103 protein-coding genes and 3 pseudogenes are annotated in these 112,966 nt (G+C 71.9%); 46 read left to right on the forward strand and 60 right to left on the reverse strand.

The genetic code is table 11. From position 1 onward, the window contains the following. Nucleotides 1–402 precede the first annotated feature (402 nt). Nucleotides 403–1,395 (forward strand): LAETG motif-containing sortase-dependent surface protein, encoded by a 993-nt coding sequence (locus tag AB0P17_RS09455; RefSeq protein WP_365809151.1) that lies wholly within the window; start codon nt 403–405, stop codon nt 1,393–1,395. A 220-nt stretch (nt 1,396–1,615) separates the two neighbouring features. Here AB0P17_RS09455 and hypB read toward each other — a convergent pair whose 3' ends face one another. Then, a complete protein-coding gene (hypB, locus tag AB0P17_RS09460; RefSeq protein ID WP_365809153.1) occupies nt 1,616–2,380 on the reverse strand; it encodes a hydrogenase nickel incorporation protein HypB in 765 nt (254 codons plus the stop codon). A gap of 4 nt (nt 2,381–2,384) precedes the next feature. Further along, a complete protein-coding gene (locus tag AB0P17_RS09465) occupies nt 2,385–2,714 on the reverse strand; it encodes a hydrogenase maturation nickel metallochaperone HypA (RefSeq protein WP_365809155.1) in 330 nt (109 codons plus the stop codon). A gap of 184 nt (nt 2,715–2,898) precedes the next feature. On the opposite strand from AB0P17_RS09465, the gene AB0P17_RS09470 reads away from it, so the two are divergent. From AB0P17_RS09470 to AB0P17_RS09525, 12 genes are all read left to right on the forward strand, one after another. Further along, a complete protein-coding gene (locus AB0P17_RS09470; protein ID WP_365809157.1) occupies nt 2,899–3,954 on the forward strand; it encodes a hydrogenase expression protein HypE in 1,056 nt (351 codons plus the stop codon). Between the two features lie 29 nt (nt 3,955–3,983). Then, nucleotides 3,984–5,756 carry a nickel-dependent hydrogenase large subunit gene (locus AB0P17_RS09475; RefSeq protein WP_365809159.1) on the forward strand — a complete coding sequence of 591 codons (1,773 nt, stop codon included), beginning with the start codon at nt 3,984–3,986 and terminating at the stop codon, nt 5,754–5,756. Between the two features lies 1 nt (nt 5,757). Continuing rightward, entirely contained in the window at nt 5,758–6,786 is a 1,029-nt protein-coding gene (locus AB0P17_RS09480; RefSeq protein ID WP_365809161.1) for a NifU family protein, read from the forward strand. Continuing rightward, the gene (locus AB0P17_RS09485; protein WP_365809163.1) at nt 6,783–7,529 is read left to right on the forward strand and encodes a DUF5947 family protein; all 747 of its coding nucleotides are present in this window, start codon (nt 6,783–6,785) and stop codon (nt 7,527–7,529) included. The genes AB0P17_RS09480 and AB0P17_RS09485 overlap by 4 nt, the downstream gene beginning before the upstream one ends. Further along, nucleotides 7,526–8,254 (forward strand): DUF6084 family protein, encoded by a 729-nt coding sequence (locus AB0P17_RS09490; RefSeq protein WP_365809165.1) that lies wholly within the window; start codon nt 7,526–7,528, stop codon nt 8,252–8,254. The genes AB0P17_RS09485 and AB0P17_RS09490 overlap by 4 nt, the downstream gene beginning before the upstream one ends. Continuing rightward, a complete protein-coding gene (locus AB0P17_RS09495) occupies nt 8,251–9,684 on the forward strand; it encodes a hypothetical protein (protein ID WP_365809167.1) in 1,434 nt (477 codons plus the stop codon). Before AB0P17_RS09490 ends, AB0P17_RS09495 begins: the two co-directional genes overlap by 4 nt. 97 nt (nt 9,685–9,781) lie before the next feature. Continuing rightward, nucleotides 9,782–10,345, forward strand: coding sequence for a hydrogenase maturation protease (locus tag AB0P17_RS09500; protein ID WP_365809169.1), 564 nt, complete (start codon nt 9,782–9,784; stop codon nt 10,343–10,345). A gap of 2 nt (nt 10,346–10,347) precedes the next feature. Further along, the gene (hypF, locus tag AB0P17_RS09505; RefSeq protein WP_365809171.1) at nt 10,348–12,939 is read left to right on the forward strand and encodes a carbamoyltransferase HypF; all 2,592 of its coding nucleotides are present in this window, start codon (nt 10,348–10,350) and stop codon (nt 12,937–12,939) included. 48 nt (nt 12,940–12,987) lie between these two features. Further along, on the forward strand, nt 12,988–13,284 hold the full coding sequence (locus AB0P17_RS09510) for a HypC/HybG/HupF family hydrogenase formation chaperone (RefSeq protein WP_365809173.1): 297 nt from the start codon (nt 12,988–12,990) through the stop codon (nt 13,282–13,284). After that, nucleotides 13,281–14,384, forward strand: a complete 1,104-nt coding sequence (gene hypD / locus AB0P17_RS09515; protein WP_365809175.1) for a hydrogenase formation protein HypD — start codon at nt 13,281–13,283, stop codon at nt 14,382–14,384. The genes AB0P17_RS09510 and hypD overlap by 4 nt, the downstream gene beginning before the upstream one ends. A gap of 104 nt (nt 14,385–14,488) precedes the next feature. Further along, nucleotides 14,489–15,481, forward strand: a complete 993-nt coding sequence (gene hypE, locus AB0P17_RS09520) for a hydrogenase expression/formation protein HypE (RefSeq protein WP_365809431.1) — start codon at nt 14,489–14,491, stop codon at nt 15,479–15,481. Next, a complete protein-coding gene (locus AB0P17_RS09525) occupies nt 15,482–16,201 on the forward strand; it encodes a DUF6390 family protein (protein WP_365809177.1) in 720 nt (239 codons plus the stop codon). A 33-nt stretch (nt 16,202–16,234) separates the two neighbouring features. Here AB0P17_RS09525 and AB0P17_RS09530 read toward each other — a convergent pair whose 3' ends face one another. After that, nucleotides 16,235–17,185, reverse strand: coding sequence for a hypothetical protein (locus tag AB0P17_RS09530; RefSeq protein WP_365809178.1), 951 nt, complete (start codon nt 17,183–17,185; stop codon nt 16,235–16,237). Between the two features lie 279 nt (nt 17,186–17,464). On the opposite strand from AB0P17_RS09530, the gene AB0P17_RS09535 reads away from it, so the two are divergent. Both AB0P17_RS09535 and AB0P17_RS09540 read left to right on the forward strand, forming a co-directional pair. Further along, nucleotides 17,465–19,036 (forward strand): SDR family oxidoreductase, encoded by a 1,572-nt coding sequence (locus AB0P17_RS09535; protein WP_365809180.1) that lies wholly within the window; start codon nt 17,465–17,467, stop codon nt 19,034–19,036. 122 nt (nt 19,037–19,158) lie between these two features. Beyond that, nucleotides 19,159–20,544 (forward strand): deoxyribodipyrimidine photo-lyase, encoded by a 1,386-nt coding sequence (locus AB0P17_RS09540; protein WP_365809433.1) that lies wholly within the window; start codon nt 19,159–19,161, stop codon nt 20,542–20,544. A 41-nt stretch (nt 20,545–20,585) separates the two neighbouring features. Here the strand turns inward: AB0P17_RS09540 and AB0P17_RS09545 are convergent, their stop codons facing one another. From AB0P17_RS09545 to AB0P17_RS09555, 3 genes are all read right to left on the reverse strand, one after another. After that, on the reverse strand, nt 20,586–20,915 hold the full coding sequence (locus tag AB0P17_RS09545) for an AzlD domain-containing protein (protein WP_365809182.1): 330 nt from the start codon (nt 20,913–20,915) through the stop codon (nt 20,586–20,588). Beyond that, nucleotides 20,908–21,540, reverse strand: coding sequence for an AzlC family ABC transporter permease (locus AB0P17_RS09550; RefSeq protein WP_365809435.1), 633 nt, complete (start codon nt 21,538–21,540; stop codon nt 20,908–20,910). Before AB0P17_RS09550 ends, AB0P17_RS09545 begins: the two co-directional genes overlap by 8 nt. A gap of 303 nt (nt 21,541–21,843) precedes the next feature. After that, the gene (locus tag AB0P17_RS09555; RefSeq protein ID WP_365809184.1) at nt 21,844–22,488 is read right to left on the reverse strand and encodes a TetR/AcrR family transcriptional regulator; all 645 of its coding nucleotides are present in this window, start codon (nt 22,486–22,488) and stop codon (nt 21,844–21,846) included. Between the two features lie 159 nt (nt 22,489–22,647). Between AB0P17_RS09555 and AB0P17_RS09560 the strand changes: the two genes are divergently transcribed. Further along, entirely contained in the window at nt 22,648–23,406 is a 759-nt protein-coding gene (locus tag AB0P17_RS09560; protein ID WP_365809186.1) for an SDR family NAD(P)-dependent oxidoreductase, read from the forward strand. A gap of 72 nt (nt 23,407–23,478) precedes the next feature. Here AB0P17_RS09560 and AB0P17_RS09565 read toward each other — a convergent pair whose 3' ends face one another. From AB0P17_RS09565 to AB0P17_RS09610, 10 genes are all read right to left on the reverse strand, one after another. After that, on the reverse strand, nt 23,479–24,519 hold the full coding sequence (locus tag AB0P17_RS09565; protein WP_365809188.1) for an MBL fold metallo-hydrolase: 1,041 nt from the start codon (nt 24,517–24,519) through the stop codon (nt 23,479–23,481). 8 nt (nt 24,520–24,527) lie between these two features. Then, nucleotides 24,528–26,066 carry a class I adenylate-forming enzyme family protein gene (locus tag AB0P17_RS09570; RefSeq protein ID WP_365809190.1) on the reverse strand — a complete coding sequence of 513 codons (1,539 nt, stop codon included), beginning with the start codon at nt 26,064–26,066 and terminating at the stop codon, nt 24,528–24,530. Between the two features lie 111 nt (nt 26,067–26,177). Continuing rightward, nucleotides 26,178–26,498: an EthD family reductase gene (locus AB0P17_RS09575; RefSeq protein ID WP_365809192.1), complete on the reverse strand. Its 321-nt coding sequence runs from the start codon at nt 26,496–26,498 to the stop codon at nt 26,178–26,180. A gap of 57 nt (nt 26,499–26,555) precedes the next feature. Continuing rightward, nucleotides 26,556–26,981, reverse strand: coding sequence for a hypothetical protein (locus tag AB0P17_RS09580; protein WP_365809193.1), 426 nt, complete (start codon nt 26,979–26,981; stop codon nt 26,556–26,558). Continuing rightward, nucleotides 26,978–28,312: an FAD-binding protein gene (locus tag AB0P17_RS09585; protein WP_365809195.1), complete on the reverse strand. Its 1,335-nt coding sequence runs from the start codon at nt 28,310–28,312 to the stop codon at nt 26,978–26,980. Before AB0P17_RS09585 ends, AB0P17_RS09580 begins: the two co-directional genes overlap by 4 nt. Nucleotides 28,313–28,315: 3 nt before the next feature. Then, nucleotides 28,316–28,675, reverse strand: a complete 360-nt coding sequence (locus AB0P17_RS09590) for a nuclear transport factor 2 family protein (protein WP_365809197.1) — start codon at nt 28,673–28,675, stop codon at nt 28,316–28,318. 467 nt (nt 28,676–29,142) lie between these two features. Next, complete coding sequence (locus AB0P17_RS09595; RefSeq protein ID WP_365809198.1) at nt 29,143–29,862, reverse strand: alpha/beta hydrolase; 720 nt, start codon at nt 29,860–29,862, stop codon at nt 29,143–29,145. Between the two features lie 21 nt (nt 29,863–29,883). Further along, a complete protein-coding gene (locus AB0P17_RS09600) occupies nt 29,884–30,855 on the reverse strand; it encodes an alpha/beta hydrolase (RefSeq protein ID WP_365809200.1) in 972 nt (323 codons plus the stop codon). Between the two features lie 334 nt (nt 30,856–31,189). Then, nucleotides 31,190–31,804, reverse strand: coding sequence for an FMN reductase (locus AB0P17_RS09605; RefSeq protein WP_365809201.1), 615 nt, complete (start codon nt 31,802–31,804; stop codon nt 31,190–31,192). Next, the gene (locus AB0P17_RS09610; protein ID WP_365809203.1) at nt 31,801–32,895 is read right to left on the reverse strand and encodes an LLM class flavin-dependent oxidoreductase; all 1,095 of its coding nucleotides are present in this window, start codon (nt 32,893–32,895) and stop codon (nt 31,801–31,803) included. Before AB0P17_RS09610 ends, AB0P17_RS09605 begins: the two co-directional genes overlap by 4 nt. 241 nt (nt 32,896–33,136) lie before the next feature. Here AB0P17_RS09610 and AB0P17_RS09615 point away from each other — a divergent pair, with 241 nt between their 5' ends. From AB0P17_RS09615 to AB0P17_RS09645, 7 genes are all read left to right on the forward strand, one after another. Further along, entirely contained in the window at nt 33,137–33,988 is an 852-nt protein-coding gene (locus AB0P17_RS09615) for an NmrA/HSCARG family protein (protein WP_365809205.1), read from the forward strand. A gap of 371 nt (nt 33,989–34,359) precedes the next feature. Then, nucleotides 34,360–35,445: a helix-turn-helix domain-containing protein gene (locus AB0P17_RS09620; protein WP_365809206.1), complete on the forward strand. Its 1,086-nt coding sequence runs from the start codon at nt 34,360–34,362 to the stop codon at nt 35,443–35,445. A 178-nt stretch (nt 35,446–35,623) separates the two neighbouring features. Next, nucleotides 35,624–38,371, forward strand: coding sequence for an AAA family ATPase (locus tag AB0P17_RS09625; protein ID WP_365809207.1), 2,748 nt, complete (start codon nt 35,624–35,626; stop codon nt 38,369–38,371). Nucleotides 38,372–38,396: 25 nt separating this feature from the next. Beyond that, the gene (locus AB0P17_RS09630) at nt 38,397–39,212 is read left to right on the forward strand and encodes an alpha/beta hydrolase (protein WP_365809209.1); all 816 of its coding nucleotides are present in this window, start codon (nt 38,397–38,399) and stop codon (nt 39,210–39,212) included. A 480-nt stretch (nt 39,213–39,692) separates the two neighbouring features. After that, entirely contained in the window at nt 39,693–40,943 is a 1,251-nt protein-coding gene (locus AB0P17_RS09635; RefSeq protein WP_365809211.1) for an ABC transporter substrate-binding protein, read from the forward strand. 41 nt (nt 40,944–40,984) lie between these two features. After that, nucleotides 40,985–41,878 (forward strand): sugar ABC transporter permease, encoded by an 894-nt coding sequence (locus AB0P17_RS09640; protein ID WP_365809213.1) that lies wholly within the window; start codon nt 40,985–40,987, stop codon nt 41,876–41,878. 8 nt (nt 41,879–41,886) lie between these two features. Then, the gene (locus tag AB0P17_RS09645; RefSeq protein ID WP_365809215.1) at nt 41,887–42,702 is read left to right on the forward strand and encodes a carbohydrate ABC transporter permease; all 816 of its coding nucleotides are present in this window, start codon (nt 41,887–41,889) and stop codon (nt 42,700–42,702) included. Between the two features lie 45 nt (nt 42,703–42,747). Here the strand turns inward: AB0P17_RS09645 and AB0P17_RS09650 are convergent, their stop codons facing one another. The 12 genes from AB0P17_RS09650 to AB0P17_RS09705 all read right to left on the reverse strand — a co-directional run bounded on the left by AB0P17_RS09650 (nt 42,748) and on the right by AB0P17_RS09705 (nt 54,143). Next, nucleotides 42,748–43,359: a TetR/AcrR family transcriptional regulator gene (locus tag AB0P17_RS09650; RefSeq protein ID WP_365809217.1), complete on the reverse strand. Its 612-nt coding sequence runs from the start codon at nt 43,357–43,359 to the stop codon at nt 42,748–42,750. A gap of 90 nt (nt 43,360–43,449) precedes the next feature. Next, entirely contained in the window at nt 43,450–44,598 is a 1,149-nt protein-coding gene (locus AB0P17_RS09655) for an acetyl-CoA C-acetyltransferase (RefSeq protein ID WP_365809218.1), read from the reverse strand. A 74-nt stretch (nt 44,599–44,672) separates the two neighbouring features. Beyond that, nucleotides 44,673–45,467 carry an enoyl-CoA hydratase-related protein gene (locus AB0P17_RS09660; RefSeq protein WP_365809220.1) on the reverse strand — a complete coding sequence of 265 codons (795 nt, stop codon included), beginning with the start codon at nt 45,465–45,467 and terminating at the stop codon, nt 44,673–44,675. Further along, nucleotides 45,464–46,243: an SDR family oxidoreductase gene (locus AB0P17_RS09665; RefSeq protein WP_365809221.1), complete on the reverse strand. Its 780-nt coding sequence runs from the start codon at nt 46,241–46,243 to the stop codon at nt 45,464–45,466. The genes AB0P17_RS09660 and AB0P17_RS09665 overlap by 4 nt, the downstream gene beginning before the upstream one ends. Continuing rightward, complete coding sequence (locus AB0P17_RS09670; protein ID WP_365809222.1) at nt 46,240–47,016, reverse strand: SDR family oxidoreductase; 777 nt, start codon at nt 47,014–47,016, stop codon at nt 46,240–46,242. The genes AB0P17_RS09665 and AB0P17_RS09670 overlap by 4 nt, the downstream gene beginning before the upstream one ends. Beyond that, on the reverse strand, nt 47,013–48,242 hold the full coding sequence (locus AB0P17_RS09675; protein ID WP_365809224.1) for an acyl-CoA dehydrogenase family protein: 1,230 nt from the start codon (nt 48,240–48,242) through the stop codon (nt 47,013–47,015). Before AB0P17_RS09675 ends, AB0P17_RS09670 begins: the two co-directional genes overlap by 4 nt. Before the next feature lie 75 nt (nt 48,243–48,317). Next, nucleotides 48,318–49,292: a phosphotransferase family protein gene (locus tag AB0P17_RS09680; protein ID WP_365809225.1), complete on the reverse strand. Its 975-nt coding sequence runs from the start codon at nt 49,290–49,292 to the stop codon at nt 48,318–48,320. Then, complete coding sequence (locus AB0P17_RS09685) at nt 49,289–50,491, reverse strand: acyl-CoA dehydrogenase family protein (protein WP_365809226.1); 1,203 nt, start codon at nt 50,489–50,491, stop codon at nt 49,289–49,291. The genes AB0P17_RS09680 and AB0P17_RS09685 overlap by 4 nt, the downstream gene beginning before the upstream one ends. Nucleotides 50,492–50,512: 21 nt before the next feature. Beyond that, nucleotides 50,513–51,658, reverse strand: coding sequence for a thiolase family protein (locus AB0P17_RS09690; RefSeq protein WP_365809227.1), 1,146 nt, complete (start codon nt 51,656–51,658; stop codon nt 50,513–50,515). Then, nucleotides 51,655–52,035 carry an OB-fold domain-containing protein gene (locus tag AB0P17_RS09695; RefSeq protein ID WP_365809229.1) on the reverse strand — a complete coding sequence of 127 codons (381 nt, stop codon included), beginning with the start codon at nt 52,033–52,035 and terminating at the stop codon, nt 51,655–51,657. The genes AB0P17_RS09690 and AB0P17_RS09695 overlap by 4 nt, the downstream gene beginning before the upstream one ends. A gap of 5 nt (nt 52,036–52,040) precedes the next feature. Further along, nucleotides 52,041–52,829 (reverse strand): enoyl-CoA hydratase/isomerase family protein, encoded by a 789-nt coding sequence (locus AB0P17_RS09700; protein ID WP_365809231.1) that lies wholly within the window; start codon nt 52,827–52,829, stop codon nt 52,041–52,043. Between the two features lie 177 nt (nt 52,830–53,006). Beyond that, the gene (locus tag AB0P17_RS09705) at nt 53,007–54,143 is read right to left on the reverse strand and encodes an acyl-CoA dehydrogenase family protein (protein ID WP_365809232.1); all 1,137 of its coding nucleotides are present in this window, start codon (nt 54,141–54,143) and stop codon (nt 53,007–53,009) included. 151 nt (nt 54,144–54,294) lie between these two features. Between AB0P17_RS09705 and AB0P17_RS09710 the strand changes: the two genes are divergently transcribed. Next, nucleotides 54,295–55,365 carry an NAD(P)-dependent alcohol dehydrogenase gene (locus tag AB0P17_RS09710; RefSeq protein WP_365809234.1) on the forward strand — a complete coding sequence of 357 codons (1,071 nt, stop codon included), beginning with the start codon at nt 54,295–54,297 and terminating at the stop codon, nt 55,363–55,365. Nucleotides 55,366–55,434: 69 nt separating this feature from the next. Here AB0P17_RS09710 and AB0P17_RS09715 read toward each other — a convergent pair whose 3' ends face one another. After that, nucleotides 55,435–55,965, reverse strand: coding sequence for a potassium channel family protein (locus AB0P17_RS09715; RefSeq protein ID WP_365809236.1), 531 nt, complete (start codon nt 55,963–55,965; stop codon nt 55,435–55,437). Nucleotides 55,966–56,143: 178 nt separating this feature from the next. Continuing rightward, nucleotides 56,144–56,701, reverse strand: coding sequence for a TetR family transcriptional regulator (locus AB0P17_RS09720; RefSeq protein WP_365809238.1), 558 nt, complete (start codon nt 56,699–56,701; stop codon nt 56,144–56,146). 179 nt (nt 56,702–56,880) lie between these two features. Here AB0P17_RS09720 and AB0P17_RS09725 point away from each other — a divergent pair, with 179 nt between their 5' ends. The 3 genes from AB0P17_RS09725 to AB0P17_RS09735 all read left to right on the forward strand — a co-directional run bounded on the left by AB0P17_RS09725 (nt 56,881) and on the right by AB0P17_RS09735 (nt 61,052). After that, nucleotides 56,881–57,645 (forward strand): dienelactone hydrolase family protein, encoded by a 765-nt coding sequence (locus AB0P17_RS09725; RefSeq protein ID WP_365809240.1) that lies wholly within the window; start codon nt 56,881–56,883, stop codon nt 57,643–57,645. 129 nt (nt 57,646–57,774) lie between these two features. Next, a complete protein-coding gene (locus AB0P17_RS09730; RefSeq protein ID WP_365809242.1) occupies nt 57,775–58,872 on the forward strand; it encodes a glutamate--cysteine ligase in 1,098 nt (365 codons plus the stop codon). Nucleotides 58,873–59,072: 200 nt separating this feature from the next. Next, nucleotides 59,073–61,052, forward strand: coding sequence for an alpha-glucuronidase (locus tag AB0P17_RS09735; RefSeq protein ID WP_365809437.1), 1,980 nt, complete (start codon nt 59,073–59,075; stop codon nt 61,050–61,052). A 44-nt stretch (nt 61,053–61,096) separates the two neighbouring features. On the opposite strand, the gene AB0P17_RS09740 is transcribed toward AB0P17_RS09735, so the two are convergent. The 5 genes from AB0P17_RS09740 to AB0P17_RS09760 all read right to left on the reverse strand — a co-directional run bounded on the left by AB0P17_RS09740 (nt 61,097) and on the right by AB0P17_RS09760 (nt 67,656). Then, nucleotides 61,097–63,148, reverse strand: a complete 2,052-nt coding sequence (locus AB0P17_RS09740) for a beta-galactosidase (RefSeq protein ID WP_365809243.1) — start codon at nt 63,146–63,148, stop codon at nt 61,097–61,099. Continuing rightward, on the reverse strand, nt 63,145–63,837 hold the full coding sequence (locus AB0P17_RS09745) for a hypothetical protein (protein WP_365809245.1): 693 nt from the start codon (nt 63,835–63,837) through the stop codon (nt 63,145–63,147). Before AB0P17_RS09745 ends, AB0P17_RS09740 begins: the two co-directional genes overlap by 4 nt. 146 nt (nt 63,838–63,983) lie before the next feature. After that, nucleotides 63,984–65,633, reverse strand: coding sequence for an extracellular solute-binding protein (locus AB0P17_RS09750; RefSeq protein ID WP_365809246.1), 1,650 nt, complete (start codon nt 65,631–65,633; stop codon nt 63,984–63,986). Nucleotides 65,634–65,716: 83 nt separating this feature from the next. Next, entirely contained in the window at nt 65,717–66,589 is an 873-nt protein-coding gene (locus AB0P17_RS09755; protein ID WP_365809439.1) for a carbohydrate ABC transporter permease, read from the reverse strand. Nucleotides 66,590–66,636: 47 nt separating this feature from the next. Beyond that, nucleotides 66,637–67,656, reverse strand: a complete 1,020-nt coding sequence (locus AB0P17_RS09760) for an ABC transporter permease subunit (RefSeq protein WP_365809247.1) — start codon at nt 67,654–67,656, stop codon at nt 66,637–66,639. Nucleotides 67,657–67,872: 216 nt separating this feature from the next. Here AB0P17_RS09760 and AB0P17_RS09765 point away from each other — a divergent pair, with 216 nt between their 5' ends. Next, nucleotides 67,873–68,886, forward strand: a complete 1,014-nt coding sequence (locus AB0P17_RS09765; protein WP_365809441.1) for an acetylxylan esterase — start codon at nt 67,873–67,875, stop codon at nt 68,884–68,886. Nucleotides 68,887–68,933: 47 nt separating this feature from the next. Here the strand turns inward: AB0P17_RS09765 and AB0P17_RS09770 are convergent, their stop codons facing one another. After that, nucleotides 68,934–71,291, reverse strand: coding sequence for a glycoside hydrolase family 3 N-terminal domain-containing protein (locus AB0P17_RS09770; RefSeq protein WP_365809248.1), 2,358 nt, complete (start codon nt 71,289–71,291; stop codon nt 68,934–68,936). A gap of 251 nt (nt 71,292–71,542) precedes the next feature. Here AB0P17_RS09770 and AB0P17_RS09775 point away from each other — a divergent pair, with 251 nt between their 5' ends. The 3 genes from AB0P17_RS09775 (at nt 71,543) to AB0P17_RS09785 (ending at nt 74,987) form a co-directional block, all read left to right on the forward strand. Then, the gene (locus AB0P17_RS09775; RefSeq protein WP_365809250.1) at nt 71,543–72,580 is read left to right on the forward strand and encodes a LacI family DNA-binding transcriptional regulator; all 1,038 of its coding nucleotides are present in this window, start codon (nt 71,543–71,545) and stop codon (nt 72,578–72,580) included. A gap of 19 nt (nt 72,581–72,599) precedes the next feature. Next, nucleotides 72,600–73,625, forward strand: coding sequence for a LacI family DNA-binding transcriptional regulator (locus AB0P17_RS09780; protein WP_365809251.1), 1,026 nt, complete (start codon nt 72,600–72,602; stop codon nt 73,623–73,625). Between the two features lie 294 nt (nt 73,626–73,919). Beyond that, a complete protein-coding gene (locus AB0P17_RS09785) occupies nt 73,920–74,987 on the forward strand; it encodes an AI-2E family transporter (RefSeq protein WP_365809253.1) in 1,068 nt (355 codons plus the stop codon). A gap of 35 nt (nt 74,988–75,022) precedes the next feature. On the opposite strand, the gene AB0P17_RS09790 is transcribed toward AB0P17_RS09785, so the two are convergent. After that, a complete protein-coding gene (locus AB0P17_RS09790; RefSeq protein ID WP_365809255.1) occupies nt 75,023–75,178 on the reverse strand; it encodes a DUF6131 family protein in 156 nt (51 codons plus the stop codon). Then, nucleotides 75,175–75,999 (reverse strand): TioE family transcriptional regulator, encoded by an 825-nt coding sequence (locus AB0P17_RS09795; RefSeq protein WP_365809257.1) that lies wholly within the window; start codon nt 75,997–75,999, stop codon nt 75,175–75,177. The genes AB0P17_RS09790 and AB0P17_RS09795 overlap by 4 nt, the downstream gene beginning before the upstream one ends. Nucleotides 76,000–76,168: 169 nt before the next feature. Here AB0P17_RS09795 and AB0P17_RS09800 point away from each other — a divergent pair, with 169 nt between their 5' ends. Further along, nucleotides 76,169–77,323 (forward strand): erythromycin esterase family protein, encoded by a 1,155-nt coding sequence (locus AB0P17_RS09800; protein WP_365809443.1) that lies wholly within the window; start codon nt 76,169–76,171, stop codon nt 77,321–77,323. Nucleotides 77,324–77,451: 128 nt separating this feature from the next. Here the strand turns inward: AB0P17_RS09800 and AB0P17_RS09805 are convergent, their stop codons facing one another. The 3 genes from AB0P17_RS09805 to AB0P17_RS09815 are packed head-to-tail and all read right to left on the reverse strand — an operon-like array spanning nt 77,452 to nt 80,052. Further along, nucleotides 77,452–78,207 (reverse strand): FAD:protein FMN transferase, encoded by a 756-nt coding sequence (locus AB0P17_RS09805; protein WP_365809259.1) that lies wholly within the window; start codon nt 78,205–78,207, stop codon nt 77,452–77,454. Further along, nucleotides 78,200–78,655, reverse strand: a complete 456-nt coding sequence (locus tag AB0P17_RS09810; RefSeq protein ID WP_365809260.1) for an FMN-binding protein — start codon at nt 78,653–78,655, stop codon at nt 78,200–78,202. Before AB0P17_RS09810 ends, AB0P17_RS09805 begins: the two co-directional genes overlap by 8 nt. Before the next feature lie 11 nt (nt 78,656–78,666). After that, complete coding sequence (locus AB0P17_RS09815; RefSeq protein WP_365809262.1) at nt 78,667–80,052, reverse strand: ferredoxin reductase family protein; 1,386 nt, start codon at nt 80,050–80,052, stop codon at nt 78,667–78,669. Nucleotides 80,053–80,212: 160 nt separating this feature from the next. Between AB0P17_RS09815 and AB0P17_RS09820 the strand changes: the two genes are divergently transcribed. The 3 genes from AB0P17_RS09820 (at nt 80,213) to AB0P17_RS09830 (ending at nt 83,291) form a co-directional block, all read left to right on the forward strand. Next, on the forward strand, nt 80,213–80,971 hold the full coding sequence (locus AB0P17_RS09820) for a response regulator transcription factor (protein ID WP_365809264.1): 759 nt from the start codon (nt 80,213–80,215) through the stop codon (nt 80,969–80,971). Continuing rightward, nucleotides 80,971–82,464 (forward strand): HAMP domain-containing sensor histidine kinase, encoded by a 1,494-nt coding sequence (locus tag AB0P17_RS09825; RefSeq protein ID WP_365809265.1) that lies wholly within the window; start codon nt 80,971–80,973, stop codon nt 82,462–82,464. The genes AB0P17_RS09820 and AB0P17_RS09825 overlap by 1 nt, the downstream gene beginning before the upstream one ends. 167 nt (nt 82,465–82,631) lie before the next feature. Continuing rightward, nucleotides 82,632–83,291, forward strand: coding sequence for an NAD(P)H-dependent oxidoreductase (locus AB0P17_RS09830; protein ID WP_365809266.1), 660 nt, complete (start codon nt 82,632–82,634; stop codon nt 83,289–83,291). A 4-nt stretch (nt 83,292–83,295) separates the two neighbouring features. Here AB0P17_RS09830 and AB0P17_RS09835 read toward each other — a convergent pair whose 3' ends face one another. Both AB0P17_RS09835 and AB0P17_RS09840 read right to left on the reverse strand, forming a co-directional pair. Beyond that, on the reverse strand, nt 83,296–84,099 hold the full coding sequence (locus AB0P17_RS09835; RefSeq protein ID WP_365809267.1) for a methyltransferase domain-containing protein: 804 nt from the start codon (nt 84,097–84,099) through the stop codon (nt 83,296–83,298). A 34-nt stretch (nt 84,100–84,133) separates the two neighbouring features. After that, nucleotides 84,134–84,715, reverse strand: a complete 582-nt coding sequence (locus AB0P17_RS09840; RefSeq protein ID WP_365809444.1) for a TetR family transcriptional regulator — start codon at nt 84,713–84,715, stop codon at nt 84,134–84,136. 108 nt (nt 84,716–84,823) lie between these two features. On the opposite strand from AB0P17_RS09840, the gene AB0P17_RS09845 reads away from it, so the two are divergent. Continuing rightward, a complete protein-coding gene (locus AB0P17_RS09845) occupies nt 84,824–86,017 on the forward strand; it encodes an MFS transporter (protein ID WP_365809268.1) in 1,194 nt (397 codons plus the stop codon). 27 nt (nt 86,018–86,044) lie between these two features. Here AB0P17_RS09845 and AB0P17_RS09850 read toward each other — a convergent pair. After that, nucleotides 86,045–86,164 (reverse strand): annotated as a pseudogene (locus AB0P17_RS09850) (AsnC family protein); the annotation flags it as partial. Between the two features lie 71 nt (nt 86,165–86,235). Here AB0P17_RS09850 and AB0P17_RS09855 point away from each other — a divergent pair. After that, nucleotides 86,236–86,406, forward strand: a complete 171-nt coding sequence (locus tag AB0P17_RS09855; protein WP_365809270.1) for a hypothetical protein — start codon at nt 86,236–86,238, stop codon at nt 86,404–86,406. A gap of 273 nt (nt 86,407–86,679) precedes the next feature. On the opposite strand, the gene AB0P17_RS09860 is transcribed toward AB0P17_RS09855, so the two are convergent. Continuing rightward, nucleotides 86,680–87,402, reverse strand: coding sequence for a hypothetical protein (locus AB0P17_RS09860; RefSeq protein ID WP_365809272.1), 723 nt, complete (start codon nt 87,400–87,402; stop codon nt 86,680–86,682). 136 nt (nt 87,403–87,538) lie between these two features. After that, nucleotides 87,539–88,588: a sulfotransferase gene (locus AB0P17_RS09865; RefSeq protein WP_365809274.1), complete on the reverse strand. Its 1,050-nt coding sequence runs from the start codon at nt 88,586–88,588 to the stop codon at nt 87,539–87,541. A gap of 290 nt (nt 88,589–88,878) precedes the next feature. Between AB0P17_RS09865 and AB0P17_RS09870 the strand changes: the two genes are divergently transcribed. Continuing rightward, complete coding sequence (locus AB0P17_RS09870; RefSeq protein ID WP_365809275.1) at nt 88,879–89,688, forward strand: SDR family NAD(P)-dependent oxidoreductase; 810 nt, start codon at nt 88,879–88,881, stop codon at nt 89,686–89,688. Nucleotides 89,689–89,741: 53 nt separating this feature from the next. Here AB0P17_RS09870 and AB0P17_RS09875 read toward each other — a convergent pair whose 3' ends face one another. Further along, nucleotides 89,742–90,305, reverse strand: a complete 564-nt coding sequence (locus AB0P17_RS09875) for a rhodanese-like domain-containing protein (RefSeq protein ID WP_365809277.1) — start codon at nt 90,303–90,305, stop codon at nt 89,742–89,744. Between the two features lie 78 nt (nt 90,306–90,383). Between AB0P17_RS09875 and AB0P17_RS09880 the strand changes: the two genes are divergently transcribed. Then, the gene (locus AB0P17_RS09880) at nt 90,384–90,665 is read left to right on the forward strand and encodes a metal-sensitive transcriptional regulator (protein WP_098750301.1); all 282 of its coding nucleotides are present in this window, start codon (nt 90,384–90,386) and stop codon (nt 90,663–90,665) included. Between the two features lie 29 nt (nt 90,666–90,694). Here the strand turns inward: AB0P17_RS09880 and AB0P17_RS09885 are convergent, their stop codons facing one another. The 4 genes and pseudogenes from AB0P17_RS09885 to AB0P17_RS09900 all read right to left on the reverse strand — a co-directional run bounded on the left by AB0P17_RS09885 (nt 90,695) and on the right by AB0P17_RS09900 (nt 94,260). Continuing rightward, nucleotides 90,695–91,447: a sulfite exporter TauE/SafE family protein gene (locus tag AB0P17_RS09885; RefSeq protein WP_365809279.1), complete on the reverse strand. Its 753-nt coding sequence runs from the start codon at nt 91,445–91,447 to the stop codon at nt 90,695–90,697. Beyond that, nucleotides 91,444–91,611, reverse strand: coding sequence for a hypothetical protein (locus AB0P17_RS09890; protein ID WP_365809280.1), 168 nt, complete (start codon nt 91,609–91,611; stop codon nt 91,444–91,446). Before AB0P17_RS09890 ends, AB0P17_RS09885 begins: the two co-directional genes overlap by 4 nt. A 40-nt stretch (nt 91,612–91,651) precedes the next feature. Continuing rightward, a pseudogene (locus AB0P17_RS09895) lies at nt 91,652–93,028 on the reverse strand (MBL fold metallo-hydrolase). A gap of 68 nt (nt 93,029–93,096) precedes the next feature. After that, nucleotides 93,097–94,260 carry a serine hydrolase domain-containing protein gene (locus AB0P17_RS09900; RefSeq protein ID WP_365809281.1) on the reverse strand — a complete coding sequence of 388 codons (1,164 nt, stop codon included), beginning with the start codon at nt 94,258–94,260 and terminating at the stop codon, nt 93,097–93,099. A gap of 220 nt (nt 94,261–94,480) precedes the next feature. On the opposite strand from AB0P17_RS09900, the gene AB0P17_RS09905 reads away from it, so the two are divergent. The 3 genes from AB0P17_RS09905 (at nt 94,481) to AB0P17_RS09915 (ending at nt 96,561) form a co-directional block, all read left to right on the forward strand. After that, the gene (locus AB0P17_RS09905; RefSeq protein WP_365809283.1) at nt 94,481–95,257 is read left to right on the forward strand and encodes a MerR family transcriptional regulator; all 777 of its coding nucleotides are present in this window, start codon (nt 94,481–94,483) and stop codon (nt 95,255–95,257) included. A gap of 240 nt (nt 95,258–95,497) precedes the next feature. After that, on the forward strand, nt 95,498–96,130 hold the full coding sequence (locus tag AB0P17_RS09910; protein WP_365809284.1) for a hypothetical protein: 633 nt from the start codon (nt 95,498–95,500) through the stop codon (nt 96,128–96,130). Then, on the forward strand, nt 96,127–96,561 hold the full coding sequence (locus AB0P17_RS09915; protein WP_365809286.1) for a J domain-containing protein: 435 nt from the start codon (nt 96,127–96,129) through the stop codon (nt 96,559–96,561). Before AB0P17_RS09910 ends, AB0P17_RS09915 begins: the two co-directional genes overlap by 4 nt. 14 nt (nt 96,562–96,575) lie before the next feature. On the opposite strand, the gene AB0P17_RS09920 is transcribed toward AB0P17_RS09915, so the two are convergent. The 3 genes from AB0P17_RS09920 to AB0P17_RS09930 are packed head-to-tail and all read right to left on the reverse strand — an operon-like array spanning nt 96,576 to nt 99,573. Further along, complete coding sequence (locus AB0P17_RS09920; protein WP_365809288.1) at nt 96,576–98,630, reverse strand: M48 family metalloprotease; 2,055 nt, start codon at nt 98,628–98,630, stop codon at nt 96,576–96,578. Then, nucleotides 98,627–99,343, reverse strand: a complete 717-nt coding sequence (locus AB0P17_RS09925) for a sigma-70 family RNA polymerase sigma factor (RefSeq protein ID WP_365809290.1) — start codon at nt 99,341–99,343, stop codon at nt 98,627–98,629. The genes AB0P17_RS09920 and AB0P17_RS09925 overlap by 4 nt, the downstream gene beginning before the upstream one ends. Beyond that, complete coding sequence (locus AB0P17_RS09930) at nt 99,340–99,573, reverse strand: hypothetical protein (protein ID WP_365809292.1); 234 nt, start codon at nt 99,571–99,573, stop codon at nt 99,340–99,342. The genes AB0P17_RS09925 and AB0P17_RS09930 overlap by 4 nt, the downstream gene beginning before the upstream one ends. 245 nt (nt 99,574–99,818) lie before the next feature. On the opposite strand from AB0P17_RS09930, the gene AB0P17_RS09935 reads away from it, so the two are divergent. Beyond that, a complete protein-coding gene (locus AB0P17_RS09935) occupies nt 99,819–100,205 on the forward strand; it encodes a MerR family transcriptional regulator (protein ID WP_365809446.1) in 387 nt (128 codons plus the stop codon). Between the two features lie 27 nt (nt 100,206–100,232). Here AB0P17_RS09935 and AB0P17_RS09940 read toward each other — a convergent pair whose 3' ends face one another. Both AB0P17_RS09940 and AB0P17_RS09945 read right to left on the reverse strand, forming a co-directional pair. Continuing rightward, nucleotides 100,233–101,159, reverse strand: coding sequence for an NADP-dependent oxidoreductase (locus AB0P17_RS09940; protein ID WP_365809294.1), 927 nt, complete (start codon nt 101,157–101,159; stop codon nt 100,233–100,235). A 202-nt stretch (nt 101,160–101,361) separates the two neighbouring features. After that, nucleotides 101,362–101,742, reverse strand: coding sequence for a Dabb family protein (locus AB0P17_RS09945; RefSeq protein WP_365809296.1), 381 nt, complete (start codon nt 101,740–101,742; stop codon nt 101,362–101,364). Nucleotides 101,743–102,080: 338 nt separating this feature from the next. On the opposite strand from AB0P17_RS09945, the gene AB0P17_RS09950 reads away from it, so the two are divergent. Beyond that, a complete protein-coding gene (locus AB0P17_RS09950; RefSeq protein WP_365809298.1) occupies nt 102,081–104,780 on the forward strand; it encodes a LuxR family transcriptional regulator in 2,700 nt (899 codons plus the stop codon). Nucleotides 104,781–104,949: 169 nt separating this feature from the next. Here AB0P17_RS09950 and AB0P17_RS09955 read toward each other — a convergent pair whose 3' ends face one another. Continuing rightward, nucleotides 104,950–107,190, reverse strand: a complete 2,241-nt coding sequence (locus AB0P17_RS09955) for an MMPL family transporter (protein ID WP_365809300.1) — start codon at nt 107,188–107,190, stop codon at nt 104,950–104,952. 348 nt (nt 107,191–107,538) lie between these two features. On the opposite strand from AB0P17_RS09955, the gene AB0P17_RS09960 reads away from it, so the two are divergent. Then, nucleotides 107,539–108,006 (forward strand): nuclear transport factor 2 family protein, encoded by a 468-nt coding sequence (locus tag AB0P17_RS09960; RefSeq protein ID WP_365809302.1) that lies wholly within the window; start codon nt 107,539–107,541, stop codon nt 108,004–108,006. A 166-nt stretch (nt 108,007–108,172) separates the two neighbouring features. Beyond that, on the forward strand, nt 108,173–111,295 hold the full coding sequence (locus AB0P17_RS09965; RefSeq protein ID WP_365809304.1) for a discoidin domain-containing protein: 3,123 nt from the start codon (nt 108,173–108,175) through the stop codon (nt 111,293–111,295). A gap of 22 nt (nt 111,296–111,317) precedes the next feature. Here the strand turns inward: AB0P17_RS09965 and AB0P17_RS09970 are convergent, their stop codons facing one another. The 3 genes and pseudogenes from AB0P17_RS09970 to AB0P17_RS09980 all read right to left on the reverse strand — a co-directional run bounded on the left by AB0P17_RS09970 (nt 111,318) and on the right by AB0P17_RS09980 (nt 112,938). Then, nucleotides 111,318–111,848: a hypothetical protein gene (locus AB0P17_RS09970; RefSeq protein ID WP_365809448.1), complete on the reverse strand. Its 531-nt coding sequence runs from the start codon at nt 111,846–111,848 to the stop codon at nt 111,318–111,320. Nucleotides 111,849–111,866: 18 nt separating this feature from the next. Then, nucleotides 111,867–112,121 (reverse strand): annotated as a pseudogene (locus AB0P17_RS09975) (hypothetical protein); the annotation flags it as partial. Next, complete coding sequence (locus AB0P17_RS09980) at nt 112,021–112,938, reverse strand: DUF1593 domain-containing protein (RefSeq protein ID WP_365809306.1); 918 nt, start codon at nt 112,936–112,938, stop codon at nt 112,021–112,023. The pseudogene AB0P17_RS09975 and the gene AB0P17_RS09980, both read right to left, overlap by 101 nt. Nucleotides 112,939–112,966 lie beyond the last annotated feature (28 nt).

Genomic DNA, 112,966 nt, shown 5'->3' on the forward strand with positions numbered 1-112,966 from the left:
CGGCCCGAATCGCACTCGGCACATGGTCCTAGGACGCCACGAGGGCGGGCCGGCACCGAAGGTATTTCGAGGCCGGAAAGACACAGGAAGCCGTGCGGGCCGGAAAGCGCGGAACGGTGGGTTCCGGCAGGGAGGGTGCGACGCGGTGTGCCACCCTGCGGCACGTCCGGCAGCGGCCCTGACGGAAGGCCTTATTCCGGCCGTTGCCGCAGGTTGACACGGAAGTGGCCGCCCCAGCAGCATGCGTGATGCCACCGAGGCCCCGCTGCCCGGTGTGCGACCACCTACTTCAGTCCGGCCCCCCGCTTCGGCCTGCCCGCTCCGGCACACGGCAGGTCACCTCGTGTTGTGCGCGACGCGGGGTACGGGACCGGATCCGCGGGCAACAAGATGGAGAAACGCATGGCCAAAACGAGACGTGTCACCGCGCTGCGCCTGCTCGGAATCGGCGCCGCCGCCCTGGCGTTCACCACCGCCGCGGCAAGCTCCGCGTGGGCGACCGACTGCCCCGGCGGCAAGGGCTGGGACAAGGGCAACCACGGGGGCTACAAGCCCGGCACGGGCGCGGGCACGCCGGTCACCACCGCCGACAAGTGTGAGTTCTCCCTGGACGGCCGGGGCTGGTTCTCCCAGATCAAGGTCGACGACATCAGCCTCAAGCCGGCCGACGACGGCAAGGTCCACGTCAAGGTCCGCACCGCCTCCGACGCCTCGAACTGCACGGTCTCACTCGCCTCGTACCGTACCCACGGCCCCACCTGGGAGACCTCGGGTGAGCAGGTCTTCCACGACTTCGACACCGTCGACATCAAGCAGGGCGGCCAGGACACACTGGACGTGGCCTTCCCCGACGTCGGCTGCTACGCACAGGTCGACCTCTACCGCGGCAAGGTCAAGTACGACGGCCTCAAGGACGCGAACGACGGTTTCGAGCACGGCGACCTGCCGGTCGGTCCGAGCCGCGCGGTCATCAAGGACAAGCTGATCGCGGCCTGGAACGGCGGCACGAAGAACTGCACCGCGCAGGAGATCCCGCCGGCTCCGGAGGAGCCGACGGACGAGTCCACGCCGGAGAAGCCGCCGGCCGAGGCGACGCCTCCCGCGGACACGCCCTCCGAGCCCGGGACACCGGGCACGGACACCCCGACCCCGTCGGCGAGCGAGCCCGCCACCCCCGCGTCGGACAGCCCCACGCCGAGCGCCTCCGAGCCGGCGTCGGACACCGCCACCCCGCCGAACACGCCGAGCGCGGCGTCCACCGGTGGCGGCGGCGACCTGGCGGAGACCGGTGGCGGCAATGTCGTCCCGCTCGCCGCGGGCGCGGCCGTGCTGCTGGCCGCGGGTGGCGCGGTCGTGATCGTGACCCGTCGCCGTAAGGCCGTCGCGGGCAACTGACCCACCACGGCAGCCGGTCCGCAGGCACCTCCGCCCTGTCCCGCCCCTGTTTCCCGGGGCGGGACAGGGCGGAGTCATGTGTGCCTCCGCCCGGAGGGCGTCGGCGCCGAGAGCGTCCGCTACGACCAGGACCTGTTCCACGACGCGTACGCCGAACTCGCCGACTTCGCCGACAGCGTCCGTACCGGGCGGGCCCCTTCGGTCACCGGCGAGGCTGTGATCAGGGCCGCGCCACCCAGTCGTACCAATCGGCCATGCCTTCGCCGGTGGTCGCCGAGACGGTGAGCACCCGCAGCTCCGGATTGACCGAACGGGCGTACTTCTCGCACTGCTCGACGTCGAAGTCGACGTACGGCAGCAGGTCGATCTTGTTGATGATCACGAGGTCCGCCGCGGCGAACATGTACGGGTACTTGAGGGGCTTGTCCGTTCCCTCGGTGACCGAGATGATCACGGCCCGGCTCCGTTCGCCGAGGTCGAAGAGGGCGGGGCAGACCAGGTTGCCGACGTTCTCCACCAGGACCAGCGAGCCCGCCCCGGGCTCCAGGGTGGCCAGCGCGCCCCGCACCATCCCGGCGTCGAGGTGGCAGCCGGCACCGGTGTTGATCTGGACGACCGTGCCGCCCGCCCGCCGGATCCGCTCGGCGTCGAGCGCGGTCTCCTGGTCCCCCTCGACGACCGCGACCGGCCGGCGTCCGGCGAAGTTCCTGACGGTGCGTTCGAGGAGGGTGGTCTTGCCGGCCCCGGGCGAGCTCATCATGTTCACCGCGACGATGCCCCGCTCGGCGAGCCAGGCGCGGTTGTGTGCGGCCAGGCCGTCGTTCTTGACGAGGACCTTCTGTTCGAGGGTGATGGTCTCACCGGCCGCGCCGGCCCCGCCCGGGTGAACCCGGTCATGGCCGTGCGGGTGTGCGTGCGGTACGGAGATCCTCGTCCCGCCGCCGCCCGCACCGCTTCCGCCGACGCAACCGCACGTACCGCACATAGGGTCAGCCCACTCTCATCGAGACGATCTGCAGCTCCCGCCCCGAGGTGATGTCCACGTCGGCGCTGCCGCACGGACAAAGCAATACAAGATCGGTCAGTGTGAAGTCCTGCTCACACGCCCGGCAGTGCGCCGTTCCGGGGGGCTGGTCGATCTCCAGGAGCGCGCCCTCCGCGACCGTGCCCGCGGTGGTCAGATCGAAGCAGAACCGCATCGCGTCGGGCACCACGGCGGTCAGCGCTCCCACCCGGATCCGTACGGTGTGTACGGGCCTGCCCGCGGCGCGCTCGCACACGGCGTCCACCACGCTCTGAGTGATTGACAATTCATGCATCAGTGGCCAGCTTTCCGTACTCCCCCCGTACTCACCCATTCGCCCCGGCCGAACCGCGATGAAAGACCGGCCGCCCGAAATAATCTCGTGTTGACAGAACGAGCGGGCGGATTCTAGATGGTAGCAAGGTGAGTGTCGCCACCTCACCGGTATAGGGCGGTCCCATCCCGGAAGGCGGCGTGCTATGCCGACAGAAGCAGCGGTAAAAGCGGAGAACACCCTCATCCACGTGCTGTGGATCAACGCGGGGCTGAGTTGTGACGGGGATTCCGTCGCGCTCACCGCGGCCACCCAGCCCAGCATCGAGGAAATCGCCCTCGGCGCACTGCCCGGTCTGCCGCAGATCTCCGTGCACTGGCCGCTCATCGATTTCGAGTGCGGCCCCACCGGGGGCGCCGACGATTTCCTGGAGTGGTTCTTCAAGGCGGACCGGGGCGAACTGGAGCCCTTCGTCCTGGTGGTCGAGGGGTCCATCCCCAACGAGAGGCTGAAGGAGGAGGGGTACTGGGCGGCCTTCGGCAACGACCCGGCGACCGGGCAGCCGATGACGACCAGTGAATGGCTCGACCGGCTCGCCCCCAAGGCCACGGCGGTCGTCGCGGTCGGCACGTGCGCCACGTACGGCGGCATCCACGCCATGGCGGGCAACCCGACCGGCGCCATGGGCGTGCCGGACTATCTGGGCTGGGAGTGGAAGTCGAAGGCGGGCATCCCGATCGTGTGCGTCCCCGGTTGCCCCATTCAGCCGGACAACCTCTCGGAGACGCTCACCTATCTGCTCTACATGGCCACCGACCAGGCCCCGATGATCCCCCTCGACGAATCGCTCCGTCCGACCTGGCTGTTCGGCCGGACGGTGCACGAGGGGTGCGACCGCGCCGGCTACTACGAGCAGAACGAGTTCGCGACGGAGTACGGACAGCCCGAGTGCATCGTCAAACTGGGCTGCTGGGGTCCGGCCGTGAAGTGCAATGTGCCCAAGCGCGGCTGGATGAACGGAATCGGCGGCTGCCCCAATGTCGGCGGGATCTGCATCGGCTGCACCATGCCGGGATTCCCCGACAAATTCATGCCGTTCATGGACGAGCCGCCGGGCGCGAAGCTCTCCAGGAATTCCGTGGGGCTCTACGGCTCGACGATGCGGCGGCTCCGGCAGATCACCACGCACACCCTCGACCACGAACCCAAGTGGCGTAAACGCGGGCAGCAGCTCACCACCGGCGCCACCCGCACCTGGTAACGCACCGAAACGGAAAAAGAGGCGGCCTCATGACGACGACGAGTCAGGGTAAAGGCGATCTGGTGGAGATGGCGTGGGATCCCATCACCCGTATCGTCGGAAGTCTGGGCATCTACACGAAGATCGACTTCAAGCAGAGGACCGTCGCCGAGTGCCACAGCACCAGCTCGATCTTCCGCGGCTACTCGGTCTTCATGAAGGGCAAGGACCCGCGCGACGCCCACTTCATCACCAGCCGGATCTGCGGAATCTGCGGCGACAACCACGCCACCTGTTCCTGTTACGCGCAGAACATGGCGTACGGCGTGAAGCCGCCGCACCTCGGTGAGTGGATCGTGAATCTCGGCGAGGCCGCCGAGTACATGTTCGACCACAACATCTTCCAGGAGAACCTGGTAGGGGTCGACTACTGCGAGAAGATGGTCTCCGAGACCAATCCCGGTGTGCTCGAACAGGCCCATCGCACCCCGGCGCCGCACGCCGACGCCCACGGGTACCGGACCATCGGCGACATCATGCGCGCGCTGAACCCCTTCTCCGGCGAGTTCTACCGGGAGGCCCTCCAGGTCAGCCGGATGACCCGGGAGATGTTCTGCCTGATGGAAGGGCGCCACGTACACCCCTCCACGCTCTACCCGGGCGGCGTGGGCACGGTGGCGACCATTCAGCTCATGACGGACTACATCACCCGTCTCCAGCGCTACGTCGAGTTCATGAAGAAGGTCGTCCCCCTCCACGACGACCTCTTCGACTTCTTCTACGAGGCGCTGCCCGGCTACGAGCAGGTCGGCAACCGCCGCATCCTGCTGGGCTGCTGGGGCTCCTTCCAGGACCCGGAGCACTGCAACTTCGCGTACCGGGACATGACCGAGTGGGGCCGCAAGATGTACGTGACCCCCGGCATCGTGGTGGACGGCAAGTTGGTCACCACCGACCTGGTGGAGATCAACCTGGGCATCCGCATCCTGCTCGGCTCGTCGTACTACAACGACTGGGAGGAGCAGGAGATGTTCGTGACCCACGACCCGCTCGGCAACCCGGTCGACCGACGGCACCCGTGGAACCAGCACACCAACCCGCAGCCGCAGAAGCGCGACCTGGGCGACAAGTACAGCTGGGTCATGTCGCCGCGCTGGTTCGACGGCACGGAGTACCTGGCGCTCGACACCGGCGGCGGTCCGCTCGCCCGGCTGTGGACCACCGCACTGGCGGGACTGGTCGACATCGGGTATATCAAGGCCACCGGCAGCAGCGTGCGGATCAGCCTCCCGAAGACCGCCACCAAGGGCCCGGTCGAGTTCGAGTGGCACGTGCCGCGCTGGAGCAACACCATCGAGCGCAACCGGGCCCGCACCTACTTCCAGGCGTACGCCGCGGCCTGCGCGCTGCACTTCGCGGAGAAGGCGCTCGTGGAGATCCGGGCCGGCCGCACCAAGACGTGGGAGAAGTTCGAGGTGCCGGAGGAGGGCATCGGCTGCGGCTTCACCGAGGCGGTGCGCGGGGTGCTCTCGCACCACATGGTGATCCGGGACGGCAAGATCGCCAACTACCACCCGTACCCGCCCACCCCGTGGAACGCGAGCCCCCGTGACTCCTACGGGACACCGGGTCCCTACGAGGACGCGGTGCAGGGCCAGCCGATCTTCGAGGAGAACGACCGGGAGAACTTCAAGGGCATCGACATCATGCGGACCGTGCGCAGCTTCGACCCCTGTCTGCCGTGCGGCGTCCACATGTACCTCGGTGGCGGCAAGAAACTGGAACTGCTCCACTCGCCCACCCAGTCCGCGGGCAGTGAGTGACATGACGGAGCGGCAGACACACGTTCCCCCGGCGTCCGAGGAGTGGCGGACGACCGGGGAACGCATCGAGGCACTGATCACGGCCGGCGCGGCGGGCGGCCCGGCGGCGCGCGAGCGCGGCGAGGAACTGGTCCGGCTGGTCACCGACTTCTACGGGGCCGGTCTGGAGCGGCTGCTCGACCTCGTCCACGAGCACGGCGCTCTGGACGACACGGTCCTGGCCGCCCTCGCCGGGGACGACCTGGTGGCGAGCGTGCTGCTGGTGCACGGACTGCACCCGTACAGCGTGTCGGCCCGGGTCGAGAACGCGCTGGAGAGCGTACGGCCGTACCTCGGCTCGCACGGCGGTGACGTGGAGCTGCTCGGTGTCACGGAGGACGGGACCGTACGGCTGCGGCTGCTGGGCAGTTGCGACGGGTGCCCGTCCTCCTCCGCCACGCTGGCGCTCGCCGTGCGGGGCGCGGTGGAGGCGGCGGCCCCGGAGGTCGGCGCGATCGAGGTGGAGGAGTCGGCCGGGACGGCGGAGGCACCGGGCCCGCTGGTGCCGGTGGACTCGCTGTTCGCACGGGTCCGCGAAGCCGGTACGGACGACGTGGACGATACGGAGGACAGGGCCGACGCGGACGACGCGGCCGGTACGGACGCCGGTGACGGTGCCGGCGGCGCGGGGGCGAGCTGGCAGCAGGTGCCGGAGCTGGGCGCCCTGGAGTCCGGCGGTGTCGAGCGCCTGAACACCGGCGGGTTCCCCGTGGTCGCCTGCCGGATCGGCCCCGACCTGTTCGCCTTCCGGGACCGGTGCGCCCGGTGCGAGCGCCCGATGAAGGGCGCGACGCTGGCCCGGCGGCTGGGCGGCGGCGCGGACGACGGGGTGCTGCGCTGCTCCGCCTGCCGCGCGCACTACGACGTACGCCGCGCGGGCGCCTGTCTCGACCCGGACGCGGACGGCGCGCATCTGGCCCCCCTGCCCGTGCTGGCGGACGGGACCTCGGTCCTGGTCGCCGTGCCTGCCGCGCCCGCGGTGGCGCCGTGAGCGCGCCCGCCGGGCCCGCCCGGTCCCCGGTCGCCGCACTGCTGCGGGTCACCCGCAACCGTCCGGAGCCGGTGACCGGCGAGCGCTGCGACATGTGCGCCGCCCCGGCCGCCACCGAGCACCAGCATGTGGTGAACCTGGAGAGCCGGCGCCTGATGTGCTGCTGCCGGGCCTGCTACCTGCTCTTCACCGACGACGGGGCGCAGCTGCGCTACCGCGCGGTGCCCGACCGGTATCTCCGCTTCGACCGGCTCCCGCTCGACGGGCGGGCCTGGGACGCGCTGGGGATCCCGGTGGGTCTCGCCTTCCTCTTCCGCAACTCCGCGCAGGACCGCACCGTCGCGTTCTACCCCGGCCCGGCCGGGGCGACCGAGTCCGAACTGCCGCTCGACGCCTGGGCCGGCCTCGTGGCGGCCGCCCCCGAACTGGCGGTCGTACGCCCCGATGTCGAGGCGCTGCTCGTACGCCGTACGGAGGCACCCGGGCGCGGCGGCGAGAAGGGGGACGGGGACGGGCCGGGGGCCTCGTGCCACGTGGTGCCGATCGACGCCTGCTACGAACTGGTCGGCCGGCTGCGCACCCTGTGGCGCGGCTTCGACGGCGGCCAGGAGGCACATGCCGCGATGGACGCGTTCTTCGAGCGGGTCAGGGCGCGCAGCAGACCCGCGCGCGCGGAGCCGGCCACGGAGCGGACCGCGGTGGCGGCGACGGCGGGGACGGCGGCCGGGGAGGGATCCTCGTGAGCCTGCCGACCGCGCCCGGCCTGGAGTTCTCCGTACGGGACATCGTCGCGGAGCCGTTCAGCGCGGCACCGCAGCTCACCGCGCGGCTGCGGATCGAGGACGGCTCGGGCGAGCCGGTCCACGCGATCGTGCTGCGCTGCCAGGTCCGGATCGAACCGCAGCGCCGCCCCTACGACCAGGCCGAACAGGACGGGCTGCGGGGCCTGTTCGGGGAGCGGGAGCGGTGGTCCGACACCCTGCGGCCGTTCCTGTGGATGCAGTGCGACACGACGGTGCAGGGGTTCACCGGCTCCACCGAGGTCGACCTCGCGCTGCCGTGCACCTACGACTTCGACGTGGTCGGCTCGCGCTATCTGCACGCGCTCGGGGAGGACGGGACGGTGCCGGTCAGCCTGCTGTTCTCGGGCACCGTCTTCGCCCGGGGCGCGGGCCGGACGGGGCTCGGGGTGCGGCAGGTGCCCTGGGACCGCGAGGCACGGTACGAGCTGCCGGTCGCCGTGTGGCGGCGGCTGATCGCGTGTCACTTCCCCCACTCGGGGTGGATCAGGCTGGACCACGACGTGCTCGCCGCCTTCGCGGAGTTCCGTGAGCGGCGCGGGCTGATCAGTTGGGACGAGACGGTGCGTACGGTACTGGCGATCGCGGGAACGGGGGCTGGGGCTGGGGCGGACAGGGAACGGCACGCCGGTGCCGCCGTCGGCGCACTCGACGAGGTGGTCCGGTGACCAGGGCGGCCCCGGCGGACCTCGACCCCGTGCGCGCGGTCGCCGACGCGGTGCTCTACGAGGGCTACTTGCTCTACCCGTACCGCGCCAGCGCCCACAAGAACCGGTCGCGCTGGCAGTTCGGGGTCCTGGGGCCGCCCGCCGCGACCGCCGCGAGCTTCGCCGAGGAGCCGAGCATGGCGATGCAGTGCCTGCTCTCGGTGGAACCCGGCGCGCCGGCCCCCGCCGAGGTGACGGTCCGGCTGCGCTTCCTCCAGCACCAGGTGCGTGAGGTGCGGCGGCGGACCGGGGACGGCGGCGAACGCGCCGTCCCGGAACTCGTCGTCGACGGGGTGGCGGTGCTGAGCTGGGACGAGGCGGTCGAGCGGGAGGTCGACCTCGGGCCGGTCCCGTTGACCGGGCCGACCGACCAGCTCTGCGCGGTCGCCGGGGGCGAGGAGACCGAGCCGCTGACGGACGCGACCGGGGTGCCGGTGGGCAGCATCGGCCGCCGCCGCGAGCCGCTGGTGGCCCGGGTCCGTACCCACGCGGAGCGGGACGGCGGATACGTGCGGCTGACGGTCTCCGTGGCGAACGAGCACGCCGGGACCGTCGCGGACAAGGACGCCGCCGTCCGGGTCTCGCTGATCGGCACGCATCTGCTCCTGCGGGCCCGCGGCGCCCGCTTCGTCTCGCTGCGCGAGCCCCCGGACGGGGCGGCGCCCGCGGCGGCCCGCTGCGTGCAGCACCGGTGCTGGCCCGTGCTGGCCGGGGCGGAGGGCACCACGGACACGGTGCTCGGCGCGCCGATCATTCTCTACGACTACCCGGAGATCGCCGAGCAGAGCGCGGGCGCCCTGTTCGACTCGACCGAGATCGACGAGATCCTGACGCTCCGCGTGATGACGATGACGGACCGGGAGAAGGCGGAGGCGCGGGCCACCGATCCGCGCGCCCGGGAGATCATCGACCGCTGTGACGCGATGACGCCCGGCGACCTCCAGCGGCTGCACGGCCTGCTGCGCACCGGCGACGCGCGGAACGCCGCCCCCGCCTCCTTCGACACCGGCGGCGCCCCCTGGTGGGATCCGGCCGCGGACGCCGCCGTGTCGCCGGGGTCGGACGGCGTCGTGATCGACGGGGTCCGGGTGGCCAAGGGGAGCCTCGTACGGGTGTGTCCGGCGCGCCGCGCCGACGCGCAGGACCTGTTCTTCGACGGTCAGGTGGCACGGGTGACGGCCGTGCTCTCGGACGTGGACGGCGGGGTGCATGTCGCCCTCGTCCTCGTCGACGACCCGGCGGCCGACCTGCACGACTGGTACGGCCGCTACTTCTACTTCGCCCCCGACGAGCTGGAACCGCTGACCGCCGGCGATTCCGGCCTGCCCGCCCCCGATCCGCCACCGGCGGAATTCCGGAAGGAGAACCCCTCATGCGCTTCCTCGGACTGATGACCGCGGGTGCTGCCGCCGCCATGGCGGCGGTCGCCGTCGCCGTCGGCGTTCGCTCGCTCCCCGACCTCCGCAGGTACCTCCGAATGCGCTCCATGTGAGCCCGGGAGACGGGTCGCAGGAGTGCCGGGTACTCGTCGCGGGTGTCGGCAATCTCTTCCTCGGTGACGACGGTTTCGGCCCCGAGGTCGTACGGCGGCTGACCGTCGGCCCCGGGGAGCCGCTCCCCGGCGGCGTCCGCGTCGTCGACTACGGGATCCGGGGCATGCACCTCGCGTACGACCTGCTGGCCGGGTACGACGCGCTGGTGCTGGTGGACGCCTGTCCGGGGGACGGGCCCCCGGGGGAGCTGACCGTGCTGGAGGTCGGCCCGGGTGACCTCGGTTCGGGTGAATTCGACGCACACGGCATGAATCCGGTCGCGGTGCTGGCGAATCTGGATCAACTGGGCGGTACGCTCCCGCTGACTCACGTCGTGGGCTGCACCCCCGCCGGAGTCGACGAGGGCATCGGTCTCAGCGAGCCGGTCGCCGCGGCCGTCCCCCGGGCGGTCGCGGCGGTGCGGTCACTGGTCCGCCGGCTGACGGCGGCACCACCCGCGCCGTCGCCGGAGCCCTGCCCCGCTCTCCCGTCCGTGCCCGAACGGCCCCGGAGGTCCTGATCATGTGTCTCGGCATTCCCGGCCGCGTCGTGGAGAGCGTCGAGGGCTACGCGGGCCAGCTCGCCCTGGTCGATGTGGAGGGCGCCCGGCGCCGCGTCAACATCGGCATGCTCGACACGCCCCCGTCCACCGGGGACTGGGTCCTGCTGCACATGGGGTTCGCCCTGGAGATCATCGACGAGGCGAAGGCGGCGCACGCGCTGTCGGGGCTGGAGCTGATGGGCGCCGGCCCTCGTGAGCGGCGGGATCCGGAGCCCCGGCAGCCCCGGGTCCGCAGCCGGTTCGAGGTGCGCGGGGTCGTCCAGGGCGTGGGCTTCCGCCCCTTCGTGTACGTCACCGCCGCGGAGCTGTCCCTCGTCGGCTCGGTGTCCAACACCGGCACCGGGGTGGTCGCCGAGGTGGAGGGGGACCCGGGGTCGGTGGCGGAGTTCGGCCGCCGGCTCCGGGACCGGCCGCCCCCGCTCGCGGTCGTGGAGTCGGTGACGGAGACGGACCTGCCGCTCGCGGGCGGCGCCGAGTTCACCATCGAGGACTCCAGCACGGCCGACCGGGCCCGCACCCTGGTCTCCCCCGACATCGCGGTCTGCGCGGACTGCCTGGCCGAACTGCGCGACCCGGGGAACCGCCGCCACCGCCACCCCTTCATCACCTGCACCCACTGCGGGCCGCGGTTCACCATCGTCACCGGCCTGCCCTACGACCGGGCGGCGACGACCATGGCGGCGTTCGCGATGTGCGAGGAGTGCCGCACGGAGTACGGCGACCCGCGCGACCGCCGCTTCCACGCCCAGCCGATCGCCTGCCATGCCTGCGGCCCACGTCTCGAACTGGTCGGCCGGGACGGCGGGACCCCGCTCCACGGCGAGCAGGCGCTGCGCGCCGGGCGCCGGCTGCTCGCCGGGGGCGGGATCGTCGCGGTCAAGGGGCTGGGCGGCTACCACCTCGCGTGCGACGCCCGTGACGAGGCGGCGGTCGCGCGGCTGCGCCACCGTAAACAGCGGGGAGGCAAACCCTTCGCCGTCATGGTCAGGGACCTCGGTGTCGCCGGGGAACTGGTCACCCTGACCGAGGGCGGGGAGGCGCTGCTCAGCGGCGCGCGGAAGCCGATCGTGCTGCTCCCCCGCCGGGCGTCGCCCGGCCCCGCCGGGGGCGTCGCGCGGGCCGTGGCGCCGGGCAGCCCGGATCTCGGCCTGATGCTCCCGTACACCCCTCTGCACGTGCTGCTGTTCGGCCTCGACGGCGACGAACCCGGCCCCGACGCACTCGTGATGACCTCCGGGAACCGTTCCGGCGAGCGGATCGTCACCGATGACGCGAGGGCGCTGGCCGAACTCGCCCCGCTGGCCGACGCCTGGCTGCGGCACGACCGGGCGATCCAGGTGCCGTGCGACGACTCGGTCAGCCGGTTCGTCGCCGGCGCCGAGCTGCCCCTGCGCCGGTCGCGCGGGTACGCGCCGCTCCCCCTCGCCCTGCCCTTCGAGGTCCCGCCGCTGCTCGCGGCGGGCGCCGACCTGAAAAACACCTGCGCGCTGGGCGAGGGCGGCTATGCCTGGGTCAGCCAGCACGTCGGGGACCTGGACGACCTCGCCACGGTGCAGGCGCTGACCCGCACGGCGGACCAGCTGGCGTTGCTCACCGGTGTCGAGCCGGAACAGCTCGTGGCCGACCGCCACCCCGGCTACCGCTCCGGCGCCTGGGCCCGGGCGCACGCCAGGGGCCGGGCCGTACGCACCGTGCAGCACCACCACGCGCACATCGCGTCCGTGATGGGCGAGCACGGCCTCGGCGCCGGCGAGAGTGTCATCGGCTTCGCCTTCGACGGCACCGGCCACGGCTCGGACGGCGCGGTGTGGGGCGGTGAGGTGCTGATCGCCGGCTACAAGTCGTACCAGCGGGCCGCGCGGCTCGCGTATGTGCCGCTGGCCGGTGGCGACGCGAGCGTGCTGCGGCCCTACCGGATGGCGCTCGCGCATCTGCGGGCCGCCGGTGTCCACTGGGACAAGGAGCTGCCCTCGGTGGCGGCCTGTCCGGCCGCCGAACGGAGGGTGCTGGCCCACCAGTTCGCGACGAACTTCGGGTGTGTACCGACGTCGAGCATGGGCCGGCTCTTCGACGCGGTGGCATCGCTGGCGGGCGTACGGCACGAGGTGGCGTACGAGGCGGAGGCGGCGATCGAGCTGGAGGGGCTGGCCCGCGCGGCGCCGCCGGTGCCGCACGAGCCGCCGGGGAACGCCTATGCCTTCGCCGTCCGGCCGGGGCCCGGCCCCGGTGACCCGGTCGTGGCCGACCCCGCTCCGGTGATCCGCGCGGTGGTCTCGGACGTACGGGCGGGTGTGGCGAAGGAGTTGATCGCCGCGCGCTTCCACAGCTGCGTCGCCCGCCTCACCGCCGATCTCGCCGAGGGGTGCCGGCAGCGGACCGGGCTCGGGGTGGTGGCGCTGGGCGGCGGTGTCTTCCAGAACGCCGTCCTGTTGGAGGCCACCCAACGCACCCTGGAAGCAGCGGACTTCACCGTGCTCCGCCCCCGTCTGCTGCCGCCCAACGACGGCGGACTCGCCTTCGGTCAGCTGCTGATCGCGGCGTCCGGCGGCTGACACCGGCGCCCGAAACCCACCCGATGCCCCGCAGAGAAGGAAGGCACCATGTGTCTGGCAGTTCCGGGACGTGTCCTGCGCACCGCGGAGGTCGACGGCACCGTGATGGCGGAGGTCGACTTCGGCGGCGTACGCAAGGAGGTCTGCCTCCAGTACGTCCCCGACGCGGCGGTCGGTGAATATGTCGTCGTCCATGTCGGCTTCGCTATCCAGCGGCTCGACGAGACGTCGGCGCGGCAGACCCTGGCCAACTTCGAGCGGCTCGGGCTCCTGGAGGAGGAGTTCGGTGAGGGCTTCGAACTGGCCGCCGGAGCACGGAACTCGGTGGAAGGAACCGACCGGTGAAGTACCTGGACGAATTCAGCGACCCCCAGCTGGCGCGGCGGCTGCTCGACCAGATCCACGCGACCACCACGGGCCCGCTGGCGATGATGGAGGTCTGCGGCGGCCAGACCCACTCGATCATCCGGCACGGCATCGACCAACTGCTGCCCGATCACATCGAGATGATCCATGGTCCCGGCTGTCCGGTCTGTGTGACCCCGCTGGAGGTCATCGACCGGGCGCTCGCGATCGCCGCCCGGCCCGAGGTGATCTTCTGCTCCTTCGGCGACATGCTGCGGGTGCCGGGCAGCGGCCAGGACCTGTTCTCCGTGAAGAGCGCGGGCGGTGACGTACGCGTCGTGTACTCACCGCTCGACGCGCTGAAACTGGCGCGCGAGAACCCCGACCGGGAGGTCGTCTTCTTCGGCATCGGCTTCGAGACGACGGCCCCCGCCAACGCCATGACCGTCCACCAGGCCCGCCGGCTGGGCGTGCGCAACTTCTCCCTGCTGGTCTCGCACGTCCTCGTGCCGCCCGCGATCGCCGCCATCATGCAGTCCCCCACCTGCCGGGTGCAGGCGTTCCTGGCCGCCGGGCACGTGTGCAGTGTGATGGGGACATCGGAATATCCGGCGCTGGCGGAGAAGTACCGGGTCCCCATCGTCGTCACCGGATTCGAGCCGCTCGACATCCTGGAGGGCGTCCGCAGGACGGTCCGCCAGATCGCGGAGGGCCGGCACGAGGTGGAGAACGCCTATCCCCGTGCCGTGCGCGCCGAGGGGAACCTGCCCGCCATGGAGATGCTGCGGGATGTCTTCGAGGTCACCGACCGGACCTGGCGCGGCATCGGGACGATCCCCGCCAGTGGCTGGCGACTCGCCGAGAAGTACCGGGAGTTCGACGCGGAGACGCGGTTCGACGTGGCGGCCATCCGTACGGCGGAGTCCGCGCTGTGCCGGTCGGGCGAGGTGCTCCAGGGGCTGATCAAGCCGCACGAGTGCCCGGCGTTCGGCAGGGAGTGCACTCCGAGAAATCCACTGGGCGCGACGATGGTGTCCTCCGAGGGCGCCTGCGCCGCGTACTACACGTACCGCCGACTGGAACTGGTCGATGCGAAGTGACTGAGACGACACGTCAGGTACCCGCCCCCGCCGCCGAGGCCGCGGGGCCGGACTTCGAGAGCTGGGTCTGCCCGGTCCCCCTGCGGGAGACACCGACGGTCGTGATGGGGCACGGCGGTGGCGGGGCGATGTCGGCCGAGCTGGTCGAGCACCTGTTCCTCCCGGCGTACGGTCCGGCGGCGGCGTCGGAGCTGGGCGACTCCGCCGTGCTCACCGTCGGGGACGGGACGCGGCTCGCCTTCTCCACCGACTCGTTCGTGGTGCGGCCGATGTTCTTCCCCGGCGGCTCCATCGGCGACCTCGCGGTGAACGGAACCGTCAACGACCTGGCGATGTCGGGCGCCGTACCGCTCTTCCTGTCCAGCGCGTTCATCCTCCAGGAGGGGACGGCGCTCGCCGATGTCGGCCGGATCGCCCGGGACATGGGCGAGGCGGCGCGGGCGGCGGGTGTCCGGCTGGTCACCGGCGACACCAAGGTCGTCGACAGCGGCAGCGGGGACGGCGTCTATGTCAACACCTCGGGGATCGGGGTGATCCCCGACGGCGTCGACATCGGCCCGGGCCGCGCCGCGCCCGGGGACGCCGTGCTGATCAGCGGCGACATCGGGGTCCACGGCGTGGCGGTGATGAGCTGCCGGGAGGGTCTGGAGTTCGGCACCGCCGTCGAGAGCGACACCGCGGCCCTGCACGGCCTGGTGGCCGCGATGATCGCCACGGGCGCGGAGGTGCACGTACTGCGCGACCCCACCCGCGGGGGCGTCGCGGCCTCGCTCAACGAGATCGCCACCGCCTCGGGGGTCGGCGTGGAACTGGTCGAGCGGGAGCTGCCCGTACCCGACCCGGTGCGGGACGCGTGCAGCATGCTGGGGCTCGACCCGCTCCAGGTGGCGAACGAGGGCAAGCTGCTCGCGATCGTCCCGGCCGGCGCAGCCGACCGGGTCCTCGCGGCCCTGACGGCGCATCCGCTGGGCCGTGGGGCGTGCCGGATCGGTACATGTGTGCCCGACCATCCGGGGATGGTGGTGGCCAGGACGGGGCTCGGCGGCTCACGGGTGATCGGGCTGCCGATCGGTGAACAGCTGCCGAGGATCTGCTGAATGAGTGAGCGGGGCGCGCTGCTCTTCGCCCGGTACGCCTATCCGCCGAACGAGCTGGGCTACTGCGGCCCCGCGGACGCCGGGACCCTGCTCCGTACCGAGGAGACGGCGGGCATCGAGCGTCATGCCCGCCGCTTCGAGGGCGCCTGGTGCTATCTCGAACTGCTCGCCGAGACGGCCGGTCTCGCCGACCCGCTCGACGAGCGGGTGGTCGAGGCGTACTGGATCGGCAACGAGCTGCTGGACCGGACCGCCCCGGCGGTCCTGCTGGCGCGGCTGCGGGACCGTTTCGACGGCCAGTGGGGCGGCACGTGGCGTGACGCGGCCGACCGCGCCCTCGCCCACCACACCTTCCAGGTCTTCGACGTGTACCCGTGGGCCGGCCTGTTGCGCGGGCCGGCCCGGCCGACCGCGCTCTCCGTCCTCGACCGGTGCCGTATCCGTACGGGCGTGGTGCACTCGGTACGCGGCGAGTCGGCCACGGTGGAGTCCCGCCCGCTGCGTTGGACGGGCACCGGGCTGGCCCCGGGACCGCCCCGCCGGGAGTCCGTCCGCTGGTCGACGGGCGGACGGTCCCTCATCGCGGGGCTCGCCCCGGGCGATGTGGTGGCGCTGCACTGGGACTGGGTGTGCGACGTCCTCACACCGGCGCAGACGGCGCGCGTCGAGTCGACGGAGGCCCGCCAGTTGACGGCACTGGGGCTGTCTCCCGGCCGGTGATATCCCGGCCGGCCCCAGTGCCCTCACGGGAGTTCAGGCGTTGCCGACGAGCGGCCACTGGAAGGCCCGCACGAGGCAGTCGCCCGGGTCGATCCACAGCAGACTGTTGCCCTCCACCTGGATGTCGAAGCGCGTCTCCAGCTCCGCCCAGATGCTCTGTCCCAAGAAGGGGGAGCTGAAGGTGAGCGACGGCATGGGCTGGAACCCGGGGAGGTTGACCGTGTGCATACGGCTTCCTCCCAGTCCTCCGCTTTCGAGGAATATCAGGTTCTGTGCCTCCACACGTTCACCGAGAATGTGGCGGTTGTCGACTCCGGGCGGCGCGAAGACGAACTGGAAGAGGGTCTGCCTCCTGATCATCCAGCACTTCGACCACCGGTCCCCCGAGAAGAGATCAGCAGGCCCCACCCAGCCGAGGAGACCGCCGAAGAGTTCCATGTGCGGGTCCGACCGCCACCGCCCTGTGGAGGTGGCCGGGATCCTGTTGCTCTGAAGCTCGTAACGGAATCTCGCCCCGAAATTACGGAAGCTCAACGAGCCGCTGTTGTAGGTGATCTTTCCGGTGAAGTGCAGGCCGTCGGCGAGGAACCGCCCGTTGAAGGGCTGGGTCCAGGAAGCCTGCGCGTTCGCGAACCAGAAGTTCGGGTCCGCCGCCCTCGGGACGGGCTGTTCCAGGTCGAGGGGGCGCAGGTGCCGGTCGATCCTGGCATGTCCTTCGGCCGCCTCTTCGAGTTTCTGCACTTGGCGTGCCCTGTGTTCCGACGCCCGTGCCCGGTAGTCGTCCAGATCGACACCGGACGCTCGCGCGACGGACCGGAACAGGTCCGCGCTGTGTGTCCTTGCTTCTTCGTCGGGCTGTGCGGCCTTTGCCAGTTCCATCTGCTGGTGCAGGGTGTCCAGATCTTCCTGATGGCTGAAGTCCAGCTCTTTGATGACCTCTTCAGGCATCGTGTGTTTCGGGTTGACGATGGTGGCGCCATTCATGGCGACCTCCTCGGCATAGGCTGTATGCGGTCCCCCGCTCCCCCGGTTCACCCGTGCGCAGCCTTGGAGTCGCCCGTCACAACTGATGTACCGGCCGCGCGCTTTGGGTGCGATATACACCATTCAGGGCGGCTTCATCACCAGCCTACTCGCTTCCCCGGAATGTGCTACGCCGACGGACGGGTACCCGGACGGCTCCCGTCCGGTGCGTGTCCGGAAGCGGAATGAGCCCCGTACGTACACGGTGGGAGTATGCGTGCGAGCCGATACGGAGGCGCCATGGAGACCGGAGAGGCGAGAGAGGCGAGAGAGGCCGGCGAGCCGGAGGACGCGGAGGCCGGGCCCGGGCTGCGCTGTCTGGTGACGGGGGCGACGGGGTACATCGGGGGGCGGCTCGTCCCCGAGCTGCTGGCGGCGGGGCACTCGGTGCGCTGTCTGGCCCGTACCCCGGGGAAGCTCCGGGACCATCCGTGGGCGGATCAGGTGGAGACCGTCAAGGGGGACGTCACCGACGCGGACTCGGTCGGCGCGGCGATGGAGGGGATCGATGTCGCCTACTACCTGGTCCACGGGCTGGCGGGCGGGCCGGACTTCGAGAGGACCGACCGGGCGGCGGCCCGGATCTTCGGCGAGCGGGCCCGCGCCGCGGGCGTCCGGCGCATCGTCTATCTGGGCGGTCTGACCCCGGACGACGTCCCCGTGGAACAGCTCTCGCCGCATCTGCGGTCCCGCGCGGAGGTGGGCGCGATCCTCCTCGGCTCGGGCGTACCGACGGCCGCGCTGCGCGCGGCGGTCATCATCGGTTCCGGCTCGGCCTCCTTCGAGATGCTGCGCTATCTCACCGAGCGGCTTCCGGTGATGGTGACGCCGAGCTGGGTGTCGACCAGGATCCAGCCGATCGCCGTCCGCGACGTGCTGCGCTGTCTGGTGGTCAGCGCGCGGATGCCCGAGGACGTGAACCGCACCTTCGACATCGGCGGCCCGGACATCATCACCTACCGCGAGATGATGCAGCGGTACGCGCGGGTCGCCGGGCTCCCGCGCCGGCTGATCGTGCCGGTCCCGGTGCTGACACCCCGGCTGTCGAGTCACTGGATCGGCCTCGTCACCCCCGTTCCGCGGTCGATCGCCCGGCCGCTCGCGGAGTCGCTGCGGTACGAGGTCGTCTGCCGGGAGCACGACATCACGCGGTACGTCCCCGAACTGCCGGGCCGGCCCTTCACCTTCGACCAGGCGCTCGCACTGGCCCTGCGGCGGGTGCGCGAGGCGCGGGTCACCACGCGGTGGTCGTCGGCGTCGGTGCCCGGCGTGCCCAGCGATCCGCTGCCGACCGACCCCGACTGGGCCGGCGGCAGTCTCTACACCGATGTACGGGAACGGGACGTGGCCGCCTCCCCGGGGGCCCTGTGGCGGGTCGTCGAGGGCATAGGCGGTGATCACGGCTGGTACTCGTTCCCCCTCGCCTGGGCCGTCCGGGGGTGGCTGGACCGGCTGATCGGCGGGGTGGGGCTGCGCCGGGGCCGCCGCGACGCCGAGCGGCTGCGCGTCGGGGACTCGCTGGACTTCTGGCGGGTCGAGGAGATCGAACCCGGGCGGCTGCTGAGGCTCCGCGCCGAGATGCGGCTGCCGGGGCTGGCGTGGCTGGAGATGTACGCGCAGGAGCGGGAGGGAGGCGGCTCCCACTACCGTCAGCGGGCCGTGTTCCACCCGCGCGGGCTGCTGGGCCACGCCTACTGGTGGGCGGTCTCCCCGTTCCACGCGGTGGTCTTCGGCGGGATGGCCCGCAACATCGCCCGCGCGGCGGACCAGGAGGCGGAACCCGCCCGTGCCGTGTCCGTGACGTCCCGCTGACCGTTGTACCGGCACACGTCCCGCGGACCGCTATGCCGGCCCGTCGCGCGTGGGCAGAAGGCGGGCAGAAGGAGCCCGTGTCCGTCCGGCCCCTGGGAAGCCCCTGGAACAGGAGCAGCATGATGAGTGTCGCCGTCGTCCTCTTCACGTCCGATCTGCGGCTGCGTGACAACCCGTCGCTGCGCGCGGCCCTCGCGGCGGCCGACGAGGTGGTCCCGCTCTTCGTACGGGACAAGGGCGTCGAGGACGCGGGCTTCGCCGCGCCCAACCGCCGGGCGTTCCTCCACGACTGCCTCCGGGATCTGGACGCGGGTCTCCGGGAGCGCGGCGGCCGGCTGGTGATCAGGTCGGGCGAGGTGGCCGAGGAGGTCTGCCGGGTCGCCGCCGCGACGGGGGCGCGGGACGTGTATCTCGCCGGGGGTGTGACCGGTTACGCGATGCGTCGCGAGGCGCGGCTGCGCGCGGCCCTGGAGTCCCAGGGGCGCGCGCTCCATGTGCACGACGCCGTGGTGACCGCGGTGGCGCCGGGCGCGGTGACACCGACGGGTTCGCGGGCGGATCACTTCGCGGTGTTCACCCCGTACTTCCGGCGGTGGTCCACGGAGCGGATCCGGGACACCCTCGACGCGCCGCGCTCCGTGCCCGTACCGCGGGAGGCGGGATCGGACGCGCTGCCGTCCCGGGCCGAGGTCAGCGGTGTCTCGGAAGGGCTCGCCGAGGGCGGCGAGCGGGCGGCGCGGCGGTGTCTCACGGCCTGGCGCCGCACGGGGCTCGCCTCGTACGCGGACCTCCATGACGATCTGGCGGGCGACGCCACCTCGCGTCTCTCGCCCCATCTGCACTTCGGCACCCTCTCCTCCGCCGAGCTGATCCACCGGGCCAGGACGGCGGGCGGCCCGGGCGCGGAAGCCTTCGTACGGCAGCTCTGCTGGCGGGACTTCCACCATCAGGTCCTGGCGGCCCGTCCGGCGGCCGCCCACGCCGACTACCGCGCCCGGCACGACCGCTGGCGCACCGGTAAGGCGGCGGCCGGGGAGATCGAGGCGTGGAAGGCGGGACGTACGGGCTATCCGGTGGTCGACGCGGCGATGCGGCAGTTGCGGCACGAGGGCTGGATGCACAACCGGGGCCGGCTGCTCACCGCGAGCTTCCTCGTCAAGACGCTGTACGTGGACTGGCGGGTCGGCGCCCGCCATTTCCTGGACCTGCTGGTGGACGGCGACATCGCGAACAACCAGCTCAACTGGCAGTGGATGGCGGGGACCGGCACGGACAGCCGGCCCAACCGCGTGCTGAACCCGGTGGCCCAGGGGAAGCGGTACGACCCGGACGGCACCTATGTACGCCGCTGGGTGCCCGAGTTGCGGGACATCGAGGGCGGCGCGGTCCACGAGCCGTGGAAGCGGCGGGCGCGGGGGCCGGAACCGGCGCGGTCCGACTACCCGGAGCCCTTGGTGGAGCTGTCGGAGGGACTGGCCAGGTTCAGGCGGGCCCGCGGCCTGGACTGACCTCCGCCACCGGACCGGGGCCGCACCGGGCGGGGCCCAGGTCAGTGCGCGAAGAGGGTGCTGGCCAGGGCCACGTGGACGGCGGTGCCGCCGACGATGCTCAGCACGGCGTTGCGCCGCCACAGGTGCAGGCCGACCGTGACGGCCAGCGCCGCCGACGGGGCGAGGGCACGCGGCTCGGTCAGGGGGAGGTCGCGCAGGCAGTACACGAGCAGGATCACCATGATGCCGGCCGGCATACGGGTGCTGAGGTACCGCACGGTGCCACTGGCGCGCAGCGGGGCGAGCGCCGCGAAGGGCAGGGCGCGCAGGGCCCAGGTGACGGCGGCGGAGACGGCGACCGCGGCGATCAGGTACGGAGTGTCAGGCACGGCGGGCCCTCGTACGGGTGAGGAGGTGACGGGTCAGCAGGGCGGCGGTGAACAGGACGCAGGCCGCCGGCATCATCTGCCCGGGCAGGAGCAGACGGGCGGCGAGCGCGCTGAGCAGGGCCAGGACGGGGGTGGGCAGGTCGCCGCGGCGCTCGCGGATCGCGTCGAGGGCCAGCACGGCGAACAGGGCGGTGAGCGCGAAGTCCAGGCCGGTGACGCTCGTGGGGATGAGCGAGCCGAGCAGCCCGCCGGCGGTGGCGCCGGCGGCCCAGTACAGGTGCATGTACGCCTGGAGCCACAGGATGCGGCGGCCCGGCCAGGAGCGGGCCCGCTCGTTGGTGGTGAGCGCGTACGCCTCGTCGGTCAGGGCGAAGGTGCTGTAGGCCTTGGCGAGGCGCCCGTTCACGCGGTGCAGGGGGAAGGACAGCGTGTAGAACACGTGCCGGACGTTGACCAGGAACGCGGTCAGGGCGACCGTCCCCAGCGGTGCGACGGCGGCGGCCAGACCGACGAGCAGGAATTCGAACGAGCCGGCGTAGATGAGAGCCGCGAACGCGCTCGCCCACCACCAGGCCAGGCCGGACTGGGTGATGACGGCTCCGAAGGCGAGACCGAGCGGCACCATGGCCAGGCCCACGGTGGCGGAGTCCCGGAACGCGGCGAGCGCCGGGGGCGTCGGGCTCGGGGCGGGGTCCGGGACCGGGTCCGGGTGTCCGGCGGCGGGCCGGGACGGGTCGCCTACGACGGGTGGAGATATTCCCATACGGAAATATTATGACAGAGTAAGGCAAATATGGTTGCCAAAAATGACTCGGCAACTCGCCTTTGAGCAATTAAAGGTAGGCGGATCGCATTCTTGGTGGCTTTTTATTTCTGCCACCTCCGGACGGCCTCACCGGGCGGGCTCCGGACAAGGGACCGGGCCCCGTCAGACCGCGGGCCGCGCGCCGGCGATCCGCAGCGCGATGTCGCCGTACTGGTAGGCGACATCGTCGACGGAGAACTCGCCGTCCTCGCGGAACCAGCCGGCCACACCGATCCCCATGTCGAGGATCGAGTACGAGGCGATCCTGGCGGACCGCACCTCGAAGGCGCCCTCGTCGGCGCCCCGTTCGATCAGCTCGCGGAAGCGGCGCTCGTAGTCGCTGCGCCGGCCGAGCAGCCGCTCCTGCTCCGGCGGTTCCAGGCTGCCGATCTCCCGGTTGCCGACGAACGCCTCCAGGCGGTGCCGGGCGTGGTAGCGGACATGCGCCTCCACGGCGCGGCGCAGCGCCTCCCGTACGGAGTCGGCACCGGCCACGGCCGCGGTGTGGTCCGCGATCAGCCGCTCCATCGTGCCGGCCATGATCTCGGCCAGCAGCTCGTGCTTGGACGCCACGTGCTTGTAGAGGCTCGGGCCGCGCACGCCGACGGCGGCGCCGATCTCGATCATGGTGGTGGCCCGGTACCCCTGGGCGGCGAACAGCCGCAGGGCCGCCTGCCGGATCGCCGTCCGCCGGTCGGCCGGAGGCCCGTCGCCGGACCCCGCGGGCCGGTGCGGACGCTCGTAGGAGCCGTCCTGGATCGCCCTCACACAGACTCCCGGAGCTAAGAGTGGTTAGCCGGTTGCTTTCCCTGACAGCCCTGATTATAGACAGAGACCTTGACACCTCGCCCCTCTTGGATCTGAGATGGCTAATGGTCAGTAGCCGAGTGTCGCGGAACGAGTGTCCCAGCATCAGAAGGAGACCCCATGCGCAATCGTCTGTCCGGACAGGTCGCCCTGGTCACCGGTGCGACCGGCGGCATCGGGGACGCCGTGGTGCGCCGGCTGGCCGCCGAGGGAGCCGCGGTGGTGGTGACCGACGTGGACGCCTCCCGCTGCGAGGAGTTGGCGGAGGAGCTGACGTCCGGCGGCGCGAGCGCGCTCGGTCTCGCGCTGGACGTCAGCGACGAGGAGGCGTGGCACGGCACGGTCGAGCGGGTGGTCGCCGAGCTGGGCGGCCTGACGACGCTCGTCAACAACGCGGGCATCGCGGCGATGCGGACCGTGGAGAGCGAGACCCAGGAGTCCTGGGACAAGGTCATCGCCGTCACCCAGACGGGCGTCTGGCTCGGCATGAAGCACGGCGGGCCCGCGATCGAACGGTCCGGCGGCGGCTCGGTCGTCAATGTCGCGTCGATCTTCGGTACGGTCGGCGGCTTCGGCAGTCAGTTCTCGTACCACGCCGCGAAGGGCGCCGTACGGCTGATGACCAAGAACGCCGCGCTGCACTGGGGCACCCGGGGTGTCCGGGTCAACTCGCTCCACCCCGGCTTCATCGAGACGCCCCGCTCGCGCGAACTGTGGCGGGGCACGCCCCGGCACGCCGCGATGGTCGAGGGCACACCGCTGGGGCGGCTCGGCACCCCCGACGAGGTCGCGGGGGCCGTGGCGTTCCTCGCCTCGCCGGACGCGAGCTTCGTCACCGGCTCGGAGCTGTACGTGGACGGGGGATGGACGGCGCGCTGACCCCGGCGGGCGCGGCGTGCCCGGCGGGCGCGGTGCCCCGGGCGGGCGCGGTGCCCCGGGCGGCGTGCCGGGTCACCGTACGCGTGTGTACCGGTCGACCCCGTCGGCGTGTGCCACCGTGGCCCGGCCGCGCAGCACGAGAACGTCCAGATGCGCCGCCGTCTCGTTGACCGCGAGCATCTGGTTGAAGGCGCTCAGCTCGGCGAACGGCAGCTGCCGGCGCGTCCAGCCGAGCCGGCGCGCCACCGCGTGGGCGTCGAGGGTTCCGGCGTCGAGCGCCGTCAGGCTCTTGGCCAGCCGGTCGTCGTGGTGGGTGAGCAGTTCGGCGACCCGGACATGGGTGCTGTCCGAGACCGGCCCGTGGGCGGGCAGCAGCCGGGTGTCCGCGTACCGGGTCATCAGCCGCAGCGAGTCGAGGTAGTCGGCGAGCGGCCGGCCGCCCGGTTCGGCCAGTTCGAACCCGATGGACGGGGTGATGTGCGGCAGGACATGGTCCCCCGCGAACAGCAGCCCCCGCCGCTCGTCCAGGTAGACCACATGTCCCTTGGTGTGTCCGGGTGTGGGGACGACGCGCAGCTCACGGCCGCCGAGCCGGAGGGTCCCCGTACCGAGCCAGCGGTCCGGGAGTTCCCATACGCTCGGGTCGTAGCCGCCGTGGTCCATCGCCCCCACCAGATCGGCCAGTTCGGCCGCCCCGGCCCGGCGCAGCGTCGCCAGGGAACCCTCGGGCCGGTCACTGCGCAGCCGGCCGAGCATCTCCAGGCCGGGCCGTTCGCCCGCGCCCAGGTAGACGCGCGAGCCGAGCAGCCGGCGCAGTTCCACCGCGTGGGTGTAGTGGTCGCGGTGGACGTGGGTGACGAGGATGTGGCTGATGTCTCCGAGGTCATGGCCGATGGCCGCCATGGCCTGTTCCAGTGCCTTGCGCGCCTCGGGGATCGCCCAGCCTCCGTCGATCATGACGATGCCGCCGTCGTCCCCCGGGTCCTCCAGCAGGTAGACGTTGACGGCGTGCAGCCCGTCGTTGGGCAGCGGCAGGGGCACCCGGTGCACCCCGGGCTGTACGGTCTGGACGCCTGCCCGGGCCCAGGGCCCCTGGTCGAACCGCTCCGTCATGTCTCTCCTCACTCCGTGGCGCCGCGGGTGTCGGTGGGGGCGGCACGCAGCCTCCGGACGAGTGCCCGGGCCCCCGCCCGGTCCAGTTTGCCGACTTTCGTCTGGGGCAACTCCTCTATCCCGTACACGAATTCGGGCCATTTGGCCTTGGAGAGTCCGACCGTGTCGAGGTGTCCGGTCACCTCCGCCAGCGCGATGGAGCCACCGTCCTCGGTGACGACGAGCAGCGCGACCCGTTCGCCGAGCACTTCGTCGGGGACCGGCGTGACGCAGACCCTCGACACACGAGGGTGGGCCGCGACCGCGCGCTCTATCTCGGTGATGTCGATGTTGCGGCCGCCGCGGATGATGACGTCCTTCTCCCGGCCCATGATGCTGATCGTGCCGTCCTCATGGGGCATCAGCAGATCGCCGGTGGGGAAGTAGCCGTCCGGTGTGAGGGACGGCGGGTCGACCCGGCCGGCGCGGGCGTAGCCGAGGAAGAGCGAGGGGCCGCGCACCTGCGCCCGGCCGGATTCCCCCGGTCGCGCCCGCTCTCCCCCGGCCGTGAGCGCGCGCAGGTCGGTACCGGGGAAGGGGCGGCCGTCCCTTCCGAGCCGGATGTCCTCGGGGTCGTCCGGGCCCGGCGAGGTGTGGCCGAGACACTCCGACATGCCGAAGACGCGGAGGATCTTCGTACCGAGGGAGCGTTCGGCGCGGGCGAGCGCGCCCCGGTCCATGGGGCCGCCGCCGACCGTGATCGCCCTGACTCCCCCGAGGATCCCCGAACCGGCCGCCTCGGCGCCCATCTGGAGCGCCATGGTCGGTACGCACATGGTCCAGCGGACCTGGTGGTCGGCCAGCCGGCGCAGCGCGACGGCCCGGTCCCACTTCGCCGTCAGGACGAGCGGGCCACCCAGTTGCAGGGCCAGGTGTACGCCGAAGCAGTACGCCGCCGTCGAGGACAGCGGCACGATCGCGGCCACCGCGTCGCCCCGGGCGAGGCCGTTGATCGCGATGGTGTGCGCGCCCGCGTACCGCAGCGCCTCCTCCGACTGGACGACGCCCTTGGGCCGCCCCGTGGAGCCGGAGGTGAGCCCGATCAGGACACCGCCCGACCAGCGCGCCACATCACGCGGCCCCGGCGCGGCCCGGCAGTTCCAGCCGTCGAGCACGGTCTCGGCACGGCCCGGCAGCAGTTCGGGCACCGCCCATTCGTCCATCGCCGAGGGCTCGGCGACGACCACGTCCGGGCGGATGTCCTCCCAGGCCGCGGCGAACTCGGCGCGGGTGGTGTGCCGGTTGACGACCGCGAGGACGCCCCCGTTACGGCCGACGGCGAGGGTGGCGGCGACGGTGCGCCAGGAGTTGTCGGCCTGCACCATGACCGTGGCGCCCGCCGCCTCCGTCCCGTCCGCCCTGTCCGCCCCACCCGGTGACAGGGCTTCGGCCAGCCGGGCCGCCTCGGCGAGCAGTCCGCGCGCGCCGTGCTCTCCCGCGTCGTCGACGACCGCGACGAAGTCCGCCTGCTCGGCTCTGAGTTGGAACTCCCGCACTACCTGTCGCATCCCGGCTTCCTCGCTACGCTGTGCCGAACTCCGGACTGAATGCTGTGCTGTGCTGTGGTGCGTTGTGCTGTGCTGTGGCGCGGTGCCGTGCCACCGTCGGGTGCGGCGGTGTCAGCCGGTGAACAGCTCCGCCTCGGGGCCCATCACCGCGATGCGCCGGCCCTTCATGTCCCCGACCTGCGCGACGGCCCGCTCCCACTCCGGGCTCGCGAGCGCCTTCCGCAGGTCCTCCGGGGAGTCGAAGCTGAGGACGGACAGCCCGTCCCACCCCTCGGAGCGCGTCTCCAGGGCCGTGTCGATCTCGGTGTGCCGCCAGGCGCGCAGTCCGGGCAGGAGGCGGGTCAGCTCCGCGTGGTCGCCCCGCCACCAGTCGATGAACCGCTGGTGTGTCCACTCGGGGGGCCGGGCTGCCAGCAGGACGAGGTTGTACATGACGGTTCTCCTACGTGTTCAGTGCCCAGGCGTTCAGGCGCCCAGGTGTCCGGACATTCAGGGAAAGCGGATCTCGGACGACCGGCCGATCAGCAGCCGCTGGAGCCTGCCCTCGCCGTTCACCCGGCCGGCCGCGACGAAGCTGGCCTCCGGGACACCGGCGCGCCGCACCTCGCCGAGGAAGAGTTCGTCCTGGCCGAGGGTGGTCGCGGAGAGCCGGTGGTGGGTACGGGTGCCCTTCTCCCGCTGCTCCAGGTAGCCGACGAGCGCGGCGCGGTCCCCCGCGAAGTCGGTGGCGCTGCCGCCGCCCGTGGAGAACAGGATGGAGAGCGCGAAGTCGTCGCTGATCAGGTCGAGGATCCTGGCGGGCTCGTCGCTGTCCAGGATCTCGAACCACGCGGTGAGGAAGGGCGCCGGGGAGGGCTCGTCGGTGGGTTTGCCGGTCGATGCGCCGGTGGGTGCGTTGGTGGGTGTGCCGGTCATCTCAGCCTCCAAGTGGCCGGGGGTCGGACGGTGTCTGCCCGGCCGCGCCCGTGGCCGCCGGGCGCCCCCCGGGCGCGGGCCGCGGCCAGCAGGCCCGCGCGGCGGCCGGTGACGACCGCCTGGCACAGCCCGCCGCCGTATCCCTCGTGGTAGACGTCGGACATGTCGGCGCCCGCCGCGTACAGACCCGGCAGCGGCCGGCCCGAGGCGTCCACGGCGGTGCCCTCGTCGTCCACCTCGACGCCGCCGAAGGTGAAGGTGATCGCGGGGACGACATCCGCGGCGAAGACGCGCCCGTCGCCGAGCCGGGCCCGCGCCCCGTCGTCGAGCACGGGCTCGGTGTGTCCCCATTCCCGCAGTACGGGAAGGAGTGCCGTGAGGTCCTCCGCGACGGTCGTCCGGCCGCCGCGGTCCCGGGTGAAGGCCCAGCGGTCCAGCCGTGGGGTGCCCGGTACGAACGGCGCCTGAGCGGCGTCCCGCTGCACCTCCTCCGACCACAGCAGCAGGCCGCGGCCACCGTGCGCGGCCAGTGCCATGGCGTTGTTGTGGTCCCCGCGCCGTTCATCGGTGAACCGGTGTCCCCGCGGGTGGAACAGGAGACCGAGGCCGCTGTGGTAGAGGGCGAAGGTGATGTGGTCGACCGGGGAGAGCGACTGGACGCCGGAGGCGAAGAGGTGACCGTAGAAGCCGGTGTTGGCGGTGTTCACGGACCCGCCGAGCCGCTCGGCGAGGGCCACTCCGGTGCCCCGCGAGTACGTGTTTCCCCGCAGCGGCGGCACGAAGCCCCCGCCGACGAGGGAGGCCCGTACCTCCGGATCGGCCTGCCGTCCGCCGGTGGCCAGCACCACCGAGGGGCTGGTGATCCGCAGGACGCCGTCCGGAGTGGACGCGACGGTCAGATAGCCGTGGCCGGTGCGCGTCACGTCCTCGGTCCGCGCCTCGGCGACGACACGGCCGCCGCCCGCCATGACCTCCCGTACCAGATGGGCGATCACGACCGGCATGTCGAACTTGTGACCACGCCCGGCCAGCGCCCGCTCCTCGCCGGTCAGGGGCGGTGCGTACCCGGTGAGCCAGTCGATGGCGTCGCGGTAGCCGTCGACCACGAGGCGGCCGTGGCGCTGGAAGCGGCCGGGGTCCTCCTCGCGCAGCCGCTCGGCGCTCTCGACGGCCCAGACGTAACCGCCGGAGATCGCCGCCGATCCCCCGACGGTCGCGGCGGGCTCCAGTACGACGGTCGTGGCCCCCGCGGCGGCGGCCGTGGCCGCGGCGGAGAGGCCCGCCAGCCCGGCGCCGAGTACGACGAGGTCCGCGCGCAGTTCCCTCGCCATCGGCTACGCCGGCCGGTCGACGAGGTCGAAGGTGGTGGTGAAGAACGACTGGTAGCGGGCCAGTTGTCCGTCCGGTGTGACGGCCGCGGCGGAGAGGAAGGACCCGACGGTCCTCCCCGACTCGGTCACGACGCCGTACACGGTCTCCAGATCGCCGTCGGCGGTGGCGCGGAGGACCTCGTGCACCCGGTCGACGGCGGCGCGGCCCGCTATGTAGGCGGCGAAGTCGTCCCTGGATGTGCCCCGGGCCTCGCGCCCCGGCAGGGCGATGAGGAACTGGAAGTCCGGCACGAGGAGGTCGAGCGCCTGTTCGGGGTGTTCGCTGTCCATGCGGGCCAGATACGCGCGCAGCACGGGGGCCATGAATATCCTTTCAGCTGTCGTCCGCCTGCCCGGGGGAGCCGGCGCCGAGGGGGATCCAGCACCTCCCACTCGAACTGAGTTAAGTTCAATTCAGTAAGTGGATTTTAATCCCGCCGAAACACACCTGGCAATAACCGGTGGCGGACTCGGTCCGAACGGTCCGGGGAGAAAGGGCGCGGCCCGCCGGCGGAACTCGGCCGGCGGGCCGGTGGCGGTTGCCCAAGAGGCAGGTCGCCCGGGGAGCGGATCGCTCAGGTGACACTCAGAGGGCGGCATGAGAGTGCGCCCTGGTCGACCAAGGCTTCAAGAACACCGTCGTCCTGCACGCGGCGCTGGAGGCCTTCTCGGACTGGGCCGGGTCCTCGCCGGTGGGGCGGTTGGGCGAACATCCCTGGCCGCGTCCTTCCGGGCCTGGACCGTCTCCCTCCCATCCCGCCGTGGTCCGCGCGGCCGTCCGTGCCGCCCGGTCAGTTCACTGCGTGTACCGCTTCGCGGATCAGGTCGGCGACCTCCTTGGGCCGGGAGACGGCTACGGCGTGCGACGCGCCCTCGACCTCGACGACGGTTGCCCCGGCCCGTTTCGCGGCGAAGCGCTCCACCTCCGGGTTTATGGCCTGGTCGGCGCCGGCCACCAGGGCCCAGGACGGCTTGGCCTTCCACGCAGCGGCGGTGGCCGTCTCCTCGAAGGCCGCAACCGCGAGCGGACGCTGCGCGGCCGCGAGGACCTTCGTGACCTCGGCGGGCACGTCGGCGGCGAAAACCGATGGGAACGCCTCCTCCGCGATGGTGACTTCGACGGCCCGGCCGCCGTCCGCGACCGGGTACGTCCACTGCTTGAGGTTGCTCACCAGTGGCGAAGCGGGGAAGCGCCCCTGCAACTCGCCGAGGCTCTCGCCCTCCTCGAGAATGTAGGCGGCCACGTAGACGAGACCGACGACGTTGTCGGTGATACCGGCCACGGTGATGAGCGCACCGCCGTAGGAGTGGCCGACCAGCACGACGGGCCCGTCGATCTGGGAGGCCACGGACGCGATGTACGCGGCGTCGGCCGCCAGGCCACGGAGCGGGTTCGGCGGCGCGATCACGGGAATGCCGTGGCTCTGCAGTTCCGCGACAACCCCGGCCCAACTGCCCGCGTCGGCGAACGCGCCGTGGACGAGGACGACCGTGGGGGTGGAGATGGTCATGTCTGTGGTGTCCCCTCGGGGTCAGGCGGTGTGCAGTGCGGTACGCAGGGTGCCGACGGCCATGGTGATGGCGGCCTCGGCGGCATGGGTGCCGCGCAGGGCGTTGAGCATGACGAAGTCGTGGATGATGCCCTGGAAGCGCACGGCCGTGACCGGGACACCGGCCTCGCGGAGCTTGTTGGCGTACGCCTCGCCCTCGTCCCGCAGCACATCGGCCTCGCCCGTGATGACCAGGGCCGGGGGCAGGCCCGCCAGCTGCTCGGTGGAGGCGCGCAGCGGGGACGCGGTGATCTGGGCACGCTCGGCCTCGTCGGTCGTGTACTGGTCCCAGAACCACTGCATGCCGTCCCGGCGCAGGAAGTAGCCGGTGGCGAACTGATGGTAGGAGCCGGTGTCGAAGTTCGCGTCGGTGACCGGGTAGAAGAGCACCTGGTGCACCAGCGGGATAGCACCGCGTTCCTTCGCCATCAGGGTCAGCGCCGCCGTCATGTTGCCGCCGACCGAGTCGCCCGCCACGGCCAGCCGCGAGCCGTCGAGGCCCTTGGACGTACCCTGCTCCACGACCCACCGCGCGACCGTGTAGTTCTGCTCGATGGCGACGGGGTAGCGGGCCTCGGGCGACAGGTCGTACTCGGGAAACACGACTGCGGCGTTCGCGCCGACGGCGAGCTCGCGGACCAGACGGTCGTGGGTGTGCGCGTTGCCGAACACCCAGCCCGCGCCGTGAATGTAGACGATCACCGGCAGGGGGGCCTCGGCGCCGACCGGCTTGACGATCCGGGCCCGGACGCTGCCCGTCGGACCGCCCTCGACGGTGATCCACTCCTCGTCGACCGCCGGCTTCTCGATCTCCCCGGACTGCACCTCGTCTACGGCCTTACGCCCCTCCGCCGGGGGCAGGTCGAAGAGGTAGGGCGGGTTCGCTGTCGCCTCCGCGAACGCTGCTGCGGCGGGCTCCAGCACCGGCTGAACCGGCTCCGTGGCATCAGACATGTGAATCTCCTGGAATCTCATGGGGGCACCGGGCCCTTCCGGCGAATGGCTCGGATCGTTGCGCTGAGCGCGCCGGTGCAGCTGATCGTCACCGTAAAAGCCTTTCATGGGACTTCATTGCCCGCGAGCGCACCGCTGGTGTCCTCACCGTGCACGTACACGCTCCACCCGATCCCCGGGACGCACAACGGCGTCGCGGCGGGTCTTCCCGGGGCGAGCGGTTCCCGGCCCGGATCATGATCTTCCGGGGAGTCGTCCCATGACCGCCCGGCCCCGACGCCAGTGCCCCTCCCTCCTACGGTCCGCGCGCACGTGTGGCCCGTAGGAGCCGGCCTCAGTCGAAGCGCAGGTCGGAAAGCTGCCGTTCGAGCGCGGTGACATCGTCGTCGGCCGGCGCGTCGGCCGGGCGGGCTGCCATGAGGGCGGCCAGCTCGGCAGCCGCCCGCTCCGTGCGCGCGAGCAGACCCTCGGTGTAGGCGTCGCCTCCGGATCCCCAGTCCTCGGACGCCGCGTACACCGCGGTGGGGACGACGGTGGCGCGCAGGTAGGCGAAGAGCGGGCGCAGGGCATGCTCCAGGACCAGGGAATGACGGGCCGTGCCTCCCGTCGCCCCGATCAGGACCGGTTTGCCGGAGAGGGCTTCGGGATCGATCAGGTCGAAGAAGGACTTGAACAGCCCGCTGTAGGAGGCGGTGAACACCGGCGTCACGGTGATCAGACCGCTCGAAGCGGTCACCGTGTCGATCGCCGCGGCCAGTGGCGGCGGTGGGAATCCGCTCACGAGGTTGTTGGCGACGGCGACGGCCAGTTCCCGCAATTCGACGACCTGGATCTCCACGTCGTGCCCGTGCACGACGAGTTGACCACGTACGGACGCGGCGAGACGCTCCGCGAGCAGACGCGTGGAGGACGGAGTGCTCAGCCCCGCGGACACCGCGACCAGCTTCATGCGGCGCTCACTCCCTTCGAGGTCTCGGCGGCGGCCGGCGCCGCGTGTGTCGGCGCGTCCGGCACGCCGGCCGGGCGGCCGTTCGCGAACTCCTCGCGCAGTACGGGTACGACCTCTTCGCCGAGCATGTCGAGCTGCTCCAGAACGGTCTTCAGGGGGAGGCCCGCGTGGTCCATCAGGAACAGCTGCCTCTGGTAGTCGCCGACGCTCTCACGGAAGGACAGCGTCCGCTCGATGACCTGCTGGGGAGACCCCACCGTCAACGGGGTCTGCTCGGTGAAGTCCTCCAGTGACGGCCCGTGCCCGTAGACGGGCGCGTTGTCGAAGTAGGGGCGGAACTCCCGAACGGCGTCCTGCGAGTTCTTCCGCATGAAGACCTGCCCGCCGAGACCGACGACGGCCTCCTCCGGCCGGCCGTGACCGTAGTGGGCGTACCGCCGCCGGTACAGCTGGACCATCCGCCTCGTGTGGTCGGCCGGCCAGAAGATGTTGTTGTGGAAGAAGCCGTCGCCGTAGTAAGCCGCCTGGTCGGCGACCTCGGGGGAGCGGATGGAACCGTGCCAGACGAACGGCGGTACGGCGTGCAGTGGACGGGGTGTTGACGTGAACCCCTGGAGGGACGTCCGGAACTTCCCCTCCCAGTCGACGACATCCTCGCGCCACAGACGTCGCAGCAGCGCGTAGTTCTCCTTGGCCAGGTTGAGTCCCTGCCGGATGTCCTGCCCGAACCACGGGTAGACCGGACCGGTGTTGCCACGGCCCAGCATCAGGTCGACCCGGCCGTCGGCCAAGTGCTGGAGCATCGCATAGTCCTCGGCGATCTTCACCGGATCGTTGGTGGTGATCAGCGTCGTGGCGGTGGACAGGATCAGCCTCTTGGTACGGGCCGCGATGTAGCCGAGCATCGTGGTCGGGGACGACGGTACGAACGGTGGGTTGTGGTGCTCCCCGGTCGCGAAGACGTCCAGTCCCACCTCCTCCGCCTTGAGCGCGATGGTGACCATCGCCTTGATGCGTTCGTGCTCCGACGGAGCACGCCCGGTGGTCGGATCGGCTGTCACATCACCGACCGTGAAAATGCCGAACTGCATGGGTCCCTCTATTTCCCGCGTTCATATGAGACGTTGGGAACGGTAGGCGGCGGACGAGCGGTCGCCATGACTGTGCGTGCACCGGAACGAGCCCTCCAGCGCCCTCCTCGTACGGTTGCGGGAACTCGGCACTCTCGGACACGGGGCTGTGCGCCGGGAGGCAATTCGCCGGGCCCCATGTGCCTACGGTCGGGAACAGCGGAACCGGCCACGTACGGCCCACAACGGAAGGAACTCTTCGATGGTCGATGAACCGATCCTGGTACTTGCGGCAACCGGAGGACAGGGCAGCGCCGTGACCGACGCGCTGCTGGGGCACCGGGCACGGGTACGCGCGCTGGTGCGCGACCCCGAGCGGCCGGCAGCGCGGAAACTGGCCGGCCGGGGTGCCGAACTGGTGACGGGATCCTTGAGCGATCGCACGTCGCTCGCCGCCGCGATGACCGGAGTGGCGGGCGTCTTCGCGTTCACCACCCCCTTCGAGGCCGGCATGGAGGCGGAAGTGGAGCAGGGGCGGGCGATCGTGGCCGCCGCCGCGGAGACGGGCGTGCCGCATCTCGTGTTCAGCTCGGTCGCCGGAGCCGACCAGCGCAGCGGGGTACCGCATTTCGACAGCAAGGCTGCTATCGAGGCCGAGCTGACCTCCGGCAATGTGCCGTACACGATTCTGGGGCCGACCTATTTCTTCGACAACGCGCTCGGCGGAGCGGAGCGCATCCTCGGCGGTGTTCTCGACCTGCCGCTGCCGCCCGACCTGCCCTTGCAGCAGCTTGCCCGCCGCGACCTGGGTGCGTTCGCGGCGGAGGTCCTGCTCAACCCCGCTCCCTACGCCGGGCAGCGTGTCGAGCTGGCAAGCGACGCGCCCACTCCCCGGCAGATGGCGGCCACGCTCAGCACCGTGCTGGGACGCGAGGTCCGCCATGAGAGAGTGCCGCTGACGGCGATCGGCAACCCTGACATGCATGCGATGTGGACGTTCCTGAACGGCCCCGGCTACCGTGTCGACGTCCCCGCGCTGCATGCCGCTCACCCGGAAGTCCGCTGGACCAGCTTCGCCGACTGGGCGCTCACCTCATTCGGAGGGGACCGCTGAAGCAGCCGGGCCGGTGCCGCCACAGAGCACACCTGCCGTGGCGGCACCGGCCCGGCCGCTTCAGCGTCATATGCGCCAGCGGTCGGGGCCGGTGCCGCGCGACGCCCTCGCCCCACTCGCCTGGGCCTTCATACTCCCGACGTCCTGAGAAGTCCCGCACATGATCCGGCCCGCAGGGCCTCTGCGTCCCGCCGCACGCTCGTCCGTCCCGGTCCCGCACCTCTGATCTCATACGTTCACGCGATGCGCCGGCCACGGCCCGGCTGGCACGGTGTCCGGAAAGCACACCCGCCGGAATGACGGAGATCATGTCGCCGGATTCACCGATACCCCACCCCGACCTCTCGGCCACCCTTTACACCACGGATTCAGTGCCGACGAACCGAAGGCGCACGTACTGGTGCGAGGCCCTGTCCCGGACGTTCGGCGCCGTGGACATGGCCGTCCCCGACGAAGTGGACCACGGCACGATCCGTACGTCGCCACTGGGCCAGATGCTGGCGGTCACGGTGGACGGTGATCCCCTGCGAGCCGTGCGCACCCGCCGGCTCATCGCAGGAAGCGACAACGACGACTACGTGGTCGTGAAGCTGGTGAGCAGAGGAGCCGCCCGCGTCGAACAGGACACCCGTGACGTATGCGTACGGCCGGGGCAGCTCTTCGTCTACGACATGGCGCGTCCGATCCGGCTGACCCTCCCCGAGCGCTTCCAGACGAAGTCCCTCGTCCTGCCGCGCCATGTGCTGGGCCTGAGCGAGTCGGACCTGCGGCAGCTCACGGCATCGCCCCTGGATACCGAGACGGCACTCGGCGGGCTGCTGTCGCCCTTCCTGTCCCGGCTCGTGGACACCGCGGGGGCGTATCCGCAGCGCATCGGCGCGTTGATCGCCGGGAACGTCGTGAGCCTGCTGACCGTGCTGGCCGACGAGCGACTGGGCAGGGACACCATGAGCACGCCGAGCGCCGCCCAGGCGTTGCTGCTGCGGATCAGGGCCCACATCGACCGGCATCTCGCGGACCCGGACCTGACGCCGGACGCCATAGCCCGCGCCCATCACATCTCCGTGCGCTATCTGCACAAGCTGTTCCAGGCCGAGGACATCACCGTAGGCCGTTGGATTCAGCGCCGTCGGCTGGAGGAGTGCAGACGCGAGCTGGCCCGCCTGGAGGCGGCGAGCACGACCGTCGCCGCGGTGGCCCACCGGTGGGGTTTCGCGAGCGCCTCCCACTTCAGCCGGGTGTTCCGGACCGCTTATGCGATGTCCCCCGCCGAGTGGCGGGACCACGCGGCCCGGGAATCTCGTGTCGCCCCCGATGCCCCGTGGCGCGTCACCGATACCGGGGCCGGTGAGGGCACCGCGGTGCCCTCGTTCCGGCCCTCCCCTGTCCTCCGTCCCGCCGACGCTACGGAGGACACTGCGGGCTGCGGCGGGGGAGGTTCCAGGTCAGCGGCGTGACCGGAGTCACTCGCCCTCCATACCACGTGTGCGTGGGGCTGTCGTTCTTGCGATAGTGGACGCGCGGCGCGTCCGTCCGCGTCCTTCGGCGCCGGCAGGCGACGCCGATGCGCGGAGTCACCGTACGGCCTGTGCGGAGCCCCGCTCGGGTCGGCCGGTGCGGACGAGGAGAGTATGCGTGGCGGGGTCAGGCGGCTCGCTGTCCCGGAGCGGCCTGCGTGGCCGGGAGGCCCAGCTCGACGAAATGCATACCTTGATCGCCTCGGTGTCCCGGACCGGAAGCAGTGCCCTGGCCCTGATCCGGGGCGAGGCGGGCATCGGCAAGACCACGCTGCTCGCCGAGGCCGTCGCCGTGGCTGGAGAAGCGGGGTTCTCGGTCGGCCTCGGCAAGGCCGATGAGCTGCATCACATCGTGCCGCTCTCGTCGTTGGCGGCCTGCGTCCTGCACGGCGATCGGCCACTGCTGTCCGGCGACGCCTTCGCCGACCTCGCCCGCAATCACGATCAGCGGATCTGGCTGGTGGAACGTCTCGCGCAGGCGATCGAAGCCAGGGCGGTCGGCGAGCCGGTACTGATCGCGCTGGACGACGTGCACTGGGCCGACCAGCTGAGCCGGTTCGCCCTGAAGCGACTTCCGGCACGCTTGCGAACCTCACCGGTTCTGTGGATCCTCACCGCGCGACAGGAGCCCGCCGGCCCGGCGGAGGAGATCGTCGCGGCGGCGACGGAAGAACTCCCCACGGTCACTGTGCCGCTGGGCCCGCTGTCCGGTGCGGCCATCGGCCAACTGGCCGGCGACACCCTGGGGACAGCCGCCGACGAACGCGTACGGGACGTGCTCGACGGAGCCGGCGGGAACCCGTTTCTGGCGGTCGAGATGCTCACGGGGCTACGGAACGACGACGCCTCGGCCGGGCCTGTTCCCTCCGGGCTCGTGCTGGGTGTGCGCGCCAGACTCAGGTCGCTGGGGCCTGAAACCCTGCGCTTCCTTCGACTGGGAGCGGTGCTGGGGCGCAAGTTCGGCTTCCATGACGCTGCCCTGCTCAGCGGTCGGCCGTCCACCACATTGATCCCCGCGCTCGAGGAGGCGGTGCGCGCGGGAATCCTGGACGACGAGGGGGACCAACTGGTCTTCCGACACGATCTGCTGCGTCGGGCGGTCTACGTCGACATCCCGCCGTCGGCCCGGAAGGTCCTGCACCGAGAGGCCGCCAACCATCTGGTCTCCGCGGGCCACCGGCCGATCGACGCGGTGTCGCACATCCTTGAGGGCGCCCTGCCCGGAGACGAGGAAGCGGTGTCGCTGCTGCGGCGAGCCGCTGACGACGTGCTGCCGGTCGCACCGGGCCTCGCGGCCGACCTCATGACGCGCGCCCTGGAGTTGGTGCCGCCTGCGCGGCCACAGGAGTTCGCCGTGGGCGAGCAGGCCATCGTCTGCCTGACCCGGGCCGGCAGGAACCGGGAGGCGCTGTCGACCGGCGACCGGCTGCTGGCCGGCCGACCGCCTCTGGAGGTGTTCAGCCGACTGCAGGCGGCTCTCGGCGGAGCACTGTGGAACATGGATCTCGCCGACGAACTGCGCCGCCGGGCCGAAGCAGCGCTCGCGGTCGAGGGCGCCGCCCCAGAGGTCGGGGCGAGGCTCGCCGGCCTGCGTGCGCTGGCCCTGTCCCGAGGCCGTGATCTTGACGCGGCAGGGAAGGCCGGCGAGACGGCGCTGCGCGCCGCCGTCACGGTCGGTGACAGAGACGCGCATGTCCTGGCCCTGTTCGGACTCGGCGAGACCGCGCTCAACGCGGGTGAGAACGCCGTCGCGCTGAAGCGCTTCACGGCGCTCAGCGCCATCGATCCCGCGTACTCTCCCGAGGAAATCGTCGCGTACCAGCACATGGACGACTTCGAGGCCGGGGAACGGCTGCTCCTCCAGGCAGCGCACCACGCCGGGTCGTCGCGTCAGGCAATGCTGCTGTGGGCACAGGCTCAGCAGCATCTGGGGCTGGGCAGGCTCGACGACGCAGAGGCCGACCTCGTGACGATGGAGCGTCTGGAGGACGACGTGCAGATTCCTGTCCAGCAGGTGAACGCACGCGTGATCCGCTCCCGGATCGCGGTGTTGCGTGGCGACCGGGCCGCAGCGCGGCTGCACATGGCCGCGGCGCGGGAAAGGCTGGCGGCCAAACCGAACCCGGGCAACACAGCCGCGGTGCGCTTCCTGGAAGCGGTCATCGCCGAGGACGACGGGGACATCGGACTTGCCGTCGACAGAATCCGGCAGGTGCAGAAGGAAGGTCCCTTCATGCGCTGGCGGCTGTTGCGCGCGTGGGTCGATTCCGCGATACGCACAGCCCTGCGGGGCGCGGACCGCCAACTCGCCGAGGGCTTGGCCGCACAGGCCGAGGCCCACGCCGAACGCAACCCGTCCGTACCCACCGCCACGGGCATCGCCGCGCAGGCTCTCGGGCTCGTGAAAAACGATCTCGCCATGCTGGAACGCGCCACAGCGCTGCTCGGCACAAGCCCTCGCCCCCTGGTCCGGGCCGCGGCCCACGCCGATCTCGGGCAGGCACTCCTGGCGGCAGGCCGCGAACCTCAGGCCGTGGCGGCCCTGACCCACGCCCGTGCCACGTTGGCCGAGTCGGGCGCCCACGCGGCGGTGGCACGCGTACAGCAGGTTCTCGACGGCGAACAGGCGGGCGGCCGCAGGGCAGCGCCGAAGCAGCGCCCGGTCCAGGGATGGGAGGCCCTGACGGCCGCGGAGAGGAAGGTCGCGCGCCTGATCGCCGAGGGCCACACCAACCGGTCCGCGGCTGACTTCCTCGTCGTCTCCCCTCACACGGTCAACACACACCTGACGTCCGTCTTCCGCAAGCTGTCGGTCAATTCCCGGGTCCAGCTCGCCAACCTGGTCATGGCCTTGCGCGGCCGCTGAGCGGATATGTTGGTACGTTCGCGCGATGCGCGCCGTATCCGCGGGCGCTTGGCTGGGCAGCCGAAAACCTTCGGAGGGCAGCCCCGTGCACGGACCCACTCCACCACCGCCGACCGTCGTACTCGTGCACGGGGCGTTCACCGACGCCTCGTCCTGGGCGAAGGTCATCAGGCTCCTCCGCACCGCCGGCCTCACCGTGCTCGCCCCGGCGAACCCGCTGCGCGGCCTGGCGCAGGACGCCTCCTACATCAGGAGCGTGCTGGGCCAGATCACCGTCCCGGTCGTGCTGGTCGGCCACGGCTACGGTGGCGCGGTCATCACCCATGCCGCCGCCGACGCGGACAACACCGTGGCGTTGTGCTACGTAGCGGCGTTCGGCCTCGATGCCGGAGAGTCCGTGTCGGACATCATGAACCGGTTCGCCCGAACGCCGCGGACCGGGGCGACCGTCACCGACGCCCGTCCTGCCCCGTCTCCCGCCGGCCGGCAGAGCGAGGTGTACATCCGTAAGGAACGGTTCAGGCAGGTATACGCCGCCGACCTGTCACCCCGCGTCACCGATGTGCTGGCTGTGACGCAACGCCCGATCGCTCGAAGCACGCTCAACGACACCTCGGGCCCGCCGGCATGGGCCTCCAAGCCGTCCTGGTACGCCATCTCGGCCGCCGACCGGATTCTCAGCCCCGTCGCCCAGCGCTTCATGGCGCAGCGCATGGCGGCCACCGAGTATCTGCTGAAGGCTTCGCACGCCGTTGTGCTGTCGCAGCCCGGCGCCGTAACGGCGATGATCCAGGAAGCCGTTGAACATGTCACCGACCGCGGCAGTACCCACAGCGAATGAAGCGGGCAAGATACCCCATCGGTAAAATAGCCCGGTTTTTCTTCCTTTCTGTCATTCTCTCCTCGAAGTCGATCTTCCGCAGGCTAGGGTCTTTCGTTTAAATCAGGCTGGATCAGGGAGCGGGGTCTGGTGCTGTGCATCGCAAGGCGGAGGAGGGAGGCGACGCAGGAGCGGATGGGGCCTCCCCTGGTCGAGCGAAGCCGAGACCTTGGGGATGACTGACGACAACGCCGCGAGGCGCGGCACCAGGGCACGCGAGCCCAGCATGATCCAAACGAGAGGCCCTAGACGCCATCGGCGTTCGATATGCTCGTTCGAGCGGGAGGGTCTCGTAAGGACCATCTCGTCGGCGATCCGGAGTCCGTACCGTCGCGCGCGGGCTCCGTACTGCTCCAGTCGCCACGTGACGTCCTGGACCCCGTCAGCCTTCCCGGGACGGGAAGAGCGGCAACAGACACCACTCGGGAAACAGGCACCACCATGATCTCACCGGCCAGACCGTCGGTTCGGCAGACCGGCGCCCTCGTCGGAGCCCTCGCCCTGCTCCTGGCCGCCACGGGCTGCGGTGGCGGGGCCGGCGCCGGATCCGCCACCGACGAGGTCACCACGATCACCGCCCTCGACTACTACACCGACGAGCCGGAACACGCTCAATGGGGCGACCTGCTCACCGCCTGCGGCAAGAATGCCGGTGTCACCGTCGAGCACACCAGCGTTCCCGCGGCGTCACTGACCCCCACGGTGCTGCGGCAGGCGTCATCGCGGACCCTTCCCGACCTGTTGATGCTGGACAACCCCGACCTCCAGCAGATCGCACAGACGGGCGCGCTGACCCCGCTGGACCAGTACGGCATCGACTTCAGCGGGTTCTCCAAAGGCATCCTCTCCGCGGGCACCTACCAGGGGAAGGTGTACGGACTGGCGCCCGCCGTCAACACGGTCGCCCTCTTCTACAACAAGGACATGCTCTCCGAGGCCGGTGTCGCCGTGCCGACGACCTGGGACGAACTGAAGACGGCAGCGGCCGAGTTGACCCGTCCGGGGCGCTACGGCATGGCCGTCGACGCGAACGCCACGTTCGAAGGCAGCTGGCAGTTCCTGCCCTTCCTGTGGTCCAACGGCGGGCACGAGAAGCAATTGGACACTCCACAGGCCGCGCAGGCACTCCGGCTCTGGGTCGACCTGGTGAAAAACGGATCCATGTCGAAATCGGTGCTGACCTGGAATCAGTCCGACCTCCACGATCAGTTCCTCGCCGGCAGGACCGCCATGATGATCAACGGCCCGTGGCGGATCCCCGCCCTGAACCAGGCCGAGGACCTGCACTGGGGGGTGGCCCGCGTTCCCGTACCCCGCGCGGGGCAGACCCCGGTCACACCGCTCGGCGGTGAGGTGTGGACAGTTCCGCAGAACGCTTCCAAGTCCCGGCAGGACAAGGCAGCCCGGGTACTCGCCTGCCTGAACAACTCCTCGAACATGCTGGCGGTGGCCAAGGATCACTTCACCGTGCCCTCCCGCACCACGGTGGCCTCCCGGTACGCCGAACGGGTCCCGTCCATGGCCGCTTTCGTCGACAGCGTCCAGCGAGCCCGGTCCCGTACCGGCGAACTCGGTGTCACGTGGCCGAGAGCGGCGACCGGGATATACACCGCGGTTCAGTCCGCGCTGACGGGCGAGCAGACACCGGAAGAGGCACTCAGGCGCGCACAGCAGATCGCGACCGGCCCGTGACCGGTCCGACGCGAAGGGCCATGGACGGCAAGGACCGGTTCATGGCCCGGGATCGCCTCGGGGAACGGCTCGCCCAGTGGATGTTTCTCGTGCCCGCCGTGGCATACCTGCTGCTGTTCTTCGGCTACCCCGTCGTCAAGAACATCCTGATGAGCTTCCAGCAGTACACGGCAACGACGTTCTTCACCGGTGCCGCACCGTTCGTCGGGCTACGGAACTACTCCACCATCCTGTCGTCGGGCCTGTTCTCCAAAGCCCTGCTCACCACGGTCCTGTTCACCGCCGGTTCGCTGTTCGGGCAGTTCGTGCTCGGCCTGGCCTTCGCACTGTTCTTCCGGCGCAGCTTCCCACTGGGCGGCGTACTCCGGTCGCTGTTGCTGCTGCCGTGGCTACTGCCACTGGTCGTTTCCGGGACGGCATGGAGGTGGATGCTCGACACCGACACCGGAGTCGTCAACGACACACTGCGCGGCCTCCACCTCCTGTCGTCCGGCGTCCCCTGGCTCACCGGTACCCCCCAGGCACTCGTGTCGGTGATCCTCATCAACATCTGGGTGGGCATCCCCTTCAACACCACCATCCTGTACGGCGGCCTGCAGAACATCCCGGCTCATCTGTACGAGGCGGCGAAGCTGGACGGCGCCGGTCCGGTGACGTCGTTCCGCCATATCACCTGGCCGCTGCTGCGGCCCACGGTCGGTGTCGTACTGGTGCTGGGCGCTGTCTACACGCTCAAGGTGCTGGACATCATCCTCGTGGTGACGGGTGGAGGACCCGCCGACGCCACGGAGACCATCGCCACCCGCTCCTACGAACTGTCCTTCCAGCAGTTCGAGTTCGGCCCCGGAGCCGCCATGGGCAACGTACTCATCGTCATCTCGCTCGTCTTCGCCATCGTCTACCTGCGCGCCGGCCGGCGCGCCCGGAACGCCTGAGGAAGCCTGTGATACGCGCGCCGAGGCGGGGCTGGCCGTCCACCATCACCGGGATCGTCCTGCTCGGGCTGATGCTGTTCCCCGTCTACTGGACAGTGAATGCCTCCCTCCAGCCCACGGGCAGCGCGCTGCAGGGAAGCTGGTTCCCCTTCCACCCTGACTTCAGCGGTTACACCACGGCGATACGCGATCAGGCGCGCAACCTCGTCACCAGTCTCGTCGTGGCTCTCGGCAGCGTCCTCCTCAGCCTCACGCTTGCCGCGCCGGCGGCCTACGCGCTCGCCCGGTTCCGCCTCCGAGGAGCCGACCTCGTACTCTTCGGCATCCTGGTCACACAGATGGTGCCGAGCATCGTCGTGGCCAACGCGCTCTACAGCGCCTACAACGACCTGGGACTCCTGAACTCCACCCTCGGACTGGTCCTCGCCGACTCCACCACAGGCGTCCCCTTCGCGATCATCGTTCTGCGCTCGTTCATGCAGGGCATACCCGAGGAGATCATCGAAGCAGCGCGGGCGGACGGCGCCGGGAGGCTGCGCACCTTCTGCTCCGTCGTACTCCCCGTGAGCGTGAACTCCCTGATCACCGCCGCCCTCTTCACTTTCCTCCTCGCCTGGAGCGACTTTCTCTTCGCGCTCACACTGACCACGACACAGACCACGCGGCCGATCACTCTGGGTATCTACGAGTACATCGGCGCTCACACGAACCAGTGGAACGCCACCATGGCCACCGCCGTTCTGGCATCCGTCCCGGCGGCAGTGCTGCTCGGCGTCGCCCAGCGCTACGTCGCCCCTGGGGTCACCAGCGGGGCCGTCAAGTGACGACAGAACTACTGTCCGCTCTCATGCCACCCTCTCCGGTGGCGCTCAGGTGGCGACCATGCGCACGCAGGAGCCCTCGATCAGCTCACTGATCTCCGAGAGCGGCGTCGGCCCCGACGGCCGGTACCACCGCCAGACGCTGACGATCAGGCCGAGTACCCCCGCGCCCAGCAACTGCGCGTCCCGCAGCGGGAAGACGCCCTGGGACATGCCCCGTACCAGCAGATTCGTCCAGTCCCGCTCGACGACCTGGACCAGTTGGCGGGCCGCGACCCGCTCCGCCTCCTCGCGCTTGGACCCGCGCGCGCCGGAGAGCAGGTCCATGTGGCTCTGCAGGATCCGCATCTGCAGCACCTCGTGCGCGGAGACGTCGTACGCCGCGCGGACTGCCGCCCGCAGCGCCTCGACCGGGTCCGTGATGTCCTCGGTGGCCTCGGTGAACCGGTCGTGGGAGCGCTGGAGTTCGAGCCGCATGATGGTGAGCAGGCAGTGGGTCTTGGACTCGAAGTAGTGGTAGAGAGCGGTCTGTCCGATGCCCACGCGCTCGGCGACGGTCGACCACTTCGTGGCCTCGAAGCCGGACTCGCCGAAGCAGTCGACGGCGGCCGTGAGAATGGCCGCGCGCTTGGATCGCGGTCCCGCCTCCGGTTCAACCATCCTGGCCATCGTCTCCCTCTCCAGACCGTCACCCACCGTGTCAGTACCCGAGAGTAGCCCCAAATTGAACTCAGTTGCCAATCAGCCGGTTCACAGGCGTTCGAGGACGGTGGCATTGGCCATGCCGCCGCCCTCGCACATCGTCTGCAGACCGTACCGGCCGCCGGTCCTGCGCAGCTGGTGGACGAGTGTGGTCATCAGCCGCGCGCCCGTGGCGCCGAGCGGATGGCCGAGCGCGATCGCGCCGCCGAAGGCGTTGACCTTCTCCGGGGCCGCGCCCGTCTCCTTCTGCCAGGCGAGGACCACGGAGGCGAACGCCTCGTTGATCTCGACCAGGTCGATCCGGTCGAGGGAGAGCCCCGCGCGGTCCAGGACCTTCTCGGTGGCGGGGATCGGGCCGGTCAGCATGTGGATCGGGTCCGAGCCGACCACGGTCATCGCGTGCACGCGGGCCACCGGGGTCAGGCCGTGGCGGCGTACCGCCTCCTCCGAGGCGATCAGCAGCGCGGCGGCACCGTCGGAGATCTGGCTGGAGACGGCGGCGGTCAGCCTGCCCCCCTCGGTGAGGGTCTTCAGGCCCGCCATCTTCTCCGGTGTGGTGTCGGCGCGCGGCCCCTCGTCCCGGGTGAGCCCGAAGGACGGGACGATCTCGTCGTCGAAGACGCCCTCCGCCTGGGCGGCGAGCGCCCGCTGATGGCTGGTGAGCGCGAACCGCTCCATGTCCGTACGGGAGACGGCCCACTTCTCGGCGATCAGTTCGGCGCCGCGGAACTGCGAGACCTCCTGGTCCCCGAAGTGCTCGCGCCAGCCGTCACCCCCGAACGGGGTTCCCAGGCCCGCCTGTTCGCCGACGTACAGGGGGCTGGCGATGGGCACCAGGCTCATCACCTCGACCCCGCCGGCGACCACCAGGTCGGCGGCGCCCGAGCCGACCGCCTGGGCGGCGAAGTGCACGGCCTGCTGGGAGGAGCCGCACTGGCGGTCGATGGTGGTGCCGGGCACATGCTGGGGCAGGCCCGCGGAGAGCCAGGCGGTGCGGGCGAGGTTGCCGGTCTGCGCGCCGATCTGGCTGACGCAGCCGAAGAACACGTCGTCGACCTCACCCGGGTCGACGCCGCCGCGGGCCAGCAGGGCGCGCAGCACATGGGCGCCGAGGTCGGCCGGGTGGACGCCGCTCAGCGCGCCCTTGCGGCGGCCGACGGGGGTGCGGACGGCCGCGACGATGAATGCTTCCGACACTGTGCTCTCCATGGTTTCGGTACGGGGACGGCCCGGCCGGCGGTACCGGCGCGGGCCCGTGGCGGGGAGGGGGATCAGGGCTCGTACGAGGTGCCCGCGAAGTCCGGTGCGCGCTTGCCGAGGAAGGCTGCGACGCCCTCGCGGCCCGTCGCGGAGGCGGCCGCCGCGGCGATGGCCCGTGCCTCGCTGTCCAGGTGCGGGCCCAGCTCCGTCAGCGGACCGGCGGCGACGAGGCGACGGGTGGCGCCGAAGGCGGCGGTGGGTCCGCGGCGCAGGGCCTCGGCCGTCCGCTCGGCCTCGGCGGTCAACCGGTCCGCGTCGACCACCCGGGTCACCAGTCCGATCGCCTCGGCTTCGGCCGCCGGTACCCGGCGGTTGGTCAGCAGCAGGTCCAGGGCCCGCTTCGGCCCGACGAGGCGGGGCAGCGACCAGCTCACCCCGGCGTCCGGCGAGTAGCCGATGCCGGTGTAGGCGGCGGTGAACGTGGCGTCATCGGCGGCGAGGGTGAGGTCGGCGGCGGCCGCCAGCCCGAGCCCCGCCCCGGCGACCGGGCCCTGTACGGCGACGACCAGCGGCGCGTCGATCGCGGCGAGGACGCGCAGCGCGCCGTGGAGCGCGCCGGTCACCGCCGTCAGGTGGCTCTCCAGCTCCTCGGCCGGGAGCGCGGAGAACTCCCGCAGATCGCCGCCGACGCAGAAGGACCGGCCCTCTCCGGTGAGCAGGACGGCCCGTACGTCCGCCCGCGCGCACGCCCGCGCGGCGTCCAGCAGTCCGCGCGCCATCGCCAGGTCGATGGCGTTGCCCGCCTCGCCGCGCCGCAGGGTCAGCCGGGCGAGGCCGTTGCCCTGGATGTCGGTGGAGACCCTCATCGCGCCGTCCATCCGCCGTCGACGGTCAGGATCTGTCCGGTGCAGTACGAGGACGCGTCCGAGGCGAGGAAGAGCAGTGCGCCGTCGAGTTCGTGGGCGTGGCCGCCGCGGCCCAGCAGGGTGTTGCGTCCGACCCAGCGGGCGGAGCGCTCGTCGCCGAAGAGGTCCGCGGTCATCTCGGTGCGGAACCAGCCGGGGGCCAGCGCGTTGACGCGGGTTCCGGTGGCGCCCCACTGTCCGGCCAGTTCGCGGGTGAGCCCGATCAGTCCGGCCTTGGAGGCCGCGTAGCTCGCGCCGCCGAGCGGGGCGGCGGAGACCAGGCCGAGGATGGAGGAGACGTTGACGATGCTCGGTCCGGCCATGCGCCCCCCGGCGGGTGCCTCGGCGGTGAGCCGGGCGAGGTGGAAGGGCGCGGTGAGATTCACGCCGAGGACGTCGGTGAAGGCGTCCGGGGACTCGTCCTCGGCGCGGGTCGCGCCGGCCATGGCCGCGTTGTTGACGAGGACGTCGATCCGGCCGCCGTCGGCCAGCGCGGTCTCCACCAGCCGGACACGGTCGGCCGCCACCGAGACGTCGCAGGTGACGGCGTGGATCCGGGGGTGCGAGGCGGCGAGTTCCCGGAGCGGGCCGGTGCGGCGGGCGGCGGCGAACACGGTGGCGCCCGCCTGGGCGAGGACGGTGGCGAAGCGCCCGCCGAGCCCGGCGGAGGCGCCGGTGACGATCGCCGTCCTGCCCTCCAGCGAGAACAGTTCGGCGGCGGGACGCGGCGCGCTCATCCGGCCACCCCGATCGGCAGGGCGGTGGCGCCGCCGTCGAGCACCAGGGTCTGGCCGGTCATCCAGGAGGAGGCGTCGGAGGCCAGGAACAGCGCCGCGTTCGCCACGTCCTCGACCGTGCCGAGGCGGCGCATCGGCAGCGCGGCGGTGAGGATGTCCTCGCGGGCCTCCCACACCGCGCGCGCCAGCTCCGTCTTGATCAGTCCGGGCGCGATGGCGTTCACCCGGGCGCGTGGGCCGAGTTCGTAGGCGAGCTGCCGGGTCATGTGCAGCATGGCGGCCTTGGTGGCGTTGTAGTAGCCGATGTGCGGGTCGACGACGAGCCCGCCGACAGAGGCGATGTTGATCACCGCTCCGCCGTGTTCGGCCATCGACGCCCGCCAGGCGCAGCGGGTCCAGGCGACCATCCCGTACTGGTTGACCCGTACGGTCTTCTCGGCCCGGGGCAGGTCCAGGTCGAGCAGGTCGCCGTGGTACGGGTTGGTCGCCGCGTTGTTGACGAGGATGTCGACGCGGCCGAAGCGGCTCATGGTGGCGTCGACACAGGCCTCGGCCTGGTCGGGTTCGCCCGCGTTGGCGACGACGGTGTGGATGTCCCCGTCGCCCTCGACCCCCAGCAGGTGCGCGCGGGCCTCGGCGAGTCCGGGCGCCTTGCGCGCCGCGATCACCACATGGGCGCCGGCCGCCCGGTAGGCGGCGGCGATGCCGAGGCCGATGCCGCGGGAGCCGCCGGTGATGACGGCGACCCGGCCGTCGAGCGTCGGTGTGCTCATGCCGCACCCGCCGTGGTGCCGGTGGCCCGGTGGCGGGCGAGTTCCCGGCGGGCGATCGTCCGCAGGTGCACTTCGTCGGGGCCGTCGGCGATGCGCAGCGCCCGGGTGATGGCGTACAGCCGGGCCAGTACGGTGTCGTCGCTGACGCCCGCCGCGCCGTGCGTCTGGACCGCGCGGTCGACCACCTTGTGGGCGACCTCCAGCGCGGCCACCTTGATGGCGGCGACCTCGGTTCGGGCGGCGGCGTTGCCCGCGGTGTCCATCAGCCAGGCCGACTTCAGGACGAGGAGGCGCAGTTGCTCGATCTCGATGCGGCTGCGGGCGATCCACTCGCGGACCACGCCCTGGTCGGCGAGCGGGCCGCCGAAGGCGATCCGCTCGGTGGCGCGTTCGCACATCAGCTGGAGGGCGCGTTCGGCGAAGCCGACGGCGCGCATCGCGTAGTGCATGCGGCCCGGTCCCAGTCGTCCCTGGGCGAGTGCGAATCCCTCGCCCTCGCCGCCGAGGATGTTCGCCGCGGGGACGCGGACGTCCTCGAAGAGCACGTCGCCGTGGCCGAGGCGGTCGGTGTAGCCGAACATGGGCAGGTCGCGCAGGACCGTGACGCCCGGGGTGTCTCGCGGGATCAGCACCATGGACTGCTGGCGGTAGGCGGGCGCGTCCGGGTCGGTCCTGCCCATCAGGATGATCAGCCGGCAGTCCGGGTCCATGATCCCGGAGGTGTACCACTTGCGGCCGTTGACGACGTAGCTGTCACCGTCGCGGGTGATGCGGGTACGGATGTTACGGGCGTCGGAGCTGGCGACCTCGGGTTCGGTCATCGCGAAGCAGGACCGGATCTCGGCGGTCAGCAGCGGCCGCAGCCAGCGGTCCTGCTGCTCGGGGGTGCCGTACAGCGCGAGCAGCTCCATGTTCCCGGTGTCGGGCGCCGAGCAGTTGAAGACCTCGGGGCCGATGAGGGAGCGGCCGGCCAGCTCGGCGAGGGGCGCGTAGTCGAGGTTGGTGAGTCCCGCGCCCCAGTCGCCGTGCGCGAGGAAGAGGTTCCAGAGGCCCTCGGCCCGTGCCTTCTCCTTCAGCTCGGTCATCACCGGCGGCAGCGCGTGGGGATCGGCCGCCGCGGCGAGCTGCCGGTCGTAGGCACCCTCCGCGGGATAGACGTGCTGTTCCATGAAGGACCGCATACGGTCCTGGAGTTCGCTCGCGCGTGGCGAGAGTCCGAAGTCCACGATTGCTCCTCCTCGCCGGCGGCCGGCCCGGCGTACGTCCTCTGTGCGGTGTGTGACGGGTGTGGTCGGTGCGGATCAGCCGAGAAGGTCGCGGGCGGTGCGGATCATCGCGGCGATGGTGGGCGGCAGCCGTTCCTGGTCCGGGTCGTGGTGCCGGCCCTCGCGGTGCCTGCGCAGGTTGTGGCCCATGATCGCGGCCATCTTCATGCGGCCCAGCGCCCGGAACCAGGCCATCGCGGGCGGCGCCGGCCGGCCGTCGAGGTACGCCGACAGCAGTTCGTCCTCGGTGGGCAGACCCGGGACGGCGCGTCCCAGCGCGGGGAAGTTGCGGTGGTCGGCGAAGAGCAGGAACCAGCCGAGGTCGGTGCGCGGGTCTCCGGCGCTCCAGATCTCCCAGTCGACCACGGCCACCGCGCGTTCCCCGGCGCACAGCACGTTGCCGAGCCTGAAGTCGCCGTGCAGCAGCACCGGCGACAGGCCAGGAGGCACCCGGTCGGCGAGGAGGGCGAGCAACTGCTCTGCTCCTGGCCTCAGTTGGGTGGGTACGGCCTGCATGGTGCGGCTCCACCTGGCCAGTTCGCCGGCCGGGTCGAGCGGTGGCGGCGCGTCGAGTCCCGGCGTCCGGAGATCGGTGCCGTGCAGCCGCCGCAGCACCGAGGCGATCTCCAGCATCCGTGCGCGTGCCGTCCCGGCGGGCACCTCCGGTGTGTCGAGTACGGGTTCGACGGCCTCCCCGGCGGCGAAGTCCATCGCGAACCAGCCGGGGGCCGCCGCGTCGACGGCGGCGACGCCGGGCACCGGCACCGGGCCGCCGGCGAGGGCGCGCAGGACCCGGGCCTGACGCAGCACGTCGTTGCGTCCGACCGGCTCCCGGCCGGGCGGCACCGCTTTGACGACGTACGCCGTGTCCCCGGCGCCGACCGAGTACGTCAGCCCGGAGTGGCCGCCCGGCAGTACCTTCAACTCCCCTACGGTCACACCGGGATGGCGGGCGGCGAGCCGGTCGCGGACCCGGGCGGCCAGCGTCGGGGACGGCGGGGCCGTGGTCATCGGGAGGGCTCCTTGGGCAGGCCGAGGACACGCTCGGCGAGGATGGTGCGCTGGATCTCGTCCGTGCCGCCCGCGATGCGGTAACCGGGCGCGCCGAGCAGGTGCTCCGTCCAGGCGTACGTGCCCCACTCCCCCGTGTCGGCGACGAGGCGGGGGCCGAGCAGCTCCGACACCAGGTCGCTGGTGTGCCGCATGGTGCCGGTCGCGTACAGCTTGCCGACGGAGGCCTCCGCGCCGGGCTCGCGCCCGGCGACGAGGGCGGCGGTCACCCGCTGTCCGATGAGCCGCTGCACCAGGGCGCGGATGTGGAGGTCCGCGGCCCGGACGCGTTCGCCGTCGGTGAGCGGGCGGGGCGGATGGGCGGCGAGCCGCAGCGCCCGGTCGGCGTTGTCCAGGCCGAGGCTCCCGGAGTCGAGCCGTTCGGCGGCCAGCACGGTGAGCGTGACCCGCCAGCCCTCGCCGACGGGTCCGAGCCGGTCGGTGTCGGGCACGACCACGTCGTCAAGATAGACCTCGTTGAAGCTGGCGCCGCCGGTCATCTGCCGGATCGGCCGTACGATCACGCCGGGGGCGTCCATACGGACGAGGAACACGGTGATCCCGGCGTGCTTGCGCACCTCGGGGTCGGTGCGGCACACGGCGACGCCCCACGTGGCGACCCGGGCGCCGGAGGTCCACACCTTGTGCCCGTTGAGCACCCAGTTCTCGCCGTCGCGCACCGCCCTCGTCCGCACCGCGGCGAGGTCGGAGCCGGCCTCCGTCTCCGAGAAGAGCTGGCAGGCCAGCTCGTCCGTCCGGAGCAGTGGCCGCAGCCAGCGCCGCTTCTGCTCCTCGGTGCCCCAGACGCCGACCGCGGGGGCGACGAGCTGCTGGGTCACCGGGAAGACCTCGGCGCGCCGGGGCACCTCGAAGGCGGCCTCCTCGGCGCGGTAGAGCTGCTCGTAGTAGCCGGGCAGGCCCTGGCCCCCGTACTCCCTCGGCCAGTTGAGCGCGCCCCAGCCCTGGTCGTACCGGAGCCGCTCCCACTCCTGGGCACGGGCGGTGTGTTCGTGTTCCTGCCGCTCGGTCCAGTTCTCGAACACGGCGACGGAGTCGGAGCCGCTGCCCCATCCGCCGTCCGCGGCGACCGGCCGGGCGACCGTGGCGAGCCAGCTCCTGGCCCGGGCGCGGAACTCCGCCGGGGACGGGTCCTCACTCATCTCTTCCTCCTCCACCTGATATCAGCGGGACAGCACCGTGCAGGCGCTGACGCCGGGCGCGCCGTACACATGGGTGAAGCCGGTCCTGGGTCCGCCGGGCACCTGCCGCGCGCCGGCCCGGCCGCGCAGCTGCTGGACGATCTCGTAGACCTGGCGCAGCCCGGAGGCGCCGATGGGCTCCCCGTTGGCGATGCAGCCGCCGTCGGTGTTGACCGGCAGCGGGCCGCCGATTCCGGTGGCGCCGGAGGCGATCAGCTTCTCCTGTTCGCCGTCCGCGCAGAAGCCGCACTCGGCCATGTGCATGATCTCGGCGCCGCTCTCGGTGTCCTGGAGCTGGCAGACGTCCACGTCGGCCGGGCCGATCCCCGCCTCCTCGAACGCGGCGGCCGAGGCGTCCCGGCTGACGCTGGTCGGCTCGCCCGCCGGGACCGACGGGCTGAACACCTCGAAGGAGCCGAAGCGCCGGGTGCGTACGGCGACCGAACGCAGGGTGACCGGGGGGCCGTTCATGGTGCGGGCGGCCTCGGGCGAGCAGAGGACGAGCGCCGCCGCGCCGGCCCCCGGGGAGCAGAACATGAAGCGCGTCAGCGGGTCGCTGACCATCGCGGAGTCCAGGATCTCGGCGGCCGGGACCGGTTCGCGCCGCCAGGCCCCGGGCGTCCGGGCGCCGTTGTGGTACGCCTTCTCCGCGACCAGGGCGAGGCTCCGCGGGGTGATTCCGTGGTCGTACATGTAGCGCTGGATCTTCATGCCGAAGAACTGGGTGGTCACCATCAGTCCGTCGGTGCCGTACTCCTGGCCCAGGCCCCAGTCCTCGGGGCGTGGGTCGAAGGCGCCGCGCGGGTGTTTGTCGAAGCCGACGGCGAGGGCGACATCGGCCATGCCGGAGCGGATCGCGTTCGCCGCGGAGAGCAGGGCGCTGCCACCGGTCGCGCAGCCGTTCTTGACGTTCACGAACGGCACGCCGGTGAGGCCGAGTTGGGCGACGAGTGTGTCGGCGAGACCGGCGCTGTCGCTGCCACCGAACGCGGCGCGCACCCGGGGCCATGCGGTCCCGGCGTCCGTCAGCGCGGCGTTCACCGCGGCGACGGCCAGTTGCCGGCCGCTCAGCTCGGACCGGCCGAAGGGGGTGCGCCCGGCACCGCAGATGAGGACGTCGGTGCTCATGTTCCCTCCTCGCCGGGGACCGTGGGCCGGGCCCGCGGCACCCCGTCGCCGGCCGTCACCGTCATCGGCGCCCCGATCCGGATCCCGTCGAGGTCGTCGACGTCGAGCACGGCGGCCACCCGTACCCCTGCCGCCAGCTCGACATAGCCGAGCGCGAACGGCTCGAAGCCGCCGGGCGGGGGCTGGTACGGCGGTGACTTGGGCGCGTAACGCTGCACCGTCCAGGTCCACAGGGTGCCCGCGCCGGACAGGGCCGCCGGGTCGGCCGGCCCTCCGCAGCGCGGGCACGTGTCGTCCGCGGGGTAGAGCGACACCGAGCAGCGGGGACAGTGGGCGCCCGCCAGTCCGGCGGGCCCGCTCCGCGGAGGTGTGGTCATGGGGGTCAGCGCCCCTGCCACTTCGGCTCGCGCTTCTCCAGGAACGCCGAGACGCCTTCCTTCGCGTCCTCGGAGTTGAGCGCCACTCCCACGGCGAGGTGCTCCATGACCATCAGCGACTGGACGTCGGCGTCCAGGCTCCGGTCGATGGTCATCTTGGTGAGCCACATCATGAACGGGCTCTTGTCGACGAGGTCCCCGATGAACTCCTCGACCGTCGCGTCGAGTTCGCCGGCCGGGGCGGACTTGTTGATCAGCCCGAAGTCGGCGGACTCGATGCCGGAGAGCAGTTTGCCGGTGAGCATCAGCTCCTTGGTCTTGCGGATGCCGATCATGCGCGGCACGCGGTAGATCGGGCCGGCCCCGCCGAACAGCGACCGGCGGATGTGGAAGTCGCCGATCTTGGCGTCGTCCGCGGCGATGGCGAAGTCGCAGGAGATCATGAGCTCGAAGCCGCCCGCGGTGACATGGCCCTCCAGGACGGCGACGGAGGGGGTCTTCATCGAGTAGAGGCGGTCGCACACCTTGGCGGACTTCACCGCCACGTCGATGGCGTTCGACTTGCCGACGTACTCGGCCTTCAGGCTGTCGAGGTCGAAGCCTGAGCAGAAGGTGCCGCCGCGACCGCGCAGCACGAGGACCCGCAGTTCGGGGTCCTCGTCCACCTCGGTCACGATCTCGTCGAGCCGGTCCAGGATCGGCACGGTGACGCAGTTCTTCTTCCACGGGCGATTGAGCCAGACACGGGCGACATGACCGTCACGCTCGAACTGGATCTCGTCTTCCACTGCCATCTCTCATCTCCAAACTGAACTGAATTCACTACGATTCTGGGGAGCCTGCGACCCCCTGTCAACCCCGCCCTTGACATCGGTTCACTTCACGGAAGGGACGGTTGAACCTGTCAGATCGGGGAAACCTCTCACGTCACTGAACCAAATTCGAGATGCTCGGCAGTGCCGCGCGGTCCCTCACGCGGCCGGGAGGCCGATCAGCCCGGCGAGCCGGGCCCGGTGCTGGTCCGCGGTACCGAACAGCACCTCGGCGCTGCGCGCGCGGCGCACATAGAGGTGGGCCGGATGCTCCCACGTGAAGCCGATCCCGCCGTGCAGCTGGACATACTCGGCCGTCGCGAGCAGGAAGGTCTCCGAGCAGACCGCGGCGGCGGCGCTCGCGGCCTCCGGCAGCCTCGGAGAGGCGGCGGCCACGCAGGCGGTCGCGTACGCGGACGCCGAGCGCCCCGCCTCCAGCGCGACGAGCACATCGGCGAGCCGGTGCTTGACCGCCTGGAAGGAGCCGATCGGCCGCCCGAACTGGCTGCGTTCCCGCACGAAGCGCACCGTGTCCTCCAGCGCGTGGGCGCTGCCGCCGACCTGCTCGGCGGCGAGCCCGGCCCGCCCGGCGTCGAGGGCCGCCGCCACCCCGCCCGACACGCCGACCGGTGTCGCGGGCGCGCCGCGGAACTCCACCAGCGCCTGGCGGCGCGTCCCGTCCAGGACGCGGCGCGCCGTTCGTACACAGGTGTCCGGAGCCGGCTCGCAGGCGAAGAGCCGGGGCCCGTCGGCCGTTCGGGCCCGCACCAGCAGCAGTTCGGCGCCCGCCCCGTCGAGTACGAAGTCGGCCGCGCCCCGCAACACCCAGCCCGAGCCGCCGCGCTCGGCGCCGACCTCGGGCCCGCGGTCCTCGGCGCCGTCCCCGAAACCGGCCACGGTGGCGGTGAGCGTGCCGTCGGCGATCCGCGGCAGATGGCGCTCGCACGCGGACCGGTCACCGCTGTACAGCAGGGCGTGCGCGGCGAGGACCACCGTGGGCAGCAGCGGCGCGCAGGACAGGACGCGCCCGGACTCCTCCAGCGCCACGGCGAGTTCGGCGAAGGTGAAGCCGGCCCCGCCGTACTCCTCGGGGATGGCCAGCCCCTGCACGCCGATCTCGCGGGCCAACCGCGTCCAGAGCCGCCCGTCGTGACCGCGCGGGGTGACGGAGTGCTCACGGAGCGCCTCGGGGCCGTGGGTGTCGGCGAAGAAGTCCCGCAGGACGGTGCGGAGTTCCCGCTGCTCCTCGGTTTCGGCCAGGAGACGCGGGTCGCCTTGGTGCGGACGGGGGCTCATGGGGGTCTCCAATGCGCTCGGATACGCCGGGTTCACTCTCGTTTTGAAATTGAACTCAATTCATGAACGATACGTGCCGGATCCCCGGACGGGCAAGATGCACACGCCGCGACCCGTATTGAACTGACTTCACCTCTGTTACGGTCACGGCATGGGACTGACACGACCCCCGGCGGCCACCATGCGGGCCGTACGGATGACGGCCTGGGGAGAGGAACCGGCGTACGGGACGGTCGAGCGCCCCGTTCCGCGGGGCGCCGAGGTGGTGGTGCGTGTGGCGGCCACCGGGCTCTGCCACTCCGATCTGCACATCGCGGACGGCCCCGCGGGCGCGCTCCCCTACCGGCTGCCGTTCACCCTCGGGCACGAGGTGGCCGGGGAGATCTCGGCCCTGGGCCCGGACGCCGGCGGACGGACCACCGGTGAACGTGTCGTGGTGTACGGCCCGTGGGGCTGCGGGGAGTGCGACCGCTGCGCCGCGGGCCGCGACAACTACTGCGACCGGCGCGGCGAACTGGACTGGCACGGTGCCGGACTCGGCCGGGACGGCGGGATGGCCGAGTACGTACGCGTCCCCTCCGCCCGGTACCTGGTGCCGATCGGCGACCTGCCGGCCGAGCAGGCGGCGCCGCTCTCCGACGCGGGGCTGACCTCCTACCACGCGGTCGTGGGGGTACGGGGGGCGCTCGGCGAGGGCACCACCGCCGTGGTCGTCGGCGTCGGCGGGCTCGGCCATCTGGCGGTCCAGATCCTGCGCGCGACCACCCCGAGCCGGGTGCTGGCGGTCGACATCCGCGAGAGTGCCCTCGCCCTCGCGCACCGGTCGGGCGCCCACTTCGCCACACTGGCGCAGGAGGACACCGCGCGGGTGCTGAGGGCGCGGACCGGCGGGGTGGGAGCCGACGCGGTCCTGGACTTCGCCGGCACGAACGCCTCCCTGGAGCTCGCCACCGGTGTCCTGCGCCCGGGCGGGGAGCTCTCGGTGGTCGGCAGCGGCGGCGGCCGGCTGACGGTCCGCAAACCGGGCGCCCTCCCGCCGGGGTGCCGGCTCTCGCTGCCGTTCTGGGGCACCCGGGCCGAGCTGGCGGAGGTCGTGGCGCTGGCACGCTCGGGTGCCCTCCATGTCGAGACCGAGCGGTTCCCGCTCTCCGCCGCGGCCGAGGCGTTCGGGCGGCTGCGGCGCGGGCAGGTGCGGGGGCGGGCCGTACTCGTACCCGGCTGACACGGCACCGGTACCAGGCCGGCCCCGGCGGAGCCATCCGGCCGGCGCCGCCGCGGTCGCCCGCCGTTGTCAGCCGTCGCCGGTCGGACGGGGGCCGGGGGGCTCCGGTGGCCGCCCCGTACCCGCCGTGGTCAGCAGGTGTTCGATGCGGTCGAGCCGGTCGTGGAGGGCGCGCACATCGTGCGAGATCCCGGCCCGCCCGCCGTGTGCGGCGCGCTCGAACACGGCGGCCAGTTCGCGCAGGTCGCGCCCGGCGTCACCGACGAACCAGGTGGCGACGGCCGCCGTGACGACGCTGAACACGGAGATCCCGGCGAGCAGCACCACCGTGGCGATGACCCGGCCCGGCGCGGTGACCGGATACAGGTCGCCGTACCCGACGGTGGAGGCGGTCTCGACGGACCACCACAGCGCGAGGGGGAAGGACGTGATGGTCGCGTGCGGCGCCGACCGCTCGAACGGGACGATGATCCAGGAACCGGCCAGCAGGACGACGGCCACCGCGACCACGGCCCAGCCGGCCGCCCGTACGTGAAGACGCTGCCACCGCTCACCGCCGAGCAGCCGTTTCAGCACACGGGTGAAGGACAACAACGGCACGGACACACCTCGCTCCGGCGGCGGACAACGCTCGACCGACCCGAAACTACCCGTGCCGTGACGACCTCGGGGCCTTGACACACACGCCCGCCACGGCCACACGGAGACGGCCTCGCCGGGGGCTCCGAGGGCTCCGAGGGCTCCGAGGGCTCCGAGGGCTCCGAGGGCCAGGGTCCGGTCAGCGCGGCGTGACGAGGCGTCGTACCGCGTCCCGGACGACCGCGACGCAGTGTTCCTCCGACAGGCCGTCGGTCCCGGAGGCCCGTGCCCAGTAGGTGGCGGTCGCGAGGACCATCTGGAGGAGCTCCCCGGGATCCCACGCCCCGTCGACGGTGCCGGCGGCCTGGGCCCGCCGTACCGCTTCGATCTTCCGCTCCGCGTGCGCGCGGACGTCGCCCGTCCTCAGGGCGCGTTCACACTCCTCCTCCAGCCGCATCCAGGCCATCATCCGCAGGTCGTCCGGGTGCCGGAAGAAGTGCCCGGCAAGCCGGCCCGCGTACTCCACGAGGTCGCCGTCATCGATCCCGACGGCCATCGAACTGCGCTCCACGGCGCCGCGGACGGCCTCGTCGAACAGCGTCCGCTTGTCGCCGAAGTACGCGTAGAGCCGCTCCTTGCTCGCCCCGGCGTTCCGCGCGATCCGGTCGACGCGGGCGCCGCCCACGCCGTGGCGGATGAACTCGTCCATGGCCGCCTCAAGGATCCGCTGCCTCGCTTCCGCGCCTGTCCTTCGCATGGCGAGCAGCGTACATACAAACAAGTTTGTTTGACTTGCCCGCCGGGCAGTCGCAGACTGCTCCCATCCGCGAACCGAACTGTTCGTCCCGGCCCGGCGATCCGCGAGAGAGAACCGCCCGGCGCCCCGCGGCACACTCCCGGCTCGCCCGTTCATCCGAACCGAAAGAGGGACTTCTCATGGCCGGCACGCACGGGTCCTCCGTCGACATCACCACCCCGGACGGAACCGCCGACGCCTATCTCACACACCCGGACGACGGCGCCCCGCACCCCGCCGTCCTGTTCTACATGGACGCCTTCGGGCTCCGCCCCCACCTGAGGTCCATGGCCGACCGTCTCGCCTCCGCCGGTTACACCGTCCTGGTCCCCAACGTCTTCTACCGCCACGGCCGCGCTCCCGTGGTGGAGCTGCCCGAGTTCATCAACCCCGCCGACCGCCCGGAGATCTTCGAGAGCATCCGCCCCGCCGCTCAGACCCTCACTCCCGAGGGCGCTGTGCGGGACGCCGGTGTCTATCTCGACTGGCTGGCGGCCCACCCCCTGACCACGGGCGGCGCGGCGGGGGTCACGGGCTACTGCATGGGCGCCGGCCTGGCCCTGCGCACCGCCGGGGGACATCCGGAGCGCGTGGCGGCCGCGGCCGGCTTCCACGGGGCGTACCTCGCGACCGAGGCCCCGGACAGCCCCCACCTGCTGGCCGACCGGATCGCCGCCGAGCTCTACTTCGGCCACGCCGATCAGGACCGGACCAACCCGGCCGAGCAGATCGACCGCCTCGGCAAGGCTCTCGGCGCGGCCGGTGTCCACCACCGCTCCGAGGTCTACGCCGGCGCCCACCACGGCTTCACCCAGGCCGACACGGCGATGTACAGCGCCGAGGCGACGGAACGCCACTGGACCGCCCTGCTCGACCTGTTCGGCCGTACCCTGCGCTCCGACTGACACGCGTGGCACCGGCAACTGCCGTGTAAACCGAGGAAGTTGGAGTGGCCGGTTACGGATGAGGGGGTATGGCGGCGGAGCCCCCGCCGCGCACATACTCGAATCTCCGAAGCCCGGGAGGGGAACCTCATGGCGCAACCGCTCACTGTCGGTGCCGAGGAGGAGTTCTTCCTGGTCGATCCTGGCAGCGGGGCGGCCGTTCCCGCCTTCGAGGCGGTGAGCGCCGCCGCGTCGTCCGCCGGACCCGCCCGCCGGCTCCAGCCGGAGGTGTCCTCGGCCCTGATCGAGGCGGTGACGGAGCCGCATCGCGAACTCCTCCTGCTCGCCGACGACATGCGCTCCTTGCGCGCCACCGCCGCGGCCGCCGCCGAGGCGGCGGGCTGCGCGGTGCTGGCGTGCGGGACGGAGCTGCTGGCCGGGCCGTACATGCCGCCGACCGGGAGCTCCCGCTACCGCGCGATCCACCGGAAGTACGGCGCCCACGTGTTCGGTCACATCCCGTGCGGCCTGCATGTCCACGTCGGCATGCCCGACCGGGAACACGCCGTCCGGGTGAACAACCACCTCCGGCCGTGGCTGCCCACACTCCAGGCGCTGGCGGCCAACTCCCCCATCATGCTGGGAGAGGAGACCGGATACGCGAGCTTTCGGTCAATGTGGTGGGCCTACACACCGGTGGCGGGTCCGGCTCCGCTGGTCGCCGACGCGAGTCAGTACGACGCCCTCCTCGACCGCCTGGTCGCCTCGGGGGTGATCCTCGACCGGAAGATGGCGTACTGGTTCGCCCGTCCTTCCGAGGACGTGCCCACCATCGAGATACGGGTCATGGATGTCTGCCCCACCAGCGACACCGAGATCCTGCTGGTGGGACTGGCCCGCGCGCTGGTCGCCACCTGTCTGCAGGCGGTGGAACGGGACGCCCAGGTCCCCCTGGTCTCGGAGCAGTTACTGACCGCCGCCCACTGGCAGGCCGCCCGGTACGGCCTGGAGGGCGACGCCCTGGATGTGGCCTCCGGGCGCCCGCTCCCGGCCTGGACACTGGTGGAACGGCTGGTGAAGCACGTCACTCCCGCCCTGTCGGACGCGGGGGACCTCGCCCTCGTCAGCGATCTGCTGCTGGACCTGCGTACGCGTGGCTCCTGGGCCGGCCGGCAGCGGAGGATCCTCCGGGAGGGCGGTACCCCGGCCGACGTGTCGGCGTATCTCCGCTCCCTGTTCCTGGTGTGAGGCTCACCTGAGTGAGGGGCATGTGGGCCGGTCCCGGTGCGGCCGTCCGCGGCTCGGCACCTTGTACGGGCTCCCGCCCCGCGGCTACCGTCCCCGCACACCGATCAGGAGGCTCAGTGACGGCATCCACGCCCGAACCCGCACCCGTCCCCGTACCTGAACCCGCACCCGCCCCGCCCGGCGGCGTCGACCCGGCGTGGCTGCCGCCCGGGGTCTTCCGCCCGATCGGTTCCCGGCGCACCCTGATCGCCGGAACGGGGCCGCTGGTGGAGACGGTGCATGGTGAAGTGGCGGACGCCTGCGCCCGGTTCGGGGGGCAGGTCGTCAGGGACGCGCGGACCCGGGACATGCCGTACGACGTGGTACTGGAGGTGGCCGGGGGCGACGGCGCGGACGCCCTCGGCGGGGAGGGGTTCGCGCTGGTACGGGCCGGCGGCGTGACCCGGGTGACGGCCGGGGGTCAGGCCGGGCTGCTGTACGGGCTCTTCCATCTGGTGCGGCTCGGCGAGGCGGTCTTCCAGGGCGAGCTCCCCCGCGAGGTGCACCGCCCGGCGCTGGCGCTGCGGATGCTGGACCACTGGGACAACGTCGCCGTACATCCGGTGATGGGCCAGGTGGAGCGGGGCTACGCGGGCGGCTCGCTGTTCTGGCGGGACGGCCTGGCCCGGGGCTCGCGGGCCGAACTGGAGCGGGTGCGCCGGTACGGCAGACTGCTGGCCGCGTGCGGCGTCAATGCGGTGGCCGTGAACAACGTGAACGTGCACCGGGCCGAAGCGCGGCTGCTGACCGACCGGATCGGTGAGGTGGCCGCGATCGCGGACGCCCTGCGCCCGTACGGGATCCGGACACATCTGTCGGTCTCCTTCGCCTCTCCCGTCCTGCTCGGCGGCCTGCCGACCGCCGATCCGCTGCACGAGTCGGTGCCCGGCTGGTGGGCGGAGACGACCCGCCGGGTGTACGCGGCGGTGCCCGACTTCGGCGGGTACGTGGTGAAGGCCGACTCCGAGGGACAGCCCGGCCCGTTCACCTACGGCCGCAGCCACGCGGACGGCGCCAATCTGCTGGCCGGGGCGCTCGCCCCGTACGGCGGTACGGTGCACTGGCGGGCCTTCGTCTACGACCACCGGCAGGACTGGCGGGACCGGTCGACGGACCGGGCCCGCGCCGCCTACGACCACTTCGTGCCGCTGGACGGCGAGTTCGCGCCGAACGCGGTGCTCCAGGTGAAGCACGGGCCGCTGGACTTCCAGGCGCGCGAGCCCGTCTCCCCGGTGATCGGCGCGATGCCGGACACCCGCCTCGCGGTGGAGGTGCAGGCCACCCAGGAGTACACGGGACAGCAGCGGCACGTGTGCTGGCTCGGGCCGATGTGGAGCGAGGTACTGCGGTTCCGCCCCGGGGGCGAGCCGCACCCGAGCGTCGGGGAACTGGCGTGCGGCGGCGGCCTGGTGGCGGTGTCGAACGCCGGTGACGACCCGTTCTGGACCGGGCATCCGCTGGCTCAGGCCAACCTGTACGCGGTGGGCCGGCTGGCCTGGGGGCCCGACGCCGACCCGCGCGCGGTCCTGCGCGAGTGGATCGAGCTGTCCTTCGTCCCCGGGGAGAGCGCCGACCCCGGGCGGCTGCGCGAGGGGCTGCACGCGGTCCTGGACGGCTCGTGGCGCACGTACGAGAAGTACACGGCGCCCCTCGGGGTCGGCTTCATGGTGCAGCCGGGGCACCACTACGGGCCGAGTGTGGACGGCTACGAGTACAGCCCCTGGGGCACCTACCACTTCGCCGACCGGGACGGCGTCGGTGTCGACCGCAGCCGGGCGACCGGCACCGGGTTCGCGGGGCAGTACGCGAAGCCGTGGGCGGAGGTGTACGAGTCGCCCGGCACCTGCCCCGACGCACTGCTGCTCTTCTTCCACCACGTGCCGTACGGACATGTGCTGCACAGCGGCACGACGGTGATCCAGCACATCTACGACACCCACTTCGACGGTGTGGCGGAGGCCGAGGAGGCGCGCCGGGTGTGGGCCGGACTCGCGGACCTTGTGGAACCGGCCCGCCATGCCAGGGCGGCGGAGCGCTACGAGGAGCAGGTGCGCGGCGCCCGCGAGTGGCGCGACCACATCAACACGTACTTCTTCCGGAAGTCCGGTGTGCCGGATGCCCACGGGCGCCCCATCCACTGACACCCGGCGGCCCCGGGAGCGGGCCGTCCCGGGGCAGCCGGGTGTCAGTGGGCGCGGCCCTGCTCCGGACGGAGCACACGGACCCCGCGCGGGTCCAGTGTGAGCGTCTCACCGCGCTCGGTCCGCTTGCCGGTGAGCAGGTCCAGGGCCGTGGCGTGGGCGGTCACGGACACCGGTTCGGGCGCGTGGTTGAGCAGGAAGAGCAGCCGGGTGCCGTCGGGGGCGGTGCGGGCGGCGGTCTCGACCGACGGGTGGTCCGCGTACGGGCCGACGAGTCCGTGGCGGGCGAGGACGCGGCGTACCACCCAGTCGACGCCCGGCTGGTCGAGTGCGGTCGCGACGTACCAGCCCTCGCCCCCGCTCGCGCCGAAGGGGTGGCGGGTGACGGCCGGGGTGCCCGCGTAGAAGTCGGCCCGGTAGGTGCCGACCGGCTCGGCGCCCCTCGGCAGCACGATCTCGAAGACCAGGCGTGCCTCGGTGCCCAGGGCCTCGTCGCCCGTGCCGAGCACGACCGGGTTGGCGGTGTCGGCCGGACGCGCGTCCCACTCGTCGACGCGGACGCCCAGGAGACCGGCCAGCGGGCCGGGGACATCGGTGAGAAACGCGTTGTCGTGCTCGTCGACCCGGCCGGAGAGGAACGTCGTCAGGACGGTGCCGCCGCGCGCGGCGACGGCCTCCAGACGCGGGGCCAGATCGCCCTTCACCATGTGCAGGACGGGGGCGATGACCACGTCGTACGGGGTGAGGTCGGCGGTGACCGCCACCACGTCCACGTCCGCGCCCGCCGCACGGGCGGCCCGGTAGTAGGCGTGGACCACGTCCTGGTAGCGGACGAGGCGGGACGGCCCGTCCGAGAGCTCCAGCGCCCACCAGCTGTCCCAGTCGAAGAGCAGCGCGGTACGGGCCGGGGTGCGGGCGCCGAGGGTGGCCGCGCCCAGCTCCGCCAACTCCCGCCCCAGCTCGGCGACTTCACGGAAGACGCGGGTGTCCTCACGGCCGGCGTGGCCGATGACCGCGCCGTGGTACTTCTCGCAGGCCCCGCGCGAGGCGCGCAGCTGGAAGTACAGGGCGGCGTCGGCGCCGTGGGCGACGGCCTGCCAGGTGGCCAGCCGCAGCTCACCGGGGCGCCTGAGCGGGTTCACATCGCGGCAGGCGGTGGTGGAGGGGGTCTGCTCCATGAGCCAGAAGGGCGCGCCGTCCTTGAGACCGCGCATCAGGTCGTGTCCGAGGGCGGCCCGGGTGGGCGGGGCGTCGAGCGGCGGATAGCTGTCCCAGGAGGCGAAGTCGAGATGGGGCGCCCAGCGGTGGCAGTCCAGCGGACGGTAGGTGCCCATGAAGTTGGTGGTGACCGGTGTGTCCGGGTCGTGGGCGCGGATCGCCTCCTTCTCACCGAGGAAGCAGCCGAGGAGGGCGTCCGTGGTGAAGCGGTGGTAGTCGAGGGTGATGCCCTGGAAGGCGGTGTGGTCGGGTCCGCGCCAGTGCTCGGTGAGGGCGCTGGGCGCCTCGATCTCCTCCCAGCTCGTGTAGCGGTGCGACCAGAAGGCCGTGCACCAGGCATCGTTGAGGGCGTCGAGGGTGCCGTACCGCTCGCGCAGCCAGGTGCGGAACGCGGCGGCGCACCGGTCGCAGTAACAGGCCCCGCCGTACTCGTTGTTGATGTGCCAGGCGAGCAGCGCCGGGTGGGCGGCGTAGCGCTCGGCGAGGCGGTCCGCGAGGGCGGCGGAGAGCCGGCGGTACGCGGGAGAGCCGGGGCAGAAGTTGTGGCGTTGTCCGTAGCGGTGGCGGCGGCCCTCGAAGTCGGTGCGGTTGACCTCGGGACGGGCGCGGGCCAGCCAGGGCGGGAGGGCCGCGGTGCCGGTGGCGAGGCACACGCGCCGGTCCTCGGCGGCGGCGCGGTCGAGGATGCGGTCGAGGACGGTGAAGTCGTAGGTGTCCTCGGCGGGTTGGGTGAGCGCCCAGGAGAAGACACCGACCGTGAGGGTGTCGATACGGGCCGCGCGGAAGAGGCGGTGGTCCTCGTCCCACACGGGGTCGGGCCACTGCTCCGGGTTGTAGTCGCCACCGTAGGCGATCTTGTGGGTCTCGGGGGTGGTCATACGGTGAAGTCCTCCTGGGCCTCGGTGATCACCGGGCGGGTCGTGTGGAGCAGGCAGAGCAGCAGCGGCGCGGCGAGCAGGGCGGGCAGGGCCTCGGTGAAGAGCACGGTGAGGCCGGCGGCGAGGGCGAGCAGGGAGGCGGTGCCGAGGGTGGCCCCGCCGTGCCGGAGCATGAGGTAGGCGGCCAGGCGGGCGGTGTCGGCGGTGCGGAAGGTGAAGAGCGAGGCGAGCACGAGCGCGTACGTGCCCCACACCACCGACACCAGGCCCGTGAGCGCCGGCAGCCACGCCCACCAGCGGGGAAGCCCCGCGGCGGGGAAGTGGGCGAGCGAGAAGCCGATGACCGAGAGCCAGCCGAGCAGCGGCGCCCACAGTTTGAGCACGGGCACGGCGTTCAGCCGCCAGCCGCGCGTGTACGCCCGGGCCGGACGCAGCTCCGTGAGGTCCCGGCCGCGGCTGTGGAGCGCGTACAGCGCGGCGGACAGGGCGGGGCCGAGCGGCAGCAGACAGACGGCGGCGAGCGGCAGGTTGGACGCGTCCCGGGCGAGGAAGAGGAGGGCGACGAGGCAGGGGGCGGTGGCCACGAGGACCATCAGCTGGGTGATGAGCAGGGTGTGGACGAGGGCGGCGGCCCGGGAGAGCGTTCCCGTGCCGAAGGTGTGGCGGCGGGCCGCCTCGGGGGTACTCATCCTGGCTCCTTCTCGGGGCGGTCCGGCGGCCCGGGGTGCGCCGCCGGGCCGCGTGGTCCGGCGTACGGTGGCGGTCCGGGCGGCCCGGTGTGCACCGAGGGACCGCGTGGTCCGGTGTGCGGTGGTGCGGGCCGGGCCGGTTGTCGTCAGCCGTTCTCCTTCCTGAACCGTTCGTACGCCTTGTTGGTCACGTCGACGAACTGCTGCATGTTCTTGGCCTTCAGTTCGGCGACGTAGTCGTCCCATTCGGAGAGCGGCCGCTTGCCGAGGGCGAACTGGAGGGTGTTCTGCTTGACGTGGTCCCTCAGCGGGGTCTCCCAGAGCGTGGCCTGCTCCTGCTCCATGGCCTGGAGGGGGTGGGCGGGCTCGACGGGGAGCCGCTCGCGCCGGGCCATCGAGTCCTGGAACGTCTTCTCGTCCGCCGTGAAGGAGGACGCGACCAGGGACCAGGTGCCGCCGTAGGAGAAGACGCCGTTGGAGAAGCCGTAGTCCTTCTGCAGGTCCCTCTTCGCCTCCGGGTTCAGCCCCAGGACCTTGATGCCGTCGAGGGGCTGGTACCGGCCGGGTCCGGATGTCGTGTACGTGACGTTCCTGACGCCCCACTTGGCGAATTCCTGCCCGGCGTCCGAGTACCACAGCCAGTCCACGAACTGCATCAGCGCGACGAAGTCCTCGCTCTTCAGGGCCTTGCTGGAGATCAGCATGCCGTTCTCCAGACGGCTGCCCGCCACCACCGGGCCGGCCGGGCCGATCGGCACCGGGATCATCTCCATGGAGGCACCCTTGATCTGCTTCGCCAGGTTGGTGCGGTACTCGTCCGCCAGGACCTGCGGATTGCCGCTGATCACGAAGGACCTGCCGCCGAAGAGCTTCTGCTTGGCCTGGTCGTCGGACTGGGTGAAGCTCTCCGGGTCCACGAGACCGTCGGAGACCAGCTTCCTCAGATAGGTGAGCATCGCGCGGTACGCGTCCATGGCGCCGGTGAAGACGAACTGCTGCGCCTCGGCGTCCCAGGTGGCGTTCTGGTACCCCCAGCCGCCCTTGGTGCCGTAGGACGGGGCGAGGAAGTTGAGCAGCGCGCCGCCCGGCTCGGGCTGGTTCCAGCGGTCCGAGAAGGGATACACGTCGGGGTGGGCCTCCTTGAGGCCCTTCAGCACCGCGTGGACCTCGTCCCAGGTGGCCGGCAGGTCGAGTCCGGCCTTCTCCAGTACGTCGGTGCGCAGGACGAGGGAGTAGCCGGGTTTCACCTTCTCGTGCAGGCCCGGCAGCAGGTAGTACTTGCCGTCGGCCTGCCGGATGGAGTCCAGGTCGGCCGCCAGCCCCCACTTCCTGACCTTGTCCTGGAAGTGCGGCATCAGGTGCGCGTACTCGCTGACCGGGAGGATGGCCCCCGAGGAGACGAACGCGGTCTCCGCGCCCGGGTACGTCTTGGGGATGAGGAAGGGCGCGTCCCCCGCCCCGATGAGCAGGCCCCGCTTCTTCTCGTAGTCGCTGTACGGGACGGCGGTCGCCTTGAGTGTGACGCCCGTACGCCGGGTCAGCTCCTTCCAGAAGAGCCAGTCGTCCTTGAGCGGATAGGTCGGCATGTTGTTGTGGAGGATGGTGAAGGACAGCGGTTCGGTGGCCTTGAACTGGTCGCCCACGCCGTACTTCTTCATCGCGCCGGTCTGTTTGCGCGCCAGGTCCTTCGCGTTCCCGTCGGCCTCGCCGCTGCCGCAGCCGACGAGAACGGTGAGGCCGGCGAATCCGGCGGCGGCGAGCAGGCTCCGCCGCGAAAGCTGTCCGGAGTTCTTCACGGATACTCCTTTGTTCCGTATGCGGGTGTTCCTCCGTGGTGGAGCGGGTTCTTTCCGTGGCGGCGGTCCCGGCCGGTCCCCTGTCAGCCCTTGACCGCGCCGAGGGTGACGCCGGAGACGAAGTAGCGCTGGACGAACGGGTAGACGGCGAGGATGGGAAGGGCGGTGAGCAGAATCGTCACGGCCTGGATGTTCGCCCCCACCTGGGTGAGCTGCTCCGACTCGGCGCCCAGGTTTCCCCCGCCGGTCGCGCCGGCGATCATGTTGCGGAGATAGACGGTGACCGGCATCAGTTCGGCCCGGTCCATGTAGAGGAAGGCCCCGAACCAGGAATTCCAGAAGGAGACCGAGTAGAAGAGCACCATCGTCGCGATCACCGCCTTGGAGAGGGGCAGCACGACCCTGAGCAGAGTGCCGTAGGTGCTCAGCCCGTCGATCTGCGCGGCCTCTTCGAGTTCGGTCGGCAGCCCCTCGAAGAACGCCTTCATCACGAGCAGGTTGAAGACGCTGATCGCGTTCGGGATCACCAGCGCCCACAGTGTGTTCTTCATGTCGAGGCTGGTGATGAGGACGTAGTTCGGGATCAGGCCGCCGGAGAAGAACATGGTGAAGACGGCGATGCCGATCAGCGCGCCACGGCCCTTCAGCCGCCGCTTCGAGAGGACGTACGCGTAACAGGTGGTGAGCACCATGGCGATGACGGTGGCCACCACCGTGTAGAGGACGGTGTTGCCGTAGTTCCGCCAGAACATGCCGTCCGAGACGACGAGGCGGTACGTGGTCAGGTTGAAGCCCTCGGGCAGCAGGCTCACCTGGCCGGCCCGGATCCGGTCCTCCGCGCTGAGGGAGCGGGCGATGATGTTCACGAAGGGGTAGAGGGTCACGGCCACCACCCCGGTGAGGATCAGCCCGTTCACCCCTTGGAAGACGCGGTAGCCCCGGGAAGGCCGGTGCACCGAGGCGCGCGGGCGCGGGGCGCGGCGGCGGGGGCCGCCCGTTGTGGTCACCACAGGCTCGTCCCCACCGTGCGACGCGAGAGCTGGTTCGCGGAGAAGATCAGTACGAGGCCGATGACCGCCTCGAACAGGCCGATCGCGGCGGCGTAGCTGAAGCTGTTGGACTCCACCCCGGCGCGGTACAGATACGTGGAGATGACGTCCGCGGTGGGGTAGGTCAGCGGGTTGTAGATCAGCATGATCTTCTCGAATCCCACCGCCATGAAGGTGCCGATGTTGAGGATCAGCAGCGTGATCATGGTGGGGCGGATGCCGGGCAGGGTGATGTGCCATATCTGCTGCCAGCGGTTGGCGCCGTCGATGCGTGCCGCCTCGTACAGCTGGTCGTCGACGGTGGTGAGCGCGGCGAGGTAGAGGATGGTGCCCCAGCCGGCGGTCTGCCAGATCTCCGAGCCGACGTAGACCGTACGGAACCACTCGGGTTCCTGGAGGAACGGGATCGGATCGTGGCCGAAGGTCCGCAGCGCGTGGTTGACGGGTCCGTCCGTGGCGAGGATCTGCATCGTGATGCCCGCGACGATCACGACGGAGAGGAAGTGCGGGAGGTACGACACCGACTGCACGAACCGTTTCAGCGCGCGGGTGCGCACCTCGTTGAGCAGCAGCGCCAGCACGATCGGGATCGGGAAGCAGAACACGAGCGTGAGTGTGCCCAGCCACAGTGTGTTGGTGAAGACCTGCCAGAAGGTGGGGTCGCTGAGGAACATGTGCACGTAGCGCAGGCCCACCCAGTCCTCGCCCAGGATCGAACCGCCCGGCTCGAAGCGGCGGAAGGCGATCACGTTCCCGATCATCGGCAGATAGCGGAAGACCAGGAGGAACAGCAGCGGCAGCACCGCCAGCGAGTACAACTGCCAGTCGCGGCCCAGCGCCTGGCGCCAGGTGCGGCGCGCGGCGGCCGGCCGGCCGGGCGGGGGGTGTCCGCCGGCCGGCCGCGGCTCCGGGGGGCCGTGCGGCGGTTTCCGCGTTCCGTCCGGTGGTGGGTCCAGTGCGGTGGAGGTGCTCATGCTCGGGCCTCCGTGGTGTGGGCGGAGTGGGTGGCCGGGCCCGGGGGGACCGGCCGCAGAGGGTGGTGGTGCGTGGGTGGTTCCTGGCGCGCCCGTCGCCCCGCACAGGGGGCGTCAACTCCGCACAGGGGCTGTTACGGTCCTCCGGAGATGTTCGACCGGACAGCGGAACGGCCGGACGGCTGTGCGCCGTCCCCGACCGCCCTGCGAGGTGCCGTGCCCGCCTTCGATCTCCCCCTGGACGAGTTGCAGCGCTACCGCCCCGTGCTCGACGAGCCCGCCGACTTCGACGCCTTCTGGCAGGACACCCTGAAGGAGGCGGAAGGGGCCGGCCCGGTGGTGTCGGAGCGTCCCGTGGACACCGGTCTGCGGCTGTTCGAGACGTGGGACGTGACCTTCCGCGGATTCGCCGGCGAACCGGTGCGCGCCTGGTACACACGCCCCGCCGGGGTGTCGCGCGCCCTGCCCGCCGTCGTCGAGTACGCGGGGTACGGGCGCGGGCGCGGGCTCCCGCACGAGCGGATCACCTGGCCCGCCGCCGGGTTCGCGCACCTCCTCATGGACAACAGGGGCCAGGGGGACCGGTACGGGTGCGGTGGCGACACCCCGGACCCGCACGCCTCCGCGCCCGGTGGCCCCGGACCCGCCGCGCGCGGCCTGCTCGCGCCGCGCGACTACCACTACCGGCGGCTGATCACCGACGCGGTGCGCGCCGTCGCCGCGGCGCGCGCGCTGCCGGGCGTGGACGGCGCCCGGGTGGCCGCGGTCGGCAACAGCCAGGGCGGAGGGCTGGCACTGGCGGTCGCCGGCCTGGTCCCGGACCTCGCGGCGGTGCTGGTGAGCGCTCCGCTGCTGTGCGGGATCCGCCGCGCGCTGGACCTCGCGGGCGCCGGGCCGTACGACGAGATCGCCGCGTACCTCGCGGTGCGCCGCGAGGCCGCGGGCGCCGCGCTGCACACGCTCTCCTACGTGGAGGGGGCGTCCTTCGCGCGCCGCGCCCACGCACCGGCGCACTTCGGTGTCGGGCTGCGCGACACGGTCTGTCCGCCCAGCGGTGCCTTCTCCGCCTTCAACCGCTACGGCGAACTGACCGGCCGGGAACCGCGCCGGGAGATGCACACCTACCCCTTCAACGGGCACGAGGGGGGCGACGCGGTCCACGTACGCGGACAACTCTCCTGGCTGCGCGCGGTGATGGACGACGCGGCGGGCGGTGCGGTGGGCGACTGAGTGACGGAGGTGTCCCCCGGGACCCCTCGGACCTGGACCGCGTGTGTTCACGCCGGCTCCTCCCGGGTACGCGGGGTGCCGGCCGCCGACGGGGCGGAGACCGTGACCGTACTGATCCTCGGCTCCGTTCCGTCGACGTGGTGAACGGCTCCCGTGAGCCGCACGGTCTCCTCGCCGATCACCTCACCGGCATCGCGCCGGACGCCGACCGTGATCGTGCCGGGTTCGATGATCCGGCGCCCGTCGCGGCCGGTGAACGCCAGCAGCCGGGTGGGCACGGCGAAGCCGACGCGTACGGACTCCCCCGGTTCCAGATGGACACGCGCGAACGCCACCAGCTGGGCCAGCGGACGCGTGACGGAGGCCACCGGATCGGACGCGTACAGCTGCACGACCTCCGCGCCGCCGCGCCGCCCGGTGTTGCGTACGGTGACCGCGCAGCGGATCGCTCCGGCGACCTCGACCAGGGGCGCCTCGACCGCGAAGTCCTCGTAGGCGAACTCCGTGTAGCTCAGGCCGAATCCGTAGCGGGCGGCCGGCGCGGTGTCGACCCGGGTGACGGAACTCGCGCCGCCCAGCGGCGGATGCAGATAGCTGTACGGCTGGGCACCGGCCCCGCGCGGCAGGCTCATGGGCAGACGTCCTGACGGGTTGACGCGTCCGCTGAGCACACCGGCGACGGCGCCCGCCCCCTCCTCCCCCGGGAAGAAGGCCTGCACCACGGCTGCTGCGCCCTCGAACATCCAGCCGACGGCATAGGCGCGTCCGGTCAGCAGGACCACGATCGTCGGGGTGCCGGTCGCGACGACCGCCTCGACGAGGGCCCGCTGCGCGCCGGGGAGTTCGAGGTCGTCGACGTCGCAGCCCTCCCCGCTCGTACCGCGCCCGAAGAGCCCGGAGCGGTCCCCCACCACGACGACGGCGATGTCGGCGCCGCGGGCCGCGGTGACGGCGGCCGGGATGTCCTCCGTGGCTCCGTCGGCCACGCCCGTTCCCCGCGCCGCGAGGACCGTGGCGGGGGCGAACTCACGGCGCAGCGCGGCCTCGACCGTCTCCGCCCGCAGACCGGACGGGGTGCCGGGATGGTGCGGCAGGACGTGGTTGATGAAGGAGTAGCAGCCGAACAGGGCGGGCACGGAGTCCGCGTTCGGACCGATGACGGCGAGGGTGCGGACGGCCCGGGCGGGGTCGTCGAGCGGCAGGACGCCGTCGTTGTGCAGCAGCACCACGGAGCGTTCGGCGATCGTGGCCGCGAGCAGCCGGTCCTCCGCCGTGTCGAGGTCGGGGGCCGGTCCGGAGGGGGGCGTCCAGTCCGCGTCCAGCAGGCCGAGTCCGGCCTTCTGCGTCAGCACCCGCTCCAGCGCCCGGTCGACCACGTCGAGGGGGAGGCGGCCGTCGGCGACGCGCTCCTGAAGGGGGCGCAGATAGGCCACGCCCGTGGGCAGTTCGACATCGATGCCCGCGGTGATGGCCTGGGCCGCGGCGTCGCCCGGGTCCTCGGCGACCCGGTGCAGGGTCTGCAGGAAGGCCACGGCGAAGTAGTCGGCGACCACGGTGCCGTCGAAGCCCCACTCCTCCCGGAGGGTGCCGGTCAGACGGGCGGCGTCGGCGGCGACGGGCACCCCGTCGATCTCGGCGTAGGAGTTCATGACGGAGCGCGCCCCGGCGTCGCGCACGGCCACTTCGAAGGGGAACTCCAGGACGTCCCTGACCTCGCGTTCCCCGGCGTGTACGGGGGCCAGATTGCGGCCGGCCCGGGAGTTGGAGTAGCCGACGAAGTGTTTGAGCGTGGCCACGATCCCCGCGCTCTGCAGACCGCGGACGTACGCGGCCCCGGTGAGCGCGACGTGGTAGGGGTCCTCGGAGATGCACTCCTCCACGCGTCCCCAGCGCATGTCCCGGATCACGTCGAGCACGGGCGCCAGCCCCTGGTGGATGCCGAGGCCCGCCATCACACGGCCGACGCGGGCCGCCATCCGCTCCACGAGGGCCGGGTCGAAGGTGGCCCCCCAGGCCGGTGGCACCGGATAGGTGGCCGCCTTCCAGGCGGCCAGTCCGGTCAGGCACTCCTCGTGGACGATCGCGGGAATGCCGAGTCTGGTCCGTTCGCGCAGCCACCGCTGTTGGGCCGCCAGCGCCGACAGCCCCTCGGCGGGATCGAGCGGCCGGGTCCCGTAGTGGCGGGTGATCTGGCCGAGCCCGTGCGCGGCGAACTCGGCGAACCCCTGTTCCACCGTGTCCATCGCGTCCTGGAGGGGAGCCACGGCACCGCTGTCGCGGTCGACTCCCTGCCACAGGCCGACGAGTTGGGCGAGCTTCTCCTCCAGCGTCATGGCGGCGATCAGGTCGAGGACGGCGCCCCGGCCGCGCCCGAGGCCGACCGCTTCGTCATTGAGGGCAGACACGTATCACTTCTCCGCGTTCGGCGGGCCGTCCCGCAATTCCCGGCAAGTAGATCTCTGCAACCGCCCGCAAGAGTTGCGGCGGATTCATGACGCGGACGCTAAGTCCGGGTAAAAACGGGTGTCAAGGAAGTGGTTGAGAACTCGCGGACCACACATGGTTTGCATGAGGAGTTGGCGGAATATTCCGCCAACTCTTGCGGGAATTTGCGGTACAGCCGTACCGTCAGAGCGCTCTACGAGAGGGAGCCGGCATGACCGGTCGGGCAACGATGGCGGCGGTGGCCAAGGCGGCGGGGGTCTCGATCTCCACGGTGTCGCGGGTCCTCGCCGACAAACCGGATATCTCCGAGGAGACTCGGGGCCGCGTCACACGGGCGGCGAAGGAGACCGGATATGTGGCGCGCAAGGGACGGCAGCAGCCCCAGGACGGCATCCTCGACGTCCTCATCGAGGGGATCACCACCCCCTGGGCGGGGGAGCTGATATCCGGAGTGCAGACCACCGCGTTCAGCCTCGGGTACCGGCTCGCGCTCACGACCACCAGCCACCCGCGCTTCAGCGTCCGCGACTGGATCGCCGTCCGCAAAACGCGCCCCACGGACGGGGTGATCCTCGTGCTCTCCCGCGCCCGCCACGACGAGATCGCCGCACTGGCCGGTCTGTCGGCCCCGCTCATCCTGCTCGACCCGGTGGGCACCAGCGAACCCACCATTCCGACGGTCGGGGCCACGAACTGGTCGGGAGGGGCCGCCGCCACCCGGCACCTGCTCGAACTCGGGCACCGGCGCATCGGGTTCATCGGCGGGCCCGCCGAGATCCAGTGCACCCGCGAGCGGCACGAGGGCTACCTCGCCGCGCACCGTGAGTTCTCGGTCGCCCCCGACCCCGCTCTCACCCGCTACGGGGACTTCCTCCTCACCGGCGGAGTCGCCCACGGTGCCGCGCTGCTCGACCTCCCGGACCGGCCCACCGCCGTCTTCGCGGGCTCCGACGGGCAGGCCGCCGGCGTCTACCAGATGGCCCGCGCGCGCGGACTGCGCATCCCCGAGGACCTCTCCGTCGTCGGGTTCGACGACACCACGATCTGCACGATGCTCGCCCCGCCGCTGACCACGGTCCGCCAGCCCCTGGCGGAAATGGCCGCGGAGGGAGTACGGCTCATCGCACAGGAGCGGGCACGGCCCGGTTCGTCGCGGGGGCGGCGGATCGAGCTCGCGACCTCGCTCGTCGTCCGGGACAGCACCGCACCGCCCGCCGCCGTCGAGGGGACACCCCCGGTCGGCACCTGACCCGCTGGAGGAGACCGCGATGCACGGACGGACGACCGGACGGACGACCGTACGGATGACCACGGTGGCCGAGCTGGCCAACGTCTCGCAGAGCGCGGTCTCCAAGGTGCTCAACGGCCGCCCGGGCCCCTCCCCCGAACTGCGGCAGCGGGTCATGGACGCCGTCGCGGCCACCGGCTACCAGTGGCATCGCCGCGCCACGCGCCACGGGTCGGTGGAGGTGGTGTTCGGCAGTGTGGGCAGCGCCCTCAACGCGCCCCTCCTGCGCGGGTTCTCCGCCGTTCTCCGCGCGGCCGGCCGGCCGCTCACCGTCAGCCATGCCGACGGCGACCCCGACTGGCTGGAGCAACTGCTCGCCCACCGCCCGGCCGGCGCCGTGTGCGTCCTGTCCCCCGTGCCGCCCGAGGTGCGCCGGCGGCTGGCCGAGGCCGGGCTGCCCACCGTCATCCTCGACACGATCGGCGACGCCCCCGCGGAGATGAACGCCGTCGGGGCCACCCAGTGGCGCGGCGGGGCGCTGGCGGCCCAGCACCTCACGGGGCTCGGCCACCGCAGGATCGCGCTCATCACCGGACCGCTGGACCTGGTCTGCTGCCGCGCCCGCTTCGGCGGGTACCTCTCGGCGCTGCGCGAGGCGAACATCCGCCCGGACCGCGCGTTGATCCGTTCGGTGCGCTTCCAGGCGGAGCCGGCCCGGCGCGCCGCCCACGCCCTGCTGGACGACTGCCGTACCCCGACCTCCTTCGTGACCGGCAACGACCTCCAGGCCCTCGGCGTGATCGAGGCGTGCGCCGAGCGCGGGCTGCGGGTCCCCGAGGACGTCTCGGTCGTCGGATTCGACGACATCGACGCCGCGCGGTCGTCGGCCCCCGCCCTGACCACCGTCCGACAGCCCTTCGAGGACATGGCCGCCGAGAGCATCCGGGTCCTGGGCGCCGTCACCGACAACCCCTCGCCGGTCCCCGTCCGCCTCGACATGTCGGTGGATCTCGTCGTCCGGAAGTCGACCGGTCCGCCCGCCGGCCACGACGGCCGTCCGGAGTGAGCGCTCCTCGCCCGGGGTCCACCGGCGGGCGATTCCCCCATGACGAATCCCCCTGTGGGGGTGACTTGCCGCGCAAGCGGTCGCGAGAACCGGGGATGGTGTGCGCTCGTCTGGTACCAGCAAGGAATGCCCAGGCGATCGCACCCGCAGCCCGACCTTCCGGATCCAGGTCTCCCGAGTGACGGGCGGCGCCGCCGCAAGCGGATCCGTACGGCACCGCGCCGCACCGGCGGATCCACGGCGCGGCGCCCGGGGGCGCCGCGACCGGCGGGCGCGTGGGAGAGGGAATCACCGATGTCCCCCGCGCTGCGGAAGTGCGCCGCCTACGCGTGGCGGATCCTCCTCGTGGCGGCTCTCGTGTACGGCGCGCTCGTCGTGCTGGGACGGTTCCGCGACCTCGCGGTCGCGGTCTTCCTCGGGCTGGTCGGCGCCGCGATGCTGCGCCCGGTGGCGGACTTCCTGACGCCCGCGCTGCCCCGGTCGCTCGCCGTCGCGGTGGCGCTCCTCGGCAGCATCGTCCTGCTCCTCGGGGTGCTGTCCCTGGTCGGTGAGGCGGTGGCCGGGGAAACGGCCGGTCTGGAACGGCAGTTCGGCACCGGCCTGTCCAGGATCGAGCGCTGGCTCGAAGGGCCGCCGTTCCGGTTGAGCCACGGGGCGCTGACCGATGTCCGGACCAAAACGGGACAGTTCCTGTCCAGTCACCGGACCGCCGTGATCAGCACCGCGCTCACCGGCGTCGGCCGATTGATCGAGGTGCTGACCGTGCTCGCCCTGGCGGTCTTCTGCTCGGTCTTCTTCATCCACTCGGGCGAGCGTCAGTGGCGCTGGTTCTGCGATCAGCTGCCCGCGGCCGGGCGCGGCCGGACGGAGATCGCGGGGCGTGCGGCCTGGGGGACGTTCATCGGATACACCCGCGGCATCGTCCTGGTCTCCTCGACCAACGCCGTCCTCGTCGGACTGGCCCTGTTCGCCCTGGGGGTGCCGTTGGCGCTACCGCTCGCCGTGCTGGAGTTCTTCGCCACGTTCATTCCCCTGGTCGGTTCGCCGGTCGCGCTGGCCATCGCGGCGGTGGTGGCTCTGGCGCTGAAGGGGCCGGTCGTGGCGGCGATCGTGATCGCGCTCATCGTGATCATCGGCCAGATCGAAGGACACCTGCTCCACCCCCTCGTGATGAGCTGGGCCGTCCGGCTGCATCCGGTGGTGGTCGCGCTCTCGGTGCTCGGCGGCGCGATCGCCGCCGGAGTGGTCGGAGCCGTGGTGGCGGTGCCGCTGGTCTCCATCGTCTGGGCCGTCCACCAGGCCCTGCGGAGGGACAGGGAACGCGGTGGCGGTGCGACGACGCCGCGGGGCCGGCGCGCGTGAAGCTCCGCGTGGGGCACGGGCGATGCCCCCCCTCGTCACCAGTAGTGACGCCTGCCGCCCACCGCGTGCCCCAGGGCCCCCAGCGCCCACAGGATGGCGCCGATCGCGACAAGGATGATCCCGATGGTCCACAGAACGGAGACGCTGGTGACGAATCCGACCACGAGCAGGATGATGCCGAGGACGATCACCGTGTCCTCCCCTCGCTGCTGATTTCCTTGATTGTCCGCCCGCCGTGCCCGCTCCGCGATTCCGCCTCGCGGAGGTACGCGTCCAACTCGGCGGCCCCGGTCAGCATCGCCCGCCCGCGGGCGGACAGCCGGCCGTGCCAGTCGCCCAGCGCGGACTCCAGCGGCTCAAGACCGCCGGCCGCCCGCACCTGGGCGATCAGCGGTGCGATCTGCTCCAGCAGATAGCCACCGCGCCTGAGCTGGTGGGCCAGCCGGGCGTCCCGTACGTCGGCCTCGTCGTAGACGCGGTATCCGGTCAGCGGGTCGCGGCGCGGGCGGACCAGCCCGGCGCGCTCCCACGCGCGCAGCGTCGCGGGCCGGATGCCGAGCCTCCCCGCGAGCGGACCGATGAACATGGCGCCGGGCGACCGGCCGCCGGGCCCGGACTCCGTGGCCGGCCCGGACCTGCCGCCGGGCTCGCGCGGTGGGGTGGGCTCCAGGTCGTGGAGGGCGCTCTCGACGGCCTGGAGGGTCACCCGGTCGTCGAGGAGCTGGGCGTGGCTCTCGTCGATGAGGCGCAACGCCTCCTCGGCCGCGCCCCGGTTCACCGCCCGCATGATCGCCGACGCCGTCCGGTGGCCGTGCGCGGGCACCAGGGCGAGAAACGCGCGCAGCGCCCGCGCGTGCAGCGGGGTGTAGGCGCGGTACCCGTGGGGAGTGCGGCCCGCGGCCGGAAGGATGCCCGCCTCCTCGTAGTTCCGCACCGCCTGCGTGGACAGACCGTGCCCGCGCGCCAGATCGACCGGCCTGAGCCGCTCCCCGTTTTGAAGGTTCCGTCCCATGATGCCGACGATATCGCGGGAAAGTTTCCACCGAAGGTTCAACGATACCGTTGATGGCATGGATGCTGACATCAAGGACATCACCCCTGCCGCCACCACCCCTGCCGCCACAACCTCGGCCGCCACGCCCCTTGCCGTCGAGACCCGTGCCGTCGAGGCCGCCGCCGTCATGGGCCTCCTCCCCGACCGGCCGCGGCTGCTCGCCCTGGGCGAGCCCACCCATGGCGAGGACACTCTGCTCGATCTGCGCAACGAACTCTTCCGGCAGCTCGTCGAGAGCGAGGGCTACCGGACGATCGCGATCGAGAGCGACTGCGTGGCGGGCCTGGCCGTGGACGCGTACGTCACCTCGGGCACGGGCACGCTCGACGAGGTCATGGAGCACGGATTCAGCCACGGCTGGGGCGCCTTCGCGGCCAACCGCGAACTGGTGCGCTGGATGCGTGCCCACAACGACGGCCGGCCCGCGTCCGAACAGCTCCGCTTCGCCGGTTTCGACGGCCCGCTGGAGATCACCCACGCCGCGAGCCCCCGGCACGCCCTCACCGCCCTCCACGGCTACCTCTCGGCCCGGGTGGACGCGGACCTGCTCCCCTGCGCCGCGGACACACTCGACCGCCTGCTCGGCAGCGACGACCGGTGGACCGACCCCGCCGCGATGACGGACCCGTCCCGGTCCATGGGGCAGTCGGCGGAGGCCGGCCGACTGCGGCTGCTCGCCGACGATCTGGTGGCGCTGCTCGACGCCCAGACGCCGCACCTGATCACGGCGACCTCGCGGGACGACTGGGACCGGGCCCGCCTGTACGGGCGCACCGCGACCGGTCTGCTGCGCTACCACTCCCGCATGGCCGACAACTCCCCGGCCCGTATGACACGGCTGTGCGCACTGCGGGACGTGATGATGGCCGACAATCTCCTCGCCGTCGCCGCCCGGGGCCCGGCATTCGTCCACGCCCACAACTCCCATCTCCAGCGGGAGAAGAGCGGTATGCGGATGTGGCAGGGACCGGTGGAGTGGTGGAGCGCCGGCGCGCTGGTGAGCGCCCGGCTCGGGAAGGAGTACGCCTTCGTGGCCACGGCCCTCGGCACGATCCGGCACCAGGGGGTGGACACCCCGGCGCCGGACACCCTCGAAGGACTCCTGTACGCGCTCCCGGAGGACCGCTGCCTCGTCGACGCGTCGCGACTGGCCGCCTCCCTCGGCGGTACGCCGCCCGCGCCCCGCGTGTCCCCCTGGTTCGGCTACGCCTCTCTCGACCCGGCCCACCTGGCGAGCCTCGACGGCCTCGTGTTCGTCAAGGACGTCCCGCGGAGCCGCTGAGGGCGGTGCGGGCTCATCACGGGCCTGGCCGGGTCTTTCGGACCGGACACGGTCGTGTCCCCCGCCATGAGCCGCGCGACCGGTGCGGATCAGCCATGGCCGCACCGGTCGCGCCCGGCCGGAACGGCCTACCCGGGGAAGCCCGGCGTCCGCCAGGACCGGCCGTCGGGCAGGACGGCGAACGCCTCGTAGCCGTCGAGGGACTCCACCCAGTCGCGGGCCGCCTCGCCCATGGCGAAGGCGGCGGTGGCATACGCGTCGGTCAGGGTCAGTCCGGGGCCCGTGAGGGTGATGGAGGCCGGGCCGGCAGCGGGCGCTCCGGTGTGCGGGTCGACGATGTGGGCGCCGCGTTCGGCTGTGCCCGAGGTGGCGACGGCCAGGTCACGGCCGGTGACGACCGCGCACAGCGCCCCCGGACGCAACGGGTGGGCGATGCCGGTACGCCACGGCGTGCCGGGGGCCGCCTCGCCCCTGAGCCGGAGGTCGCCGCCGCCGTTGACACAGGTGTTACGGGCACCCGCGTCGTACAGGATGCGCGAGGCGTGCTCGACCGACCACCCCTTGACCAGCCCGGACGGGTCGAGCGTGGAGCCCGGCCGATGGCTGAACCAGCCGCCGCTGGCCCGCGCCGCGCCCTCGCAGAGGGCAAGGACGTCCCGTACCTCCGGCGAGCAGTCGGCCGGCCGGGTCTCGCCGCGCGCCAGGCGGCTTACGGCACTGTCCGGGCGGTACGGGGAGTACTCGGCGTCGACGTGGTGCAGCCAGGCCACGGCTTCCCGCAGGGCCGCCCCGATCGCCGGGGTGCGGGGGTCGCGGATGTCGAAGGAGAAGACGGTGCCCATGACGTGCTCGACGTGGCGCACTCCGCGCGGGGCGTCAGACACCGGCCCGGTCCAGCGCGCTCTGCAGGGATTGGATGTAGCCCTGGCTGGTGTAGCTGGCGCCGGAGACCGCGTCGATGTGCGCGCTGTGCGCCGCCAGCGCCTCCTGGGTCAGCCGGGGTACGGCGGTGGCGGCGAGCTGTCTGCTGCGGCCGTCCCCGGACGGTGCCTGGAGGACCGTGACGGCGGTCAGCTGTCCGTTCTTGACGGTGGCGGCGACCTGCACCGTGCCGTACTGGGTGGGCACGGCGTCGCCGGTGTAGCTGCCGCCGGTCGGGTGCGAGCTGCCCGGTGCGGGTGACGACGCGCTCCGCGACGGGGGCGCGGCGGGCGCCGGGGGTGGGCCCGCCGCGAGTGCGGCGGGACGGTGCGGCTTCAGGGAGAGCAGCAGGACGACGACGGCGCTGGTCGACGCCGCGACCAGCACGGCTCGGCGGACGGGTGCGGACATGCCGGGGCTCCTCAGAACGCGAACGACTCGTGGTGGATGTGGCGGCGCGGCACCCCGGCCGCACGCAGCGCGCGGCGCGCCGCGCCGGTCATCCCGGGCGGACCGCACAGGTACACCTCGTGCGCGGCGAGGTCCGGCACCAGGCGGGCCAGGGCGCGGGCGGTGAGCGGCGCGGTCCGGGCCGGGGTCATCCGCGCCGGGGCCGAGGCCGGTTCGTCGACGACGTAGTGCACGACGGCGCCCCGGGCGGCGGCGATCGCGTCGAGTTCGCCGCGCAGCGCCAGGTCCTCCGGGCGGCGGGCCCGGTAGACGAGGGTCACCTCGCCCGGCAGGGTCTCGAAGAGCGCCCGCAGCGGGGTGATGCCGACGCCGCCCGCCAGCAGGAGCACCTTGGCCGACCGGCGCCGACCGGCCGTGAAGGCGCCGTACGGGCCCTCCGCCCACACCCTGGTGCCCGGCCGCAGCGTGGCGAGGGCGGCGCTGTGGGCCCCCGCCGCCTTGACGGTGATCCGCAGCTCGCGCGGGTGAGGTGGCGCGGAGAGCGAGTACGGGTTGGCGGCCCACCACAGGCCCGGCGCCAGGAAACGCCAGCGGAAGAACTGCCCCGGGCGCGCGTTCAGTTCGTCCAGGTGCCTGCCGGCCAGATGTACGGAGACGACCCCCGGTGCCTCGTGCCGCAGAGCGGCGACGCGCAGCCGGTGGCGCAGGGCACGCCGCACGGGGACCACGAAGCGGTACCAGCCGATCAGCGCGGCCACCCCGAGATACAGGGCGTACCAGGTCACCTGGGCGGCTCGGTGGCCGACGAAGTCCGCGCCGTTGCTGAGCTGGTGGGAGAAGGCGAGGAAGACCGCCAGGTAGGTCGCGAAGTGGAGATGGTGCCAGGTCTCGTACCGCATCCTGCGGCGCGCGGCCCGTGCCGAGACGATCCCGGTGGCGACCAGCAGCAGGAAGGCGGCGGTCGCCTTGAGCATGTCCGGGTAGTGCAGGACGAGCGTGGACGTCTGCGCCACCACACCGGTGCCCGAGGTCAGGGCGTACCCGCAGATGATCAGCAGTGTGTGGGCGAGCACGAGAGAGACGGTGTAGCGGCCTCCCATGGCGTGCCAGCGGGCGAGCCGGTCGCTGCCGACGGTGTGGTCCAGGACGGGAGCGCGGGACATCAGTGCCACCAGAACCGCGCAGGCGTATCCGGCCAGCAGTCCCGTGATGCGGCCCGCGCCGGTCAGCCACCCCGCCACGCCCACCACCGAGGTGGTGTCGCGCCACCACAGCACGAGCACTCCGGCGGCGCCGACCCAGATGGCGCACTGTGTCAGCAGCGGCGCGATCGACCGCGGACGCCGCGGACGGGCCGTGCGGTCCGCCGGACGGCGGGTGGGAATCACCGTACTCATGAGGGCCCCCTCTCCTTCGATGTGAGGGCCAGCGTCACAGCGCGACCTATGAGAAGCCTCTGAGAACGCCGGTGGGCCGGTGCCTCCGGTGCACATTCAGAGGAAACTCAGAGCCCGCCGTCGCCCGGTGCCGTCGCTCGCGCGCGATGCTGGAGCCACCATGAACACGCACAGCTCCCCGCCCCGCCTGTACGGCGACGACGGCGGTCCCGTCCGGGTACTCGTCGTCGACGACGAGCCCGACCTCACCGAGGTCCTGTCCGGCGTGCTGTCGGACGAGGGCTGGCAGGTCCGCACCGCCGCCGACGGGGCGGGGGCCGTCGCCGCCGCCCGCGCCTTCCGGCCGCACGCCGTCGTCCTGGACTGGATGCTGCCCGACATGGACGGTCTGCGGGTGCTGCGGGAGCTGCGGGCGGCGAGCGGGGAGCTGGGACATGTGTGTGTCCTCTTCCTCACCGCGCGGGACTCCGTGGAGGACCGCGTCACCGGGATCACGGCGGGCGGCGACGACTACGTGACCAAACCCTTCAGCCTCGAAGAAGTGCTGGCCCGGCTGCGCGGGCTGCTGCGCAGGGCGGGCATGGCGCGCGACCCCGCCGCGGGCCGGCCGGACGGCGAGGGCCTGCTGACCGTCGGCGACCTGGTCATGGACGAGGAGGCGCGCGAGGTGACCCGGGGCGGCGCGCTCGTGGAACTGTCCCGTACGGAGTTCGAACTGCTCAGGTTCCTGATGCGCAACCCGCGCCGTGTGATGTCCAAGGCGCAGATCCTCGACCGTGTCTGGTCGTACGACTTCGGTGGCCGCGCGCATGTCGTCGAGCTCTACATCAGTTACCTGCGCAAGAAGGTCGACGCCGGCCGGACCCCGATGATCCACACCGTGCGCGGGGTGGGCTACGTCCTCAAGCCGGCGCCCTGATGCGCGCCGGAGCCCGTGCCCGGGCGGTCGGCCTGACGCGGCGGCTGCGCCCCCGCACCTTGCGCGGTCAGCTCACCGGTGGGCTCGTCGTCCTGCTGGCCCTCGCCTGCCTGGCCGTGGGCGTCACGACCGTCCTGGCCCTCGAAGGGTTTCTCGTACGCCGGCTGGACCAGCAGCTCACCGCGTCCGGGGGGCGCTTCGCGGCGAGCCTGGAGCACGAGGCCACACCGGACTCCGACAACCGGCCCGACACCCGGGGCCAGTCGGAGGGCACGTTCGGCGCGCGCCTGCTGCACGGTACGACCACCCGGGCGGCCGTCGTACGGGACCGGACGGACGCCCCGGTGCCCCTCACCGCCGAGGACCGGCGGACCCTGGCCGACGTGCCCGTCGACGGAGACGGGCACAGCCGACGGCTGTCCGCTCTCGGCGCCTACCGGCTCACCGCCGTACGGGGCGACGACCAGGACGTCCTGATCACCGGATTGCCCCTCCGGCCGGTGGAGGAGACCGTGCGCCGGCTGGAGGGCGTGGAGGCGGTGGTCTTCGGCGCCGCCCTGGCCGCCACCGGTGTCGTGGGTGCCCTGTGGGTACGGCTCTCCCTGCGGCCCCTGCGGCGTGTCACGGCCACCGCGGCGAGCGTGGCCGAACGGCCCCTGGCCGACGGTGACATCGCCATGCCGGAGCCGGTCCCGGTCGCCGACCCCAGGACCGAGGTGGGTCAGGTGGCCACCGCCGTCAACCGCATGCTGGGCCATGTCGGCGGCGCCCTGGAGCGGCGCCGGGCCAGTGAGGAGCGGCTGCGCCACTTCGCCGCGGACGCCAGCCACGAACTGCGCACCCCCGTGGCCAACATCCGCGGTCACGCGGAGCTGGCGCTACGGCACCGGGGCCCCGTACCGCCCGAGGTGCGGCGCGCGCTGGACCGGATCCACGCCGAGTCCCGGAGGATGAGCCGCCTCGTCGACGATCTGCTGCTGCTCGCCCGGCTCGACGCGGGGCGCGCCCTCGACCGGAGCCCGGTGGATCTGACCCGGCTCGTCCTCGACGCGACGGAGGACGCGCGCGCCGCGGGCCCCGGGCACCGGTGGCTGCTCGACCTGCCCGAGCAGGCGGTGACGGTCACGGGAGACGAACACCGGCTGCACCAGGCCGTCGGAAACCTCCTGGCCAACGCCCGCACCCACACCCCGCCCGGCACGGAGGTCAGCGTACGGCTCCGGTCCGGTACCGAGCCCGACGCCGGCCACCCCCGGGTCAGGGTCACGGTCGCCGACAACGGCCCCGGCATCCCCGCGGGACTCCGGCCCGAGGTGTTCGGCCGCTTCGTCCGCGCGGACCACAGCCGCTCGCGCACGGCGGGCAGTACCGGCCTGGGACTCGCCATCGTCCAGGCGGTGGTGACCGCGCACGGTGGCACGGTCACCGTCACGAGCCGCCCCGGGCACACGGTCTTCACGGTGGAACTCCCCGCGCCGCCACCGGAGCCGTAGCCCCTGACAACGCCCCGCGCGGAGGCCTCCCGCGCCCCGGGGCCCCACGCCCCCGCGCCCCCCTGTCGGACCACTCGGGAGCCCGCGGTGCGTCGTGTGGTGGGGCGCGCCGGGCTGGGGAAGACTGACTGCCGGGGGGACCATCGCCCGGCGAAAGAGACCGCACCATGACCATGGACGCCGAGCCGGCTCCCGTTCGAGTCCTGGTGTTCGGCGCCGCACTGCGCGCCGGGTCCACCAACGCGCGGCTCGCCTCGCTCGCGTCGGACCTGATCACCGGGACCGGTGCCGAGGTCGACCTGGCCAGGATGCGGGATTTCGACATGCCGCTGTACGACGGGGATGTGGAGGATGCCGAAGGGCTGCCCGCCGGTGCCCTGGCCCTGTGCGAAAGGATCAAGCGCTGCGACGCGTTCGTGATCTCGTCGCCCGAGTACAACGCCTCCGTTCCGGGAGTGCTGAAGAACGCCGTCGACTGGGTCTCCCGGGTACAGCCGCAGCCGTTCAAGACCAAGCACGCGCTCCTGGTCTCGTCCTCCCCGTCGATGATCGGCGGCAACCGCGGCCTGTGGGCGCTGCGGGTCCCGCTGGAACACCTCGGGACACGGGTCTATCCGGACATGTTCAGCCTGCCCCGTGCCTACGATGCCTTCACCGAGGACGGCCGGCTCGCCCACCCCGGCTCCCAGGAGCGGCTCACCGACACCGTCTGCGGGTTCATGCGGCTGGTCCGCGCCGACGTGGAGTTCGTGTGCCTGCGGCGCCGCTGGTACGAGTTCCCCGGCGACCGCACCGACGCCCCGGTCACCCACCGGAGCGAGGAATAACCTGTTACGGGCGGCGGCCCCACGCGGAGATCATCGGGGCGGTGGCCAGGTCGAGGCGTCCGGTGGCGACGTGCGCGAGGTGGCGGTCGATCTCCTCGTCGGTGGCGAGTCCTTCCGCCACCAGACGGCCGCGGATCTGCCGCACCGTCGCGGCCTCAAGAACGGCACACGCCGGCGAGGTGATCGGAAAGTAGGCGTCGGCCCGGACGTCGTCCAGACCGGCTTCACGCAGCAGCCTGGGCAGGGTGCGCCCGTACGTGAGGTCCGCGCCCCGTGCCGCCATCAGGGTGCGGAAGCCGGACCGCAACCGGTTGGCGAGCCTCTGTTCGGAACCCGATTCGTCCGGGCACAGCAGCGGCTGCAGCCCGGGGTCGGCGTCCTCCAGGAGCAGTCGGCCGCCGGGCCGGAGCGCCTGGACCATCCGGCGAAGCGCCTCGGCGCGGTCGGTGACGTGGACCAGGACAAGTCGGGCGTGGACGAGGTCGAAGCCGCCGGGCGGCGGCGGGTCGGCCGCCACGTCGTGGCGCAGCACCTCGATCACCCCACCGGCGATGTCCCGGGTCCAGGACACGTCGATGTCGGTGGCGACCACCCTTCCCTCGGGGCCGACCCGCTCGGCCAGCCCGAGGGGTACGGACGGACCACCGGCTCCGACCTCCCAGCAGCGCATGCCGGCCGCGATCCCGAGCTGGTCGACGTGCCGGAACGTCACCGGATCGAACAGCTCACCGAGGGCCTCGAATCGGGTCCCCGCCTCCGATTGCCGGTTGTCCAGCAGGTAGCCCTGATCCGTGTCGTGCTCAGCCATGCGGGGATTCTGTCAGGTGCCCGGGACACCGGGTTCACTCAGTGCCGGCGGAGAGGTCCGGTGCGGCGCTGACGATCGCGTGGACGGTCTCGGTGACGAGCCGCCGGTCCAGGGGCGCGCCGTCGAAGGCGCGGTGCATGGGCCAGCCCTCGATCAGGGCGTCGAGCGCGCGGGACACCCCCGGCGTGAAGTAGAGGGCGAGGCTGTCCCGGCTGCGTTCGAGCCAGGTGCGGGCCGTGAGGGAAACCGCCTCGTTGTGGTTGGCGTAGGCGTACATCTCGAAGATGAGCGTCATGTCGCGCTCCGTGGCGTAGGCCGGCCCGCAGATCAACTCGACGACGGCCGCCTCGGCTTCGGCGGCCGATCCGGCGGCACGCATGGTCTGCCGGTAGAGCGTGGACATGGTGTCGGCGAGACGCACGAACGCCTGCGCGAGCAGATCGTCGATGCCGTCGAAGTAGTACGTCAACGAGCCGAGCGGAACCTCCGCCCGCGCCGCGATCCTGCGATGGGTGGTCCGGTGCACCCCGCTCTCGGCAATGACGTCGAGGGCGGCATCCAGGATGCGCTCCTTGCGTCCGGGGTCGTTGGGGATCTCGCGTCGTGTGCCGGTCACGCGTCCAATGTGCCATGAGGCACCCCTCAGCAAGTGTGTACAGACGTACACGCTAGTGCGTACGATGGTACACACTCTGCTCGTATGTGTTTGGGGAGCCCACCGTCCATGACCGCCGAACCCGCTCTGCGCCGTACCGCCGTCTTCGCCTTGTTCTTCGTTCCCGGCCTGACCATCTCCTCCTGGGTGTCGCGCACCCCCGACGTGCGCGACCTGGTCGGCGCCTCCACGGCGCAGATGGGCCTCATCCTGTTCGGGCTCGCGGCCGGGTCGATGATCGGCATCCTGTGCTCGGGCCCGCTGGTGGCCCGCTGGGGCGCCCGGCCCGTGATCGCGGTCGGGACGACGGCGGTGGCGGCCGGCGCCGGGGTCGTCGGCATCGGGGCCGGCACGGGCTCGGGGCTCGTCGTGGCGCTGGGCCTGGGCCTCTTCGGCCTCGGGATGGGCGGCGGCGAAGTGGCCCTCAACGTCGAGGGCGCGGAGGTGGAGCGGTTGCTCGGCCGCTCCACGATGCCGGCCATGCACGGCTTCTTCAGCCTCGGTACGGTCATCGGCGCCCTCGGCGGAATGGGCCTGACCGCGGTCGAGTTCCCGGTCCTCGTCCATCTCGCGGCCGTCGCGGCCGTGGTCCTGACCGTGCTGGTTCTCGTGATCCGCCGGGTTCCCCCGGGCGTGGGCCGACGGGCCGGCGCCGCGGACCGGGCACCGGACGCGGAACGCACGCCGGTGTGGAGGGACACGAAGCTGCTGCTCATCGGATGCGTCATCCTCGCCCTTGCCATGGCCGAGGGGACGGCGAACGACTGGCTCCCGCTGGTCATGGTGGACGGCCACGGCTTCGACCCTGCTCTCGGATCGGCCGTGTACGCCGCGTTCGCCGCCGCGATGACGGTCGGGCGCTTCGTCGGCGGGCGCGCCGTCGACCGCTTCGGGCGGGCCGCCGCGCTCTGCGCGAGCGCGCTCATCGGGGCGGCGGGACTGGCCCTTGTGATCTTCGTCGACCATCAGGCCGTCGCGGCCGCCGCGGCCGTCCTCTGGGGCCTGGGAGCATCGCTCGGGTTCCCCGTCGCGCTCTCCGCGGCAGGCGATTCCGGCGACGACTCCGCCGCCCGCGTCGCGCTCGCCGCCACCGTCGGCTACGTCGCGTTCCTCGTGGGGCCGCCCTCCCTCGGGTACCTCGGCGAACACTTCGGACTGCGCCAGGCCCTGCTCCCCGTTCTCGTCCTGGTGGTGGCCGCCACCTTCGCGACGCCCGCCGCTCGCTCCCGGGCGCCACGGGTCATGGAGCGGCACGGCGGATGATGCCGGCGGCCCGGTGAGGCGGTTCCACCGTCGCGCGACGGTGACCGGGTTGATCCCGAGCACCTCGCCGATCAGCGTCCAGGGGGCCCGGGGGTGGATCTGCAGGGCGTGCACGAGGCCACGATCCAGCTCGTCGAGCTCCGCCACGGCACTATCCTGCGCGCTCAGGGGCGGCGCTTCTCTGCGTACCGGAACGAATTCGGCACGGAAACTGTGCTGTGGGCAGTCTCACGTCCGGCCGCGTCGCGGACCTCGTCGTGTGCGACGGGGATCCGCTCACCGACATCGGCGTGCTGGGCGATCCGGCCCACATCGTGTGCGTGATCCAGGACGGTGTGGTCCGCAAGGAATCGCTGCGGCCGGGCACCCCCGCCGCGGGGCGGCCATGATGCCGACGTGGCGCCGGTCGCCCGCCAGGCGCACATGATGAGCGATCCATAGCGTCTTCTACGGTTCGACCTGCCGCTCCGGTCCGGGGCGCGCATCGGTCCGGACTGAGCACACCGGTCCGGGGCGCGCATCGGTCCGGACCGAGAGGACGCGGCAGGCACGGTCTTCCGTCGTGGTGGTCGGCGATCCAGCCACTCCGTGACCACCGGAAGCCGTGCCCGCGCGTGTACCGGCTACGACGAGCCCACCGGAAAAGGGGCGGGGCCCCGGGCTCAGGACAGGAAGCCGCCGTAGGGACCGTTCCGGATCCGGTCCTTCTGCTGCTGGCTGAAGTGGCAGTTCGGATACTCGTAGAACGAGCCCGACATCGGCGTGCCGTCGGTCTGCGAGGAGTCGGGCAGGCCGAGGGCGTGGCCCAACTCGTGCACCATGCCGCCGTACCACCGGTTCATCGGGCCGTTGACCCCGGCGGCGCCGTCGGCGTCGTGGCCGCTGAGGATCACCCAGCCGCTGCCTCCACCGCCGCCCGAGACACCCGTCTTCTCCGCGCTCACTTCGCCGACGCACAGCCAGCGGGGGTCCGGGGATCTGAGGCCGAACCTGGCCATCAGCTCCTGCTGCATGTTGAAGACCACCCACCAGTACGCTTCGCCGCCGTTCGGTGTGTTCTCGTACCAGGCCCGCCCGTGGTTGCCCTGGACCACCTCCACCGCCGGGTCGTTCAGCTTGAACGTCACACCGAGTTCCTGGCGGTAGTAGCGCTGTGACTCCCGCATGACGCCGGTGATGCCGTTCGGGTACCGCGAGTCGTTCGCCACATCCGAGGGCCTGAGCCAGAACACTCGTACCGTCCCGGTCGGCGGGTCGGCCGCTCTCCGGTCCGCCGATCCCGGCGCCGCCTGGGCGGTGCCGGTGAACGCCCCGGAACCAACACCCGCGATCCCCCCGGCCGCCACGGTCAGTACCGAGCGCCGCGTGAACTTACATCCTTCCACCGGACATCCTCTCCATTGAGGCATGGACATGACCAAATCACGCTCGGCGACCAGTGTGCGACATGGCGGCTCCCCGGGCGTAGCTGACATCAAGCCGCAGTCGGGGAAGTTGAGTTCCCCCGGCTCGGCGTCGCCGCTACGACGGTCGCGAGGCGGGCCCTTCCGTGGACAGGACGCGCAGGCCGGGCGCGCAACCGGCCACCAGCTCGGCGCGTTCGGAAGCGGGCAGGGAGTTCGCGGAACCGCGGCGGCCGGGGTCGAGAAGGGCGTCGGCGGAGCGGAGCCACTCCGGCCGCGGGGCGACGCCGATGAACTCGGCCATACGGGTCAGTTCGGTGGCCGGGTCGTCCAGCAGGTCCTCGTAGGCGAGGGTGGCGCCCCGGCCGACGGGCAACCGGGCGATGAATTCCGTTCCGTCGGTGACCAGTTGGGACCACAGGGCGCCGAAGGTCCGCAAGGGGATGGGGTGATGGGTCACCAGGGCGGGATCGAAACGCTCGCCGAGCAGCGTCGTCAGAGCGGGAGGAAGCGTCCGGACGTGGGCATCGGTCAGCTCGTCGAGACGAGTGACCTCGCACCGGCGGAGGATCTCCCGCGTCAGACAGATCACGCGGTAGCCGGGGTGGCGGCTCATCGACAGCGCGCAGTCGGGGCCGTCGCGGAACAGGTGGACGAACCGCGCATCGGGGAACGTCTCGCGCAGGAGAGGGGCCCAACCGGTGGAGTAGCCGGAGCGCTCGACGACATGGGACCGCCCCAGCCGGGCGCACAGATGTCCGAAGAGCGCCCGGTGATGGCCGGCCGGGGAGCGTTCCGGCCAACGGACCACCGTGCGCTCCAATTCGTCGAGGAGCCCGTCGGGATCCTCTGTGAGATGTGGGAGCACCATCAGCGACAGGCCCGGGATGCCCGTGGTGGACACGTCGTACCGCCGCCCGGGCTCGCGGGTGTACAGGAATTCCGGCATGGGCAGCCCGCTGCGGAGCATCTGCGCGAAATACGGTGTGGGCGTGGCCAGGGTCCGCCAGAACTCCTCCCCGGTCAGCCGGCCTTCGGGGAAAGCGGTCTCCCCGACGGAGGCCATGTACTCGTTCAGGCTCAACACGTCCGGGTGCATGGCCAGGATGCGGGAGAGCGCGGTCGACCCACTGCGACCGGTGCCGATGACGAAGGTCAGGGTGCGCATGGATGTCCTTCCGCCAGGGGGAATGAGCGTGCCCGCCGCCGAGCGCGCCACAGACTATCCGCCGGCGGACGCCTCCGGGCCCCGTCGCACGTACGACCACCCAGGGCCGGCCGCTGACGCGGCGGGCGCTCCCTGATCCAGCCTGATCCGGACGCCAGGGCCTGGACCACCGCACCTCGCGCAGCGTCTGCCGCGACGTCGGATGCGCGCGCGACCGGCAGCCTGGGGGTGGCGTACCCCGGATCAGAGCGGCCTGGCCGGCCTCCCGTGCGGCGGACATGCTCGGTCCCATGACCAACAACCTTTCGGAAAACATCTCCCTGTCGGCTCCCGGTGCGTCCGCGGGGCTGCTCGCCGGCCGGGTCGCGGTGATCACCGGGGCAACCGCCGGGATCGGCGCCGCGACCGCGCACCGCTTCGCCTCGGCCGGAGCGGCGGTCGCTCTGCTCGGCCGGCGGTCCTCGCGGCTGGACGATCTCGCCGCGACCCTGCGCAAGGAAGGCTCCGCCGAGGTCCTGCCCCTCGCCGTCGACGTCACCGACCCCGCCGCGCTGGCGACCGCGGCGGCGACGATCCGTGGCTCCCTGGGCAGCCCCGACCTGGTCGTCGCCAATGCCGGTGTGATGCTCGGAGCGCCGTTCGACGAGGCGGACACCGCCGAGTGGGACCAGATGATCGACGTGAATCTCCGGGGACTCCTGACGACCGGCCGGGTCTTCATCGACGACCTGCTCGCCGCTGCGGACGCCGGGCGGGCCGCGGACCTGGTCAACATCAGCTCGATCGCGGCCGAGGTGATCTTCGCCGACTATCCGGTCTACGGTGCGACCAAGGCCGCGGTCACCCAGCTGACCCGCAACCTGCGCGCCTCGCTCGGACCTCGCGGCGTACGGGTGCGGTCCGTCGACCCGGCGTTCGCCATCACCGAACTCGGCGATTCCATGGCGCACGAGGCCACCCGGTTGGGGCTGGCCGAGATGCGGTCGGCGATCACACCCATCACCGCCGGCGACGTGGCCGACGCGATCACGTACTCGGTGGCGGCGCCGGCCCGGGTCAACATCGCCGAGCTGACGGTCGTGCCCACCCAGCTCGGCTGAGAGCACTGGTCCCGCCGCCCCGGGCGGTTGCCGTCCCCGTGGATCCGGTGGCGTCAGGCGGTCAGGACGGCGAGGGTGGCCTCCAGATCGGCCGTCCTGGGCTGGTTGTGGGGAAGCCTGGCGAGCACTGCGGCCATGCCACAGGTGTTGGTCACGGCGGAAAGGACCAGGCCGCCGGCGATGCCCGCGGACAGCCGGCGCGCCGCGCTCCACTTCTGTCCGGCGGCCAGGCCGGCCAGGACGAGGAGTCCGGCGGTGAGGCGGACCTGGCGCTCCATGGCCCAGGGGGTGCGGGTGCCGGCGGGGCGGTGGGTGTCGTGACCGAGCTGTGTCCAGGCGGTGGTGCCCCCGGTGAGCGTGGCAGCGGTGATGCCTTGATCGGCCAGACGCCGGCAGGCGGTCGCCGAGCGGGCGCCCGAGGCGCACACGATGAGGAGATCACCGCGACCGGCGGCGGTCCTGAGGGCGGGCAGCGCGGTGTCGAGGTGGTCGAGGGGGATGTTGTGGGCGCCGGGCAGGTGGCCGGTGGCGTATTCGCCGGGGGTGCGCACGTCGATGACGGTCAGTTCGTGCAGCCGGGCGTTGGCCCGGTCGGCGGTGAGGGCGGTGTATGCCACGGGGGATCGTCCTTTGTTCGGTTAAGGTGGCCCTTTCGGCACGATACCCAAGGGGGTATCTCGAAAGGAGTGTGGGTCGTGGAACTGGCGATGGCGGCTGAGGAACTGAAGACGGTGGTCAACCGGCTGCGCCGGGCCCAGGGTCAGATCGCCGGCGTGATCAAGATGATCGAGGAGGGAAGGGACTGCGAGGACGTGGTCACGCAACTCGCGGCGGCTTCCCGGGCCTTGGACAAGGCGGGTTTCGCGATCATCGCCACCGGTCTGCAGCATTGCCTGACCGATGAGGACATGGCCGCGTCCGGTGACCGGGAACAGATGCGCGCGCGGCTGGAGAAGCTGTTCCTTTCTCTGGCCTGAGCCGTGGCGCCGCGTCGCCGCCCGACTCATCAGGTGAGGGCGTCGATCAGCATGAAGGCGGCCACAGCCAGCAGCACGACGGCGAAGGCGCGCCGCAGGAGCGTGCCGGTGACCGCGTGGGCCAGGCGCTTGCCGTCCCAGGCGCCCAGGATCGCCGCCCCGGTGAAGGGGCCGATCACCGCCCAGTCGATGGAGCCGGTGGCCCCACCCCGGGTGGTCAGGGAAGCGAGCGAGTTCGCCGAGATGACCAGCAGGCTGGTACCGACGGCGGCTCGCATCTCGAAGGCCAACACGGTGACCAGGGCCGGGACCGCAAGGAAGCCTCCGCCGACGCCCAGCAGTCCGGTCAGGGCGCCCAGTCCCGCGCCGGCGCCGGCCGCCTTGACGGGCCCTGCCCCGCCGACCGTCGAGCCGGTGACGGCATGGCCGGGGCGCAGCATCCTGATGGCGGCGAGCGCGGCGACGGCCGCGAACGCGGCGGTCAGCACCGGCTGGGGCAGGCGGGACGCGGCGGCTCCGGCCGCGGCGGCGGGCAGGAGTCCGGCCGCCGCGAAGAGGGCGCCGGCTCTCCAGCGGACGTTGCCCGTACGGGCGTGGGCGTACAGGGCGGTGAGTGAGGTGGCGGTGACGATGACCAGGCCGCCGGTGGTGGCCGCGGCCGGCGTGAAACCGAGCAGGTAGATCAGCGCGGGTACCGCAAGGACACTGCCGCCTCCGCCGAGCGCGCCGAGCGTGAGTCCGACCACGGCCCCGGCGATCAGGGCCAGGATCAGCGCGCTCACGCTATGACACCGCCGCCGTCGCCCCGATCGCCGGTGACCGGCAGGCCCGCGCGGGCCCGTGTCGCGCGGACGTCCGGCGGAACGGCCGGGCCGGCCTCGATCCGCCGGTGGGCCCGTTCCGCGGTGAGGCGGCGGCCCGGACCGCGACCAAGAAGCGAGATCATCGTTTGATCACTTTTCATGTGAGTGGCGTGGCAGGGCGCGTCAGTCGGTGGCGTCGGCGCGCGTGAGGGTCAGTCCCGCCTCGGTGGCGGCGTCGAAGCCGTCGTCGACGGCGATGACATCGCGGCCGGCGGCGTCGAGGAGTGAGGCGGCGATCGCCGCGCGCGTCCCGCCGGCGCAGTGCACCCACACCACTCCGTCCGGCACCTCGCCGATGCGGTCGCGCACCTCGTGGATCGGCAGGTGGACCGAGCCCTCGACCCAGCCGCCCGCGCGTTCCGAGTCCCGGCGCACGTCCAGGACGACCATGTCGTCGCCACGCCCGCGAGCAGCGGCGAGGTCGGCGAAGCGGGCGCGGGAGAGGGAGGCGAGTTGCTCGCCGTCGCGGACCCAGCCGGCCGGGTCGCCGGTGGCGGCGGCGGCCGGGCGGTCGATGCCCACCCGCACGAGTTCCCGCTGCGCGGCGGTGATCCGCTCCGGGGTGTCGGCGAGCAGGGTGACGGGTTTGCCCCACGGGATCAGCCAGGCCAGATAGGTGGCGAGCTTGCCCTCACCCTCGAAGTTGAGCGATCCGGCCACATGCCCCTCGGCGAAGGCCGAGCGGCCGCGCAGGTCCACCACTCACTCACCGGCGGCCAGCCGGGAGGCGATCTCCTCGGCGTCCGCGTGCCGGGGCGGAGTGAGGTCGACCGGTGCGGGGCCCGCGGCGTTGGCCGGGCCCATGTGCGTGTAGTACGCGGGCACATCGTCGAGCCCGGCGAGCAGCCGGGCGACGAAGGTGTCCACGTCCATGGTCAGTGCGTCGTTGGTCCTGCGCTCATCGCCGATCGTGGTCGCGTCCCTCTCGGCCTGTGAGGCGGAGCAGAAGCTGCCGAATCCATGGGTGGGCAGGACCGGCACCTCGTCGTCCAGCTCATCGGCCAGCCGGTGGGCGGAGGCGTGCTGGGCGCGGGCCAGTCGCTCGGTCAGCCCGGGTTCGACCAGGTCCGGGCGGCCCACCGCGCCGATCAGCAGCGACCCGCCGGTGAACGCCGCCACACCGCGCCCGTCCTCGGTCAGGGTGTAGGAGGTGTGGTGCGGGGTGTGCCCGGGAGTGGCCGTCGCGCGCAGCGCCAGCCCCTCGTCCACCGTCACGGTGTCCCCGTCGGCGACGGGGGTACGGGCGAACGACACATGCGCCCCGGCCGGCACCAGGTAGTGGGCGCCGGTGACGCGGGCCGGCTCCGGGCCGCCGGTGACGTAGTCGTTGTGCACATGCGTTTCGGCCACGAAGGCGATGCGTACCCCGCGGCGGGCCGCGGCGGCGATGACCTGGTCGATGTCGCGCGGCGGGTCGATGACCACCGCGGCACGGGTTCCGCCGGCCAGGTAGCTGCGGTTTCCCAGGCCCTGTATCTCCAGGGTGTCCACAAAGAACACGGTTCACTGCCCCCCGCAGGCCGCCTTCCCTCCCGGTCCCGCCTTCAGGAAATACGGATGCGAGGTGCTCAGTCCGTCGACTGCACCGGCTCGGCCACCTCGTCGGTCGATCCGGCCCGCTCTCCGCCGAACACCTCATCGACGAGCCTCTGCATCGCCTTCTGGAACGCCCCGGCCAGCGACATCGCCGCGTCGTCCACATAGTTGAGCGCGGCGGTGAGGGTCTTGCTGCCGTCGGCCGTGCTGTACATCAGCGCCGCGTGGCCCGCGGCGCCGCCGTTGTGGAAGAGGAGGGTGTCGCCGTCGGGGCCCGTGTCCTGCACACGCAGCCCCAGGCCGAAGCCGCTCTCGGGATGCGGCGTGCGCATCTCGGCCAGCAGCCCGGCCGGCAGGAGCTTGCCGCCCGCCAGCGCGGAGATGAACGTGTGGAGGTCCTGGGTGGTGGAGATCATGTCTCCGCCGGCGGAGACCCAGGAGGGGTTGTGGCGGGTGATGTCGACCGTCTGCTGTCGGCCGGCTTCCTCGTACCGGTAGTAGGCGTGGGCGTGCGGCTCGGGAATCTCCGGCGAGGTGTACGGCACCACGGTGTCCGACAGGCCGAGCGGACCCAGGATCCGCTCTTGCGTCTCCTCGGCGCACGAGCGGCCGGTGACCTTCTCGACCAGCAGCCTGGCCAGCACGTAGTTGGTGTTGGAGTAGCTCCAGCCCGTCCCCGGCTCGAACCGCGCCGGCTTGGACAACGCCAGCCGTACCAGCTCTTCCGGCGAGTAGGTCTTGAACCGGTTGTCCACCCACTCCCGGCCCGAGATGGTGGAAGGGATCCCCGCTACGACCGTCCCGTCCTCGAAGAGCTCGCCGGTGAAGTTGAACACCCCGCTGGTGTGCTGCAACAGCATCCGTGCCGTTATCCGTCGGTCAAGGGCGAACTCGGGCAGGTAGTCGGCCGCCGGGGCGTCCAGTTCGATCCTGCCTTCGGCCACCAGTTGCAGCACCAGGGTCGCGGTGAAGGTCTTGGTGTTGCTGCCGATCCGGACGTACCCGTCGACCGGCGGCTTGGCAGCCTCGCCCAGCTCGGCCACCCCGGCACTGCCGACCCACTCGCCCCGCTCATCGTTCACGCGCAGCGACACCCCGGCGAGACCGGAATCGACGATCTCCTGGATGGCCTTCTGCAACTCCGGGCGGTTCTGTACGGCAACGGAGTTCTCTGCGGTGTGGAGGGACTCACTCATGGTCATTCCTCAATCTCGCGACAGTTGGCCCTGGTGGCTACCGCCCCCTTCGAGGCGGCCTCGCGATGAGCGTGGGGGCTGACCCAAGGTCAAGGTCAACCTCTGTCGCGGCCATGGGCTGCCCGGCACCGGTCACTGCGCGCTACCCTCGCTCCTGTGATCGCCCGCGACCGGCACCGCGAGACCGCGGCCGCCCACGATCCGGAGGTGTGCTGAACCGATGGCGAACGGGCTCACGATCGGTCAGGCGGCGGCGTTCGTCGGCGTCACGATCAAGACGGTGCGGCACTATCACCGGCTCGGCCTGGTGGCCGAGCCGGAACGCGACGGTTCCGGCTACCGGCGCTACGGGTCGGCCGACCTGCTCCGGCTGATCCAGGCCAGGACCCTGGCCGGGGCCGGCGTACCGCTGGCAGAGATCGGCGACCTGCTCGACGCCGATCCCGAGCGGTTCGCCGCCGCCGTGGACGACGTCCATCGCCGCCTCACCGAACGGATCGAGGACCTGACCGCACGCCGCGACACGCTGCACCGGCTCGACCACGGCGACCGGGCCCTTCTGCCCGACCGGGCCTGCGCGATCCTGGACCGGCTCACCGATCTCGGCTTCAGCCCCGACTACGTGGCCGTGCAACGCGAGGGTCTGGTGCTGGCCCGGGCACTGATTCCGGAGATCTTCGACAGCTTCCTGACCCAGCTCGAACACTCGCTCGCCGACCCCGAGTTCATCGAGCTGACCAAGCGCAGCTGGGATGCCAGATCCTGGAATCCCGACGACCCGCGGATCGAGGATCTCGCGTCCGCGGTGGCCGCCAATCTGCTGGCCAACCGTGCGCTGCAGACGATGCCGACCGGGTTTCAGAACCAGTCCGACGCCGCCGCCCGGTACGGACTGGTCAACCACCACGGGGAAGACCAGGGACCCTCCATCGCCCGGTTGAATGCCCTGGTCGAAGCGCACCTGCGTGCGGCCGGCATCCATATCCCGCGTCAGTGACGCCCTCTGCAGACGTGCCTCGGGGCAGTCGGTGATCGAGAAGGGTGGGCGTCGTCCCGGATTTCCGTGCCGGGCGCTGGTTTTCGCGCATGCGCCCCCGGACAATGGGGCTGGTATCGGCCGAATCGCTCCGGGAGGCCCCGCATGACGTCGCAGCCTGTGCCCTGGCCCGGTGAGGGCGGCGCGGTGGACCGCCGGTCCGGACGGTTCCCGGCACCGAGGCCATCCGTGGGGGCTCCCGTGCATGACGCCGGGACGCTTGGGTTCGTCGACCTGCCCGGACGGGACTACTGGTGGCGGCAGTTGGGTGAGGCGGTCCGGGACCGGATGATCGCCAGGGTCGGGCCGATGGTCGAGTGGTGGGCGTACTGCCACCGGACGGACAACGAGCGTCCGTACGCGGTGGTGTTCGGGGAGCGGGGCCTCGCCGTGAGCACTCCGACGCTCAACGACCGTGGCGGGCCCGCTCAGTTGCTCACGGTGACGCCTTTCGTGCCGTCGTCCTTACGGCATGCGGTGGTGGTGCGGAAGCCGACACGGGCCCGGTCCGGCAGAGTCGCGCTGCCGGGCGCGTCGGCTCCGGAGCGGCGGGGCGGCGAGGAACTGCCGCTGTCGACGCGGATGCGCGGATTCCTCGGCAATCTGCCCGCGGAGGCGCAGTCGCGGATGCAATGGCCGTTCGTCAACGGTGATGTGTTCGACAGCGGGGACTTCCACTACTCCGGGGACGGGGACGAGATGGACGTCTGGTGCTATCTGGCCGGACGCCGCTGGGTGACGTTCGTGTCGGGACACGGCACGGCTCTGTCCGGGCCCGCGCACCGCGCCTCATGGCGGCTGATCTGCCGGCAGGCCGAGGTGGCGACCCGATGACCGAGGCGGCCGAACCGGACTACTACGCGGTCCTCGGTGTCCCTGCCGACGCCGGCCGGGCCGAGATGGGGCGGGCGTACCGCCGCAAGGCGCTCACCCACCATCCCGACAAGGGCGGCGACGCCGAGGCTTTCCAGGTCCTGCACCTGGCCTACGAGACCCTGACCGACCCGGTGCGGCGTGCCGCGTACGATCGCCGTCGTACGAGAAGGCCGTCGACCGGTGCGCGGTGGACTCACGCTGAGCCGCCGCCCGCAGCCGACCCTTTCGCGTGGGCGCAAGGCGCTGGTCCGGTCACGGACGACCGCCGGGTGCGCTCCGTGCCCTTCCCGGACCACGACCCCGGCGTCTCCTGGCGGCGGGCCGACCGGTTCGCCTGGTGGCGCCCTGTCGAGGAGCCGTGGCCGAAGCGGCGTGGCCGCCGTCGCTGACCCGGCGTTCCCGGTCACCGGCACCGTGGCGTGCCGCCCTCCGGCACCAGCAACCGCTGCCCTACGACGAGGACGGTCCCGCGCCCCATGTCGTTGTACTCCTGAAGGGCTTTGACCGTGGTGCCGTACCGGCAGGCGATTTCGGTCAGCGTGTCACCGGGCACGACGCGGTGGACGCGGTAGGGGAAGTCGCGCAGGGGGAACGTGAAACTCTGGCTCGGAGTGGGCAGCGGTACGTCGAGACCCGGCGGTAGGTCGAGGCCCGGCCCCGTCGGCAACGGCAGGTCAAGTTGCGGCGCGGGCGAGTACTGCGGGGCCGGCGAGTACTGCGGGGCGGCCGGTGTGGGGAACGCCGGCCGGTAGGGCTGCGAGGAGTCCGCGCCGATCAGGGCGATGCCCCACACCGCCCCCGCGGCGATCAGCGCGCCTACGGTCACCTTGGCGACCTTCCGCTGCCGTGCGAGTTCCCCGAGGACCAGGTCCGGGGCGCGCCGGGTGGTCCGCGGGACGGTCGTACGCCCGGCCGGCGCGGCCACGGTACGCAGGGCCAGCACGACGGGCGCCCCGGTGTCGAGGCCGAGGCGGGCCAGCTCCCGTCGCAGGGCGGGTACTCCCGCATGGTTGTGTACGGCGGCGGCTACCAGATCCTCCAGGCGGCCGGCCGAGTCCTGAGGGCAGTCCAGCAGGTAGCCGCGGGTCCAGCTGAGTGTCCAGTGGGCCCGGCCCGCTCCGGCCAGCGCCTGTCCGGTCAGCGCGTACAGCGCTTCGGCGAGTTGCTCCTCGGGCTCGGGGGCATCGGTGAGACGGCGTATCAGCTCGGCCGACTCCCCGCGCTCCAGCAGATCGAGAACGGTGGCGAGGGTGGGCCGCGCGGTGATGCCGGCGCCGCGTGCCGCGTCCAGCAGGAGGCTCGCGAGTTCGACCGCGAACGCCTCGGCGGCCAGGTCGGCCCAGGTGGTCACGGACAGCTCGGTCACCGGCCCCCCGGTCTTGTCGAGCATGCTCTGCCGTACCCGCCGCACGAGTCTGTCGGCGGTGACCAGCGGCCCGTCGTCGACGACGTCCGGGGTGTCCCCGGCGGGCCGCGCCTCGATCAGGGCCAGCCGCCGGGCCAGCGGCGGGTGGGAGTCCAGCGGGGACCGGCCCGCTTCGACCGGGTGCTCGCGCAGGTCCGCCATCCGCTCCCGGACGCACGGATCGTCCAGCATGGCGGCGAAGGCCTCGAACACGTCCTCGGGCGCGAACCCGAGGCGCTGCACCGGCCGCAGGTAGCGGCTCTCGAACCCGGCCCAGGTGAGGGCGAGCGCGTGGACCGCGCGCAGCGCGTCGGCGGTCACCGCCGGGCCGACCGCCGCGACCGCCTCCGCGTCCGCCTCCAGCTCCTGGCGCCGGCGCACCGCGAGCGACAGGCGGAAGTACAGCCACCCGTAGCAGCTGATCACCCAGTGGAACAGCCAGGCGTACCCCGACCTGGCCTCCTCGGACCGCGCGGTCATCCGGAGCCGGAACAGAACGGAGCCGAGTGCCGCCGCCCCACGGTAGGTGAGCGCGCCGAACCGGGTGTGCCGGCCCGCGTAGTGGCCGAGTTCATGGCAGAGCACGGCCCGCAGCTCCATGGGCTTCAGCCACATCAACAGCGGGACGCCGAGGTACATGGTCCGGTCCCCGACGGCGAACCCGAGCAGCCGGGCCTTCTCCGACACGGACGCGTTGGCCTCCGGTGTGAGGTAGATCCGGTCGGGCGGACGCGTGCGCAACCGCCCGGCCAGGTCCTCGACCAGCCGCCACAGGCCGGGCGCCGCGGCGCGGCTGACGAGGACCGCCGCGGGTGGGTGCTCCTCCGTGCGGCTCACCGTCGCGATGCCGTACAGGAGCGCGACGGCCGCCGGGATACTGCCGCCGAGGACCAGCGACCAGTTGCCCGCCCGCGAGGGCGCCTCGACCATCAGCAACAACATCGCCGCGACCAGCGCCGCGTCGGTCACGAGGAGCGCGGACGCCACGACGTAGAACCCGGCGAGCAGTCCTACGGCGAGCAGCCCGCGTAACCAGCCCAGAACTGCCGTCACCCTCTCTCCTCCGCTCGGCGGGCCACCGCGGCCCGCGCCCGGCCGAGCAGCTCCGGGTCCGACCGGAGGGCCGCCCGCAGCCAGTTTTCCGTGTCGCGCAGAGCCGCGTCGACAGGGTCACGGCCGAGGCCGATCCGGCTCACGTCCACCCGGCCGAGACGGCCCGGGCCCGGTTCCGCCCCGCCCAGGAACGGATCACGACCACCGATCGTCTCGTCCGCGCTCATGCCCAGCGCCTCCTTCAGCGTCTGGCGCGCCTTGGACACGTTCGCGGCGACCCCGCCGCGTGTCATCCGCAGCGCCTTGGCGATCTCGCTCTGGGACCAGCCGTGCAGGCAGAACAACACCATGGTGGTCCGCTGCCGTGGTGGCAAGGCGGCGAGCAGCCGCAGCACCTCGCGTGCCTCGGCGCTCTGCTCCGGGCCCGCCTGGACGGGCACCGGTACCTCGGGCAGTCGCTGCTCGCCCGTTCTGCGCCTGCGCTGGGTCTTCCACAGCCGCTGGACCGCCACCCGGTACACCCACGCCTCGGGCAGTTCGTACCCGGCGATCCGCTCCCAGACCCGGTACGCCTCCACGAACGCCTCCTGGGTGACGTCCTCGGCGTCCGCGCGGCTGCCGCACACCATGATCACCTGCGCCAGAATGCGGGTGTACGAGCCGGAGAAGAAGGTCTCGAAGTCGCGGGGCCGCATGGCCGGTTCCGTACTCACGGGCGGTCCGTCCCGGCGGGCCCGAGGGCCACCGCCGCCGAGCGCGCGGTGAGCGTGTCGCCGTCCGCTCGTGTGACCTCGACCGTGCCGCCCGGTCCCGCCGCCCGCACCAACGTGGCCAGAGCCTGCGCCCACGCCCGCTCCTTCGCGGGCCGCATCCACAATGCCGCCAGCGCGTACACCAGCCGGGCACACACCGGTACCACGACCAACACCACAGGGTCGATCATCTTCGCGTCCTTCCTCGGACTCGCAGCAGTGACACCCGGATACAGCCGCACGCGCCCAGGGTGTTTACCCCCGGATGGGAAAGGATGCCGCGTGTACAGCCTCACCCTCGCCGGGTGACAAAGAACAGGCAGGTCGACGAAGACGGCGTAGGTCATTTACGGGACGGCCCGTAAGCTGTGGCCATGCGGTACCGGCTGATGTGCGGGAGGGATGCGCTGTGAGCCCGATGTCTCCCCCTGCGACCATGCGGATCGGGGAACTGGCCCGGTTGACGGGGGCCAGCGCCCGGTCACTGCGGTACTACGAGGAGCAGGGCCTGATCCACAGCACACGGTCCGGCGGTGGGCAGCGGCACTACGCCGGGCCGGAGGTCGCGCGGGTCCATCTCATCCGGCGGCTGTTCGACGCGGGGCTGGGGAGCAGGGTGATCGCCCAGTTGCTGCCCTGTGTGGACAGCGGCGAGGCCGATGTCGCCGAGGAGGCGTTCGGCACGATGGTCAGGGAACGCGACCGTCTGACCGCCGACATCACCCGGCTCGTCGAGACCCGGGACTCTCTGGATGCCTTGATCGAGGCCAACACCCGGCACCGGCTCGGCGGGCCGGGGCGGCCCCCTTCCGGTGAGCGCTGAGGGCGGCAGTCTCCGCGCGGGGTGCGATCAGGGCCGCATGTCGATGACGAGTTTGCCCGCCGCGTGGCCCGACTCGACGAGCGCCAGCGCCTCTTCGGCCCGCGCCAGCGGATAGGTCCCCGTGATGTGGGGATCGAGCCGTCCGGCGGCCATCAGCTCCGCGACGCGCTCAAGGCCGCTCCGGTCGAGACGGCGGTGGACCGTCGCGCCGCCGAGCTCGGTGACCGACCGGTCCGCGGCGGAGATGAGCGCGTCCGGCTTCGCCGCCAGCGGGGCCACGCTCCGCATGGAGTCACCGCCGACCGTGTCGACCACGGCGTCGAAGCCGTCCGGGGCCTGCGCCCGGAGCCGGGCCACGACATCGCCCGCGGTGTAGTCGACGAAGGTCGCGCCGGTCGCCGTCGCGCGGTCCCGCTTGGCCGCGCTGCCGGTGCCGACCACGACCAGGCCGCGGTCCCGCGCGAGCTGGGCGAGGGGAACTCCGACGCCGCCTCCGATGCCGTTCACGAGCAGCGACGCCCCGGCGGGCAACGCGAGTTGGTCCAGGATGTCGAGCGCGGTGGTACCGGCGACGGGGATGGTCGCCGCCCAGGTCTCCGACAGCGTGTCGGGGATGCGGGCCGTGGACTCGGCGAGCAGCAGGGTCGTCCCCGCGTACGTGCCGGCTCCGGTCAAGGCGAATCCGGTGACCCGGTCGCCGACGGCCAGGCCGGTCACCTCGGCGCCCACCGCGAGGACGGTCCCGGCCGCCTCCATTCCCAGGACCTGCGGGAAGGGCACGTGGCCGTTCAACTCCTGGACGTATCCGGACCGGAGCAGATGATCGAGCGGGTTGACTCCCGCGGCCGCGACGCGGACGAGGACTTCGCGCGGTCCGGGCAACGGCTCGGGCCGGTCGAAGAACTCCTGGACGTCGGCGCCACCGAAGGTCCGGTACCCCAGGGCTGTGCTCATCATTGTTTCCTTTCTCACCGCCCTCGTCCGGCGTTCGTCGAGGACGCCGCAAAGCTAATCCTTGACATCAATGTCAGGTTCAAGTGGCGTGACGGACGTCACGCCCGACGCGCGGTCACCGTGACGCCGCGGAGGGCTCCGCCGCCCCGCCGCTCCCGGGGTCGGCGGAGCCCTCCGTGCGCCGCTCGTCACTTCCGGAGCACTACGACTGCCCGCCCACCAGCGCGGCCAGCGCGGGGTCGCTCTCGTACCGTCGCCGGTGCAGGTCGGCGATCTTCGCCCCCATCTCGGGGTCGTGGTCGTCGACGATGTCGTACGACTCGTACTTCTCGACCAGGGGCATACCGATCCGGTCGGTTTCCGCGTGCGCCGGATGCGTCAGATACGCCCAGTAGTTGTCGAGGTCCTCGATGACGAACACGCCGCCGCAGTCGAAATCGCCTCCGAAGTCGCGCCCGACGATGAACGACTTCACCGCCGGGATGACCCGGCCCTGGTTGCGCATGCTCTCCAGGGCCTCCCCGACCTGCTCCTCCGTCACGCCCGCCTTGGCCTTCAACCGGATGGTGTGGTAAATCATCATGTTCCCCTACATAGGTGGTGAAGTGCGTTTCCGCCGACACGGCGCGGAGCAGGAGCGCCGCACCAGGCCCGTGAACACGGCGAGCGCCCCGACGAGCGGTTCGCAGGGCCGATCAAGGTCATGAGCCGACTATGTGCCGGTCCGGTACCTCGTCACATCGGCATGAGTTGCCTATTCGACGGCGCCTGGTGAGCAGGTGCCGCCGCGCGGCGGCCTCGCCGAAACCGCGACGCGCCCGTTCCCGAGCCGCCCCGTCCGGCGAGCGCCCTCGGCTCCGGCCGGTCACCGCATCCAACGTCCGAATTCCGGTCGTACGCCGATAAGTTAAAGTTTTCAACATGTTGACGTCCTCACCTCGATCGGATCTGCTCCTCGGCAGATTCGACGAGAAACGCCACATGGACGAGTTGACCGGCGAGGCGGCCTCCGGCCGGGGTGGTGCGCTGGCCCTCAGAGGTGAGGCGGGCATCGGCAAGAGCGCGTTGCTGGCCCACGCGGCGGATACGGCGTCGGCGTTCCGCGTCATTCGCGCCTCGGGCTCGGAGTTCGAGCAGCATCTGCCGTACTCCGGACTGCATCAGCTGTGCGTGCCGATGCTGGAGCACCTGGACGCTCTGCCGCACCCGCGCCGCGATGACCTGCGGGCGGCCTTCGGTATGGCCGAGGGGGCGCCCGACTCGTTCCACATCGGCCTCGCCGCCTTGGGACTGCTGACAGCCGCGGCGCAGGAACGACCGCTGCTGTGCCTGATCGATGACGCGCAATGGCTGGACAGGGCGTCGTTACAGGTCATGCTCTTCCTGGGGCGCCGGATCACGACCGACCCGATCGCGATGCTGTTCGCGGCCCGGTCGGGGGACGGGGCACAGGAGCTCGATGAGCTGCCCGGGCTGGTCATCCGCGGGCTGAACGACAAGGACGCCAGAACTCTGCTGACGACGCGCAGCCCGTTCCCCCTGGACGACCAGGTGCGCGACCGGCTGATCGCGGAGGCCCAGGGCAGTCCGCTGGCGCTGCTCGAACTGCCGCGGGCCGGGGGCTTCGTGCAGCCCGCGATGTCCTCCGTACCGACCCGTATCGAGCATGGTTTCCAAGCCAGGCTGACCGGCCTGACCGCGGAGGCCCGGCTTCTGCTCACCGTCGCGGCCGCCGACCCGACCGGCGATCCCGGCCTGCTCTGGGCGGCCGCGCGCCACCTCGGCCTCGACCTGACCCCGTCCAGCGCGGAGGCGTCCACGACCGGGCTGGCCGAATTCGGCCACCGGATCCGTTTCTGCCACCCGCTCGCGCGGTCGGCGGTCTACCGAGCGGCCTCGGTCCATGAGCGCCGCGTGGCCCACGGCGCGCTGGCCGAAGCCACCGACCCGACGGGGGCGCCGGACCGGCAGGCCTGGCACCGCGCCCAGGCCGGCGCCGGCCCCGACGACGACATCGCCACCGCGTTGGAACAGTGCGCGTCACGGGCGCGGGCGCGTGGGGGCGTGGCCGCGGCGGCGGCGTTCCTCGAACGCTCGGTGGCACTGTCACTTGATCCCGAGCGCCGGGTCGAGCGGACTCTGGCGGCAGCGCAGGCCCACTTCGACGCCGGGACGACGGACGTGGCCGAACGGCTGCTCGCGACTCTGGCGACCGCCACGCTCGATGACCACCAGCAGGCCCGAGTCGATCTGCTGCGGGGCCGCACGGCGTTCACCCGGCGACACGACGATGCCGGCCCGATACTCATGACGCGCGCCGCGCAACGGCTGTCCGCCCTGCACCCGCAGCAGGCACGCGACTCCTTCCTGGACGCCCTGGAGATGAGCCTGGTCGTCGGCCGTGGCGGTGGCGTCATCCACAAGGTCGTGGCCGTGGCCCGTTCCGCGGCCCCGGCATCCGATTCCCCGGATCTGCTGGACGCGCTGATCGAGCTGGTCACCAACGGTTACCCGACCGCCGCTCCGCTCCTCCACCGGACCCTGCACGGCGAGCACGAGCCACTGTGGTTACGGCGGCCCGCCCTCGCGGCCATGATCGCCATCGAGCTGTGGGACCCGCGGACCCATACCGACATCGCCAACTGGCTGGTGAAGGACGGCCGTGAATCGGGTTCCCCGCTGATACTCAGGCTCGGCCTGGCCCAGCAGGCCATCGACGCCGTCATGACCGGCGACCTCGGGCAGGCGATCGCCGCCACGGCCGAGGAGGCCGCGATCGCCGACGCCGCCGGCGTTCCTCCCCTCACGTACCACCGCCTGCACCTGGCCGCACAGCGTGGCCGTCGCGAAGAGTTCGAGGAGCTTGCCCGGGAGGCACGGAACGCTCCGCACGGCACGGGACAGGTGACGAACCTGCACTCGACGACGGCCCTGCTCAACAACGGACTCGCCGACTACCCGGCCGCGCTGGCCGCCGCGCGCAGGGCCACCGAGCACGACGACATCTTCCTCACCGGATCGGCCCTGCCGGAACTCATCGAGGCAGCTGTCCACTGCGACGAGCACGCCGTCGCGACGCAGGCGCTGGCATCGCTGACGGAGCGTACCGAGGCCGGCGGAACCAGCGTCGGCCGAGGGATCGCCGCCTACGCGCGAGGGCTCGTGACCGGCGTCGAGCACCACTTCCAGGAGTCCGTCGAGCTCCTCACCAAGGACGGTCTGGCTCCCTACCTGGGCCGGGCACACCTGCTGTACGGAGAGTGGCTGCGCCGTGAGGGCCGCCGCCGCGACGGCCGCCTGCACCTGCGCACCGCCCACGAGTTGCTCTCCAAGGCCGGGAACGAGGGCTTCGCCCAACGAGCCGCCAACGAGCTGCGCGCCACCGGCGAAAGGGTCCGCCCCCGTTCCGAGCAGCCCTACGAGAAGCTCACCATGCAGGAAGTCGCCGTCGCCCGCCTCGTCGCCTCCGGTGCCACCTCCCACGAGGTGGCGGGCCAGCTCTTCATCAGCAAACGCACCGTCGACGCCCACCTGCGCAACATCTTCCGCAAGCTCGGCCTGACGTCACGACGCCAGCTCAAGGACCACCCCGAGCTGCTCACCCACGAACGGTTCACGTAGGGCCTCTCGTTTGGATCACGCTGGGCTCGCGCCTGATCCAAACCAAAGCCCCTGGGCCTCGCGGCCATGCGTCGTGTGCGGCAACGACGGACCCGGCCCGCACCACCGCGCTGGACGCACGGCGGCGGGCCGGGGACGGTTTCCGTTGTTCAGCGTGTCGCGCTCGTCGTCAGACCCTGGTCGACTTCTCCATGTGTGCCGGAGCCACGGCGACAGGTCCGGGTGCGGACACCGGCTCGGGGCCGCTTTCGCTGAGGCCGTACCGCATGTGGAGCCTGCGCAGGAAGCCGGGCGCGTACCAGGCCGTCTTCCCGAGCAGGCGCATCGCGGCGGGGACGAGGACGCCGCGCACGGCGAGGGCGTCGAGGAGGACGGCCAGTCCGCTGCCGAGACCGAACATCTGCATGAAGCTGATCTTGGCGGTGCCGAAGGCGAAGAAGCTCACCGCGAGCAGGAAGGCAGCCGCGCTGACGATGCGCCCGGTGTGGCCGAGTCCGTTGACCACGGCGGTCTCGTTGTCGGCCCCGTGGTCGTGGAGCTCCTTGATCCTGCTGGTGACGAAGACCTCGTAGTCCATCGACAGGCCGAAGGCTATGCAGAACATCAGCACCGTCATGGACACCTCCATCGGCTGCGCGGTGAAGCCGAGCGGCGAGGAGAGGTTGCCGTCCTGGAAGATCCAGGTCATCACGCCGAGGGTGGCTCCCAGGCTGATCAGGTTGAGGAGCAGTGCGCGCAGCGGCTGCACGACGCTGCCGGTGAACAGGAAGAGCAGCAGGAAGGTGGTGAGGACGACCAGGGACGCGGCCAGGGGGAGCCGATCGGCAATGGAGTCCTTGGCGTCGACGAGTACCGCGTCCGTTCCCCCGACCAGGGGCTGGACCCCGGGGGGCGGGGTGACCGCGCGCACCCGCTCGACCAGGTCCTGGGCCGCGTCCGACTTGGGTGTCAGTCCGCTCACCACACTGATCCGCTGTGCGTCGGGCCGGCCGAGGGCGGAGTTGGCCGGGCCGGCCGCCGCGGCCTCTCCGCTGGTGTAGGTGCCCGTGCTGCTCTCGACCCGCACGACACCCGCGAGCTCGGACAGCCGGCCCGCGTACGACGCCAGCGGGGCCTTGTCCACGGACCGGTCGATGGCGATCTGGAGGGCCGAGTCCTCACTGCTCGCGAACTTCTCCCGCAGCACCTGCGAGACCTGGCGGCTCGCGGCGTCCTCGGGCAGCACGCGTTCGTCGGGCGTGCCGAAGGTGATGCCCAGCAGCGGGCTCGCCGCGAACAGCAGCACGGCGAGGACGGGCAGCGCGGTGAGCGCGGGGCGCCGCATGACCGTACGGGCGAGCCGTCCCCACATCGGCTCCCGGGTGGCGGAGCGGGCCTGCTTCGCCCACGGCAGTCGCCCGCTGTTGACCCGGTGCCCCAGGACCTTCAGCAGGGCGGGCATCACGAACAGGGTGCTGAGGGCGGCGATGACCACGACACCGACACCGGCGAAGCCGAACGAACGCAGGAAGTACTGCGGGAACACGAGCAGCGCCGCCAGGGCGGCCGCGACCGTCGCGGCGGAGAAGGCGACGGTGCGCCCGGCGGTGTGCACCGTCCGCCGGACGGCGTCGTCCACGCTCGCCCCGGCCGCGATCTGCTCCCGGAAGCGGCTGACCATCAGAAGGGCGTAGTCGATGCCCAGTCCGAGGCCCAGCGCGGTGGTGAGGTTGGTCGCGGTGTCGCCGACATCGGTGACGTTGCCGAGTACGAAGAGCAGGGCGAACGAGCCCATGATGGCGATGACCGCGATGACCAGCGGCAGCAGGGCCGCGACGACGCTGCCGAAGACGAACAGGAGCAGTACGAGGGTGAGGGGTACGGCGATCACTTCGGCGAGGACCAGATCGTCGACCACCTGGCCGGACAGGTCGGCGCCCACGGCCGCGCCTCCTCCGGCCTGGACCGTGAGGGTGCCCTGATAGGTACCGGTGTAGGCGTCGAGGATCTCCTTGACGTTGTCCTGCAGCTGCGTGGCGTCGCCTTTCACCCGGGCGAGCACCACGGCTTCACGGCCGTCCTCGGAGCGGAGGTCGGGGCTGTTCGTCTCCCAGTACGAGACGATGTTGGTGAGCTCCTTCTCCTTCTTGAGGTCGCCCACCAGGGCTCGTCCGATCCTGCCGGAGGCGGGGGTGTCGATGCGGCCGTCGGACGAGCTGACCAGCAGGACCAGATTCGCCTCTCCGCCGAACTTCTCGTCGATGACCCCTGCCGCTCGGCTGGACGCGGAGGCGGGGTCGTCGAATCCGCCCCCCTTCAACTTGTCGAAGGCGCCCGCACCCAGCCCACTCATGAGAGCCAAGGCCACGACAGCGACGATCAGCACCAGCCGAGACCGGCGAATCGCCAGTTCGGCTATACGTTCGAACACGGATGATCTCCTTCAATGCTTTCTGCGATAGGCGAGGAGCGTCAGCCGGACAGGAACCGGCTTCACGCGCCGCAGAGCCCCTTCACCCCGTCAGAGAGGGTGCGGTGCCGCGCTCTTCGTCGCCGGGAACGACGCTAGTGAGACAGGCAGCACTTGAGCAGTAGGAGATTTACCTGACACTGTGAGGGGAATCTGACCCGTCGCGGTTTCTGACGCCTCGTCGGGCCGGCGGCCCGGCCCGGTCCACACGACAGGCCCCGGGAGTCGCCTTCCACGGAGCGGCGGTCCGGCGGCGGGTGGGTGCGGTGGACCCTGGCTGAGCCTCGCACACGGTCCTAGTTTCGAGTCATGAGACACGAACAGGTAATCGCCGACCTGCACTGCCGATGGGTGTTCGGATGGGAGCGCGACGAGGGGGACGCGCCGTTCGACTTCCGGCGCACCTTCGGCGGGTTCTACGACTTCGGCTCCCCCGACGTCCGCCTCTACGACGACTTCGACCCCGCGCAGCGCGTGGCGACGACAGCCGCCGGATACGGCTCCATCTGGGAGCCCAACTTCCACCGGATGATTTCCGCGCATCATGCCGTCGACGACGGCCCCCATGTCATCGCGAGCCACGAACTGGCCGCGTCCGCCCTGACCTTCGTCGCGCGGATCACCACGCCCGACGCCACCACGGACATACGCACCACGACCTCGCTGGTCTGGCACCGGACGGCTGACGGCTGGCGGATCGTCCGTGAACACAACTCGTCCAAGGTGCTGCCCGCGGGGGATCTCGACGGCGTGCTGCCGGTGCGCAAGGCCTCATGACCCCGCGCACCGGCCCGGGCTCCCGCCCGGAGCCGGTGCGGCGGCCCGGAGGCGCCGGCGAACCCGTTGGATTACCGACGTCACACCCGTTGACGCGCACGCCGGGACCGCCGAAGAATGTGCGACACACCTTTGACAACGTTGTCTACCTGCCGAGGTCCGCTCCGTGTCGCATCCCCTGCCCCTCGACCGCCGCCGCTTCCTGCACCTCGCCGGGCTCACGGGCGCGCTGGCCGCCCTGCCTCCGCTCGGCGCCTCCGCGAGTCCCCGCGCGGCGGAGGGCCGCGCGGACACACCCCCCGACGCCGTCGCGGCCACCTATCTGCGGGTGCTCCTGGACCACACCCGGTGGTCCGAGACCCAGTGGGACGAGGCCCAGGGCCACTACCGGGCCAAGGACTTCGGGTTCGCCGTGGTCCTCGGCAACGCGGTCCTGCTCACCCACGGCACCTACGACGCGGAGCGCGCGGGAACGGACCCGGAGACCCTCAAGCGGCGCACACTCGCCACGATCCGCCACTTCGCCGCGTCCAACCGGCTCACCGGCGGCGACGAGTGGGGCCGCACACTGTTCTTCGACACCACGTTCCAGTCGTACTTCATTCTCGCCGCCCGGCTTCTGTGGCAGGACCTCGACGCCGCGACACGGAGTTACGTCGACACCATCATCCGTGAACAGGCCGCCTACTGCGCGTCGTTGGGCAGCGGCGACGACCCCGCCTCGGGCAGCTGGACGCCCAACGGGCTGCTCGGGGGACACGTCGGCGACACCAAGCTGGAGGAGATGGGCCTGTACGCGCAGACCCTCGCACCGGCGCTCGCGTGGGCCCACGACGACCACCGCGCCGCCGACTGGGCCGCGTGGTACGGCATCTGGTCGCGCAACGAGGCGGGGCTGCCGCCCGCCGACCTCGCCAACCCGGCCCGCGTGGACGGCGTCGCCGTGTCCGAGAACACCGCCCGCAATCTGTACGACACCTTCATCGTCGAGAACCACGGCTCCTTCGGCCCGCACTACCAGGAGGAGTTGTGGCGCACCTCCGGCCGTAACGCCGCGCACTTCCTCGCGGCGGGACGCCCCCTGCCACAGGTCCTCGTGCGGCAGCCGAACGCCCAGCCGCTGTGGCGCACACTGCTGGGTGTCATGAGCGACGCGGGCGAGCCGCTGATGCCGATGGTCGACGACCGCGAGCACCTCTACGGCCGGGATGTCATCCCGCTCGCCTTCCTCTCCCAGGTGATGCGCGACCCGGCCGCGGCGCGCGCGGAGCAGGAGTTGGCGTCGCGGCTGGAGGCCTACCAGCAGTACCCGCCCGCGCACCGGATGGTGAAGTTCTCGGGGGAGCCGAAGTACGAGCCGGAGGCACGTGCCGAGATAGCGATCAGCTATCTGCTGCACGTGTGGGCGGCGGCCGCCGGGCCCGTGCCGGCCCTGTCGCGCGAGGAACTGTTCGCGCGGGCCTCCGGCGTCACGGACTTCGGGAGCGGCCCGGGGCTGGTGTCGCACCAGTCGCGTGGGGCGTGGGCCGGTGCGGTGACCAAGCCGGGGTTCGTGAAATTCGCCTGGCAGCCGGGGCACGACGACTGGCTGTTCCGGCTCGGCGGCGCGACCCCGATGTTCCTGCCCGCCACCGGTGCCCGGGTCCAGGGCCGTACCGTGCGCGTATACGAGTCTCTGCGCGACGGCTTCGACGCCGGTGCGACGCTGCTGCGTCTTGACGGGGGCTGGGCCGGGTTCGCGACGCTGCCGACGGGCGCCGTCGTCTACGCGAGCAGCGGCACCGCCGACGCGGAGGGCCGCCTCGACGTGCACAACCTCACGATGCCCGGCATGCCGGGGCTCGACGGCGCGCGCACGTACCGCTTCGAGGAGGGCGAGGCGACGGTCCGGGCCCGCGACACCTCCCCCGGCACACCCGCGGGGCGGGTCGACGACCTCGGCTTCACGCCCACGACGGTGCGCCATGTCCGTATGCTCGGGGCCCGGCCGGACCCGTCCTACGGGTACTCCCTGTACGCCGTCGAGGTGCGCGAGGGCCCCCAGGGCGAGGACCTCGCGCGCGGCGGATCCGCCACCGCCTCGTCGGCCGACGCCGGGAGGGGCGCACCCCTCGCGGTGGACGGCGACCCGACCACCCGCTGGGCGGTGTCGAGGGCCGAACGTCCGCGCGCCGACAGCTGGCTGGCCGTCGACCTCGGTGCCGAGCGCCGGATCGGCCACGTCACCCTGCGCTGGGAGTCGACGGCCGGCCGCGCCTACCGCGTCCAGGGTTCCACGGACGGCCGGGACTGGCAGGACCTGGTGACCGGGCCGAGGCCGGCGGTGAGCAGCCGCGGCGGCTGGCTCGACGTCGACGGGCGTGCGGGGCTCGTGGTGCGTGCGGGCCGGAACCCGATCGGCGTCTACGACGACAGGATCGTCCTCGGCGACGGCCCGGCGGCACCTCTCCTCGTCGAGGGCTTCCCCGGCTCCCCGGCCGGGGAGCTGCGTACGACAGCCCGGCGCCCCGGGCCCTCGGCGGAGGCCGCCGAGGTACGCACGACGCTGACGGACGGGTACCTGACCCTGTTCAACCTCTCCGGCGAGTCCGTCAGGACGAGGGTCGCGATCCCGCGCACCGGCACGGAGACGGTGGTCTTCGAGGGCACGCAGCGGCTGACCGCCGACGGCACCTCTTTCGAGGCCGCGCTGCCCGCCGCCTCGGCGGTCGTGCTGGCCCCGCGCTTCACGCTCACCCCCCTCACGGGCGGGCAACTGCCGTCGGGCCTGCGGGTCCAGGTCGTCGACGGTGCCACCGTGCGCCTGTCCGGGGCCAGTTGCGCCCTGCGCGTCCAGGCCCAGGGGCGCGGAAAGACCGCAGTCGTGACCGCGGGCCGGACGGTCACCGTGGTCCTGGACGGCGCGACCGCCTACCCGCACGACGACCTGGCCCTCGGCAGGACGGTCTTCCCCACGAACCCGCTGCCGGAGGGCATGTCCGACCCCGCGGCGGCGGTGGACGGCAACGCCCGCACCGCGTGGCAGCCGGGCACGCGCGGCCGCATGGTGGTGGACCTCGGCGCCGACCTTCCGGTCGGTCTGGTGGAGACCGAGTGGACGGCCAGTGCCGTGCCGGGAGCGAAGGTGGGCCTGAGCACGGACGGCATCACCTACCGGACCGCCGGGCCCCTCACCGGGCGGGGTCGCCTCCGCCGGCTGACCGTCTCCGGGACGGCCCGCTATGTCGGTGTCGAGGTCGAGGGGGCGCGTGCGCCGGTGTCACACCTGCGGCGCCTGACGGTGCGCTGACGCCCGCCCCCTCCTGACCGCGTCAGACGATGGTGATGACGACCCGCTGGTAGCTGGTGAGGGCCGGCGTGCCGTTGTCCTTGGCTTCGAGGATGAGGTGGATGGTCTGGCCGGGCCGGGCATCCGCGGGAACCTTCACGTGTACGGTGCCGTTGCCCTTGCGCCGGATGTCGACGGTGCCGGGATACGTTCCGGCTTCCCGGTACTGCCACCAATCGAGTGTGACGGTGTCGCCGTCGGGGTCGGTGACCCGGGAGGTGAGTTCGACGGGCCGGCCCGCGCGGCGGTCGATGTCCAGGCCTTGGTTGATGCGCGCGCGGGGAGCGTGGTTGGCGTCCGCGTAACTGCTGACACTCCACCGGAGGCGCGCGGCGAAGTCGTTCTGGATGGCGGAGAACCAGCGCGCGGCCGCGTAGTCACGCGGCTTGGCGCCGGTCTCGTCGGCGTCCTGTGCGTCCCGGTTGGACCACCGGTGGGGGTCGTCGGGGGCGACGGCCTGCCGGCCGCCCCAGCCGCCCCAGCCGCCCCAGCCGGGATGCTCGTAGCTGCGCAGTCCGTTGCCGACGAGGAGGGCGAAGTTGGAGGAGTCGCCCTCCGATATCCACGATCCCTTGGGCCGCGGTGGCGTCCAGACCAGGTACCCCATCGCTTTCAGTTCCTCGGCCGTGTATCCGGACAGGCCGAAGTAGTCCTCGTCGTCGAAGCCGGCCGCCATCTGCTTGCCGTCACCCCAGACGCGGTACGAGGCGCCGATCGGTCCCACGCCGGAAACGTTGGTCCCGGTCCACCCGGCGGAGTGGTAGAACGCGCCCTCGGGGCGGACGACACCGCGGGAACCGTACCCCCACACGGAGGTGGCCACTTCCCGGTTCTGGATGTCGGGCCAGTCGGGGTTTGATGTAGTCGTCGAACGTGGCGTCCTGCTGGCCGAAGCTGGTGATGACCGCCTTGTTCACGACCTTCTTGTAGACGGCGCGCCACCGAGGAGTGCCCTGGTACTCGTCCTGGATCGACCGGAGGGCCCTGGCGATGGTGTTGGGCCCGCCCCAGGCCTGCAGGAACACCTGCCCCGGCTTGTCGTCCAGCAGGACCTTCCTGATCAGGTCGGAGCCTTCCGTGTCCGCGGCCATGTCGCCCTCGTCGGTGACATTGCCCATCGCGATCAGCGACCGCAGGCGGGAGGGCGCGGGATAGCGCGGGTCGTGCCGGACGAGGTTCGGGTAGGCCCGGGCGTAGGCGTCGACGGCCTCGGCGATGTGCAGCCGGGCCCCGGGGGCGGGCCAGCGATGTGCCTCCAGGCCCCGGCTCGGGTCGCCCCGGTAGTGGTGCTGGCTGGAGGAGTAGACGAGGCCGGCGATGTTGATCTCGTTGCTGTACAGCAGCATGCGCAGCATCGAGTTGAGGTCGTCCAGCTCCGGGTCGGTCGTGACGATCGTACGGGGCGCGGCCGACGGCGCGGTGGCATGGCTGCCGGTTCGCACCTGCCGGTCCCGGTCCCCCGCCGATGAGCCGGCGCCCGCCGCCGCGCCGGTCTGGGTGAGCGACAGTGTGAGGCCGAGGGCCGCCGTGCTCACGACGAGCGCGCGGGTGAGGTGGGAGAACGCGGGAGATCGTGGGGCGCTGATCGGGGCGCGGGGTTCCATCGGAGACCTCCATGTGTAGGGCTCTGCT

It is taken from the genome of Streptomyces sp. NPDC088124, assembly GCF_040685895.1.
Classification (GTDB): domain Bacteria; phylum Actinomycetota; class Actinomycetes; order Streptomycetales; family Streptomycetaceae; genus Streptomyces.

Coding starts and splice junctions, on each gene's coding strand:
- AB0P17_RS09865 (WP_365809274.1), bottom strand. CDS start 88,588: ATGCGCACCCTGACCTTCGTCATCGGCACCGGTCGCAGTGGGTCGACC.
- AB0P17_RS09605 (WP_365809201.1), bottom strand. CDS start 31,804: ATGAAGCTGGTCGCGGTGTCCGCGGGGCTGAGCACTCCGTCCTCCACG.
- AB0P17_RS09650 (WP_365809217.1), bottom strand. CDS start 43,359: ATGGTTGAACCGGAGGCGGGACCGCGATCCAAGCGCGCGGCCATTCTC.
- AB0P17_RS09760 (WP_365809247.1), bottom strand. CDS start 67,656: ATGAGCACCTCCACCGCACTGGACCCACCACCGGACGGAACGCGGAAA.
- AB0P17_RS09820 (WP_365809264.1), top strand. CDS start 80,213: ATGAACACGCACAGCTCCCCGCCCCGCCTGTACGGCGACGACGGCGGT.
- AB0P17_RS09535 (WP_365809180.1), top strand. CDS start 17,465: ATGGAGACCGGAGAGGCGAGAGAGGCGAGAGAGGCCGGCGAGCCGGAG.
- AB0P17_RS09570 (WP_365809190.1), bottom strand. CDS start 26,066: ATGCGACAGGTAGTGCGGGAGTTCCAACTCAGAGCCGAGCAGGCGGAC.
- AB0P17_RS09825 (WP_365809265.1), top strand. CDS start 80,971: ATGCGCGCCGGAGCCCGTGCCCGGGCGGTCGGCCTGACGCGGCGGCTG.
- AB0P17_RS09695 (WP_365809229.1), bottom strand. CDS start 52,035: ATGACCACACCTCCGCGGAGCGGGCCCGCCGGACTGGCGGGCGCCCAC.
- AB0P17_RS09915 (WP_365809286.1), top strand. CDS start 96,127: ATGACCGAGGCGGCCGAACCGGACTACTACGCGGTCCTCGGTGTCCCT.
- AB0P17_RS09585 (WP_365809195.1), bottom strand. CDS start 28,312: ATGGCGAGGGAACTGCGCGCGGACCTCGTCGTACTCGGCGCCGGGCTG.
- AB0P17_RS09950 (WP_365809298.1), top strand. CDS start 102,081: ATGTTGACGTCCTCACCTCGATCGGATCTGCTCCTCGGCAGATTCGAC.
- AB0P17_RS09940 (WP_365809294.1), bottom strand. CDS start 101,159: ATGAGCACAGCCCTGGGGTACCGGACCTTCGGTGGCGCCGACGTCCAG.
- AB0P17_RS09775 (WP_365809250.1), top strand. CDS start 71,543: ATGACCGGTCGGGCAACGATGGCGGCGGTGGCCAAGGCGGCGGGGGTC.
- AB0P17_RS09905 (WP_365809283.1), top strand. CDS start 94,481: ATGGCGAACGGGCTCACGATCGGTCAGGCGGCGGCGTTCGTCGGCGTC.
- AB0P17_RS09800 (WP_365809443.1), top strand. CDS start 76,169: ATGGGCCTCCTCCCCGACCGGCCGCGGCTGCTCGCCCTGGGCGAGCCC.
- AB0P17_RS09510 (WP_365809173.1), top strand. CDS start 12,988: ATGTGTCTGGCAGTTCCGGGACGTGTCCTGCGCACCGCGGAGGTCGAC.
- AB0P17_RS09580 (WP_365809193.1), bottom strand. CDS start 26,981: ATGACCGGCACACCCACCAACGCACCCACCGGCGCATCGACCGGCAAA.
- AB0P17_RS09795 (WP_365809257.1), bottom strand. CDS start 75,999: ATGGGACGGAACCTTCAAAACGGGGAGCGGCTCAGGCCGGTCGATCTG.
- AB0P17_RS09550 (WP_365809435.1), bottom strand. CDS start 21,540: ATGGTGCCGCTCGGTCTCGCCTTCGGAGCCGTCATCACCCAGTCCGGC.
- AB0P17_RS09835 (WP_365809267.1), bottom strand. CDS start 84,099: ATGGCTGAGCACGACACGGATCAGGGCTACCTGCTGGACAACCGGCAA.
- AB0P17_RS09830 (WP_365809266.1), top strand. CDS start 82,632: ATGACCATGGACGCCGAGCCGGCTCCCGTTCGAGTCCTGGTGTTCGGC.
- AB0P17_RS09725 (WP_365809240.1), top strand. CDS start 56,881: ATGGCCGGCACGCACGGGTCCTCCGTCGACATCACCACCCCGGACGGA.
- hypE (WP_365809431.1), top strand. CDS start 14,489: ATGGGGCACGGCGGTGGCGGGGCGATGTCGGCCGAGCTGGTCGAGCAC.
- AB0P17_RS09705 (WP_365809232.1), bottom strand. CDS start 54,143: ATGAGCCCCCGTCCGCACCAAGGCGACCCGCGTCTCCTGGCCGAAACC.
- AB0P17_RS09945 (WP_365809296.1), bottom strand. CDS start 101,742: ATGATGATTTACCACACCATCCGGTTGAAGGCCAAGGCGGGCGTGACG.
- AB0P17_RS09900 (WP_365809281.1), bottom strand. CDS start 94,260: ATGAGTGAGTCCCTCCACACCGCAGAGAACTCCGTTGCCGTACAGAAC.
- AB0P17_RS09660 (WP_365809220.1), bottom strand. CDS start 45,467: ATGAGGGTCTCCACCGACATCCAGGGCAACGGCCTCGCCCGGCTGACC.
- AB0P17_RS09470 (WP_365809157.1), top strand. CDS start 2,899: ATGCCGACAGAAGCAGCGGTAAAAGCGGAGAACACCCTCATCCACGTG.
- AB0P17_RS09615 (WP_365809205.1), top strand. CDS start 33,137: ATGGTCGATGAACCGATCCTGGTACTTGCGGCAACCGGAGGACAGGGC.
- AB0P17_RS09540 (WP_365809433.1), top strand. CDS start 19,159: ATGAGTGTCGCCGTCGTCCTCTTCACGTCCGATCTGCGGCTGCGTGAC.
- AB0P17_RS09610 (WP_365809203.1), bottom strand. CDS start 32,895: ATGCAGTTCGGCATTTTCACGGTCGGTGATGTGACAGCCGATCCGACC.
- AB0P17_RS09575 (WP_365809192.1), bottom strand. CDS start 26,498: ATGTACAACCTCGTCCTGCTGGCAGCCCGGCCCCCCGAGTGGACACAC.
- AB0P17_RS09685 (WP_365809226.1), bottom strand. CDS start 50,491: ATGAGTGAGGACCCGTCCCCGGCGGAGTTCCGCGCCCGGGCCAGGAGC.
- AB0P17_RS09680 (WP_365809225.1), bottom strand. CDS start 49,292: ATGACCACGGCCCCGCCGTCCCCGACGCTGGCCGCCCGGGTCCGCGAC.
- AB0P17_RS09480 (WP_365809161.1), top strand. CDS start 5,758: ATGACGGAGCGGCAGACACACGTTCCCCCGGCGTCCGAGGAGTGGCGG.
- AB0P17_RS09690 (WP_365809227.1), bottom strand. CDS start 51,658: ATGAGCACCGACGTCCTCATCTGCGGTGCCGGGCGCACCCCCTTCGGC.
- AB0P17_RS09780 (WP_365809251.1), top strand. CDS start 72,600: ATGCACGGACGGACGACCGGACGGACGACCGTACGGATGACCACGGTG.
- AB0P17_RS09980 (WP_365809306.1), bottom strand. CDS start 112,938: ATGGAACCCCGCGCCCCGATCAGCGCCCCACGATCTCCCGCGTTCTCC.
- AB0P17_RS09930 (WP_365809292.1), bottom strand. CDS start 99,573: ATGATCGACCCTGTGGTGTTGGTCGTGGTACCGGTGTGTGCCCGGCTG.
- AB0P17_RS09560 (WP_365809186.1), top strand. CDS start 22,648: ATGCGCAATCGTCTGTCCGGACAGGTCGCCCTGGTCACCGGTGCGACC.
- AB0P17_RS09565 (WP_365809188.1), bottom strand. CDS start 24,519: ATGACGGAGCGGTTCGACCAGGGGCCCTGGGCCCGGGCAGGCGTCCAG.
- AB0P17_RS09890 (WP_365809280.1), bottom strand. CDS start 91,611: ATGATCTCGCTTCTTGGTCGCGGTCCGGGCCGCCGCCTCACCGCGGAA.
- AB0P17_RS09640 (WP_365809213.1), top strand. CDS start 40,985: ATGGCCCGGGATCGCCTCGGGGAACGGCTCGCCCAGTGGATGTTTCTC.
- AB0P17_RS09530 (WP_365809178.1), bottom strand. CDS start 17,185: ATGAATGGCGCCACCATCGTCAACCCGAAACACACGATGCCTGAAGAG.
- AB0P17_RS09960 (WP_365809302.1), top strand. CDS start 107,539: ATGAGACACGAACAGGTAATCGCCGACCTGCACTGCCGATGGGTGTTC.
- AB0P17_RS09935 (WP_365809446.1), top strand. CDS start 99,819: ATGCGGATCGGGGAACTGGCCCGGTTGACGGGGGCCAGCGCCCGGTCA.
- AB0P17_RS09785 (WP_365809253.1), top strand. CDS start 73,920: ATGTCCCCCGCGCTGCGGAAGTGCGCCGCCTACGCGTGGCGGATCCTC.
- AB0P17_RS09870 (WP_365809275.1), top strand. CDS start 88,879: ATGACCAACAACCTTTCGGAAAACATCTCCCTGTCGGCTCCCGGTGCG.
- AB0P17_RS09665 (WP_365809221.1), bottom strand. CDS start 46,243: ATGAGCGCGCCGCGTCCCGCCGCCGAACTGTTCTCGCTGGAGGGCAGG.
- AB0P17_RS09635 (WP_365809211.1), top strand. CDS start 39,693: ATGATCTCACCGGCCAGACCGTCGGTTCGGCAGACCGGCGCCCTCGTC.
- AB0P17_RS09465 (WP_365809155.1), bottom strand. CDS start 2,714: ATGCATGAATTGTCAATCACTCAGAGCGTGGTGGACGCCGTGTGCGAG.
- AB0P17_RS09710 (WP_365809234.1), top strand. CDS start 54,295: ATGGGACTGACACGACCCCCGGCGGCCACCATGCGGGCCGTACGGATG.
- AB0P17_RS09730 (WP_365809242.1), top strand. CDS start 57,775: ATGGCGCAACCGCTCACTGTCGGTGCCGAGGAGGAGTTCTTCCTGGTC.
- AB0P17_RS09845 (WP_365809268.1), top strand. CDS start 84,824: ATGACCGCCGAACCCGCTCTGCGCCGTACCGCCGTCTTCGCCTTGTTC.
- AB0P17_RS09455 (WP_365809151.1), top strand. CDS start 403: ATGGCCAAAACGAGACGTGTCACCGCGCTGCGCCTGCTCGGAATCGGC.
- AB0P17_RS09525 (WP_365809177.1), top strand. CDS start 15,482: ATGAGTGAGCGGGGCGCGCTGCTCTTCGCCCGGTACGCCTATCCGCCG.
- AB0P17_RS09810 (WP_365809260.1), bottom strand. CDS start 78,655: ATGTCCGCACCCGTCCGCCGAGCCGTGCTGGTCGCGGCGTCGACCAGC.
- AB0P17_RS09720 (WP_365809238.1), bottom strand. CDS start 56,701: ATGCGAAGGACAGGCGCGGAAGCGAGGCAGCGGATCCTTGAGGCGGCC.
- AB0P17_RS09670 (WP_365809222.1), bottom strand. CDS start 47,016: ATGAGCACACCGACGCTCGACGGCCGGGTCGCCGTCATCACCGGCGGC.
- AB0P17_RS09630 (WP_365809209.1), top strand. CDS start 38,397: ATGCGCGCCGTATCCGCGGGCGCTTGGCTGGGCAGCCGAAAACCTTCG.
- AB0P17_RS09815 (WP_365809262.1), bottom strand. CDS start 80,052: ATGAGTACGGTGATTCCCACCCGCCGTCCGGCGGACCGCACGGCCCGT.
- AB0P17_RS09595 (WP_365809198.1), bottom strand. CDS start 29,862: ATGACCATCTCCACCCCCACGGTCGTCCTCGTCCACGGCGCGTTCGCC.
- AB0P17_RS09600 (WP_365809200.1), bottom strand. CDS start 30,855: ATGTCTGATGCCACGGAGCCGGTTCAGCCGGTGCTGGAGCCCGCCGCA.
- AB0P17_RS09475 (WP_365809159.1), top strand. CDS start 3,984: ATGACGACGACGAGTCAGGGTAAAGGCGATCTGGTGGAGATGGCGTGG.
- AB0P17_RS09700 (WP_365809231.1), bottom strand. CDS start 52,829: ATGGCAGTGGAAGACGAGATCCAGTTCGAGCGTGACGGTCATGTCGCC.
- AB0P17_RS09590 (WP_365809197.1), bottom strand. CDS start 28,675: ATGGCCCCCGTGCTGCGCGCGTATCTGGCCCGCATGGACAGCGAACAC.
- hypF (WP_365809171.1), top strand. CDS start 10,348: ATGTGTCTCGGCATTCCCGGCCGCGTCGTGGAGAGCGTCGAGGGCTAC.
- AB0P17_RS09740 (WP_365809243.1), bottom strand. CDS start 63,148: ATGACCACCCCCGAGACCCACAAGATCGCCTACGGTGGCGACTACAAC.
- AB0P17_RS09745 (WP_365809245.1), bottom strand. CDS start 63,837: ATGAGTACCCCCGAGGCGGCCCGCCGCCACACCTTCGGCACGGGAACG.
- hypB (WP_365809153.1), bottom strand. CDS start 2,380: ATGTGCGGTACGTGCGGTTGCGTCGGCGGAAGCGGTGCGGGCGGCGGC.